Source organism: Undibacterium sp. MH2W, assembly GCF_049340215.1.
Lineage (GTDB): Bacteria > Pseudomonadota > Gammaproteobacteria > Burkholderiales > Burkholderiaceae_D > Undibacterium.
Map to the genome: position 1 here is coordinate 1 of NZ_JBMPPA010000003.1, position 114,621 is coordinate 114,621.

At 47.9% G+C, this 114,621-nt stretch carries 111 protein-coding genes, 7 tRNA genes and 1 pseudogene; 95 read left to right on the forward strand and 24 right to left on the reverse strand.

Going from position 1 to position 114,621, the window contains the following annotated elements:
• Positions 1-161: 161 nt before the first annotated feature.
• From ACO0K2_RS07930 to ACO0K2_RS07955, 6 genes are all read left to right on the forward strand, one after another.
• The gene (locus tag ACO0K2_RS07930; protein WP_423017503.1) at positions 162-1,040 is read left to right on the forward strand and encodes a helix-turn-helix domain-containing protein; all 879 of its coding nucleotides are present in this window, start codon (positions 162-164) and stop codon (positions 1,038-1,040) included.
• Positions 1,041-1,170: 130 nt separating this feature from the next.
• Positions 1,171-1,326, forward strand: coding sequence for a hypothetical protein (locus tag ACO0K2_RS07935; RefSeq protein ID WP_423017505.1), 156 nt, complete (start codon positions 1,171-1,173; stop codon positions 1,324-1,326).
• A complete protein-coding gene (locus ACO0K2_RS07940; protein ID WP_423017507.1) occupies positions 1,323-2,189 on the forward strand; it encodes an NAD-dependent epimerase/dehydratase family protein in 867 nt (288 codons plus the stop codon). Before ACO0K2_RS07935 ends, ACO0K2_RS07940 begins: the two co-directional genes overlap by 4 nt.
• Positions 2,186-2,665 (forward strand): DUF2269 family protein, encoded by a 480-nt coding sequence (locus ACO0K2_RS07945; RefSeq protein WP_423017509.1) that lies wholly within the window; start codon positions 2,186-2,188, stop codon positions 2,663-2,665. Before ACO0K2_RS07940 ends, ACO0K2_RS07945 begins: the two co-directional genes overlap by 4 nt.
• Positions 2,662-3,234 carry a DUF4166 domain-containing protein gene (locus ACO0K2_RS07950; RefSeq protein ID WP_423017511.1) on the forward strand — a complete coding sequence of 191 codons (573 nt, stop codon included), beginning with the start codon at positions 2,662-2,664 and terminating at the stop codon, positions 3,232-3,234. The genes ACO0K2_RS07945 and ACO0K2_RS07950 overlap by 4 nt, the downstream gene beginning before the upstream one ends.
• 292 nt (positions 3,235-3,526) lie before the next feature.
• Positions 3,527-3,603 (forward strand) — tRNA-Arg (locus ACO0K2_RS07955).
• 233 nt (positions 3,604-3,836) lie between these two features.
• Here ACO0K2_RS07955 and ACO0K2_RS07960 read toward each other — a convergent pair.
• On the reverse strand, positions 3,837-4,247 hold the full coding sequence (locus ACO0K2_RS07960; RefSeq protein WP_423017513.1) for a thioredoxin family protein: 411 nt from the start codon (positions 4,245-4,247) through the stop codon (positions 3,837-3,839).
• Positions 4,248-4,320: 73 nt separating this feature from the next.
• Between ACO0K2_RS07960 and tsaB the strand changes: the two genes are divergently transcribed.
• The 4 genes from tsaB to ACO0K2_RS07980 are packed head-to-tail and all read left to right on the forward strand — an operon-like array spanning position 4,321 to position 7,376.
• Entirely contained in the window at positions 4,321-5,010 is a 690-nt protein-coding gene (tsaB, locus tag ACO0K2_RS07965) for a tRNA (adenosine(37)-N6)-threonylcarbamoyltransferase complex dimerization subunit type 1 TsaB (protein WP_423017515.1), read from the forward strand.
• Positions 5,011-5,051: 41 nt separating this feature from the next.
• A complete protein-coding gene (gene rimI, locus ACO0K2_RS07970; RefSeq protein WP_423017517.1) occupies positions 5,052-5,567 on the forward strand; it encodes a ribosomal protein S18-alanine N-acetyltransferase in 516 nt (171 codons plus the stop codon).
• Positions 5,551-6,405: a uracil-DNA glycosylase gene (locus ACO0K2_RS07975; RefSeq protein ID WP_423017519.1), complete on the forward strand. Its 855-nt coding sequence runs from the start codon at positions 5,551-5,553 to the stop codon at positions 6,403-6,405. The genes rimI and ACO0K2_RS07975 overlap by 17 nt, the downstream gene beginning before the upstream one ends.
• A complete protein-coding gene (locus ACO0K2_RS07980; protein ID WP_423017521.1) occupies positions 6,369-7,376 on the forward strand; it encodes a DUF1853 family protein in 1,008 nt (335 codons plus the stop codon). Before ACO0K2_RS07975 ends, ACO0K2_RS07980 begins: the two co-directional genes overlap by 37 nt.
• 19 nt (positions 7,377-7,395) lie before the next feature.
• Here ACO0K2_RS07980 and lplT read toward each other — a convergent pair whose 3' ends face one another.
• Positions 7,396-8,658, reverse strand: a complete 1,263-nt coding sequence (lplT, locus tag ACO0K2_RS07985) for a lysophospholipid transporter LplT (protein ID WP_423017523.1) — start codon at positions 8,656-8,658, stop codon at positions 7,396-7,398.
• 136 nt (positions 8,659-8,794) lie between these two features.
• On the opposite strand from lplT, the gene radA reads away from it, so the two are divergent.
• The gene (radA, locus tag ACO0K2_RS07990; protein WP_423017525.1) at positions 8,795-10,174 is read left to right on the forward strand and encodes a DNA repair protein RadA; all 1,380 of its coding nucleotides are present in this window, start codon (positions 8,795-8,797) and stop codon (positions 10,172-10,174) included.
• A gap of 30 nt (positions 10,175-10,204) precedes the next feature.
• Here radA and hpnE read toward each other — a convergent pair whose 3' ends face one another.
• Complete coding sequence (gene hpnE, locus ACO0K2_RS07995; protein ID WP_423017527.1) at positions 10,205-11,557, reverse strand: hydroxysqualene dehydroxylase HpnE; 1,353 nt, start codon at positions 11,555-11,557, stop codon at positions 10,205-10,207.
• Positions 11,550-12,383 (reverse strand): presqualene diphosphate synthase HpnD, encoded by an 834-nt coding sequence (gene hpnD, locus ACO0K2_RS08000; RefSeq protein WP_423017529.1) that lies wholly within the window; start codon positions 12,381-12,383, stop codon positions 11,550-11,552. The genes hpnE and hpnD overlap by 8 nt, the downstream gene beginning before the upstream one ends.
• 235 nt (positions 12,384-12,618) lie before the next feature.
• Between hpnD and ACO0K2_RS08005 the strand changes: the two genes are divergently transcribed.
• Positions 12,619-13,506: a hypothetical protein gene (locus tag ACO0K2_RS08005; RefSeq protein WP_423017531.1), complete on the forward strand. Its 888-nt coding sequence runs from the start codon at positions 12,619-12,621 to the stop codon at positions 13,504-13,506.
• Between the two features lie 129 nt (positions 13,507-13,635).
• On the opposite strand, the gene ACO0K2_RS08010 is transcribed toward ACO0K2_RS08005, so the two are convergent.
• The 3 genes from ACO0K2_RS08010 to hpnC form a co-directional block, all read right to left on the reverse strand.
• The gene (locus ACO0K2_RS08010; protein ID WP_423017533.1) at positions 13,636-14,340 is read right to left on the reverse strand and encodes a M24 family metallopeptidase; all 705 of its coding nucleotides are present in this window, start codon (positions 14,338-14,340) and stop codon (positions 13,636-13,638) included.
• Positions 14,341-14,366: 26 nt separating this feature from the next.
• A complete protein-coding gene (locus ACO0K2_RS08015; protein WP_423017535.1) occupies positions 14,367-14,552 on the reverse strand; it encodes a hypothetical protein in 186 nt (61 codons plus the stop codon).
• A gap of 261 nt (positions 14,553-14,813) precedes the next feature.
• The gene (gene hpnC / locus ACO0K2_RS08020; protein WP_423017537.1) at positions 14,814-15,623 is read right to left on the reverse strand and encodes a squalene synthase HpnC; all 810 of its coding nucleotides are present in this window, start codon (positions 15,621-15,623) and stop codon (positions 14,814-14,816) included.
• A gap of 182 nt (positions 15,624-15,805) precedes the next feature.
• On the opposite strand from hpnC, the gene ACO0K2_RS08025 reads away from it, so the two are divergent.
• The 8 genes and pseudogenes from ACO0K2_RS08025 to ACO0K2_RS08060 all read left to right on the forward strand — a co-directional run bounded on the left by ACO0K2_RS08025 (position 15,806) and on the right by ACO0K2_RS08060 (position 28,077).
• The gene (locus ACO0K2_RS08025; RefSeq protein ID WP_423017539.1) at positions 15,806-16,984 is read left to right on the forward strand and encodes an efflux RND transporter periplasmic adaptor subunit; all 1,179 of its coding nucleotides are present in this window, start codon (positions 15,806-15,808) and stop codon (positions 16,982-16,984) included.
• A complete protein-coding gene (locus tag ACO0K2_RS08030) occupies positions 16,981-20,103 on the forward strand; it encodes an efflux RND transporter permease subunit (RefSeq protein ID WP_423017541.1) in 3,123 nt (1,040 codons plus the stop codon). The genes ACO0K2_RS08025 and ACO0K2_RS08030 overlap by 4 nt, the downstream gene beginning before the upstream one ends.
• A 278-nt stretch (positions 20,104-20,381) precedes the next feature.
• Positions 20,382-20,468: transfer RNA gene (locus tag ACO0K2_RS08035), tRNA-Leu, on the forward strand.
• Between the two features lie 28 nt (positions 20,469-20,496).
• Positions 20,497-21,846 (forward strand): trigger factor, encoded by a 1,350-nt coding sequence (tig, locus tag ACO0K2_RS08040; protein WP_423017543.1) that lies wholly within the window; start codon positions 20,497-20,499, stop codon positions 21,844-21,846.
• A 21-nt stretch (positions 21,847-21,867) separates the two neighbouring features.
• A complete protein-coding gene (clpP, locus tag ACO0K2_RS08045; protein ID WP_423017545.1) occupies positions 21,868-22,494 on the forward strand; it encodes an ATP-dependent Clp endopeptidase proteolytic subunit ClpP in 627 nt (208 codons plus the stop codon).
• A gap of 174 nt (positions 22,495-22,668) precedes the next feature.
• Positions 22,669-23,934 (forward strand): ATP-dependent Clp protease ATP-binding subunit ClpX, encoded by a 1,266-nt coding sequence (gene clpX, locus ACO0K2_RS08050; RefSeq protein WP_423017547.1) that lies wholly within the window; start codon positions 22,669-22,671, stop codon positions 23,932-23,934.
• 239 nt (positions 23,935-24,173) lie between these two features.
• A complete protein-coding gene (lon, locus tag ACO0K2_RS08055; RefSeq protein WP_423017549.1) occupies positions 24,174-26,585 on the forward strand; it encodes an endopeptidase La in 2,412 nt (803 codons plus the stop codon).
• Positions 26,586-26,716: 131 nt separating this feature from the next.
• A pseudogene (locus ACO0K2_RS08060) lies at positions 26,717-28,077 on the forward strand (IS3 family transposase).
• Between the two features lie 117 nt (positions 28,078-28,194).
• Here ACO0K2_RS08060 and lexA read toward each other — a convergent pair.
• Complete coding sequence (gene lexA / locus ACO0K2_RS08065) at positions 28,195-28,851, reverse strand: transcriptional repressor LexA (protein WP_423017551.1); 657 nt, start codon at positions 28,849-28,851, stop codon at positions 28,195-28,197.
• A 234-nt stretch (positions 28,852-29,085) separates the two neighbouring features.
• Here lexA and rpsF point away from each other — a divergent pair, with 234 nt between their 5' ends.
• The 7 genes from rpsF (at position 29,086) to ACO0K2_RS08100 (ending at position 33,982) form a co-directional block, all read left to right on the forward strand.
• Positions 29,086-29,454, forward strand: coding sequence for a 30S ribosomal protein S6 (rpsF, locus tag ACO0K2_RS08070; RefSeq protein ID WP_186883681.1), 369 nt, complete (start codon positions 29,086-29,088; stop codon positions 29,452-29,454).
• A 32-nt stretch (positions 29,455-29,486) separates the two neighbouring features.
• The gene (gene priB, locus ACO0K2_RS08075) at positions 29,487-29,786 is read left to right on the forward strand and encodes a primosomal replication protein N (RefSeq protein WP_423017553.1); all 300 of its coding nucleotides are present in this window, start codon (positions 29,487-29,489) and stop codon (positions 29,784-29,786) included.
• Between the two features lie 9 nt (positions 29,787-29,795).
• Positions 29,796-30,080, forward strand: a complete 285-nt coding sequence (gene rpsR, locus ACO0K2_RS08080; RefSeq protein WP_110252960.1) for a 30S ribosomal protein S18 — start codon at positions 29,796-29,798, stop codon at positions 30,078-30,080.
• 26 nt (positions 30,081-30,106) lie between these two features.
• Positions 30,107-30,559: a 50S ribosomal protein L9 gene (gene rplI / locus ACO0K2_RS08085; protein ID WP_423017555.1), complete on the forward strand. Its 453-nt coding sequence runs from the start codon at positions 30,107-30,109 to the stop codon at positions 30,557-30,559.
• A 167-nt stretch (positions 30,560-30,726) separates the two neighbouring features.
• A complete protein-coding gene (locus tag ACO0K2_RS08090; RefSeq protein WP_423018462.1) occupies positions 30,727-32,115 on the forward strand; it encodes a replicative DNA helicase in 1,389 nt (462 codons plus the stop codon).
• Between the two features lie 121 nt (positions 32,116-32,236).
• Positions 32,237-32,863, forward strand: coding sequence for a DUF47 domain-containing protein (locus ACO0K2_RS08095; RefSeq protein WP_423017557.1), 627 nt, complete (start codon positions 32,237-32,239; stop codon positions 32,861-32,863).
• Between the two features lie 111 nt (positions 32,864-32,974).
• Positions 32,975-33,982 carry an inorganic phosphate transporter gene (locus ACO0K2_RS08100; RefSeq protein WP_423017559.1) on the forward strand — a complete coding sequence of 336 codons (1,008 nt, stop codon included), beginning with the start codon at positions 32,975-32,977 and terminating at the stop codon, positions 33,980-33,982.
• Between the two features lie 97 nt (positions 33,983-34,079).
• On the opposite strand, the gene ACO0K2_RS08105 is transcribed toward ACO0K2_RS08100, so the two are convergent.
• The 3 genes from ACO0K2_RS08105 to ACO0K2_RS08115 form a co-directional block, all read right to left on the reverse strand.
• Positions 34,080-34,838, reverse strand: a complete 759-nt coding sequence (locus ACO0K2_RS08105) for a LytR/AlgR family response regulator transcription factor (protein WP_423017561.1) — start codon at positions 34,836-34,838, stop codon at positions 34,080-34,082.
• A gap of 10 nt (positions 34,839-34,848) precedes the next feature.
• Positions 34,849-36,147, reverse strand: coding sequence for a sensor histidine kinase (locus ACO0K2_RS08110; protein WP_423017563.1), 1,299 nt, complete (start codon positions 36,145-36,147; stop codon positions 34,849-34,851).
• A gap of 237 nt (positions 36,148-36,384) precedes the next feature.
• On the reverse strand, positions 36,385-38,634 hold the full coding sequence (locus ACO0K2_RS08115) for a bifunctional diguanylate cyclase/phosphodiesterase (protein WP_423017565.1): 2,250 nt from the start codon (positions 38,632-38,634) through the stop codon (positions 36,385-36,387).
• A gap of 282 nt (positions 38,635-38,916) precedes the next feature.
• Between ACO0K2_RS08115 and aroC the strand changes: the two genes are divergently transcribed.
• The 23 genes from aroC to ACO0K2_RS08230 all read left to right on the forward strand — a co-directional run bounded on the left by aroC (position 38,917) and on the right by ACO0K2_RS08230 (position 59,178).
• Positions 38,917-40,020: a chorismate synthase gene (gene aroC, locus ACO0K2_RS08120; protein WP_423017568.1), complete on the forward strand. Its 1,104-nt coding sequence runs from the start codon at positions 38,917-38,919 to the stop codon at positions 40,018-40,020.
• A 379-nt stretch (positions 40,021-40,399) separates the two neighbouring features.
• Positions 40,400-41,803 carry a 3-isopropylmalate dehydratase large subunit gene (gene leuC, locus ACO0K2_RS08125; protein ID WP_423017570.1) on the forward strand — a complete coding sequence of 468 codons (1,404 nt, stop codon included), beginning with the start codon at positions 40,400-40,402 and terminating at the stop codon, positions 41,801-41,803.
• A 22-nt stretch (positions 41,804-41,825) separates the two neighbouring features.
• Positions 41,826-41,957 carry an entericidin A/B family lipoprotein gene (locus ACO0K2_RS08130; protein ID WP_423017572.1) on the forward strand — a complete coding sequence of 44 codons (132 nt, stop codon included), beginning with the start codon at positions 41,826-41,828 and terminating at the stop codon, positions 41,955-41,957.
• A gap of 7 nt (positions 41,958-41,964) precedes the next feature.
• Positions 41,965-42,609 (forward strand): 3-isopropylmalate dehydratase small subunit, encoded by a 645-nt coding sequence (leuD, locus tag ACO0K2_RS08135; RefSeq protein WP_423017574.1) that lies wholly within the window; start codon positions 41,965-41,967, stop codon positions 42,607-42,609.
• Positions 42,610-42,631: 22 nt separating this feature from the next.
• Positions 42,632-43,705 (forward strand): 3-isopropylmalate dehydrogenase, encoded by a 1,074-nt coding sequence (leuB, locus tag ACO0K2_RS08140; RefSeq protein WP_423017576.1) that lies wholly within the window; start codon positions 42,632-42,634, stop codon positions 43,703-43,705.
• A gap of 57 nt (positions 43,706-43,762) precedes the next feature.
• Positions 43,763-44,890 (forward strand): aspartate-semialdehyde dehydrogenase, encoded by a 1,128-nt coding sequence (gene asd, locus ACO0K2_RS08145; protein WP_423017578.1) that lies wholly within the window; start codon positions 43,763-43,765, stop codon positions 44,888-44,890.
• A 389-nt stretch (positions 44,891-45,279) separates the two neighbouring features.
• Entirely contained in the window at positions 45,280-48,015 is a 2,736-nt protein-coding gene (locus tag ACO0K2_RS08150; protein WP_423017580.1) for a FimV/HubP family polar landmark protein, read from the forward strand.
• Positions 48,016-48,088: 73 nt separating this feature from the next.
• Positions 48,089-48,904 (forward strand): tRNA pseudouridine(38-40) synthase TruA, encoded by an 816-nt coding sequence (truA, locus tag ACO0K2_RS08155; RefSeq protein WP_423017582.1) that lies wholly within the window; start codon positions 48,089-48,091, stop codon positions 48,902-48,904.
• A gap of 168 nt (positions 48,905-49,072) precedes the next feature.
• Complete coding sequence (gene lepA, locus ACO0K2_RS08160; RefSeq protein WP_423017584.1) at positions 49,073-50,866, forward strand: translation elongation factor 4; 1,794 nt, start codon at positions 49,073-49,075, stop codon at positions 50,864-50,866.
• Positions 50,863-51,774: a signal peptidase I gene (gene lepB / locus ACO0K2_RS08165; protein ID WP_423017586.1), complete on the forward strand. Its 912-nt coding sequence runs from the start codon at positions 50,863-50,865 to the stop codon at positions 51,772-51,774. Before lepA ends, lepB begins: the two co-directional genes overlap by 4 nt.
• A gap of 30 nt (positions 51,775-51,804) precedes the next feature.
• Positions 51,805-52,203 carry a DUF4845 domain-containing protein gene (locus ACO0K2_RS08170; protein ID WP_423017587.1) on the forward strand — a complete coding sequence of 133 codons (399 nt, stop codon included), beginning with the start codon at positions 51,805-51,807 and terminating at the stop codon, positions 52,201-52,203.
• Between the two features lie 8 nt (positions 52,204-52,211).
• On the forward strand, positions 52,212-53,078 hold the full coding sequence (gene rnc, locus ACO0K2_RS08175; protein ID WP_423017589.1) for a ribonuclease III: 867 nt from the start codon (positions 52,212-52,214) through the stop codon (positions 53,076-53,078).
• A 7-nt stretch (positions 53,079-53,085) separates the two neighbouring features.
• Complete coding sequence (gene era, locus ACO0K2_RS08180) at positions 53,086-53,988, forward strand: GTPase Era (protein WP_423017591.1); 903 nt, start codon at positions 53,086-53,088, stop codon at positions 53,986-53,988.
• Between the two features lie 6 nt (positions 53,989-53,994).
• Positions 53,995-54,849 carry a DNA repair protein RecO gene (gene recO, locus ACO0K2_RS08185; protein ID WP_423017593.1) on the forward strand — a complete coding sequence of 285 codons (855 nt, stop codon included), beginning with the start codon at positions 53,995-53,997 and terminating at the stop codon, positions 54,847-54,849.
• Positions 54,846-55,601, forward strand: a complete 756-nt coding sequence (locus ACO0K2_RS08190) for a pyridoxine 5'-phosphate synthase (protein ID WP_423017595.1) — start codon at positions 54,846-54,848, stop codon at positions 55,599-55,601. Before recO ends, ACO0K2_RS08190 begins: the two co-directional genes overlap by 4 nt.
• A 4-nt stretch (positions 55,602-55,605) precedes the next feature.
• Positions 55,606-56,007 (forward strand): holo-ACP synthase, encoded by a 402-nt coding sequence (acpS, locus tag ACO0K2_RS08195; RefSeq protein ID WP_423017597.1) that lies wholly within the window; start codon positions 55,606-55,608, stop codon positions 56,005-56,007.
• A gap of 12 nt (positions 56,008-56,019) precedes the next feature.
• Entirely contained in the window at positions 56,020-57,882 is a 1,863-nt protein-coding gene (gene uvrC, locus ACO0K2_RS08200; protein WP_423017599.1) for an excinuclease ABC subunit UvrC, read from the forward strand.
• A gap of 39 nt (positions 57,883-57,921) precedes the next feature.
• Entirely contained in the window at positions 57,922-58,503 is a 582-nt protein-coding gene (pgsA, locus tag ACO0K2_RS08205) for a CDP-diacylglycerol--glycerol-3-phosphate 3-phosphatidyltransferase (protein ID WP_423017601.1), read from the forward strand.
• A gap of 50 nt (positions 58,504-58,553) precedes the next feature.
• Positions 58,554-58,629 (forward strand) — tRNA-Gly (locus ACO0K2_RS08210).
• A 30-nt stretch (positions 58,630-58,659) separates the two neighbouring features.
• A tRNA-Gly gene (locus ACO0K2_RS08215) sits at positions 58,660-58,735 on the forward strand.
• A 33-nt stretch (positions 58,736-58,768) separates the two neighbouring features.
• Positions 58,769-58,844 (forward strand) — tRNA-Gly (locus ACO0K2_RS08220).
• 97 nt (positions 58,845-58,941) lie between these two features.
• Positions 58,942-59,015, forward strand: a tRNA-Cys gene (locus tag ACO0K2_RS08225).
• A 70-nt stretch (positions 59,016-59,085) separates the two neighbouring features.
• Positions 59,086-59,178 (forward strand) — tRNA-Leu (locus ACO0K2_RS08230).
• Positions 59,179-59,289: 111 nt separating this feature from the next.
• Here ACO0K2_RS08230 and ACO0K2_RS08235 read toward each other — a convergent pair.
• Positions 59,290-59,892 (reverse strand): histidine phosphatase family protein, encoded by a 603-nt coding sequence (locus tag ACO0K2_RS08235; protein WP_423017603.1) that lies wholly within the window; start codon positions 59,890-59,892, stop codon positions 59,290-59,292.
• Positions 59,893-60,114: 222 nt separating this feature from the next.
• On the opposite strand from ACO0K2_RS08235, the gene ACO0K2_RS08240 reads away from it, so the two are divergent.
• The 8 genes from ACO0K2_RS08240 to motD all read left to right on the forward strand — a co-directional run bounded on the left by ACO0K2_RS08240 (position 60,115) and on the right by motD (position 68,806).
• Positions 60,115-60,993, forward strand: a complete 879-nt coding sequence (locus tag ACO0K2_RS08240) for an alpha/beta fold hydrolase (protein WP_423017605.1) — start codon at positions 60,115-60,117, stop codon at positions 60,991-60,993.
• 227 nt (positions 60,994-61,220) lie between these two features.
• Positions 61,221-62,372 carry a flagellar biosynthesis protein FlhB gene (gene flhB, locus ACO0K2_RS08245; RefSeq protein WP_423017607.1) on the forward strand — a complete coding sequence of 384 codons (1,152 nt, stop codon included), beginning with the start codon at positions 61,221-61,223 and terminating at the stop codon, positions 62,370-62,372.
• Positions 62,369-64,456: a flagellar biosynthesis protein FlhA gene (flhA, locus tag ACO0K2_RS08250; protein ID WP_423017609.1), complete on the forward strand. Its 2,088-nt coding sequence runs from the start codon at positions 62,369-62,371 to the stop codon at positions 64,454-64,456. The genes flhB and flhA overlap by 4 nt, the downstream gene beginning before the upstream one ends.
• Positions 64,453-65,715, forward strand: coding sequence for a flagellar biosynthesis protein FlhF (flhF, locus tag ACO0K2_RS08255; RefSeq protein ID WP_423017611.1), 1,263 nt, complete (start codon positions 64,453-64,455; stop codon positions 65,713-65,715). Before flhA ends, flhF begins: the two co-directional genes overlap by 4 nt.
• Positions 65,708-66,550 carry a MinD/ParA family ATP-binding protein gene (locus ACO0K2_RS08260; RefSeq protein WP_423017613.1) on the forward strand — a complete coding sequence of 281 codons (843 nt, stop codon included), beginning with the start codon at positions 65,708-65,710 and terminating at the stop codon, positions 66,548-66,550. Before flhF ends, ACO0K2_RS08260 begins: the two co-directional genes overlap by 8 nt.
• 6 nt (positions 66,551-66,556) lie before the next feature.
• A complete protein-coding gene (locus ACO0K2_RS08265) occupies positions 66,557-67,288 on the forward strand; it encodes an RNA polymerase sigma factor FliA (protein ID WP_423017614.1) in 732 nt (243 codons plus the stop codon).
• Positions 67,270-68,010: a flagellar motor protein gene (locus ACO0K2_RS08270; protein ID WP_423017616.1), complete on the forward strand. Its 741-nt coding sequence runs from the start codon at positions 67,270-67,272 to the stop codon at positions 68,008-68,010. Before ACO0K2_RS08265 ends, ACO0K2_RS08270 begins: the two co-directional genes overlap by 19 nt.
• A 10-nt stretch (positions 68,011-68,020) precedes the next feature.
• Positions 68,021-68,806 carry a flagellar motor protein MotD gene (gene motD / locus ACO0K2_RS08275; protein ID WP_423017617.1) on the forward strand — a complete coding sequence of 262 codons (786 nt, stop codon included), beginning with the start codon at positions 68,021-68,023 and terminating at the stop codon, positions 68,804-68,806.
• Between the two features lie 196 nt (positions 68,807-69,002).
• On the opposite strand, the gene ACO0K2_RS08280 is transcribed toward motD, so the two are convergent.
• The 3 genes from ACO0K2_RS08280 to flgA form a co-directional block, all read right to left on the reverse strand.
• On the reverse strand, positions 69,003-69,494 hold the full coding sequence (locus tag ACO0K2_RS08280) for a flagella synthesis protein FlgN (RefSeq protein ID WP_423017619.1): 492 nt from the start codon (positions 69,492-69,494) through the stop codon (positions 69,003-69,005).
• Between the two features lies 1 nt (position 69,495).
• Positions 69,496-69,813, reverse strand: coding sequence for a flagellar biosynthesis anti-sigma factor FlgM (gene flgM, locus ACO0K2_RS08285; RefSeq protein WP_423017621.1), 318 nt, complete (start codon positions 69,811-69,813; stop codon positions 69,496-69,498).
• 105 nt (positions 69,814-69,918) lie between these two features.
• Positions 69,919-70,629, reverse strand: a complete 711-nt coding sequence (gene flgA, locus ACO0K2_RS08290) for a flagellar basal body P-ring formation chaperone FlgA (protein WP_423017623.1) — start codon at positions 70,627-70,629, stop codon at positions 69,919-69,921.
• A 177-nt stretch (positions 70,630-70,806) separates the two neighbouring features.
• Here flgA and flgB point away from each other — a divergent pair, with 177 nt between their 5' ends.
• From flgB to flgL, 11 genes are all read left to right on the forward strand, one after another.
• Positions 70,807-71,211 (forward strand): flagellar basal body rod protein FlgB, encoded by a 405-nt coding sequence (flgB, locus tag ACO0K2_RS08295; RefSeq protein WP_423017625.1) that lies wholly within the window; start codon positions 70,807-70,809, stop codon positions 71,209-71,211.
• A gap of 5 nt (positions 71,212-71,216) precedes the next feature.
• Entirely contained in the window at positions 71,217-71,621 is a 405-nt protein-coding gene (gene flgC / locus ACO0K2_RS08300) for a flagellar basal body rod protein FlgC (RefSeq protein ID WP_423017627.1), read from the forward strand.
• Between the two features lie 21 nt (positions 71,622-71,642).
• Positions 71,643-72,338 (forward strand): flagellar hook assembly protein FlgD, encoded by a 696-nt coding sequence (locus ACO0K2_RS08305; RefSeq protein WP_423017629.1) that lies wholly within the window; start codon positions 71,643-71,645, stop codon positions 72,336-72,338.
• Between the two features lie 61 nt (positions 72,339-72,399).
• A complete protein-coding gene (flgE, locus tag ACO0K2_RS08310; protein ID WP_423017631.1) occupies positions 72,400-73,785 on the forward strand; it encodes a flagellar hook protein FlgE in 1,386 nt (461 codons plus the stop codon).
• Positions 73,786-73,840: 55 nt separating this feature from the next.
• On the forward strand, positions 73,841-74,581 hold the full coding sequence (locus ACO0K2_RS08315; protein ID WP_423017633.1) for a flagellar basal body rod protein FlgF: 741 nt from the start codon (positions 73,841-73,843) through the stop codon (positions 74,579-74,581).
• Between the two features lie 61 nt (positions 74,582-74,642).
• Entirely contained in the window at positions 74,643-75,425 is a 783-nt protein-coding gene (flgG, locus tag ACO0K2_RS08320; protein ID WP_423017635.1) for a flagellar basal-body rod protein FlgG, read from the forward strand.
• A gap of 21 nt (positions 75,426-75,446) precedes the next feature.
• The gene (locus tag ACO0K2_RS08325) at positions 75,447-76,112 is read left to right on the forward strand and encodes a flagellar basal body L-ring protein FlgH (RefSeq protein ID WP_423017636.1); all 666 of its coding nucleotides are present in this window, start codon (positions 75,447-75,449) and stop codon (positions 76,110-76,112) included.
• A gap of 95 nt (positions 76,113-76,207) precedes the next feature.
• Positions 76,208-77,278 (forward strand): flagellar basal body P-ring protein FlgI, encoded by a 1,071-nt coding sequence (locus ACO0K2_RS08330; RefSeq protein WP_423018464.1) that lies wholly within the window; start codon positions 76,208-76,210, stop codon positions 77,276-77,278.
• Positions 77,279-77,287: 9 nt separating this feature from the next.
• Complete coding sequence (gene flgJ / locus ACO0K2_RS08335) at positions 77,288-78,193, forward strand: flagellar assembly peptidoglycan hydrolase FlgJ (RefSeq protein ID WP_423017638.1); 906 nt, start codon at positions 77,288-77,290, stop codon at positions 78,191-78,193.
• A 111-nt stretch (positions 78,194-78,304) separates the two neighbouring features.
• Positions 78,305-80,572 carry a flagellar hook-associated protein FlgK gene (gene flgK / locus ACO0K2_RS08340; protein ID WP_423017640.1) on the forward strand — a complete coding sequence of 756 codons (2,268 nt, stop codon included), beginning with the start codon at positions 78,305-78,307 and terminating at the stop codon, positions 80,570-80,572.
• An 8-nt stretch (positions 80,573-80,580) separates the two neighbouring features.
• Positions 80,581-81,837: a flagellar hook-associated protein FlgL gene (gene flgL / locus ACO0K2_RS08345; protein ID WP_423017642.1), complete on the forward strand. Its 1,257-nt coding sequence runs from the start codon at positions 80,581-80,583 to the stop codon at positions 81,835-81,837.
• Between the two features lie 89 nt (positions 81,838-81,926).
• Here flgL and ACO0K2_RS08350 read toward each other — a convergent pair whose 3' ends face one another.
• The 3 genes from ACO0K2_RS08350 to ACO0K2_RS08360 all read right to left on the reverse strand — a co-directional run bounded on the left by ACO0K2_RS08350 (position 81,927) and on the right by ACO0K2_RS08360 (position 86,057).
• A complete protein-coding gene (locus ACO0K2_RS08350; RefSeq protein ID WP_423017644.1) occupies positions 81,927-82,193 on the reverse strand; it encodes a hypothetical protein in 267 nt (88 codons plus the stop codon).
• A gap of 159 nt (positions 82,194-82,352) precedes the next feature.
• Entirely contained in the window at positions 82,353-84,617 is a 2,265-nt protein-coding gene (locus ACO0K2_RS08355; protein ID WP_423017646.1) for an OPT family oligopeptide transporter, read from the reverse strand.
• Positions 84,618-84,767: 150 nt separating this feature from the next.
• Positions 84,768-86,057 carry an MFS transporter gene (locus ACO0K2_RS08360; protein WP_423017648.1) on the reverse strand — a complete coding sequence of 430 codons (1,290 nt, stop codon included), beginning with the start codon at positions 86,055-86,057 and terminating at the stop codon, positions 84,768-84,770.
• A gap of 300 nt (positions 86,058-86,357) precedes the next feature.
• Here ACO0K2_RS08360 and ACO0K2_RS08365 point away from each other — a divergent pair, with 300 nt between their 5' ends.
• The 3 genes from ACO0K2_RS08365 to dcd all read left to right on the forward strand — a co-directional run bounded on the left by ACO0K2_RS08365 (position 86,358) and on the right by dcd (position 88,473).
• Positions 86,358-87,206, forward strand: coding sequence for a DUF1653 domain-containing protein (locus tag ACO0K2_RS08365; RefSeq protein ID WP_423017650.1), 849 nt, complete (start codon positions 86,358-86,360; stop codon positions 87,204-87,206).
• A gap of 65 nt (positions 87,207-87,271) precedes the next feature.
• Complete coding sequence (locus tag ACO0K2_RS08370; RefSeq protein ID WP_423017652.1) at positions 87,272-87,739, forward strand: (2Fe-2S)-binding protein; 468 nt, start codon at positions 87,272-87,274, stop codon at positions 87,737-87,739.
• Positions 87,740-87,906: 167 nt separating this feature from the next.
• Positions 87,907-88,473: a dCTP deaminase gene (gene dcd, locus ACO0K2_RS08375; protein ID WP_423017654.1), complete on the forward strand. Its 567-nt coding sequence runs from the start codon at positions 87,907-87,909 to the stop codon at positions 88,471-88,473.
• 113 nt (positions 88,474-88,586) lie between these two features.
• On the opposite strand, the gene upp is transcribed toward dcd, so the two are convergent.
• On the reverse strand, positions 88,587-89,219 hold the full coding sequence (upp, locus tag ACO0K2_RS08380; RefSeq protein WP_423017656.1) for a uracil phosphoribosyltransferase: 633 nt from the start codon (positions 89,217-89,219) through the stop codon (positions 88,587-88,589).
• A gap of 214 nt (positions 89,220-89,433) precedes the next feature.
• Here upp and ACO0K2_RS08385 point away from each other — a divergent pair, with 214 nt between their 5' ends.
• Positions 89,434-94,869: a hypothetical protein gene (locus tag ACO0K2_RS08385; RefSeq protein ID WP_423017658.1), complete on the forward strand. Its 5,436-nt coding sequence runs from the start codon at positions 89,434-89,436 to the stop codon at positions 94,867-94,869.
• Positions 94,870-95,068: 199 nt separating this feature from the next.
• Here ACO0K2_RS08385 and ACO0K2_RS08390 read toward each other — a convergent pair whose 3' ends face one another.
• The 3 genes from ACO0K2_RS08390 to ompR all read right to left on the reverse strand — a co-directional run bounded on the left by ACO0K2_RS08390 (position 95,069) and on the right by ompR (position 98,062).
• Positions 95,069-95,626 (reverse strand): DUF7010 family protein, encoded by a 558-nt coding sequence (locus ACO0K2_RS08390; RefSeq protein WP_423017660.1) that lies wholly within the window; start codon positions 95,624-95,626, stop codon positions 95,069-95,071.
• Positions 95,627-95,906: 280 nt separating this feature from the next.
• Entirely contained in the window at positions 95,907-97,268 is a 1,362-nt protein-coding gene (locus ACO0K2_RS08395; RefSeq protein ID WP_423017662.1) for an ATP-binding protein, read from the reverse strand.
• Positions 97,269-97,288: 20 nt separating this feature from the next.
• Positions 97,289-98,062, reverse strand: coding sequence for a two-component system response regulator OmpR (gene ompR, locus ACO0K2_RS08400; protein WP_423017664.1), 774 nt, complete (start codon positions 98,060-98,062; stop codon positions 97,289-97,291).
• 181 nt (positions 98,063-98,243) lie between these two features.
• Here ompR and ACO0K2_RS08405 point away from each other — a divergent pair, with 181 nt between their 5' ends.
• Positions 98,244-98,747, forward strand: a complete 504-nt coding sequence (locus ACO0K2_RS08405; protein WP_423017666.1) for a hypothetical protein — start codon at positions 98,244-98,246, stop codon at positions 98,745-98,747.
• Positions 98,748-98,764: 17 nt separating this feature from the next.
• Here the strand turns inward: ACO0K2_RS08405 and smpB are convergent, their stop codons facing one another.
• The gene (gene smpB / locus ACO0K2_RS08410) at positions 98,765-99,214 is read right to left on the reverse strand and encodes an SsrA-binding protein SmpB (protein ID WP_423017668.1); all 450 of its coding nucleotides are present in this window, start codon (positions 99,212-99,214) and stop codon (positions 98,765-98,767) included.
• Positions 99,215-99,324: 110 nt separating this feature from the next.
• Here smpB and ACO0K2_RS08415 point away from each other — a divergent pair, with 110 nt between their 5' ends.
• Both ACO0K2_RS08415 and ACO0K2_RS08420 read left to right on the forward strand, forming a co-directional pair.
• Positions 99,325-99,759 carry a type II toxin-antitoxin system RatA family toxin gene (locus tag ACO0K2_RS08415; RefSeq protein WP_423017669.1) on the forward strand — a complete coding sequence of 145 codons (435 nt, stop codon included), beginning with the start codon at positions 99,325-99,327 and terminating at the stop codon, positions 99,757-99,759.
• Positions 99,749-100,042, forward strand: a complete 294-nt coding sequence (locus ACO0K2_RS08420; RefSeq protein ID WP_423017671.1) for an RnfH family protein — start codon at positions 99,749-99,751, stop codon at positions 100,040-100,042. The genes ACO0K2_RS08415 and ACO0K2_RS08420 overlap by 11 nt, the downstream gene beginning before the upstream one ends.
• 19 nt (positions 100,043-100,061) lie before the next feature.
• Here ACO0K2_RS08420 and ACO0K2_RS08425 read toward each other — a convergent pair whose 3' ends face one another.
• A complete protein-coding gene (locus tag ACO0K2_RS08425) occupies positions 100,062-100,556 on the reverse strand; it encodes a DUF4124 domain-containing protein (RefSeq protein WP_423017673.1) in 495 nt (164 codons plus the stop codon).
• A 103-nt stretch (positions 100,557-100,659) separates the two neighbouring features.
• Here ACO0K2_RS08425 and guaB point away from each other — a divergent pair, with 103 nt between their 5' ends.
• The 19 genes from guaB (at position 100,660) to ACO0K2_RS08520 (ending at position 114,561) form a co-directional block, all read left to right on the forward strand.
• Positions 100,660-102,120 carry an IMP dehydrogenase gene (gene guaB / locus ACO0K2_RS08430; RefSeq protein WP_423017675.1) on the forward strand — a complete coding sequence of 487 codons (1,461 nt, stop codon included), beginning with the start codon at positions 100,660-100,662 and terminating at the stop codon, positions 102,118-102,120.
• Between the two features lie 28 nt (positions 102,121-102,148).
• Positions 102,149-103,198: a GGDEF domain-containing protein gene (locus ACO0K2_RS08435; RefSeq protein WP_423017677.1), complete on the forward strand. Its 1,050-nt coding sequence runs from the start codon at positions 102,149-102,151 to the stop codon at positions 103,196-103,198.
• A gap of 3 nt (positions 103,199-103,201) precedes the next feature.
• Positions 103,202-104,794: a glutamine-hydrolyzing GMP synthase gene (guaA, locus tag ACO0K2_RS08440; protein WP_423017679.1), complete on the forward strand. Its 1,593-nt coding sequence runs from the start codon at positions 103,202-103,204 to the stop codon at positions 104,792-104,794.
• Positions 104,795-105,056: 262 nt separating this feature from the next.
• Complete coding sequence (locus ACO0K2_RS08445; protein ID WP_423017681.1) at positions 105,057-105,608, forward strand: hypothetical protein; 552 nt, start codon at positions 105,057-105,059, stop codon at positions 105,606-105,608.
• 942 nt (positions 105,609-106,550) lie between these two features.
• Positions 106,551-107,192 carry a DUF6928 family protein gene (locus ACO0K2_RS08450; RefSeq protein WP_423017682.1) on the forward strand — a complete coding sequence of 214 codons (642 nt, stop codon included), beginning with the start codon at positions 106,551-106,553 and terminating at the stop codon, positions 107,190-107,192.
• Between the two features lie 648 nt (positions 107,193-107,840).
• On the forward strand, positions 107,841-108,152 hold the full coding sequence (locus ACO0K2_RS08455; protein ID WP_423017684.1) for a DUF6966 domain-containing protein: 312 nt from the start codon (positions 107,841-107,843) through the stop codon (positions 108,150-108,152).
• A 26-nt stretch (positions 108,153-108,178) separates the two neighbouring features.
• Positions 108,179-108,484 (forward strand): hypothetical protein, encoded by a 306-nt coding sequence (locus ACO0K2_RS08460; protein ID WP_423017686.1) that lies wholly within the window; start codon positions 108,179-108,181, stop codon positions 108,482-108,484.
• Between the two features lie 110 nt (positions 108,485-108,594).
• On the forward strand, positions 108,595-108,819 hold the full coding sequence (locus ACO0K2_RS08465; RefSeq protein WP_423017688.1) for a hypothetical protein: 225 nt from the start codon (positions 108,595-108,597) through the stop codon (positions 108,817-108,819).
• Positions 108,820-108,920: 101 nt separating this feature from the next.
• Positions 108,921-109,238, forward strand: coding sequence for an SMI1/KNR4 family protein (locus ACO0K2_RS08470; RefSeq protein WP_423017690.1), 318 nt, complete (start codon positions 108,921-108,923; stop codon positions 109,236-109,238).
• Entirely contained in the window at positions 109,235-109,438 is a 204-nt protein-coding gene (locus ACO0K2_RS08475; protein WP_423017692.1) for a hypothetical protein, read from the forward strand. The genes ACO0K2_RS08470 and ACO0K2_RS08475 overlap by 4 nt, the downstream gene beginning before the upstream one ends.
• Positions 109,439-109,791: 353 nt before the next feature.
• Positions 109,792-110,262, forward strand: coding sequence for a hypothetical protein (locus tag ACO0K2_RS08480; protein WP_423017694.1), 471 nt, complete (start codon positions 109,792-109,794; stop codon positions 110,260-110,262).
• A gap of 10 nt (positions 110,263-110,272) precedes the next feature.
• On the forward strand, positions 110,273-110,611 hold the full coding sequence (locus ACO0K2_RS08485; RefSeq protein WP_423017696.1) for a DUF2489 domain-containing protein: 339 nt from the start codon (positions 110,273-110,275) through the stop codon (positions 110,609-110,611).
• 87 nt (positions 110,612-110,698) lie between these two features.
• Complete coding sequence (locus tag ACO0K2_RS08490) at positions 110,699-111,121, forward strand: hypothetical protein (protein ID WP_423017698.1); 423 nt, start codon at positions 110,699-110,701, stop codon at positions 111,119-111,121.
• 74 nt (positions 111,122-111,195) lie between these two features.
• Positions 111,196-111,861: a hypothetical protein gene (locus ACO0K2_RS08495; protein ID WP_423017700.1), complete on the forward strand. Its 666-nt coding sequence runs from the start codon at positions 111,196-111,198 to the stop codon at positions 111,859-111,861.
• A 48-nt stretch (positions 111,862-111,909) separates the two neighbouring features.
• Complete coding sequence (locus tag ACO0K2_RS08500; RefSeq protein ID WP_423017702.1) at positions 111,910-112,284, forward strand: hypothetical protein; 375 nt, start codon at positions 111,910-111,912, stop codon at positions 112,282-112,284.
• A gap of 171 nt (positions 112,285-112,455) precedes the next feature.
• Positions 112,456-112,725, forward strand: a complete 270-nt coding sequence (locus ACO0K2_RS08505) for a hypothetical protein (RefSeq protein ID WP_423017704.1) — start codon at positions 112,456-112,458, stop codon at positions 112,723-112,725.
• Between the two features lie 244 nt (positions 112,726-112,969).
• Positions 112,970-113,776 carry a lipid II flippase Amj family protein gene (locus ACO0K2_RS08510; RefSeq protein ID WP_423017706.1) on the forward strand — a complete coding sequence of 269 codons (807 nt, stop codon included), beginning with the start codon at positions 112,970-112,972 and terminating at the stop codon, positions 113,774-113,776.
• Positions 113,777-113,871: 95 nt separating this feature from the next.
• The gene (locus tag ACO0K2_RS08515; protein ID WP_423017707.1) at positions 113,872-114,219 is read left to right on the forward strand and encodes a hypothetical protein; all 348 of its coding nucleotides are present in this window, start codon (positions 113,872-113,874) and stop codon (positions 114,217-114,219) included.
• A gap of 96 nt (positions 114,220-114,315) precedes the next feature.
• The gene (locus ACO0K2_RS08520; RefSeq protein WP_423017709.1) at positions 114,316-114,561 is read left to right on the forward strand and encodes a hypothetical protein; all 246 of its coding nucleotides are present in this window, start codon (positions 114,316-114,318) and stop codon (positions 114,559-114,561) included.
• Positions 114,562-114,621: the final 60 nt, after the last annotated feature.

Sequence of the window (114,621 nt, forward strand, 5' to 3'; positions counted from 1 at the left end):
CAGCATTCGACATTAGGTTACCGCTCTCCCGTTCAATATCTGGAAGACTGGATGAAGAAACAAAATCAAGAGAATCTCGCTGCATGACATTCACCTGATGGTGAACTAATTATCGAGGGAAGCTCAGTTTGCTCCTTTTGTGCGGCCTTTTTGGTTTGCAATTGTCCCACTTTTTCTGGCTTTATTTAGATCAAAACTGGATTTCTACGATGGGGTATGAAATTCTTTTATTCCTAATTGCACCGTCTTTTTTTCTATTTAGTCGTCAGATTTTGGTCATGGAGGAAGATCAACGATTGGAACTGACCATTCTGGGGCATGGTGTGCCTATATTGATCGCTCCACTACTTCCTACCGCTTGGGCAATGCCTATCGCATTTCTTGTTGGTTCGGCATATTTGATTTGGTTGGCATATAGCATCTATACGTTACGCGCTGAAAAGGAATCCTTTCGGGTGGAAATGGCATTGCTAGGAGGTATTTTTGTCATTGCCATAGCAGTCACTGTCCTTGGATTTTTCCAAACCTCATTACCTGGAAAGTTATTTTTTTGCATATACTCCATCGCTATTGGAATGGCATTTTTGTTGGTTCAGATTTCGTTGGCGTTAAGGCCTAATCTATCCAAGGAGGTAATTGAAACTGTTCAGGCTTCGTATGTGCATTCGACGCTGAGTAACGTAGATTGTGATTCCGCATTATCAAGTCTTGAAGCATTGATGGAGACCGACAAAATTTATGCAGATGCTGAGTTGGGTTTGGCCGACGTCGCAAAACTTCTGGGACTGAGCGCGCATCAAACATCTGAACTGATTAATTCTAGAATCGGAAAAAGTTTTTCGCGCTATTTGCGCGAACAGCGTATTCGAGCAGCCAAAGTCTTGTTGATGAATGAACCTTCCGCCTCCGTTTTATCCGTTGGACTTAATGTGGGGTTTTCAAGTCAGTCCAATTTTTACGAGGCATTCCGTGAAGTAGAGGGAATGCCACCAGGGCAGTATCGAAAGTTAAACTCAAGGCGCCTACCGGGCGAAAACTGATCAATTAGTCGATTTCAGTTCCGAAATGATGATTTTGGAATTGAAATCTATTCCTTTTCGATCTAAGTGGAAGAATTTGATGTCATTTTCCACAAAAATCGAGGCTCCTATCACCAGCTTGGAGCCTAACATGAATCCATCTCTGTTGTTGCCTTTTGAGCTATTCATTAGCGTTTCATTAAGTATTGTGGTTTTGAGTATTCTTTCAAATCCGCTGATAACTCTATTAAAGCGACTCAGCCTGTTTATTGAAGTGCCTGCAGATGCCGAGGAGAAATCCTCATGAATGTCTTATTGACTGGTGCCACAGGATTCCTTGGTCGTCATATTGCGGCAGCCTTGGTGGAGGGCGGGCATGAAGTGACGCCCGCGTCGCGTCGACATGGTGTCGATTTTACGAAAATGATTGAGTCAGCCAACTGGATTCCTCATCTTGAAAAAATTGATGCTGTTATAAATTGTGTAGGCATTATCGGCGAAGTTGGTACGCAGCGTTTTGAAGTAATACACGCGCAAGCCCCAATTGCTTTGTTTGATGCATGTGCACAAGCTGGTATTCGGCGTGTCATTCAAATTTCCGCAATAGGAACAGAGTCGGCTGCCTTTTCGAAATACCATCAAAGCAAACTGATTGCGGATAATTGGCTGCGTAGTCTGGACCTTGATTGGATCATTTTACGACCAGCACTCATCTATGGTGCTGATGGAGTTAGTACCAATGTGCTGATGCGTCTCGCCAGATTGCCGCTCATTCCGATTGTTGGTGATGGCAAACAAGTTTTACAACCAATGTATGTTGACGATGTTGCTACTGCAGTCGTGAGGTCGTTGAGTTTTGAGGAAGTGAAAAAAACGATTGACCTCGTTGGCAGCGAGAATATTTCTTATGCAGATTGGATGCAAATATTGCGTCAGGCACAGGGGTTGAAAAAGGGACTTTTACTTCGCATCCCATACCGGTTGGCAGTACAGATTTTACGTCTTGGTTGCCACATCAGTCCTGTGCTGCATCCAGATAACCTTCGCATGCTCAGAGCAGGCTATTTGTCTGACGTTGTGCAGACAATGGACGTTCTTGGGTGCTCGCCAAGACGGGTCGAAAACGGTTTGTTTTTCTCGGATACTCAAAAGAGGAGGGCGGCATCATGACGTATAACTTCATAAAAGTGATGCACATCCTTAGCATGGTCCTGCTATTTGGCACCGGATTGGGTAGCGCATTTTATAAATGGATGGCTGATCGCAGTGGGGTTGTCGCTCATATTGCCGTTACCAATCGTCATGTTGTATTGGCTGATTGGATATTCACGACCCCGACGATCACCTTTCAACCCATCAGCGGCTTAATCATGTTGCATATGTTAGGTTTGCCAGCAACGACGCCTTGGATTCGAGCTAGCTTAGCGTTGTATGGACTCGCTGGCGTTTGTTGGTTACCTGTTGTGTGGTTGCAAATTCAGATGCAAAAGATGTCAGCGATTGCCTCAGAGAATAGGACTGAATTGCCATTGGTTTATTGGCGCATGGCGCGATACTGGTTTTGGTTGGGTGTACCCGCCTTCTTATCAATGATATTGGTAGTTGCATTGATGGTCCTTAAGCATTCTCTTGGGGGTGAGTCATGAAAAGTTTGGTGCAGCAGGCCTTGGGAGAGGGGTGGTATGAATTGCCTCCCGCATTGCAAGCACATTATCGTTCTGGAGATGTAACAGAGGAGGGGTATATGGATATTGAATACCCATCGTTTATGCAATGGTATCTCAATGTTTTACGACTATTTGGCGCGCTCGTGAATCGTCGTGGTAGAGGTGCGGTGACTTTGGTTGAGCGGAGTCAAAATCATGGACAACAACACTGGAAGAGAACGATTCGGTATCCAAGCGGGGAGGTGGCTTATTTTAATAGTCTCCTCATCTCGGCAGGTGGCGATCAATTGATTGAATTCGTTAACCCGTTTCTCGGTTTGCAAATGTCCGTCGTTGCTCATGACGGTATGGTTCAATATTCGGGAGTGAGATTTGTGTTTAAAATCGGGAGGATTGTTATTCCTATTCCTGAGTGGCTAGTTCTTGGTCATACCAGCATAAAAGAATCGGCATTAGATGAGACTCACTACGCAATGGATTTTCGCTTAACCCACCCGTTATTTGGTCAAGTTTTTCGTTATTCGGGTGTGTTTAAAGTCGAACTTTAAATGCTAAAAGTTGATAGCTCGCTTTGTGGTCTCGTGAGGGGAACTCATAAAGAATAACGCATTCAGAATACGCCTCATCCTATTCATTCATCATCGCGCACTCGTCAAAATGAACGTAATTGTTTATTTGTATTGTGCAATTGTGACATCAGCCATTCTTTATATTGATGTTATTTAGGCATGGTGAGCAGTGGGAGTCACCTACCCAAACTCATGGCAATCTTGCCTGAATAAAGTATTTGCGGCTGGGGGCTTCACTTTCGGGTGGGGGTTTGCTATAATTTTGTTCTTCGCGGCTGTAGCTCAGCTGGATAGAGTACTTGGCTACGAACCAAGGGGTCGTGGGTTCGATTCCTGCCAGCCGCACCAGATTCAAGGGACTAGATGAAAATCTAGTCCCTTTTTTCTTTTTTGGATTGATTTTGTCTTGATGCGCATTGTGGTAATCGGCGTGGGTGGCATCGAGAGAGCGTTACACTTCGTAAATGTTGATGTTACTGCGAGCTTGAATGAGCCGATAGGGGCAATGCAGTCGCTCACCACCGTCCGATCAATGGAGTGATCCGTGGGGTGAGTCGCAAGAGGAGTGAAGACTGGGTGAGTTATTCGGCAAGAATGAGGCGGCGAAGGCTCCATCCTTCTGGAGCGGCTTGATTCAGGGCGCTGGGCTTAATGGGGCCATTCTTGATGCTGTCGTCGAGCGAGTTGATCAGACGATGAAGTTGTGCGGTGTCCGGCAACATTGTCCCTAAAAATGCGACTTGATCCTGGTGTTGGATGAGTATTGTTGGGAAATTTTCAATATCAATATCTTCGACCAAATGCGCGCAGTCTTCAATATCAATCCAAGTGAAGCATTTATCAGGATGTTGTGCTGCGAGTTGATTAAATGCGGTCCGATACGCTGTACACGTGTCGCACCATGCGGCGCACAAGCAGGCGACCAGCCAATTTTTTTGATCGAGTTGAGTTTGTACCTGTTGAAGGTCATCAGTGTGAATGTATGCAGTCATCTTTCAATTTTAACCTATCCTTGGCATTGATAATTTCAGCCTTGTTGGTGTGTGAACACGGTAAAATACGACCATGACTACGATTTTAGCAATAGAAACCACGACAGAACTCGCTTCAGCCGCTTTGTTTGTTGAAGATCAGATGTTCGTCCGTGAATTATCCGGCGTGCAAACGCATTCTCAAGGAATCTTACCGGCGGTGCAAAGTCTGCTTGCTGAGGCGGGGCGCACATTAAGTGATTGTGATGCCATCGCCTTTGGTTGCGGACCAGGTGCGTTTACGGGAATTCGCACTGCGTGTGGCGTCGTTCAAGGTTTAGCTTATGGCGCAGGCCTCCAGGTTGTTCCTGTAGTGAGTCTGCAATCGATGGCCTTAGCGGCCGCTGAACAACATGCAATGACTGATTTTGTCTGCATTTTAGATGCCCGTATGAATGAAGTTTACTGGGCGCATTACCGTTTTTCAGGTGGCGATTGTGTTGAAATAAGTCCACCGGTATTGTCGCGCTTAGACGAAGTTGTTGTGTCGACACCATCAGACAAGGTGCAGATTGTCCTCGGGAATGGTTTGGCATTGCCGGAACAGTTGCAAGGATATGCGCATTGCCAATGCATGCCGCATGCGATACACGTCGCGAAAATTGGCTTGCATGGATTGCAAACGGGGCTTGTTGTTCCTCCGGAGGACGCGCAGCCTTTGTACTTGCGCAATAAAATTGCTTTAACTACTGCCGAGAGGACGTTGGCAAAAAGCGCGTCTTAAGCCTTACAAAGAATGATTGATGGACGATACCTGGTTTGTGGATGGATCAATCCTTCGTTGAGACGATGACACGGTATGTTGAAAGACAAAAAAATATGCATGAATTGGTAAGACTGGGTTTTGCAGATATTGATCAAATTTTGACGATCGAAGAAGCGGTGTATTCTCACCCTTGGTCTCGCGGAAATTTTTCAGACTCGCTGATGAATGGCTATGATGCATTTGGACTGCGAGATGCAGAGCAACAATTGATTTGTTATTTCTTAGTCATGCCAGTGATGGAAGAATTACATCTCCTGAATTTTGCAGTCCGTAAAGAGAGCCAGAAGCAAGGATATGCGAGTGCGATGTTGAAAATGATGCATGAGTATGCAAAAGAGCGCGGTTTCGTCTCGATCTTGCTGGAAGTGCGTCGCAGTAATTATCGCGCCATCGAAGTGTACCTTCAGGATGGATTTAGAGAAATTGGTCGTCGGAAGGCTTATTACCCTGCTGAGGGTGATACCCGTGAAGATGCGATCGTGATGCGGAGACTGATCGATGCACCCAATGAATGAAGTGAAGCAGTCGCTGGTCCGTGTTGCCATCCTCAATGAAATGGGGCTGGGACCGGTGTGGGCGCAGCGTTTCCCAGACGTGGAGGTGATTGAAAGCCAACCCACTCAGCCTCAAAAGCTAGCACCAGAATTGACCGGTGAACCTGATATTGCGCCGTCATCTAAGAGCGCTATTCATCATGAGGATGTGGTTCAAACGGACAGTATGCCCTCTCATGAGGTTGCCCCTATAGAGATCAGGGCAGATGTCCCATTGGTCTCGTCAATGGGTTGGGCGGAGCTGGAGGCGACCGTATCGGCTTGCCAAGCATGCGGTCTTTGCAAGGCACGGCAGAATACCGTATTTGGTGTTGGCGAACGTGCGGCGACATGGCTATTTGTTGGAGAAGGGCCGGGCTATCACGAGGATCTTCATGGCGAGCCATTTATCGGTGCTGCTGGTCAGTTGCTCGATAATATGTTGCTTGCGATGGGCGTCAAGCGGGGTGATCGTTCTTATATCGCCAACGTGGTCAAATGCAGGGCGGCAGACGAGGCCGGGAAAGATCGGCCGCCGTCCTCTGATGAGATTGCTGCTTGTCTTCCTTATTTGCAGCGTCAGATCGCGTTGATACAACCAAAAGTGATTGTTGCACTCGGAAAAACGGCTGCGATTGCATTGTCAGGTCTTGACCTCGACACGCCAGTGGCACAATTACGGGGCAAAGTTCACCAAGTTGGGGGTATCCCGATGGTGGCGACCTATCATCCTGCGTATCTGCTTCGTAAGCCTCTTGAGAAAAGTAAAGCCTGGCAGGACTTATGTTTGGCTCAGCGCGCCTTGGATGGTCGTCTCTAGTGAGCTTGTCTTCGCAAAAACAATTTCACGCTGACTGGGGGCATTTGCAGGATCGTCATGTCCGAGCGCTAGCGTGGTTGTTGACGTCACCGCACTTGCTCCAACCTCACGCGACAATGTGGCCTGGGACTGTCGTCACTCCATCACTTTCTTCCGCTGCAGAACTCCGATCTTTTTTGACGCAATTGGATCAGGATCCATCTCTTTTGCATGCCGCCCTTCAGCGTCATCCTACCAAGCGTTTAGGGTTGTACGCGGAACATTTGCTCGCTTACTTTTTCTCTGCTTTTTATGATGTGTACGCCCATGGATTGCAGGTTCATGACGAAAAGGCGAGGACAATTGGCGAATTTGATTTTTTACTTCGCAGTCAGGATGGATTGGCTCATTGGGAGTTAGCAACGAAGTTCTATCTGCTGTTTGATGATCCAATGAATCCGAGAGGGGCGCTGGATTTGTATGATTTTCTCGGTCCCAACTTGGCTGATACGCTGGGCGCGAAGATGCATAAAATCATCGGTCAGCAGTTACGTTTGAGTGCACATCCCAATGCGGTAAGCGCGCTAGATCATCCGGTAACGTCAGTGCAGGCGTTGGTGAAGGGGTGGCTTTTTTATCGTGATCCGACGATGTACGCAAACGATGCATTGGTGGAGGGAATCGCTAGAGACCACTGTCGCGGCTACATCTGGACAGAGAGTGAGATTCGCCAGATGGATGATTTTTCTGCAGTGATTCTCGATCGATTGATGTGGCTGGCACCAGCACGTGTCGCACTTAATGATGTGAGAGGCAAGCAGGCAACCTTAGCGCAGATCGACGTCCTGTTTGGCGCGATCCATTCCCCAGTGATGCTGGCATTATTGGATGTTGATGGGGAATATGCCACAGAGGTTGTCCGTGGCATGGTTGTTCCCGATGACTGGTGGAGTCAGGCTGCGATGGCAAGAGGGCGTTTAAAGCCCGCCTAGTCTATTTAAACTGCCAGCCTCAGTGTTTGTGTTCACCAATCAACGCCAACGAATCATGTTCGCGTTGATTGGCTTGATGCTTCTTCATCACGACAAACATCGTGCTCATCACAAACCCACCAAATAATACAATCACTACTTGAATATTCAAATTCAGAGACACCATCAATGCATAAACCGTCAGCATGGTCAGTACGGATAAGTTCTCATTGAAATTTTGCACGGCGATTGAATGCCCCGCACTCATTAACACGTGTCCACGATGTTGTAACAACGCATTCATTGGCACAACGAAAAAGCCCGACAAGGCACCCACCAAGATGAGTAATGGATAAGCAATTTCTTTGCTGTGAACAAAAATCATTGTGATAACAACAGCACCCATCGCAACACCCAATGGCATGACGGACAGCGATTTTTTGAGTGGAATGAATTTAGCAGCGGCACAAGCACCGATGGCAACACCAACGGCGACGATACCCTGCAATATCGCAGCCTGATTCAGAGGCATATGAAGAGAGGCTTCCGCCCACTTGAGGACGATGAATTGTAGCGTCGCCCCAGCACCCCAGAATAACGTCGTGACAGCGAGAGAAATCTGCCCTAACTTGTCTTCCCACAAAGTCATAAAACAACGAGAAAAATCAATAACTAACTGAACGGGTTGGTGCTTTTGATGTGCGTATCGGGCGCCTGTATCGGGGATTCTGAGATTAAATATCGCCGCCATCGCATATAAGCCGGTAATGACGGTGAGGGCTGCTTCTGTCGTTGTCTGAATTGGTAAGTGAATGACGGACGATTGAATTTGCAACAGACTTTGCGCAATATGCGGTGTGACAAGGGCACCTCCAAGAACCGTGCCTAGGATAATCGATGTCACCGTCAAGCCTTCAATCCATCCGTTAGCAGCAACAAGGTGCTCAGGGGGGAGAAGTTCAGTCAAAATGCCATATTTCGCCGGGGAGTACGCCGCGGCACCAAAACCAACTACGGCGTACGCAATGAGCGGATGCACATTCACAAACATGAGTGCACAACCCGCCACTTTAATCATGTTAGTAATAAACATGACTCGACCTTTGGGGAGGGAATCGGCAAATGCTCCGACGAATGCTGCTAACAGCACATAGGACAATACAAAAAATAATTTCAGGAGCGGAGTCATCCAGCCCGGTGAATTCATTGATGCAAGTAAGGCCATCGAAGTGATGAGCAATGCGTTGTCGGCCAGCGATGAAAAAAACTGTGCCGCCATAATCGTATAGAAACCGCGTTTCATGCTGATGATTTGCCTAATACAAAGTGTTATCGGTCAGCTTTATACCATGAAATTTCGCAATTACATTCGAATTAACGCAAGCTTCTGTATGAATACTGGGTAAAATAACAGTGTTTACTTGGTTTTCTGGAAAAATATGGCGAAAGCAAAAACAAATTACACCTGCACCGAATGTGGCGGCATCGTCAATAAGTGGGCGGGTCAGTGTCCTTCGTGTGGGCAGTGGAATACGCTGGTCGAGACGATCGTTGAGGCGGCAGGTAACCGTTTTTCTGGAAAGCATCAAAGTTTGGCGCAAACGGCGCCTGTGCTGAATTTATCGGATATCGAGGCGTCGGATGTGCCACGTTTTGGAACGGGCATCGAAGAGTTTGATCGCGTTTTGGGAGGCGGTCTCGTGCCGGGTGGTGTTGTTCTGATTGGTGGTGATCCGGGTATTGGTAAGTCCACTTTGTTATTGCAGGCACTATCGAATCTGGCCAAGGTCAAGAAAGTGCTTTACGTCAGTGGCGAAGAGTCCGGTGCCCAAATTGCGTTGCGCGCCAATCGGCTTGGACTCGATACCAAAGGGTTGGCTCTGCAGGCAGAAATTCAATTAGAAAAAATCCTCAATACCTTGTCGGAACATAAGCCGCAGGTAGTGGTGATTGACTCGATTCAGACCTTATACTCTGACGCCTTGAGTTCCGCCCCCGGTTCCGTCGCGCAGGTTCGTGAATGTGCTGCCCAACTTACGCGGGTTGCAAAGACCATGGATGTCACGATGATCTTGGTGGGGCATGTGACCAAAGAGGGGGCATTGGCAGGACCGCGCGTTCTTGAACATATCGTGGATACGGTGCTCTATTTTGAAGGTGACACCCACTCCAGTTTTAGGCTGGTGCGTGCGATCAAAAACCGTTTTGGTGCCGTCAATGAGCTTGGTGTATTTGCGATGGGCGAGCGAGGTCTGAGGGGTGTATCTAATCCATCGGCACTCTTTTTATCTCAGCATGACGCGCAGGTCGCAGGATCTTGTGTGATGGTGACGCAAGAAGGAACACGGCCATTGTTGGTGGAGATTCAAGCGTTGGTCGATAGTTCTCATGCGCCGAATGCTCGACGCTTATCGGTGGGCTTGGAGCAAAACCGACTTGCGATGTTGCTTGCTGTGTTGCACCGCCATGCGGGCGTTGCTGCGTTCGATCAAGATGTGTTCATTAATGCCGTGGGCGGCGTCAAAATTGCGGAACCAGCGGCAGATTTGGCTGTGTTATTGGCGATCAATTCGTCGATGCGTAATAAGCCGCTCCCGCGTAGCCTAGTGGTGTTTGGTGAAGTTGGTCTTGCTGGAGAGATTCGTCCCGCACCAAGAGGCCAAGAACGGTTAAAAGAAGCAGCAAAGCTTGGCTTTAAGATTGCCATGATTCCAAAGGCGAACGCCCCAAAACAGAAAATCGAAGGGCTAACGATTATTGCTGTTGATCGCATTGATGAGGCGATGAGTAAGATTCGTGATGTTGACGATGTAGCATAGCAAAAACTGGGGTTGCGACTTCACCTATGTCTAGGCAAGGAGATCCGCAGCCGCTATGCCGCTTCGAACAGCCGCCTCTAAGGTCGCAGGGTATTCGCCTGCTGTGTAATCACCAGCCAAAACCAGATTGGCCTCAGACGTTGCATTGGATGGTCTTTGCAGCTTCGGAGTGCAGCGGAAAGTGGCTCTTTTTTCGGTAATAATTTGATGCCACAGCGGTACTTTGAGCGCCGGGTTTTCCAGACTGTGCGCCAGTTGACTTGTTATTGCTTGTACAAGCGCTTCCTGTTGCAGTCCAATGCTTTCATTGGGTGCGCTAATGACAACCGCCAGCAGTCCCGCTTGGTCGGAGTGTAAATAGCCGCGGTCAAACACAAATTGCCCCCAATGCTGCTTAGCTGCATCTTCAAGAAGTGCAAACATTGGCCGATCAAGGCGCAGGGTGTCCGGGTATTGCAGATAGCACGTCGTAATGGCTTCAAATTCAAAGGATGGCAGGGACGTGTTGGTCGGAGTACTTTGCAGTAGGCGCTTTGCATTGCTCGCATCTGTTGCGATGATGATTCCGTCGTAGGCGGTTGCGTTTGTTTGTGAAAGATCACTTTGCGCTAATGCTAGTTGCCATTTTCCTGGCTGTACGGAATTGCGTTGGATCTGAGTCACCGCAGCGCCTAACGCGACTTGCCCCCCGTGATTCTGAATAAATGTCGTCGCTTTTTCTGGGAAAAGCGCAGATAAGTTGTACTTCGGAACTAGCATGTCAGACGCGGCTCTGTTAGCGCCAAGGCTGTCACGCAACACGTTGAGGAACACTTGCGCTGAGGCATGCTGTGGGGGCGTGTTGAGTGCGGCAATACACAAGGGATTCCACATCAGTTCGCACAAGCGCGGCGTTTGATCAAACCGTTGTAAAAGCTCGGTTACGCTACAGTCTTCGTACAACGTCCAGTCCATCCAGCGCGCAGTGGAGGAAAATCGTGCTAGTGATAATTTGTCTGCGTTGCGCAAGCCTTTGGCGCGTAGGAGCGCTATCGCGAGATGGAGCGGCGCTGGAATGAGTTTGGAGACTGGGGCTGAAAACGCCATGCCATCAATACCGGGTGGGTACACCATCTGCAAAGGTACGCGCAGAAACGCGTTATCGATGTCGATGCCCACCGTTCGCATCATGCTCAAACTATCGCGGTAGGCCCCTAGCAGAATATGTTGACCATTATCGACGTTAAGTCCTTGCACCGCCACGCGCCGTGCGCGTCCGCCCGCAGTTCGACTTGATTCAAACAGGCTAACTTTGTGTCCTCGTTTGACTAAGCGAACGGCGGCGGCAAAGCCGGCCCAACCCCCACCAACGATGGCGATATGTTTTTGCGTTAATTTAGCCACGTACGTAGGTTTTCCAGGCGAGCCACAACTTCCGTATCGGTGTCAGTGAGATTCGCTGATTCAATACTTGGAACCGATCGCGCTGAATCTCAACAAGCAAGGTGCGATAAATCGATGCCATGATCAAGCTTGTTCGTTGTGCACGACGATCTTCTGGCGGGAGAAGGGCGAGCGCCTCGTCGTATAACTTTTGTGCTCGCTCATATTGGAATTGCATCAATGCTTCAAATTGCGGGCTGTGTCGCGCGTTTAAAATATCCGCCGCCGTCACTTTGAATTCTTGCAGTTCATTGACTGGGAGGTAGATACGTCCTTTGCGCGCATCCTCTCCGACATCACGGATGATGTTGGTCATTTGAAACGCAAGACCAAGCTTTTCTGCAAAAACACGGGTTTGCGGATTGGTGATGCCAAAAATACTTGCCGAGAGAATGCCAACGACTCCCGCGGCGTGCCAGCAATATTTTTGTAATGCGGGAAAGTCTAAGTACCGCGTTTGGTTTAAATCCATTTCCATCCCGTCGATGATGGCGACTAAGTGTTCCCCCTGGAGGGCGTAGGTCGCCATATGCGGCAATAAGGCCTTTGTGACCGGATGGGTGGGAGCGTTATCCAACATGGCTTGCACTTCTTTGCGCCACCAAATCAGTTTCGTTCTGGCGAGCATATCATCGCTGCTCTCATCGACGGCATCATCGACCTCGCGGCAAAATGCGTACAGCGCGGTAATGGCCCGTCGTCTTTCCAAGGGTAAAAATAGAAAGCTATAATAAAAACTGGAACCACTTTGGGCCGCTTTTTGCTGGCAATATTCGTCAGGAGACATGCTTTTTTATGTAAGTAATCGGCACAAAGCCAAGTAAAGTCGTTATGCTAACAAACTTTGCGCATCTACGAAGCACTTGCAACAAGGAGTTTGCTGTAAGTATCGTAATGTAATCGGATCATAGAATTATGAATCCAAAATGCACTAGCTCGTATAATAGTGGGCGCATTATATTATTGCTCTCTTAAAAAATGAGCTTGCTTTTGGTACAAAACTCTCAATTTGGACAAATATCTTGAATAAATCGAAAATTGCTGGAATGTTAGGTGGTGTTGCAATTGTTCTCGCCGGTTGTGGCGGCTTTGTTTACACGACTGTCGGCGGCACCGTCACAGGTCTAGGTACAAGCGGCTTGAACGTGTTGATATTGCAGAACGAGGGAAATTACAAACAATCCCTGACCGCAGATGGTTCATTTTCATTTTCAGAGGCGAGTAATGCGCACTATGTGATTTCCGTCTATCAACAGCCAAGCTACGTCAATTGTAGCGTAGCGAATGGTACAGGAACGATGAATAGCTCATCGGGTGTTGCGAATGTCAACGTGACGTGCGTACCTAATGTACCGGTCGGTGGCAATCTGAGTGGCCTTGCGGATGGTGCGAAGCTGTACCTCATTGATAACATCACCAATGTTGCCGCAAATGTCAATGTGAATGCGGATAACACCACAGCAGGCGCATTGTCGAGCAACGGCGCTTTCGTGTTGCCGACATGGGTCGTTAGTGGATATAACTACAATGTTCAAGTCGCATTGCCACCAGCAGGTCAATATTGCACTGTTGTTAATGGCTCCGGTGTTGCCGATAACACGAATTTAGCAGGTGCACGAAATATTGGCGTGAATTGTACAGCGGCAGTACCTATCACTTTCACCGTAAGTGGCCTGACAGCAGGAAATACAGTCACCTTGACAAACACGTCAACCGCTCGCGTTGATCCTCTGACCGTTTCAACCATTGGTACATACAACTTCTCTTGGAGTTTATTGACAGGTATGCCTTACGCAGTAACAGTAACAACGCAGCCATCTAACCAGACTTGTACGGTTAAAAATGGGACGGGCGTCGCTAATTTGGCGAATCCGGCAGCATCTGCAAATATCCAAGTTAATTGCGTATAAGCTGATCGTCTAAGCTGATCTTTGATCAAAAAAAGGACAGGATGCCAATGGCACTCTGTCCTTTTTGTCTTTTTGTCTTTTTGTCTTTTTGGTCTATTCGTTTTTGTGGGTGTCGTCTTCGAGGTTAATTTAAAGTTCCTCTAGTTCACCTTTTTGATTAAAGTAGAAAATTCCCTCGTGCTTGAATCCCCATGTGCCACCTTTTAATCGAACAAATGGTTCGAAACTAAAAAAAGGAACATCAATTAATAACGCGTCATTCTCTGCTTCAATAAATTGTCGCTGATCTCGGTCAGTCGCGATGCTGTGTCCTACGTTGCCTCGGTAGTCCAAATTAACAAAACCACTTTGTCTGATTCTCATATTGGCCCAATCAAACAGATCGCCAAACGTCGTTTGTGGACGTACGAGTCGCAACATTTGTTTGTGCATTTGGTTCAGAAAACCAATGCCATTTTTAAATTCCAGGAGGCTTGGTGTTTTTGTGACTTTTCCATTCTCAATGGCGAATGAACGTGCGCAATCCCCCCAGCAATCGCCTTTGAGGGGGCTTAAATCAATCGTGACAAGATTGGAGATGCCAACGGGTTCGTCGCGCGGCTCATAGTTTTTTCCAGAAATAGAAACGCAGCTACGGGATCCTAAAAGAACGAGCGCGGGGCAATTGTAATACCAGGTTTCTGTGTATCCTTGCTCAGCCAGCAATAATTGCGCCTTCTCGGCAATCGTTCTTTCCGTGTCGTTGGCAGTAATGAGCTGTTCCAGCTGAGCGAGAACCGACTTTGCGGCATGTTGCACCACGCGATGTTGCTCGATGTCCAGTTCGGTTGGCATATGCTCACTGATGAATGATTTGATTTTTATTTGCCGCTGCCGGTGACGGCGCTGACCCCAGCTTTTGTGACATCGACTGCGGTACCGACGACGGCGCTACCGACGTGTACTGTTGTTGATACGGCGGCATCGGCAACCGCGAGCACTGTACACCCATTTAGCATTGGAAGGCACGCCAACAGTGGCAATAATTTTACGCAAATTCGCATCATGATTTCCTTGTTTGGTATGGTGTTCGGTCTACGGGTGTATCGGGGGTGAATGTCGAACGTTATCGCAAAACGTCGTCGCGCTTCGTTATAAAACGGGAAGTTAAGTTGCTTTGCATCGATGCGAAAGCTGACGATCGATATTATGCTTTAATTTGAAGCATACCGCATGAAAGTCGCAATGATTTTGGGTGATTGACGATATCGCTCGAATCGATGGGCTAGACGACCCTGCGCTCTCGGCCTCGTGTCATCACATTTGGCTTACATATGCAAGGCGCGCCACATAAGAAGTGCCCAATCCCATTTCTTTAAAACGGGACGTTGGTTAACGATGTCACCGTTGACCTGTTCAATTTTTTCGATAATTCTCAACCCGCCTTGAATGACTAAGCGCAATTCCCAATCCAGTCGAAGAGGCAGCTCTTTGTGCAGCGGAGCACCCGACAGCATCAGTTCTTTGGCGCGCTGGGTTTGGAAGCGCATCATTTGGGGCCACTGGTTGCTTGTGGTTAAGCTCTCTAAACTCTCTTGTTGGATCTGGAATGTTCTTAGATCTTCTTGAGGGAGATAAATCCGCTTCTTACTCCAATCGATAGCCACATCCTGCCAGAAGTTGATTAATTGCAGCGCTGTACATATCGCATCTGACTTACTCAAATTTTCTGCTGTCGCTTTGCCGTAGAGGCTGAGCATCAATCGACCCACCGGATTAGCTGATCGCCGGCAGTAATCAAGTAGCTCGCTATAGGTTTCATAGCGCATCGTCACCACATCTTGCTTAAACGCAGACAGCAAATCTTTGAAAGGCGTCACAGGCAACTGATGTTTCGCAATGGTCTTTGCCAGTGCCTGAAAAAGAGAGGAGGAGCTGGGTTTGTTTTTAAGAATTAAATCGAGCTCGTGATCATAGTTGTCCAATGCACTGAGGCGTTCCGGTGTGCTTGCATTGCCTTCGTCGGCGAAGTCGTCGGCGGTACGGGCGAAGATATAGATCGTTTTGACGGCGTCTCTTAGATGTGCAGGAAGTAAAAGTGATGCTACCGGGAAATTTTCGTAGTGCTCTACGGACATAATTTATTTTTAAAATTAAATGACTGAAAAGTCATTGGCAAAAAAAGAGGGCTTAACTATAATAACTAACCGATGAGTCATTTATTTGAAATTGCTGTAAAGTATTGTGCATCTCTCAGGTCTCGTCTGTCAAATTGCTAACACCCTTCGCCTCCATCGCCTGCATAGTAAAGGAAATATCCGTGTTTAACCCAAATTTTAAGAGCCTCGTAACGGCCAATTTGAATGAGTCACAGCGCTCAGTGATACCTAGATCAGTCAGTGCAGTTGCTTTATCGCTGGTGGTCGCGTTGACTGGTTGCTCAAAGCAGGCAGAAAAATCGGAGGACATCAGACCTGTGCGCGCCGTCGTTGTGAAAAATGGTACGACAGATACTGCCATTGAGTTGTCTGGCGAAGTGCGACCACGTATTGAATCGCATTTGGGTTTTCGGGTCGGCGGTAAAATCGTTAGCCGCAAAGTGGAGCTGGGTACGGTAGTGAAGCGTGGTCAGGTGCTCATGCAGCTCGATCCACAAGATTTGGCATTAGCGCAGGCGCAAGCAAAGGCAGGCCTGACCGCGGCTGAAAGTAATCGCGATTTGGCGATGGCGGAATTAAAGCGCTATCAAGAGCTCAGGGCGAAAAACTTTGTTGCCGCCACTGTTCTGGATGCAAAAGATGTTGCCTACAAAGCGGCACAGTCAAGCTATGAGCAGGCGCTCGCTGCATATAAAAATCAAAGTAATCAGGCTAGCTATGCAAATCTGGAGTCTGATGTCGATGGCGTCGTCACGAGTGTTGATGCAGAAGTAGGGCAGGTAGTTGCTGCAGGAGCACCGGTAATACGCGTTGCGCAGTCCGGTGACATGGATGTTGTTGTTGGTGTTCCGGAAAATAAAATTAATATGATTCGCCAAATGTCGGACATCAACGTGTCGCTGTGGGCGCAGCCTTCAAAAATCCTGTCCGCTAAATTACGCGAATTGTCTCCAATTGCAGATCCAGCCACGCGAACATATGCAGCGAAAGTCATTTTGCCTCCTGATGCGACGGATGTACGTCTGGGGATGACTGCGACCGTTACGTTCGTTGCTCGTAATCCCAATCAAGTGATCAAAGTCCCCATGACGGCTTTATTACAAAGCAAAGCAGGGACCTCAGTTTGGGTTGTCAATCAAGGTGTTGTCCATCAAGTGCCAGTGCAAATTGCTGGCGCAGCCGGTGAGGACGTGTTGATTGCAGGTGGCGTATCTAACGGGCAGACCATTGTGACCGCGGGGGTACATTTTCTCAAAGAAGGTCAGAGGGTCACCATTCTTGGAGCGGATCCGATTTCAGCAGACGCTGTTAAAGCAGTCGCACCTGGAGAATCTAAATGAGTAGCAAAAAATCCAGTGGGTTTAATTTATCAGAATGGGCGCTGAATCACATTCCGCTAACTCGCTATCTGATGGTCGCGCTACTTTTGGGTGGTATTTTTAGCTACGGTAATTTGGGTCAAGACGAGGATCCCCCTTTTACTTTCCGCGCCATGATTGTGAAGGCAATTTGGCCGGGCGCGACAGCACTGCAAATGGCGGACCAGGTTACCGATAAACTAGAGAAAAAATTACAAGAAACTCCTTATATCGACAAGATCCGAAGCTACTCAAAGCCCGGTGAAACCTTAATCACGTTAGAGTTGCGTGAGTCAACGCCTCCGAAAGAGGTTCAGCAGGCGTGGTATCAAGTACGAAAAAAGATTGGTGATATCAGTAGTACGTTGCCTCCGGGCGTGATCGGACCAATTTTCAATGATGAATTTGGTGATACCTACGGTTCGATCTTTGCTCTTTCTGGCGACGGTTTTACGTATGAGCAGGTCAAAGAGTACGCTGATTTCGTTCGTCAACAATTTTTGCGCATTCCGACGGTGTCGAAGGTTGAGTTATTTGGCGTGCAGAGCGAGAAAATTTATATCGAATTTTCGCAAAAAAAATTCTCCCAGTTAGGCGTTTCCTTTGATGCGATCGTCTCACAGATTAACTCTCAAAACGGAATCGAAGGAACGGGTAAGCTCACGACTTCGACGGCCGATTTGCAGGTCCGGGTGTCGGGTGCCTTGCTGACGGTGAAAGATCTTGAAAATTTGCAATTGCGTGCGAATGGAACCACGTTCCGACTCGGTGATTTTGCGACGATCACGCGTCAGTATCAAACTCCCCCGCAAGACAAAATGCGCTTTAATGGTAAAGAGGTTGTTGGTCTTGGTATTTCGATGGAGAAGGGCGGTAACATCGTCGAATTAGGCAAAAATCTGCAAGCAAGCATCGCGGTCATTAAGGCTAAACTGCCAGTGGGTATTCAACTGGAGCAGGTGACGAATCAGCCTGATGCGGTGAAGGCATCTGTTGGTGAGTTTATTCATACCCTCATTGAGGCGGTTGTCATCGTGTTGGCAGTGAGTTTTCTCGCATTGGGCTTGCACACGAAACCGTTTAGGCTCGATGTCTGGCCGGGCTTGGTTGTTGGATTAACGATTCCTCTGGTGTTGGCAATTACCTTCCTGTTTATGCGGATTTTTGACATCGATTTGCATAAGATTTCGCTTGGTGCATTGATCATTGCATTGGGATTGTTGGTGGATGATGCGATTATTGCCGTTGAAATGATGGTGCGAAAGATGGAGGAGGGGTTCTCGCGCTTCGATGCCGCGACCTTCGCTTATACATCGACGGCGATGCCGATGTTGACGGGGACATTAATTACCGCAGCGGGATTTTTACCGATTGGGTTGGCAAAATCTGCTGCTGGTGAATACACTTTTTCGATGTTCTCAGTCAATGCGCTGGCGCTACTCATTTCTTGGTTTGCGGCGGTACTGTTTACGCCGTACCTCGGATTTTTACTGTTAAAAGTAAAGCCGCATGCTGCCGGTGGTGAAGCGCATGAGTTGTTTGATACTCCGTTCTACAGTCGATTCAGGACGCTGGTTTCATGGTGTGTTGAGTGGCGCAAAACGACGATTGTCATTACCTTGGCTATTTTCGGTCTTGGTGTCTTTGGATTTAAATTCATTGAGCAACAATTTTTCCCAGACTCTAGTCGTCCAGAGTTGATGGTGGAGATGTGGTTGCCAGAAGGCTCATCGTTTAGCGCGACCGAAGTGCAAGCGAAAAAATTCGAGGCGTTTATCAAGAAACAGGACGGCGTAGAAAGCTACACGAGCTACGTTGGAAACGGCAGTCCAAGGTTTTATTTGCCGTTAGATCAGATTTTGCCGCAGACAAACGTAACGCAAATCGTGGTCTTGGCAAAAGACTTAAAAGCCAGAGAGGAATTGCGTTTAAAGATTGCGCATCAGTTTAAAGTGGATTTTCCAGAGGTGCGCGGTCGTGTGAAGCTGCTGCCTAATGGTCCGCCAGTGCCTTATCCTGTTCAGTTCCGCGTCACTGGGCTTGAGGTGAGTGGTGTGCGCGCTATTGCTGATCAAGTGAAGGCAGTGATGCGTGCTAATCCTAATACTGCTGGCGTGAACGATAACTGGAATGAATCAGTGAAAGTTGTTCGTATTGATCTCGATCAGGATAAGTTGCGTGCAATGGGCGTCACGTCGCAATCTGTGATGCGTGCTGCTAATACTATTTTGACTGGAACAACAGTAGGGCAGTTCCGTGATGGAAATAAACTGATTGATATGGTCGTGCGTCAGCCAATCGATGAACGTTCAACCATCGAAGCACTGAGTAACGCGAATATGCCGACGGCGAGCGGTAAGTCAGTGCCACTGTCACAACTGGCGACGATTAAGCTTGTTTGGGAGCCGGGTGTGGTTTGGCGCGAAGGTCGTGAGTGGGCAATTACGGTGCAGTCAGATGTTGTTGATGGTATTCAAGGTCCAACTGTATCCAGTCAAATTATGCCTAAGCTTGCACCGATTATCGCTGCACTGCCGCCTGGATATAAGGTTGTATTGGCTGGCGCTGCTGCTGATAGTGGTAAGGCGCAGGACTCTATTGCTGCCAATGTACCGTTGGTGATATTTATTATTTTCACCTTGTTAATGTTGCAGTTGCATAGTTTCTCGCGCGCCTTGCTGGTTTTCTTGACGGGACCTTTGGGTGTTGCTGGCGCAGCAATGGCATTACTGATTCTGCAAAGGCCATTTGGTTTTGTGGCGCAGCTAGGTGTGATTGCGCTGTTTGGTATGATTATCCGTAATTCTGTGATCCTCATTGATCAAATTGAGCATGATATCGGTGCAGGGGTTGATCCATGGACTGCCGTAGTTGAATCGGCTGTTCGCCGCTTCCGTCCGATTATTCTCACGGCAGCAGCAGCGGTATTGGCCATGATTCCATTGTCTCGCTCGGTATTCTGGGGGCCAATGGCTGTTGCGATTATGGGTGGTTTGATCATTGCGACTGGGTTGACGTTGTTATTCTTGCCTGCCTTATATGCAACATGGTTTAAAGTGCGAAGGTCAGACAGTGAGGGCGCTCCGTCTGTGACCATGTAACTTGATCAAGTGACCTCGCTGTTATTGGCAATGACGGCGAGATCGTTTTTCTTTATTTTTTCAATAAAATCCGGCGAAGACGCTCTAATTGAAAAAAAATAGAGCTATTTTCTAAAAGAATAAAAAAAATAAGGCATACTGATTCAAAATCCAGTAGAATATCGGGCTGGAGTTGTAATGCCACATACGTAAGTTTCGGGCGACGATAGATGTTCGGGTCGCCCTTTGCTTTTGTAACGGTCGTGTCGGATGTGTTCCGGTATGTACTTACTCATCCCGCGAGGATGGCGAAATTGGTAGACGCACCAGGTTTAGGTCCTGACGCCAGCAATGGTGTGGGGGTTCGAGTCCCCCTCCTCGCACCACAGAATTTTTACTATTTGGACGATTTTCATGGCAACTGCAGTCGAAACTTTAGATAAATTGGAGCGCCGCCTCACGATTTCTTTTCCAATCGCTGATGTGAAATCAGAAGTTGAAAAGCGTTTGAAGGTGCGTGCACGTACAGCAAAAGCCCCTGGCTTCCGTCCAGGCAAAGTGCCAATGAAAATGGTTGCTGCACAGTACGGTTATCAAGTCGAAAACGAAGTATTGAATGACAAAGTTGGTCAAGCATTCGCTGCTGCGGCTAACGAAAACAACCTCCGTGTTGCTGGCTATCCTAGTATTGAGCCTAGCACTGCTGAAGGTATCGCTGAAGGTACTGTCGCTTTCAACGCAACGTTCGAGGTTTATCCAGAGATCGTTGTTGGTGACTTGTCTGGTGCTGAAGTGGAACAAGTGAAGTCTGAAGTGACAGACGTTGAAATCGATAAAACGATCGATATCTTGCGCAAACAACGCGTTCACTTCCACGTTAAAGGCGAAGAAGGCGCGCACGGCAACGGCGGTGCAGATCAATCCGCTCAAAACGGTGATCGCGCGACTGTTGATTTCGTTGGTAAAATCGACGGCGTTGAATTCCCTGGTGGTAAAGCGGAAGGCTTTGCGTTTGTGCTTGGCGAAGGTCGCATGCTGCCTGAGTTTGAAGCGGCAACAATTGGTTTGAAAGCAGGCGAGTCTAAGACTTTCCCATTGGCTTTCCCAGAAGACTATCACGGTAAAGATGTTGCTGGTAAAACAGCAGAATTCACAATCACTTTGACGAAGTTAGAGTGGGCGCATTTGCCAGAAGTTGACGCAGAATTCGCAAAAATGTTGGGCGTTGAAGATGGCGACCTCGTTAAAATGCGTGCTGACATCAAAGAAAACCTCGAGCGTGAAGTGAAGGGTCGTGTTAAAGCGAAAACCAAAGAAAGCGTCATGGACGCCTTGGTAAAAGCAGTGACATTTGATGTGCCAAAAACATTGGTTGCGCAAGATGGTGAGCGTCTGGCTGAAATGACACGTCAAGATATGGCTCAACGTGGTATGAACGTCAAAGACGTACCATTCCCAACAGAGTTGTTCGCAGCGCAAGCAGAGCGTCGTGTTCGCCTTGGTTTGATCCTTGCTGAGTTGGTGAAAGCAAACAACTTGCAAGCAACTGCTGAGCAGATCAAAGCGCAAGTTGAAGATTTTGCACAGAGCTACGAAGATCCGCAACAAGTAGTAAAATACTACTATAGCGATCGCAATCGTCTTGCAGAAGTTGAAGCCCTTGTTTTAGAAGAAAACGTCGTTAACTATGTCTTGGGTAAAGCCAAAGTGACAGACAAAGTGCTGCCATTTGACGAGTTGATGGGCAACAACGCGCAAGCGTAAGTTTGAATAAAAGGAAATCACATGACAGGTATCATCCGTAATTCGGCGTTGGATACTAATATGCTGGGCATGGTGCCTATGGTGATAGAGCAGAGTGGGCGTGGAGAGCGTTCTTACGATATCTACTCTCGCTTGCTCAAAGAGCGTGTGATTTTTCTTGTTGGTCCTGTCAATGACCAGACCGCAAATCTCGTTGTCGCCCAGTTATTGTTTTTAGAGAGTGAAAATCCGGATAAAGATATTTCGCTTTACATCAACTCTCCTGGCGGTTCGGTGTCTGCGGGCATGGCGATTTATGACACGATGCAGTTTATCAAGCCTGATGTGTCCACGCTGTGTACAGGAATGGCGGCTTCGATGGGTGCGTTTTTGTTAGCTTCTGGCGCAAAAGGTAAACGTTTCTCTCTGCCAAACTCACGTGTCATGATTCACCAGCCTTTGGGTGGTGCTCAGGGTCAAGCATCTGATATCGAAATCCAAGCGCGCGAGATTTTATATTTGCGTGAGCGTTTAAATGGGATTTTGGCTGAGAAAACTGGCCGCAGTCTCGATCAAATCGCAAAAGATACAGATCGTGATAACTTTATGTCGGCTGATGCTGCAGTAGAGTACGGTTTGATTGACAAGGTGCTGACACATCGCGCTTAATTGCTCAATATTGGATGAACGCCCGCTCCTAAATAGGTCGGGCGTTTTTTTATTCAGTATTGTAGATTTTGTAATATAGTGCAAACTAAGCGCATGCAATGACGAAAACAGTTTTTGCAGGTAATATGCTTTTAATTCCGAACTAATTCATTTTGTTTTTTTCCTATTCGTACTATGCCCGATAAAAAATCCTCCAGTGGTGAAAAGCTGCTCTATTGCTCATTTTGTGGCAAGAGTCAACATGAGGTCAAAAAACTGATTGCCGGGCCTTCGGTCTTTATCTGCGATGAATGTATCGACTTGTGTAACGACATCATTCGTGACGAAGTGTCTGAAATCGACAATATTGCCAGTGCAAAAACTGAGTTGCCCACGCCACAAGAAATTACTGACTTGCTCGATCAATATGTGATTGGTCAGGAAAATGCGAAGCGTATTTTGGCGGTTGCGGTATATAACCACTACAAACGTTTGAAACATTTGGGTAAAAAAGACGACGTGGAATTGGCAAAGAGTAATATCTTGCTGGTTGGCCCTACAGGTTCAGGTAAAACATTGCTCGCGCAGACATTGGCGCGGATGTTGAATGTGCCATTCGTTATTGCTGATGCGACGACGTTAACTGAAGCCGGTTATGTTGGTGAAGACGTTGAGAACATCATTCAAAAATTACTGCAAAACTGTAATTACGAAGTTGAACGCGCGCAAAAAGGGATTGTTTATATCGATGAGATCGATAAGATTTCACGCAAATCAGACAACCCATCCATCACTCGCGACGTATCGGGTGAGGGTGTTCAGCAGGCACTCCTGAAGTTAGTTGAGGGTACGATGGCCTCTGTGCCGCCTCAAGGTGGTCGCAAACATCCGAACCAAGATTTCATTCAAATCGATACGACGAACATCATGTTCATCTGTGGCGGTGCTTTTGACGGTTTGGCTAAGATTATTTCTGATCGTTCTGAGCGTAGTAGCATTGGTTTCTCGGCGAGTGTTAAGAGTCAAACTGAAAAGAGTGCGAGCGAAGTAATGCAGGATGCTGAGCCGCAAGATTTGATCAAATTTGGTCTGATCCCTGAATTGGTTGGTCGCTTACCGGTTATTGCTACCTTAAATGAATTGGATGAAGCGGCCTTAATTCAAATTTTGGTGGAGCCGAAAAACGCATTGATCAAGCAGTACGCGAAATTGCTCGAAATGGAAGGCACTGAATTAGAGATTCGTCCTGCTGCCCTGCAGGCGATTGCGAAAAAAGCGATTGCCCGTAAAACTGGTGCGCGCGGGTTGCGTTCTATTCTTGAGCATGCGTTATTAGACGTGATGTATGACCTTCCAAGTCATCAAAATGTTGAAAAAGTGGTGATTGACGAGGGAACGATTTCTCATGGTGCAAAACCGCTGTTGATTTATCAGGATCAACCAAAAGTATCAGGTGCGTAAGGCTTGATAGTTTTACTATGTTCTGTTGGAAAAAAAGGGGTTTATCCCCTTTTTTTTATGTGAGTTGTGCGATCTTTTTTGATTCGCAGTAGAATAAGACCAAATAATCTATAGCTTCAATCGCAAAGCTACCCGGAGACCCACTCTGCGTGGCTTTTTTTATTGTTTTTTCTAAAGATGGGCTTGTGTTTTAGCCTTGTGCGCCAACATTAACAACTAGTATTTACGAAAGGTGCGCCATGACGACTACTCTGAATTCCGAGCAAATCCAACTGCCTCTGTTGCCGTTGCGTGATGTGGTTGTATTCCCCCATATGGTGATTCCGCTGTTTGTAGGACGTCCAAAGTCTATTAAGGCTTTGGAAGCAGCAATGGATCAAGGAAAAAGTATTATGCTCGCTGCACAAAAAGCAGCGGCAAAAGATGAACCATCTGCTGATGACATTTATGAAATCGGCTGCGTGGCCAATATCTTGCAAATGTTGAAGTTGCCCGATGGCACAGTGAAGGTGTTGGTAGAGGGTGCGCAGCGCGCCCGTATTCATAAGATTCACGACTCTGAATCTCACTTTACAGCGGATTTGACGCCTGTTGCTGCTATCGAGGAGGATGACTCTGAAGTAGAGGCAATGCGTCGTGCCATTGTTCAGCAGTTTGACCAGTATGTAAAACTCAATAAAAAAATTCCACCTGAAATTCTGGCGTCATTGTCTGGTATTGATGATGCGGGTCGCTTGGCCGATACAATTGCCGCACATCTGCCGCTAAAGCTTGAGCAAAAGCAGGTGATTTTGGAGATATTTAGCGTCGCGAAACGTCTCGAACATTTGCTGGGGCAGCTTGAGGGTGAACTTGATATTCTGCAAGTGGAGAAGCGTATCCGTGGACGCGTTAAGCGTCAAATGGAGAAGTCTCAGCGCGAGTACTATCTCAATGAGCAAGTAAAAGCGATTCAGAAAGAGCTGGGCGAGGGTGAAGAGGGCGCTGACATCGATGAACTCGAAAAGAAGATTATCGCTGCCAAAATGCCGAAAGAGGCTCGCGACAAGGCCCTTAATGAGCTCAAAAAATTAAAGATGATGTCCCCTATGTCCGCTGAGGCGACTGTGGTGAGAAATTACATCGATACCATCGTTGGTTTGCCTTGGAAGAAAAAATCCAAGGTCAACAATGATCTGACGAACGCAGAGAAGGTGCTCGAAGACGAGCATTATGGTCTCGAAAAGGTGAAAGAGCGCATTCTTGAGTATCTTGCAGTTCAGCAACGCGTTGATAAGCTCAAAGCACCGATCTTGTGTTTAGTTGGGCCGCCAGGTGTGGGTAAAACATCGCTGGGTCAATCCATTGCACGTGCAACGAACCGTAAGTTTGTTCGCATGGCCTTGGGTGGTGTGCGTGATGAAGCAGAGATTCGCGGTCACCGTCGAACCTATATTGGTTCGATGCCAGGGAAGATTTTGCAGAGTCTGGCAAAAGTGGGCGTACGCAATCCATTGTTCCTGCTCGATGAGGTGGACAAAATGGGTGCGGACTTCCGTGGTGATCCATCGTCCGCCTTATTAGAGGTGCTTGATCCTGAGCAGAACCATACTTTCTCTGATCACTATATCGAAGTTGATTTTGATTTGTCGGATGTGATGTTTGTTGCGACGTCCAACTCGTACAACATTCCAGCCGCGCTGTTGGACCGTATGGAGGTCATTCGTTTGTCGGGCTATACCGAAGACGAAAAAACCAGCATTGCTCAGCGATATTTGTTGCAAAAGCAAATCAAAAATAATGGTTTGCAGGAATCTGAAATTAGCGTAGCTGAAAGTGCAATACGTGACATTATTCGCTATTACACTAGAGAAGCAGGTGTGCGTTCGCTTGAGCGAGAAATTTCGAAGATTTGTCGTAAAGTCGTGAAAATGCTTTTGCTCAAGAAAAATGAGAAAAAGGCGACAATCACATCGAAAAATCTCGATAAGTATCTCGGTGTACGCCGCTATGACTTTGGTGTTGCAGTGAAGGAAAATCAGATTGGTCAAGTTGTGGGTTTAGCTTGGACCGAGGTGGGTGGCGATCTGTTAACCATTGAAGCTGTATCAATGCCGGGTAAAGGTGGCGTCATTCGTACAGGTACCTTGGGCGATGTAATGAAAGAGTCGATTGAAGCAGCGCGTACGGTCGTGCGCAGTCGCGCAAAACGCCTCGGCATCAAGGCGGACGTGTTCGAGAAAAGTGACATTCACATTCACGTTCCCGAGGGTGCGACGCCTAAGGATGGACCGTCAGCTGGTATTGCGATGACGACGGCGTTGGTATCTGTGTTCACAGGGATTCCCGTGCGTGCGGATGTTGCGATGACAGGCGAAATCACATTGCGTGGTGAAGTCTTGCCAATTGGTGGATTGAAGGAAAAATTACTTGCAGCACATCGTGGTGGAATCAAGACAGTCTTGATTCCTGAAGAGAATGCAAAAGATTTAGCTGAAATCCCTGACAACGTCAAAAACAAACTGGAAATTGTTCCGGTGCGTTGGATTGATAAAGTGCTTGAGATTGCTTTGGAGCGTCAACCAGAGCCGTTGACTGACACTGAAGTTGCTGTTGCTGCAGCAGCACCAGTTGACCCAGCATCTGTTGAATCAACGGTGGTCAAGCACTGAGTGTGTTGAAGGCAAGGAGGCTTACCTCTTTGCGCCATTTCTTTCACATGGCACCAAACAAAAAAGCCCGGCTCTCATGAAGTGCCCCCGAAAAGTTGGACATCGTTCCAAATTTTTCGGGGGCATTTTTTATGACCAAATATACAAAGGAATTTCGAATTAAGGTGGTTAAGGCGTACATTGATCGGGGTATGGGGCGGAATACTATCGGGCGCTTGTTTGGAATTGATACGACCATGGTTCGCAAATGGCTAGACCAATATCAGTTAGAAGGAGAAGCAGGACTCGCAGCTAGAGAACGTCATAAGTCATATACATACTTGTTCAAAAAGAAGGTGCTACAAGCCGTTTTGGATGAGGGAATATCTCATCGAGAGGCGGCGAAGCGGTTCCGAATCCACACGACGTCGCTTATTGCTCAATGGTTGCGTATTGCCCGTGATCGAGGTATAGATGCCTTACAATCACAATCTAAAGGTAGACCTCCCTTGAAGACAACAAAACGCGACAAGGCTAAGCCGCCTCCAGACGACAAGTCAAAGAGCTACGAGCAACTCATTGAAGAGAACGAACAGCTGCGGGCAGAAGTAGCCTATTTAAAAAAGCGGAGAGCCTTAACCTTGCAGAAGGCGACACGGCAGGCAAAGCCAGAGTCGTCACAGGATTAAGGCAGCAATTCCAGTTAGCTGTGCTTCTGAAGGTTGCCGGCTTAGCGCGAAGCACCTATTACTATCAAATGCAGGTAGCGACAGCGCCAGACCGGCACTCAGCGTTGAAAGAAAGAATCAAAGCTGTCTATAAGAAGCACAAAGGCCGTTACGGGTATCGCCGCGTTCACATGACCTTGTCGAATGAAGGTACTCACGTCAATCATAAGACGGTGTTTAGGCTTATGCAGAATCTGGGCTTGAAATCCCAGATTCGGCGTCAGCGATACAAGTCTTATATGGGCAACGTTGGGCGTGTAGCGCACGACTTATTGAAACGGCGGTTTCAGGCCAAGCGCCCCAACCAAAAATGGGTTACGGATGTGACGGAATTCAATATCGAAGGAAGCAAGTTATACCTTTCGCCAATACTCGATTTGTATAACGGGGAAATCGTTTCGTACCAGATCGCCAAAAGTCCGAAGTTTGAACTGGTAGACAATATGCTCACCAAGGCAATGAAGCGACTGAATAAGGAGGATAAGCCAATTCTACATTCCGATCAGGGCTGGCAATATCAAATGGCTGCCTATCAAATGCGACTGAAACAGCGAGGCATGCGTATCAGCATGTCGAGGAAGGGTAACTGCCTAGATAACGCCGAGATGGAAAGCTTTTTTGGAACCTTAAAATCGGAATGTTTTTACACGAATAAATTCTCAACCGTGTCGGAACTGGAAAAGACACTGCATGAATATATTCGTTATTACAACCATGACCGGATTAAGTTAAAACTAAACGGCCTGAGTCCTGTACAGTACAGAACTCAGGCCGGTAAAACGTAGTAAAAGCCGTCCAACTTTGAGGGTTCACTTCAAGAATTCGGGCTTTTTTACTTGGCACTTGCTTGATTCAGTCGCGTTGCTCCGTTCGAAAGATGAGTGTCCAGTGACGAAGGGCGGTTAAACCCAATTTCTCATGAGTCCTACGGCAAGGCCCTCTAGGTAAAAATCGGCGTCTTGGTCATTGATTTTGATGATGGAGTAGTCCGGGTTTTCGGGAATAAGCTCAATATGGTTGCCTGTTTTTTTGTAGCGCTTAACGGTGACATCATCGCCCAGGCGAGCAACAATAATTTGCCCATTTCTAGCGCTATCAGCCTTTTTTACTGCTAATAAATCACCATCCAAAATGCCAGCGTCACGCATCGACATTCCTCTGACTTTCAGTAAAAAGTCTGGCTTGGCAGAAAATAATGCAGGATCGACTTGGTAGCTTGCTTCAATGTGCTCGCTGGCGAGGATAGGTGAGCCTGCAGCAACGCGACCAACCAGCGGGATGGATAACTGCATGCTCGCTGGATGAGGTAAGTTAAATGTGGCACCTGTAATGTGGCTTGATAGATCAGACTCAAGTAGCTTGATGCCACGGGATGTGCCTGCTGCAATTTCAATAACGCCTTTTCTGGCTAACGCTTGCAAATGTTCTTCGGCGGCGTTGGTGGACCGAAAGCCAAGCTCTGTGGCGATCTCTGCCCTGGTTGGGGGGAAGCCCGTATTTTGGATGGCGTCTTTTATCAGGTTCAGGATTTGTTCCTGGCGATTAGTGAGCTTGAGCATAAGCGTGCGGCGCCGATAATAGCGCTGTATGTATAAACAGTCTGTATTTTTATACAGTGGCGTTCGATGTGCAAGGAAATTTTTAAAAAAAGTCCTTTTTTAGGGTGTCTGCGTAGGCATGTGCTTGAAGTAATTGAATAAATCGAAAAAGTGGGTTATTATCATCGGCTTTCCTCTTCCTGCACTCGTCTTGACGCCGAGGCAGGCTATTTTTATTGTCCACAAGGAGAATATATGCGTCATTATGAAATCGTATTTATCGTACATCCCGATCAAAGCGAGCAAGTTCCTGCAATGATCGAACGTTACAAAGCTAGCGTTGTTGCACGTGGTGGTCAGGTTCACCGCGTTGAAGACTGGGGCCGTCGTCAATTGGCTTACATGATTCAAAAATTGGCTAAAGCACACTATGTTTGCATGAACATTGAGTGCGATGCAGAAACATTGCTTGAGCTGGAAACAGCATTCAAATTCAATGATGCTGTTCTGCGTCACCTGACAGTCAAAATGAAAAAAGCTGAAACAGCTCCATCACCAATGATGAAAGCAGTTCAGAAAGAAGACGCAGCGAAAGCACAGCGCGTCGAAGCACCAGCTGCTTAATTTTGATTTGAAAAAGGTCGTATAAGAAGAGAGTGAATCAATTAAAGCTTGTGGCGCGCATTATTGAGAAATCAGCATTGCGATACACGCCAGCAGGAGTGCCAATTGCAGCAGCAGTGTTGATGCATCGGTCACTTCAGCGAGAAGCGAACATTGAGCGGGTCGTCGAGCTTGAAATGAATGCCCAGGCAGCTGGAAATATTTCGAGAGCATTTCACGATTTGCCGCTAGATGTTGAAATTGAATTGACTGGATTTTTAGCACGCAGAAATCGCAACAGCAAAAGTCTCGTGTTTCATGTGAATGAAATCGGGGCACATTTACTAGATTAGGAGCCTAACATGGCATTCGGTAAAAAATTTGATAAAAGCAAATTGAAGCAAAAGCGTCAACAACAAAACCCTTTGTTCAAACGCAAAAAATTCTGCCGCTTCACAGCAGCACATGTAGAAAAAGTTGATTACAAAGATATCGACACATTGAAAGATTTCGTGCAAGAAAACGGCAAAATTATGCCAGCACGTTTGACTGGTACTAAAGCACTGTACCAACGTCAAGTTGATACAGCGATCAAGCGCGCACGTTATTTAGCGTTGTTGCCTTACACTGATCTGCACACAGCGTAATTGACGACAAGTACTAGGAGAAAAATATGCAAGTTATTCTGATGGATAAAGTCGTTAATCTCGGCAACCTCGGTGATGTAGTTAAAGTGAAAGACGGTTACGCTCGTAACTTCTTGATTCCACAACGCATGGCACGCCGTGCGACTGCTACAGCAATCGCTGAATTTGAAGCGAAACGCGCAGAGTTGGAAAAAGCAGCAGCAGCTAAATTGGCAGCAGCACAAGCGCAAGGCGAGAAACTGGAAGGTTCTACTGTTCAGATCTCTCAAAAAGCGGGTGTTGATGGCCGTTTGTTCGGTTCCGTTACTAACTTCGACATCGCTGAAGCATTGGCTAAGCAAGGTGTTGCAGTTGAAAAAGCGCAAGTTCGCTTGCCACAAGGTCCATTGAAGATCGTTGGCGATCACTCTGTTTCTGTATCTTTGCATACAGACGTCGTAGTGAACGTGACAGTATCTGTGATCGGAGAACAAGCTTAATAAGCTTTTGTTCCTTGTATCAAAAAAGAGCCGGGTTTTACCCGGCTTTTTTTATGTGGAGGTGAAGTGGTTTATACTATAGCCGTAATGTTGTATGTAATAAACATCGCTTCGTCTTCGTAATTTGTGTCTGATAGTAACCCTATTTAGCAGGTATAATGCGCGCCATGAAAGCCGCTTCTGATCCCCAACTTGACGCTATCCGCGTTCCTCCCCATTCCATTGAAGCAGAGCAATCTGTATTAGGCGGTTTATTACTTGATAATGCTGCGTGGGATAGGATTGCCGATTTTATTGGTGAGGATGACTTTTATCGCTACGATCATCGGATTATTTTCCAATGCATGGTAAAACTCATCAATGGTTCGAAGCCCGCCGACGTGATTACTGTGTACGAAGCGCTCAATAGTGCTGGGAAAGCTGATGATGTTGGTGGACTTAGCTACCTCAATGCCCTTGCTCAGAATACGCCGTCTGCTGCAAACATTCGTCGATATGCAGAAATTGTGCGTGATCGTGGTGTTCTTCGAAAGCTGATTACTGTTTCGGACGAAATTGCCGGCAATGCTTTTAATCCTCAAGGTAAAGAGGTGAAGCAGATGCTCGATGAGGCGGAGTCGAAGATTTTTGCGATTGCTGAAGAAGGATCGCGCGGTGCTCAAGGCTTCCAGGCGATTCAGCCGCTGTTGACACAAGTTGTTGAACGCATTGATGAGTTGTATAACCGTGATAATCAAAACGATATCACTGGCGTACCGACGGGCTTTGTCGATCTGGATAAAATGACTTCTGGTCTTCAGCCCGGTGACTTAATTATTGTTGCAGGTCGTCCTTCGATGGGTAAGACCGCGTTTTCGTTAAATATAGGCGAAAACGTAGCGATCGATAGTGGATTGCCAGTTGCTGTGTTCTCGATGGAGATGGGTGGTGCGCAGTTAGCGATGCGTATGCTTGGTTCTGTAGGCCGACTCGATCAAAGTCGCTTGCGGATTGGTAAGCTCAGCGATGAGGATTGGCCGAGATTGACGCACGCCATCCAAAAAATGAATGAAGCACAGTTGTATATTGACGAAACACCGGCATTGAGTTCGATTGAGTTACGCGCGCGTTCGCGTCGTCTCGCGCGTCAATGCGGCAAATTAGGCTTGATCATTGTCGACTATTTGCAGTTGATGTCGGCAAACGTGGCTGGTGAGAACCGTGCCACCGAGATTTCGGAGATTTCCCGAAATTTAAAAGGTCTTGCAAAAGAATTGAATTGCCCTGTGATTGCTTTGTCGCAGTTGAACCGCTCTCTTGAGCAACGACCAAATAAACGTCCTGTTATGTCAGATCTTCGTGAATCTGGCGCGATTGAGCAGGATGCGGACGTGATCATGTTTATTTATCGTGATCAGGTTTATAACCCAGATTCCCCAGATAAGGGAACGGCAGAAATTATTATTGGTAAGCAACGTAACGGTCCGATTGGTAGTGTGCGTCTCACCTTCCTAGGTGAGTACACTAAATTCGACAACTACGTTGGTTCTCTGGCCGTATTTGGTGATAACGAGTAATTGTCAGAATCTGTGTATGTCGTGATGGAAGAATCCATCTGAACTCTTTTTGCACCCATCTTGATGATGTTGATGGGCGCGCGTAATAACCCGATTAGTTTTTATTTTCAGTGAGAAAAAAATGTTTGGACGCTTGATGCCTACAGAAGGCAAATTTTTTGAACTTTTCAACCAACACGCAGAACTGTGTGTCAAAGGTTCAAAAGAGATGCTTGCTTTGATGACTAATTTTGATGACCTCGAGATTCGCGTACATGCAATCGAGACAATCGAAAAGCAGGCCGATACAGTGACATACAACACGATAGAGTTGTTGCATAAAACCTTTATTACTCCGCTTGATCGTGATGACATCCATCAACTGATTACGCGTATGGATGATATTCTTGATTTACTCGAAGATGCTGCGCAGACTATTTCTCTGTACGATATTCGTGAAATTACGCCAGAGGCAAAGCGCTTAGCTGAGTTGTGCCTCGCTTGTTCTGAAAAAGTGAAGGCCGCCGTAGCGTTGTTGCACAACATGAGTAACTCCCGTGAAATTTTGACAATCTGCGAAGAGATTGATCGATTGGAGTCTGATGCTGATCACGTGATGCGTGCAGCAATGTCTAAATTATTCCGTGATGAACCGGATGTTCGTAATCTGATCAAGCTCAAGGCGATTTACGAGATCCTTGAGACGGTGACTGACCGTTGCGAAGATGTTGCTAATATCATTGAAGGCATCATCGTTGAGAATGCCTGATTGCCGTGCTGATGTGCAGACATTGTTGTCAATTGACTGTGTCTGCGTTGCATGATCAAAAAATGACCCTCGCACGTCGAGGGTAATTAAAAAAAGAAATGATTTTCCCTTATGCATACGTTCCAGATTAGCATACAAGTACTCGTATTTCTGATTGCTTTGGCCATCTTGTTTGACTTCATGAATGGTTTTCATGATGCGGCAAATGCGATTGCAACAGTCGTTTCAACCGGCGTGCTTAAACCGCAAACGGCTGTTGCGATGGCCTCTGTTTTTAACATTATTGCGGTACTATTTTTCCCGTTGACAGTCGCTGCAACGGTCGGTAAAGGGACGATAGATCCAGCTATTGTCGATCAATATGTAATTTTTGGCGCATTGATGGGCGCTGTGTTCTGGAATCTTGTGACGTGGTATTTCGGTATTCCATCTTCCTCCTCTCATGCGCTTATTGGCGGTCTTGTTGGTGCTGCAGTAGCAAAGTCAGGCACAGGTAGTCTGGTGGCTTCTGGGCTGGTAAAGACAATCGTGTTCATTGTCGTTTCGCCTTTGCTTGGGTTTGTTCTTGGTTCAATCATGATGTTGATTGTGTCCTGGTTGTTCGTGCGCTCCACACCGAATAAAGTCGACCGTTGGTTCAGACGCTTGCAGCTCTTGTCTGCCTCTATGTACAGCCTTGGTCACGGTGGTAACGATGCCCAAAAAACGATCGGTATCATTTGGATGTTGCTGATTGCAAGTGGCCGTCTGGCACCGAATGAGGGTATTCCTACTTGGGTTATTGCCCTGTGCTACACGGCAATCGGTTTGGGAACGTTATTTGGTGGCTGGCGTATTGTGAAGACCATGGGTCAAAAGATTACTAAGCTCAAGCCTGTTGGTGGTTTTTGTGCCGAAACTGGCGGCGCTATTACATTGTTTATTGCAACGGCGATGGGTATTCCTGTGTCGACAACACACACGATTACTGGTGCGATTGTTGGTGTTGGATCAGCGCAAAAGATGTCGGCTGTGCGTTGGGGTGTTGCGGGTAATATTGTGTGGGCATGGATACTGACCATTCCAGCCTCTGCATTTGTTGCTGCGATTGCCTGGTGGGTTGGGCATCACATCCTGTAACGATTTACACGACGATTCGAAAAATAAAAAACCGCATCAGACAGAATCTGTGCGGTTTTTTTTCGTCGATGCGACGTGGTCGTGGCCCACTTGTTTTTTACATTTGTTTAAATAAATGGACAAAACTTCTCGACACTTCAAGTTTTTCGGTCAGTCCCTTGACCTGCACAAGATGACGACCGCGCAAGTCTCTCACTACGCCCGAAATTGCTTTTGCATTGACGAGCGTGGAGCGGTGGATCTGCCAGAAAAGAGCGGGGTCAAGTTCGTCAGCTAAGTCTCTGACCGGCTTGCGGATCAATGCCTCGTAGGTGGCGGTTTGTACGCGAGTGTATTTTTCATCTGACTGAAAAAAGAGAATCTCCTCCACGGGGATAAGTCTGAGCTCTTGTCCAATCGATGCTTGAATCCATTGAAGGTAGCTGGGCTTACTCGCAATGCCCATTTGTTTTGCTAGTTGAGTCAGGATGGAGCTCATGTCATTGGGTTGTGCCTGGCTATGGAGGCGTGACTTGAGTCTCTCCGCTGTTTTCGTCAATCGCTCAACGTCGGCTGGTTTGAGCACGTAATCAACAGCGCCGTGGTCAAAGGCTTCAATCGCATACTGATCGTATGCAGTGATGAAGACGATGTGTGCTTTGTTTCCGATTTCTTTTGCGGCTTCTAGACCTGTTTTGACAGGCATTCGAATATCAAGAAAGACCAGATCGGGATGATGCTTTTCTACTAATTGAATAGCCTCTTCACCATTCTTTGCCTCTTCTAAAATGGTGAGTTCAGGCCATACCTGTTCAAGACGTGATCGGAGTTGATCGCGCATGAGTCTCTCATCGTCTGCAAGGATCGCGGTTGGCATAATCTTATATTTAGTTAGCTAATTCGTAAGGGATTTCAATGGTAACGCAAACACCGCTTGGCTGATGAGGTGTGATGATCATTTGACCTTTTTCTTTGTAAATAAGCTTCAGTCTTTCACGAATATTTTGTAATCCCAATCCTGTGCCATTACTCGGCATAGCGCCAAATCCGAGGCCGTTATCCGTCACGGAGACGCGCAACTTGTTGTGCGCGACTTCTGCTCTGAATTGGATGGTGCCGCCGTCCTCTTTGCATTCGAGACCGTGTTTAATGGCATTTTCTACCAGTGATTGCAGCATCATCGGTGGAAAAGATGCGCTACGCAACCCCTCTGGCATCACAAAGTCAACGTTAAGGCGTTCTTCCATGCGCATTTTAAGTAGGTCGAGATACGCTTTGATCATGTCCGCTTCCCGCCCAAGATTGGTCGTCGTGGCATTTTCACGCATTTGCGGCAGTACTGCGCGTAGGTAGTTGATGAGGCTTCGTTGCATCGCAGCTGCTCGTGGTGGATTGGTTTCGATCAGGTATTCCACGGATGCTAACGTGTTAAACAGAAAATGGGGCTCGACTTGCGCTTGCATCATTTGCATTTGGGCTTCACTGACTTGACGCAATAACGATTCTCGCTCAGCGGCAAGGCTTGCTGCTTTGGCCTTTTCTTCTGCCCTGAATTTCCCACCCATCAATATCTTCATGCCGAAGAGTCCAAATACGGAGAGCAGCACGAAATTCATAAACCATTTGGATGAGGTCTTTTTATAACTACGGACCTCCTCATCCGCCGCATCTGCTACCGCATTATTAATATCTTCACCGATTTCCTTTGCAACTTCGGGAGGGAGTGCGATATGGATGTCTTTGCCGAGCTCATCAAGTTGTTGCTTATCGTCTTTTTTGCCATTGGGCGGTAGTGGGGGGGAGGGGATGTCCTCGCCATCCGTATCAGTGTGAACTTGGGTGTTGTTACCTTGAATGTCAATTTGCTTTGTTTTGCCGCTTCCATTCGATTTTTTGATGTGGATGCCCGTATTGTCTATTTCGATATTGGTATCGCCATCAGTTGCTTGTGTATTTATTTTTGATTTTGGATTGTGTTTGCTTTTTGTGACGACAACTTTTTCCTCTGTCGGAAACAGTGTGTCTTGAACAATAGCCCCGCCAGTGAGGGTAATTGCTGCAAAGAGAATAAATTTCCACCACGAGAGTTTACTTACCCATGCTGCGGTCTGATCGAAGCTGCGACTGAGCCAAAGGCGACAGTCATTGAGCGCGTCTTTAAGGGTTTGAATTGTGGTTGGGTTCATTGGTTGGCCTCTGTTATTGGATGAGCTATAGCCGCATGCTGATCGAATTTCCCAAACGGTAAGGGAATGTCGATGTTTTACATTTCGTATGATTACTCTATGTTGTTTTCTATTCGTGCGCTACTGCGATGCGATAAACGGTCATATCGGCGGGATAGAATGAAAAATAGGCGGCGCGGTGTTAGCGCGACGCCTATTGGTATTGCTGATTCAAGGTGTTTTTAAAGCAGGCAATAGTCAGGGACTTTCTTTTTGTTTGAGCCAAACATGGAGATCATCCCTAGTGAGTGGTTTAGCGTACAGATAACCTTGTGCCAAATGGCATCCAAAACTGACGAGGGTATCAGCTTGCATTTTGTTTTCAACCCCTTCAGCGATGATTGCCAACCCCAGATTTTGTCCAAGCTGAACAATCATCTTTGCGATGCTTCCTTCGTTAGCATCAAGGCGAATGTCATTCACAAAAGCCCTGTCGATTTTTAATTTATCGACATCTAATTTTTGCAAGTGGCTCAACGACGAAAAGCCCGTTCCGAAATCGTCGATAGAGATGCTGACGCCAAGCTGTTTAATCTGATGGAGCGTTTTAATTAATAATTCTGGGTCCTTCATTGCCATGGACTCAGTAATTTCCAATTCGACAAATTGTGGTGGTGCTTTTGTCTCTGCCAATGCTTTATGTAGTGTCTCCATAAACAAGGGATGGGAGAACTGCGCTTGCGAGACATTGATGGCCATTTGGAAGTTGGTATATCCCAAGCTCCGCAGGTGGACTAACTCATGGCATGCACTACGTAGTACCCACTCACCGATATCGACAATGAGACCTGAATATTCGGCAATCGGAATAAATTGATCGGGTGGAACAAATTTTCCTTCATCTGTTTTCCAGCGAAGCAGGGCCTCAGCACCCAGTACTTTGCCTGTCACCATATCGATTTGCGGTTGGTAGACGAGGAATAGGCGTTCGTGTTCAAACGCGGCACGTAATGCGTGCATCAACAACACGCGTTCGCGGATTTCAACGCCCATATTGCGAGTGAAGTATTCAAATCCACCACGTTGATGGGTCTTTGCGCGTTTCAGTGCAATGTTGGTATCTTTGAGTGCTTCGGATCCGTCACCGTCGTATTCGTCTAATTTAATCAGTCCAATCGTCGCTGTGAGTTGCACTTCCTGGCGATCAACATCAAATGGAGCGTTGAATAACGCTAAAATTTTGTCAGGGCATACCAGGTCGTAGTCGCCGAGCAACGCAAAAGTATCGCTGCCTACACGAGCGAGATGACATTGATGCCCGAATGTTTTGAGTAGGCGCTGCGCTACTGAGGATAGCAACAAATCGCCAAACTGATGTCCAAGCGCATCGTTCGTTTCTGCAAAATGGTCAATGTCGATTAACGAGAGTGCGCTGCGTGTTTTTAAGTCTGAGCCTAAGGTCTCATTTAAAGTTTGTAGTAACTTCAGTCGGTTCGATAGACCAGTGAGTAAATCGTAAAAAGCGTAGTTGTGCAGCCTTGAATTGAGAACAATGTTGTCGAGTCCGACAGAGACATTCCCGCAAAACACATCAAGCAAGCGTTCATCCATCTCGTTGAGATGCAAGCCAGTATCGAGGTAAAGGGTGAAGTCCTTCTTGGCGACGTTATTGAAGTAAATGGCGGTCGCAGAAGTACCAAAAATATGTTTTCCTTCAGCGAGCGATCGCTTGACGACGTCGAAGTCGGCTTGATGGCTATCATTCGGGATGGTTTGGTTTAGGAGACCGGCGAACTGCGGCGTTGCTGCGATGACGCGCAATTCTTCGACGTCGGTATCTTTGCCGAGTGGGGTTTGTCTCGCACAGACAAACCCTTCTGTATTCAGTGCAAGGAGTCCTGTAATTTGTGCGAGTACGCCTGAAGCAAAATTATGGAGACCGTGCGTCCCCATGAGCTCCGTACTGGCGCTAATAATTGTCTCCAGTCCGCGTCGACTCGCGCTGATCGAGCAGATTTGCTCATATGACCGGATTGCAGATGTTACGGCAGTATAAAGCTTAGTGCGCGTTAGTTCTGATTTTGTTTTGTAATCATTAATATCGTAGTCACGAATTGCGTCAATTTCAGGCGCATAGCCGGGCTGACCCGTTCGTAAAATGATCCTGACATCAGCTAACTGTAGCGTTTTACGGATATAGTTAACGAGTTGAAGCCCAGCGTCCTCTTGTTCCATAACGACATCGAGCAAAATAATGGCGATGTCAGTTTCTGTTTTGAGGATGTTTCGCGCTTCTTCTGCTGAATAGGCATGCAGAAAGCTGAGCGGACGATGTTGGATCTCGAGGCTGCCAAGTGCAAATGTCGTTGCCGAATGCACATCAGGATCATCGTCGATGATCATGACGCGCCAGCTGGAATAAGGCTTGGACGCTGCCGAAAACTCATCATGCTCTGGTTCGTCGAGGAAAACCAGATCGTCTTCGGAAGAGTGCATCGTTGGATTCATCTGAAATACGGCTCCATGCTTGGCATATATTTTGTGCAAGACCTACGTTATTTTATGTCATTTGGAACTATGACACTAAAACTGACTGTAGCCAAGCGTCATCTATTCTTCTTTGGCAATAATAAAACATTATTTGAAAATAAAAACAGCAGTGTGACAGCACATTGTGATAGCGCATGCCGCGGTGTTCTCCGATCCCAAATTCGAGGAATACGTAGAGTGTCAGCCTTAAGGCTGTTAAAATGATTTAAATTTAGTTTTTAACCTTCATCGCAAAATATTATGTCAGGCAATACATTTGGTACGCTTTTTACTGTTACAACTTTTGGGGAATCGCATGGTCCGGCTATTGGTTGTGTGATCGATGGTTGTCCTCCGGGGATGGCATTGTCTGAGGCGGATATTCAGCCTGAACTCGATCGCCGCCGTCCTGGCACTTCCCGGCACGTGACACAACGCCAAGAACCCGACACGGTTGAAATCCTCTCCGGTGTATATCAAGGAAAGACAACAGGTACGCCTATTGCACTATTGATCAGAAATCAGGATCAGCGGAGCAAGGATTATGGCAACATCACAGAGACATTCCGTCCTGGGCATGCGGATTACACTTATTGGAATAAATACGGTATCCGCGATCCTCGAGGTGGAGGGCGTTCTTCCGCGCGCTTAACCGCTCCCGTTGTTGGCGCTGCTGCGATCGCTAAAAAATGGCTCAAAGAGAAGTATGGCACGGAGTTTAAAGGTGGCATGACCCAGCTCGGAGACATTGCTATTCCTGTCGAGAACTGGGATTTTGCTGCAGACAATCCGTTTTTTGCACCAACGGCAGACGCTGCACTGATCGCTCGGATGGAAGATTATATGGATGCGCTGAGAAAAGACGGCGATTCCATTGGTGCGCGTATCGATGTGGTCGCGACAAATGTCCCTGTTGGTCTCGGTGAGCCGATTTACGATAAGTTGGATGCAGATATTGCCTATGCCATGATGGGCATCAACGCCGTCAAAGGTGTTGAAATCGGCGCGGGATTCGCTTGTGTCGCCCAGCGTGGATCAGAGCATGGGGATGAATTGACACCGACGGGTTTTATTGGAAATAACGCTGGAGGCGTTTTGGGTGGAATTTCGACTGGACAGGATATTACTGTTTCGATGGCGATTAAGCCGACTTCATCCATTCGTACGCCACGTAACTCGATCGATAAAGATGGTAACCCCGTTATTGTCGAGACTTTTGGTCGTCATGATCCCTGTGTTGGTATCCGTGCTACGCCCATTGCAGAGGCGATGTTGGCATTGGTTTTGATGGACCATGCATTGCGTCACCGCGCGCAATGTGGTGATGTGCCGGCGTCAGGCGTTTCATTTTCTTCATCGTTATAAAAAGGGTTTGGCTGCTCTTCGTGAACGAGCAGCAGGTCGTTGATGTTCTTTGCTGTCATCTCGATCTGCTTCGTCGCCCGCTAGTGAGGGTATGCAGCGATTTGCCTGTCGTTTCTAATGAAACTAGCCAGAATTTTTATCGGTAAAATGAATCTCTTTTTCATTTTACTGATGGGAAATTTGGTTTTATTTGTAAATGCAGATTTTTATATTGATGCACTCTTGCCGATTTTTGCCCGGTTTCGTGGTTTTGCGTCGCACAATTGTGGCATAATCAAGCGCAAAATTTTGTTGAAATCGACTTGTCCAGTGATCTGGCAGCCTTTTTTCATGTTGCCCCGTAGTTCATTCATTACGATCTTTTTTCAGGCTTTAGATTATGCTTAAAACGCTTTACGATAAATTGTGGGAATCTCATGTAGTTCATTCGGAAGAAGATGGCACCGCTATTTTGTACATTGATCGTCATCTGCTACACGAAGTCACGAGCCCGCAAGCGTTTGAAGGACTAAAGATTGCAGGTCGTCGTCCTTGGCGTGACTCTGCCAATTTAATGGTGGCAGACCATAACGTACCGACGACGAATCGTGCTAATGGCATTGATGATGCAACGTCACGTTTGCAGGTGGAAACACTTGATGGTAACGCTAAAGAATACAACCTGACTTATTTCGGGATGAATGATAAGCGTCAAGGGATTGTTCATGTGATTGGACCTGAGCAGGGTGCGACGTTGCCAGGTATGACCGTCGTTTGTGGAGACTCGCATACGTCAACACACGGTGCGTTCGCCTGCCTTGCGCACGGTATTGGTACATCGGAAGTTGAACATGTTTTGGCGACACAGACCTTGATCGCCAAAAAATCGAAATCGATGTTGGTACAAGTCGACGGCGCGTTGCCTGCTGGTGTGACGGCGAAAGACGTCGTTTTAGCAGTCATTGGAAAAATCGGCACCGCCGGTGGTACTGGTTATGCCATTGAATTCGCTGGATCAACAATTCGTAGTTTATCCATGGAAGGCCGGATGACGGTCTGTAACATGGCGATTGAGGCAGGTGCTCGCGCGGGTATGGTTGCCGTTGATCAGACGACCATTGATTATGTCAAAGGACGTCCGTTCTCCCCGGTTGGCCCGCATTGGGATCGTGCTGTTGAATACTGGCGTACGCTGCATTCTGATGCTGGTGCTAAATTTGATATGGTCGTGACGCTGAACGCCGCTGAAATTAAGCCACAAGTGACTTGGGGAACTTCCCCAGAAATGGTCGTTGCGGTGGATGGTCGCGTACCAGATCCAGACCTTGAAAAAGATGCTGTTAAGCGTGATGCGATTGAAAAAGCATTGGTATATATGGAATTGAAGCCGAATACAGCGATTTCTGATATTCGTATTGATAAAGTGTTTATTGGTTCTTGCACGAACTCTCGTATTGAAGATTTGCGTGCAGCTGCTGCCGTTGTCCGCGGCAAATTCCGCGCCTCAAATGTGAAATTGGCGCTGGTCGTGCCCGGTTCAGGTTTGGTGAAAGAGCAGGCGGAGCGGGAAGGGTTGGATCGTATTTTCCGTGATGCTGGTTTTGAATGGCGGGAGCCTGGATGTTCGATGTGTTTGGCGATGAACGCAGACCGTCTTGAGCCTGGCGAACGGTGTGCATCTACTTCTAATCGTAATTTTGAAGGTCGGCAAGGCCAGGGTGGTCGCACCCATCTTGTGTCGCCAGCGATGGCGGCTGCAGCAGGCATTGCTGGTCATTTCGTTGATGTGCGAGCAATCGCATAACTTTTGAAAAAAGGAAAAAGTAATGAAAAAAATTTTCGCAATCCTGTCATGTGTTGCTTGTGTTGCTGTGTTAAGTGCATGCAATACCGTTCAAGGCATTGGTAAGGATGTTCAAAAAGCAGGCGAGGCTGTTGAAAGCGTCGGTAGAAAATAATCAGGTCATGGAAAAATTCAATATACACAATGGCTTGGTTGCGCCGATGGATAGGGCAAACGTCGATACGGATGCCATCATTCCTAAGCAATTTTTGAAATCAATCCAGCGCACAGGTTTTGGTCCGAATTTGTTCGACGAGTGGCGTTATCTGGATCACGGTGAACCGGGTATGGACAATAGTAAGCGTCCGTTGAACCCAGAGTTTGTTTTGAATCAGCCGCGTTACCAAGGTGCTTCTATTCTGTTGACGCGTAAAAATTTCGGTTGCGGTTCGTCGCGTGAGCATGCGCCATGGGCGTTGGATCAATTTGGCTTCAGAGCGGTGATTGCCCCGAGTTTTGCTGATATTTTCTTTAATAACTGCTTCAAAAATGGCCTGCTGCCCATTGTTCTCTCAGAGGCGCAGGTTGAGCGTTTGTTTAATGAGGTGAAGGCGTTTCCTGGATACCGTCTCACGATTGATTTGGAAAACCAAGTAGTCGTCACCAATGGCGGGGAAAGTTTCCCGTTTGAGATTGATGCTTTCCGTAAATATTGTTTGCTCAATGGTCTGGATGATATTGGTTTGACATTGCGTCAGTCTGACAAGATCCGCGCTTTTGAAGAGCGTCACTTGTCTGCGCAACCTTGGTTGGCAAACACCATTTAACGAAGCATTAGGATAAATAGAAATGAAAATAGCAATTTTGCCAGGCGACGGTATTGGCCCAGAGATTGTTGAACAAGCGGTCAATGTACTCAAAGCGCTGGGTGAGTCTTTTGAAATGGAATCGGCACCGGTGGGCGGTGCTGGGTATGAGGCTTCTGGGCATCCATTGCCTGAGGCAACTTTGAAACTGGCAAAAGACGCTGATGCGATTTTGTTTGGTTCGGTGGGTGATTGGAAATATGATAGTTTGGAGCGCGCATTGCGCCCTGAGCAGGCCATTTTAGGTTTGCGTAAAAACTTAAATCTGTTTGCTAATTTGCGCCCGGCCATTCTGTATCCTGAGCTGGCTGAGGCGTCAACGCTCAAAGCGGAAGTGGTATCCGGTCTTGATTTATTGATTATTCGCGAACTGACAGGCGACGTTTATTTTGGGCAGCCACGTGGTGTACGTGAATGTCCAGATGGTCCTTTCAAGGGGCAACGTGAAGGTTTTGACACGATGCGCTATGCTGAAGGTGAAGTGCGTCGTATTGCGCACGTCGCGTTTCAAGCAGCTCAAAAACGCGATAAGCGTTTAACGAGCGTTGATAAGGCGAATGTACTGGAGACATCGCAGTTCTGGAAAGACGTGATGATTGACGTGCATAAAGAATATCCTGACGTCGCGTTGGATCACATGTACATCGATAACGCTGCAATGCAGTTGGTGCGTGCACCGAAGAAGTTCGATGTGGTTGTGACGGGTAATTTGTTCGGTGATATTTTGTCGGATGCTGCAGCGAGTTTGACTGGCTCGATTGGTATGTTGCCTTCTGCCTCGCTCGATGCCAATAACAAAGGACTGTATGAACCATCGCATGGTTCAGCGCCGGATATTGCAGGCAAGGGTATTGCTAATCCTTTGGCAACGATTTTGTCTGCAGCGATGATGTTACGTTTCTCCCTCAATCGTGCAGAGCAGGCCGATCGTGTGGAGAATGCAGTGAAGGCGGTATTGGCGCAGGGGTTGCGAACGCCCGATATTTATGTGCCCGGCACGACCAAAGTGGGCACGGCAGAAATGGGCGCAGCGGTTGTGCGCGCATTAGCGAGTTAAGTTGTTGTAGGTGGGCGGGGATGTCCCGCAGTGTAAGAGGGAAAATAAAAAGGAACTATGATGAAGCTGGTAGGTTTGGTAGGTTGGCGTGGGATGGTAGGATCGGTTCTGATGCAGCGTATGCAAGAGGAAAACGATTTTGCTCATATTGAACCAGTGTTCTTTTCTACATCGAACACGGGCGGTAATGCGCCTGCGATGGCAAAAAATGAAAAGACGCTGAAAGACGCGAATGATATTGGCGAACTGAAGAAGTGCGACATTATTATTACCTGCCAAGGTGGTGACTATACCAATGCAGTTTTCCCTCAACTTCGCGCTGCTGGCTGGAATGGTCACTGGATTGATGCGGCGTCGAGTCTGCGAATGAACGATGATGCAGTGATCGTGCTTGATCCAGTGAATTTGCCTGTGATTAAGGATGCGCTCGTCAAAGGTCAGAAAAACTGGATCGGTGGTAATTGCACAGTGAGTTGTATGCTGATGGGCGTTGGTGCCCTGTATAAGGCAGGTCTCGTCGAGTGGATGAGCACACAGACTTACCAAGCAGCCTCAGGCGGCGGTGCGCAACACATGCGTGAGTTACTCACTCAATACGGCACACTCAATGCAGAAGTGAGAGACCTGCTCGATGATCCTAAGAGCGCAATTCTGGAAATTGATCGCAAAGTGATTGCGAAACAGCGTTCATTGACGGACGTTGAAACAGCGAATTTTGGTGTTCCACTCGGTGGGTCGCTTATCCCTTGGATTGATAAAGATCTGGGTGATGGTATGTCCAAGGAAGAGTGGAAGGGAATGGCTGAGACCAACAAGATCCTCGGACAGGGTGCTGCATATGGTACAACGGCCGTGCCAGTTGATGGGTTCTGTATTCGCATCGGTGCAATGCGCTGTCATAGCCAGGCATTGACCTTTAAATTAAAGAAAGATGTCCCAGTCTCCGATATCGAGGCCATGATCGCTGCTGATAATGAATGGGTGAAAGTTGTTCCTAATACACGTGAAGCGAGTATTCGTGATCTGACGCCGGTAGCTGTAACGGGCACAATGACTATTCCTGTTGGTCGTATCCGCAAGTTAGCGATGGGTCCTGAATACGTTGGTGCTTTCACGGTGGGTGATCAGTTGTTGTGGGGTGCTGCAGAGCCGCTGCGCCGTATGTTGCGTATTTTGATTGACTGAATGTTTTAATGCTTACCGCTTCGGATTATCTTGAAGCGGATCTAAAAAAAGGAGGCTAATGCCTCCTTTTTTTGTAATTTTTCCTTAACATGTGTAAAAGTCACACAATTTGTTAAACGGAAGCAACGTTTCTAGAAATTTGCTTGCGAGTAGTTGTCTGAATGTATTTACCATGATGTTAAATCGCGTTAAGCTTGCAGCGCCTAATGCGTAATGCTATCGTGAAACTATGTGGAACTTAGTTCGGCGATGCGGCTAGTCTATCCCAGCGGACTTTGTTCGCGAAAATTCCCAATATGTCTGACAAAATGCATAAACAAAAAAGAACATCTGTGATTTCTCTGGGACATAAAGTCTTAAGCGTTGCTGTTACTTCGGCTTTACTTTTCATGTCTGAAGCTCACGCCACGGGCATGGGCCGGTTGACTGTGCTTTCCTCATTAGGGCAGCCTCTCAAGGCTGAAATCGAGCTGACGTCTCCCAATAAAGATGAAATTGACAGTCTGGTTCCTAAATTGGCATCGGCCGAAGCGTTTCGTCAAGCCAATATTGAATTCAATCCTGCTTTGTCTGCATTGCGGTTTTCGGTCGAACCTAAGGGTGCCGGTTTCGTGATAAAGGTGTCTTCATCACAGCCAATGAATGAGCCTTTCGTCGATTTATTGCTGGAAATTACATCCTCTAACGGCAAGCTGTTGCGTGAATATACATTTTTGCTCGATCCAGCTGAGTTAAGAAACAGTCAATCTCCGCAAATCGCCACCCCTGGTAGTGTTGTAAATAAGGGACAGTCTTTATCCATTAATCAGTCGTCCGGTCAGCAAGCCGCTCAGCCTCCGAGTAGGTCTCCTTCGACGATGCCAATTGCTGTTACTGCGAACCCAGCGAACGAAAAAAAAGACATATCGCGACCAGTAAAAGCTGCTGACGAGTATGCAGTGAAGTCCGGTGATACCTTAGGAAAGATCGCTGCTGCCTATAAGCAGGAGGGTGTTTCGCTCGATCAAATGCTTGTGAGTTTATACCGGGCAAATCCTCAGGCATTTATTGGTAAGAACATGAATCGCCTCAAGGCCGGTCAGATTTTGAGCGTACCTGATGCGGACGGCATTAAATCCAGCGCTGGCACTACTTCTGCAGCACATGCCGTTGTGCTTGCGCATGCTGCTGATTTCAATGCTTACCGTAATCACTTGGCAGATTATGTCGACCGTTCTCAGTCTGCAAAAACGGTCACAGCGAAGCAAAGTGCGAGTGGTTCAATTTCCGCAAAAGTGAAAGAAGTGCCTACTGCGACGACAGAGGCGCTGGATAAACTGAAGTTATCAAAAGCTGCGCCCACGGCAAACGAAAAAGCCGGCAGTGGCAAGGGTGGTGCAGAAGAGGATAAGCTGGCGAAAAAACGTGCTTCGGAAGAGGCGGCCGGGCGCTTGAAGGAGCTCGAGAAGAACGTTGGTGATTTGCAGCGCTTGCTGGATGTGAAGAACAAAGATCTGGCTGCAAAAGAGTCAGAGCTGGCAGATAAAAACAAACCTAAAGTCGATCAGAAACCAGCGGCGGCTTCTGCTGCTGCCCCATCTTCAACTGCTGTCGCTGCAGCGCCGGCATCTGTTCCTGCGAGTGTCGCCGCTAGCTCTCCTGCAAGCAGTGCGGCAACATCTCCGGCGTCAGTGCCTGCAGTGGCTGCATCGGCGAGCGCTGCAACTGCAAGCAGTGCGGTATCGACGAAGCCCTTGCCTAAACACCGTCCTGTTGCGCCACCTCCACCAGAACCAAGCTTTTTCGACGATATGTCAGAATGGCTGGTGCCGGGTGGTGGGATTCTCCTCGCGTTACTTGCGGGAGCGGGTGTTTGGGTTAATCGCCGTAAAAAGAAATTGCAGCAATTTGAAGATAGTATTTTGACCGGCTCGAGTATGAAGGCGAACTCCATGTTCGGTTCGACGGGAGGTCAGAGCGTCGATACGAATAACAGTGTCTTCAATTCTAATTTTGCACCATCTGCTAGCCAATTGGATGCTAACGAGGTAGACCCAGTTGCGGAAGCGGATGTCTACATTGCGTATGGTCGCGATTCTCAGGCAGAAGAAATTCTGAAAGAGGCTTTAAGAACGCAGCCTGATCGCCACGCTGTTCGGGTCAAGTTGTTAGAAATTTATTTTGCACGTAAAGATGCCAAGTTATTTGAGCGTCTTGCCAGTGAGTTGTATGGGATGACTGGTGGTCAGGGTGAAGAGTGGGCGCAGGCAGCGTCGATGGGTATTGTTCTAGAGCCTAATAATCCGCTTTATGCTGGTGGTAAAGCAAAATCGGATGCGTTCTACGGGGCAGGTTTGGGATCGCCGACACAGCCACTTGAGGATTTGGATCCTGAAGCACTGCTGGGTAACTCACTTTCCAAGGATATGCTAGAAGCGATTAGTATTATCGATATTAATTCGCATGATGATGTGAAAGAATCGCCTCAGGCGGAAGTGCAAACTGAGCAACCCGCAGCGCCAGCGATGGATGCAGGCTTAGATTTTGATCTTGGTTTTGGTGATGATCAGCCTGCTGTGGCAACGCATTCAACGGAAAGCGCGCCAGCGCCAGCAGTTCAAGCGGCTGACTTGGATTTTGGTGCGATTGATTTCGACTTTGGTGGTGGAAGTAAGGATGCGACTGAAAGCACAGCTTTAGCGCCGTCTGCAGAGGAGCATTCATTCCAGCAAGAGCCATTGCAAGGGCTTAATCTGGATAATACTGCGCACGAAGAGCCTACTTTCGATATGAGTTTTGGTCACGAATTGCCAGTCATGACGGATGCGGTCTCCTTGTCGGATGGTGAGAGTGAGCACCATGAGGAAGCGGCAATGCCAGAAGCTGTGTCGCCATTTGAATTTGATCTCTCTGGTATTAATCTTGATCTTCCTTCGGATGCGTCACCTGTCGCATCCGCTCCGCCTGAGGCAATGCCTGCTGCGCCTGAAGTTAATGCCGAAATGGCAACGAAGCTGGACTTGGCTGTTGCTTACCATGAAATCGGCGACAAAGAAGGTGCTCGTGAGCTGCTGGATGAAGTGGTCAAAGGGGGAACAGCAGAGCAAAAAGAGCGCGCAAGTACGATGTTGGCGCAGATGGCTTGAACGTAATGTGTTAAATTCTGCGGGCGCCACGGATTGGCGCCCGTTTTTGTTTTTTGAATGAATGGATGTGCAAGTGAAGCGTCTTGTTTTGGGAGTGCAATACGATGGAAGTGGGTGGCAAGGGTGGCAAACCCAGCCTTCCGGAAATACCGTGCAAGATGCATTGGAAAGGGCTTTGTTCCAGTTTTGCGGCCGGGAATTAACGACGGTCTGTGCGGGACGAACAGATGCTGGAGTGCATGGCATCGAGCAGGTTGTCCATTTTGATACGGACTTAGATCGGTCTGCCTACTCTTGGGTGAATGGTGTGAATTCGTTCTTGCCAGGCAGTGTCGCGGTTCAGTGGGCGAAAGAATTAGTACTCGATGAGGGTTCGCAGGATAATTTTCATGCCCGTTTTAGTGCTAGGGCGAGGACTTATCATTACGTGCTTTACAACAGTAAAATTCGTTCGCCGATGTGGGCTGGTCGCGCTGGATGGGTGTTTCGCCCACTTGATGTCGATTTGATGCGTGAGGCGGCTGAAAAATTGCTCGGCGAGCATGACTTTTCAGCATTTCGCGCCTCCGGTTGTCAGGCGAAATCACCCGTCAAACATATGTATGAGATCACGATTCGTCAGCAAGGGGAGTTGATTGTTTTTACCTTGAGGGCAAGTGCGTTTTTGCATCATATGGTGCGCAATATTGTCGGTTCATTACTATTTGTGGGAACGGGACGCCGTTCGCCTGCGTGGATGGCCGAGGTGCTCGAGAGTAAGAACAGAAGTGTTGCTGCGCCTACCTTTATGCCGGACGGCCTGTATCTCGCGAAAATTGATTACGAAGAAAAATGGGACTTGCCCCATTCGGGACAAATCGAGTTGCCCGGCTTCTTGTCTCTTTTATAGTGCTTTCTTGCTTTGACGCGTGATTTCTCAGATTTCCTCTCTGAAATCCGGTAAAATGACGCTTTGCAAAACCCACACTGAAGGCGCTCGCCTGGGGACTGTTGCCCAGACTGGAGCGCTTTTTTTTAGCTGGTCTTCGCCTCACCTTAGTATTTTTTTGTAATTTCAATGAATAACATCCGGAATTTTTCTATTATTGCCCATATCGATCATGGCAAGTCCACGCTGGCTGATCGCATCATTCAATTGTGTGGTGGCTTGTCCGATCGTGAAATGGAAGCACAAGTCCTTGATTCTATGGATATTGAGCGTGAGCGTGGGATTACCATTAAGGCCCAGACCGCTGCTTTGCATTACAAAGCGAAAGATGGTCAGATCTACAACCTAAATCTGATTGATACCCCTGGTCACGTTGATTTTAGCTACGAAGTAAGCCGGTCACTCTCCGCGTGTGAGGGGGCATTGCTTGTTGTTGATGCGTCCCAAGGCGTCGAGGCGCAGACTGTTGCGAACTGCTATACGGCGATTGAGCTGGGTGTGGAAGTTGTTCCAGTGCTCAACAAAATCGATCTGCCATCCGCAGATCCCGAAAATGCATGCTCTGAAATCGAAGAAGTGATTGGCATTGATGCAACTGATGCAGTGCATTGCTCCGCGAAAACAGGACTTGGCGTGCTCGACGTTCTCGAATCACTCATCGTCAAAGTGCCGCCGCCAAAAGGCGATCCAGATGCGCCATTGCAAGCGTTAATTATTGACTCTTGGTTCGACAATTATGTGGGCGTCGTTATGTTGGTTCGCATTGTGAACGGTACATTGCGCCCGAAAGACAAAATTTTATTCATGGCAACCGAGGCGCAGCATCTGGTTGAAAGTGTGGGTGTGTTTACGCCTAAGTCTCTGAGTCGCGACCATTTATCAGCAGGTCAAGTTGGTTTTGTGATCGCTGGTATTAAGGAATTAAAATCGGCGAAGGTTGGCGACACGATTACGATTGCGAATAAGCCTGCGCCAGCGCCTCTGCCGGGTTTTAAAGAGGTGCAGCCGCAAGTGTTTGCAGGTCTGTTCCCCGTCGAGGCTAATCAGTACGATGCCTTACGTGATTCCTTGGAGAAGCTGAAGCTGAATGATGCGGCGCTCATGTATGAGCCGGAAGTATCTCAGGCGCTTGGCTTTGGTTTCCGCTGTGGGTTTTTGGGTCTATTGCACATGGAAATCGTGCAAGAACGACTCGAACGCGAATTTGATATGGACTTGATCACGACGGCACCAACAGTCGTGTATGAAGTCGTGATGGCGGATGGCAGCATTGCGATGGTTGATAACCCATCGAAAATGCCGGATCCATCCAAGATCGAAGAAATCCGTGAGCCCATTGTGACAGTGAACCTTTACATGCCTCAAGAGTATGTGGGTTCGGTGATTACGTTGTGTACGCAAAAACGTGGTGTTCAGCTCGATATGAGTTATCACGGTCGCCAAGTGAAGTTGACCTATGAAATGCCAATGGCTGAGATCGTTTTGGACTTTTTCGATCGCTTAAAATCGACCTCGCGTGGTTATGCGTCGATGGATTATGAGTTCAAAGAGAATCGTGCTGCTGACGTCGTTAAAGTGGATATGCTCATTAATAGCGAGAAAGTGGACGCGTTAGCGATTATTGTTCACCGTGCGAATAGTCATTTTCGTGGTCGCGCTGTCGCGGCAAAAATGCGTGAATTGATTCCGCGCCAAATGTTTGACGTGGCGATTCAAGCGGCGATCGGGTCTAACATTATTTCTCGTGAAAACGTGAAGGCGCTGCGTAAGAACGTTTTGGCAAAATGCTATGGCGGTGATATTAGCCGTAAGCGTAAATTGCTTGAAAAACAAAAGGCGGGTAAAAAGCGCATGAAGCAAGTAGGCTCCGTAGAGATCCCGCAAGAGGCATTTTTGGCAATTTTACAAGTGGATGAAAAATGAGTTTTCAGTCAATTTTAGGAAATTTTGCCCTGATTTTGTTCGTGCTGACGATCGGCACGGGTATTGTCTGGTTTTTGGATGTGTTTGTCCTTGCAAAGCAGCGCCGTGCAGCAGCTGATGCTGCCTTGGCGGCATATGATGCACGTAATGCAAAATTGGCAAATGATGGTATCCGAGTCGAAGAGAATAAACGTGCTGAGATTGAAGCGAATCTTCTGCGTCAGCCGTTGTGGGTTGAGTATTCGGGAAGCTTTTTCCCAGTGATCGCTTTGGTATTCTTCTTGCGTTCCTTTTTATATGAGCCATTTAAAATCCCATCGAGCTCCATGTTGCCAACGCTGTTTGTTGGCGATCTAATTTTGGTCAATAAATTTGCCTATGGCATTCGTCTACCCATTTTGAATAAAAAAGTCATCGAAGTGGGTAATCCGCAACGTGGTGACGTCATGGTGTTTAAATACCCTGAAGATCCGTCGGTGGATTACATCAAGCGCGTTGTTGGTGTGCCGGGTGATCAGGTGGTTTATAAAAACAAACGCTTGCTCATCAATGGCAATGAGATGACTTATGAGGCAAAACCCGACTTTCTTGATGACGAACACTTAATTTATTTTAAGCAATATACCGAGAATTTAACGGGGGTGAATCACCAGATTCTCAATAGTGATCAGGCGCCGGCTGATGTTCGTGATCCTCATAATTTCCCTAAACGCGAAAATTGTACATACAATAGCGATGGATTCGCTTGTGTCGTTCCTCAAGGGGAATATTTCATGATGGGAGACAATCGTGACAATAGCCTTGATAGCCGTTATTGGGGCTTTGTTCCAGATCAGAATATCGTAGGAAAAGCGTTCTTTATCTGGATGAACCTTGGCAATATCAAGCGTATCGGGAGTTTTAAATAATTAATCACATCAACCTGGAGCTCAGTAGCAATGAATAACCGTCGCCATCCCCCATTGACATCTCAACGTGGAATCTCATTGATTGGTCTTATACTCTCTTTGGGTGCGGTCGTACTTATTGCGATGCTAGCAATGAAGGTTGTACCTACTGCTATCGAATATTTCTCCATCAAGAAAGCCATTGTTTCAGCGAAAAATGCCGGAACGACGGTGCGAGAAATCCAAATTGCGTTCGACAAGCAAGCGGAAGTTGGCTACATCACTTCCATTACTGGTAAAGATCTGGTGATTTCCAGAAACGGTGATGATATTGATGTTAGTTTTACCTATCAGAAAAAGATACCTTTGTTTGGTCCTGCAACTTTGTTGCTCGACTACGAGGGTACAACGGCAAAGAGTGGAATCGCCACTAAAAGCCAGAATAACTAGATTGACGTATGAATCTTCAATTATTGCAAAAGAGGCTGGGGCACCAGTTTGGTAATCCAGCTTTATTGCAGCAGGCGCTGACTCACCGGAGTCATAGCGTGTTACACAATGAGCGCCTAGAATTTCTAGGTGACTCTGTTCTCAATTGCGTAGTCGCCTCCTTGCTTTTCGAAAGCTTTGCAAATATCGATGAGGGTGACCTGTCGCGGGTACGTGCAAACCTCGTTAAGCAGCAGACCTTATATGAAATTGCTCAGAAAATTGAGTTATCTCAATTTTTGCGTCTCGGGGAGGGGGAGCTTAAATCTGGCGGATTCAGACGTCCTTCAATCCTCGCTGACACGCTTGAGGCTCTCTTTGGTGGTATTTTCCTCGACGCTGGCTTCGAGGCAGCGAAAGAAGTCATTCGTGCGCTCTATGCCCCGATTTTAGAGTCTGTCGACCCGACTACTTTAGGTAAAGACGCGAAAACATTGCTTCAAGAATTTTTGCAAAGTCGAAAAATTGCTTTGCCGCAATATAATGTTGTCGCGACACATGGTGCAGCGCATAACCAAGAATTCGAAATCGAATGTCTCGTTCCTAAGCTCGATATCCAGGTGTTTGGTACGGGCGGAAGTCGTCGTGCAGGCGAGCAAGCGGCTGCTAAGTTGGCGTTAGAGTCAGCGATTGAAGTGTTGTCGCGCACGCCAGCATCCCGCAAAGCAAAACCACGCGCGGCGCAGTTAAAATTGGCTGGAATTGCAACCCCGCAAAATGAACCGCCTGCAGATGCAAACACTGCGTCTGAAAAGGCAAAAAGCGTGGCAGACGTTGATACCAAAAAAACGTCAGAAGAAGCAGTAAACCCGAATCATCACCCAAAGATTGCTTGAGTATTCCATGAATGAAATTTTAGATAATCCCGATTTTCGTTGTGGATACATCGCGATCGTTGGTCGTCCCAACGTTGGTAAATCGACGTTAATGAACGCTCTGATCGGTGCGAAGGTAAGTATTACATCGCGTAAGGCACAAACAACACGCCATAGAATCACGGGGATACAGACAAAAGACAATACACAATTTGTCTACGTCGATACGCCAGGCTTCCAAACGCGTCATTCGAATGCCTTAAATCGTACTTTAAATCGCACAGTTACGACCACACTGACCGCTGCGGATGTGATCCTGTTTCTTGTGGAAGCGGGTACATTTGGGCCAGCAGACCAGCAAGTCATCGATTTGTTACCAAAAAACGTCCCTTGTATTTTGGTGATCAATAAATCTGACCGCGTCAAAGACAAAGCGGTCATGATGCCGTTCGCGCAGAAAATCGCTGCGTTATTCCCATTTGCTGCCATCGTTCCTGTGTCAGCGACATTGCGCTTCCAGTTGGAGAATTTGGAAGGCGAGACGAGAAAATATCTGCCTCTGAATCCGCCAATGTTTGCGGAAGATGACATTACTGATCGTAGCGAGAAATTTTTAGCGACTGAGATCGTTCGTGAAAAATTATTCCGTTTCGTTGGTGATGAGCTGCCGTACACAAGTACCGTTCTGATTGAAAAATTTGAGCAAGAAGGTAACTTGCGTCGAATTTTTATTGCCATTCTTGTTGACCGCGATGGACATAAATCGATGGTCATCGGTAACAAGGGTGCTCGACTCAAAGATATCTCGACGCAGTCTCGGGTTGATATGGAAAAACTCTTTGGCGGTCCCGTGTATCTGGAAATATGGGTGAAAGTGAAATCAGGTTGGGCTGATAACGAGGCTGGTTTGCGGGCGTACGGTTACGAATAAGCGAGCATGAGTGCTGGTGATACTGTTGCTGTACGAGTACAAGAGGCCGCCCTCGATCTGGAGGATGAAGCGTCTCTCGTTGCTTCTTTAAGCTCAAGTAAGTTGACGTCAGCGAAGGTGAAGTCACCAGCGTCAAAAACACCAAGTAGGGAGCGTCGTGTAGGCGGTCAACCAGGGTTCGTGCTGCATTCCTGGCCCTATAAAGAAACCAGCGTCATCATCGATGTGTTGACGCGAGATTATGGGCGTATCGCTTTGATTGCAAAGGGAGCTAAGCGCCCACACTCTCAATTGCGAAGCGTCTTGCAGACTTTTCAACCTCTTAATTTTGCCTGGACTGGAAAATCTGAAATACGGATTTTGACCTCCGCAGAATGGGTTGGTGGTATGCTGCCACTCGAAAAATCTGCTCTCCTGTGTGGATTTTATCTCAACGAGTTACTCGTTAAATTCCTTGTGCGCGATGAGGCGCATCCTACCTTGTTCGATCAATACGTATCGACGTTAAATCAACTCGCTCACGATGAGCCCGCGACCACCGTGTTGCGTCAATTTGAGTTATCGTTACTCCGTGAATCTGGATTGCTTAGTGATCTGACTTTTTGCACTACGACGAGAGAGCGCATTCAGGCTGACGCACGATATGTTGTTGATCCTGAGTCGGGTGTGCGTCAATCGCTAATTTCTGATACAGCGCCTGTAGTATTGGGTCAAACACTGCTTGACATGGTTGCGGGTGATTACCAAGATCCACAAACACAATTTCAGAGCAAGATGCTCATGCGGAGCTTGCTTGCTCATCACTTACATGGTGTTGTTCTCAACACCCGCCAAATTTTGATTGATTTGCAGAATTTATGAATATTCATCAACAGCGCCAACACATTACGCTCAGTGTGAGTTTGAACTCAGTTGTTGCGATGCGCGAAAAATTCGGAAGCGATCTGATTGATTTGTCGAAGTTAGCGCTCTTTGCCGAAGAGGCTGGCGCGGATGAAGTGACCTGTCATGTGCAGGACTCTACATGGTCGCGGATGTCTGCTGATGTGCACCACCTGGCACAGATGACGATTGGCATCTTTGTTGTTGAGGTCACTCCGACAGATCCTGTATTGAGTCACTTACTTGCCTTGCCCAAGGCGCAGATATGTCTCGTATCGTCGTCGACATCGCATGCAATACATGGTGCTGTTGATCTCGTTGGACAATTGTCGGACATACAGCTAGCTATTCAACCCGTTTTGGCTGATGGTAGGCAGGTGAGTGCGGTGACCTTGCCTGAAGTCGCACAAGTACAAGCGGCAGCGCAGTTGGCACTCGCTGCTGTCAGACTGGATTGCTCTCGCCTGTCTGAGTTAGAGAGCGAGGAGGATCAGCGGCAGTACCTTGCTTCGTTGTCAGTCGTCGTTGATGAATGTGTCCGTCATGGTCTTCGTGTGAGCGTGGGTGGTCATCTGCGAATGCAAGATATTGCTTCCGTTTCGCGTCTTACTGAAGTTTGCTGCATCAATGTCGATGAGGTGGTGGCGGCGCAAACAGTATGGTCCGGTTGGGCTGGGGCAGTGCAAGAGATCAAGGCGTTCATCGTGAAGTCGCGTTTGGCGGTAAGGTGATCCTGTGATTTTTGGCGTTGGTACAGACATCGTTTCTATCGAACGCATCGAGCGCGCATTGAGTCGCGGTGGTGATCGTTTCCTGAGAAAAGTACTCGGTGAACAGGAGTTGCTGACGTTTTTTGAACGTCAAGGACAATCGCCGGTGCGTGGGATTCGCTATCTTGCAACGCGCTTTGCGGCGAAAGAAGCCTTTTCTAAAGCGATTGGTACGGGTGTTCGGTTGCCAATGACGCTCCGCAATATGCAGACAGTCAGCGGTGATCAGGGACGTCCGATGATCGTGGTAAGTGGCGATTTAGCCGTCTGGATGAAGGAGCGCGGTTTGAGTGCACATGTGTCTGTGAGTGACGAGGTGCATCACGTCGTTGCCTTTGTCATTGTTGAGCAACGAGCGCAGGAATAAATAGGGTTGGATATGGAGCAGTCCCCAGAAAATAGTCGTCAGCAAGTCCTCGATGCCGTGGCACAGTTACCGCATCTGCCCGGGGTTTATCGCTATTTTGATGCCCAAGATCAGGTTCTGTACGTTGGAAAGGCGAGGGACCTGAAGAAACGTGTCACTAGTTATTTCCAAAAAACACTCGCTAGTCCTCGAATTGCGATGATGGTGGAGAAAATCGTCCGCCTTGAGACGACGGTAACGAGAAGTGAGGCAGAGGCGTTAATCCTTGAAAATAACCTCATTAAAGCGCTACGTCCACGATATAACATTTTATTTCGCGACGACAAGTCTTATCCCTATCTGAAAATCACCTCCGAGAAAACACCACGCATGACGTATTATCGCGGCGCGGTTGATAAGAAGCATCACTATTTTGGGCCATTTCCATCTGGTTGGGCTGTCAAGGAGTCGATGCAAATATTGCAGCGGGTCTTTTTATTGCGTAGCTGTGAGGATAGTGTGTTCGCTAACCGAACAAGGCCTTGCTTGCTGCATCAAATTCATCGTTGCAGTGCCCCTTGCGTGGATCTGATTTCGCCAGAGGATTACCAGCAAGATGTAAAAAACGCGGCTGATTTTTTGCGTGGGCGACAACTTGAAGTGATGCAGAATCTCGAGACGAAGATGCTCGGCTTTTCGTCTGAGTTGAAATTTGAGCAAGCGGCGTTAGTGCGCAATCAGATGTCAGCATTATCAAAAGTGTTGCATCAACAAAGTATGGAGACAACGGGTAATGCCGACCTTGATGTGATTGCCGTTGTTGTTGAGGGCGGTCGCGCTTGTGTTAATTTGGCGATGATACGAGGTGGGCGGCACCTCGGAGATCGGGCGTATTTCCCTAGTCATGTTGATGATGTTCGCACGGTAAGCGAAGAGTCGATTGAGGCTGAGGTGATGGCAGCCTTTTTGGCGCAGCATTATGTTGATCAGTTTATTCCTTCAACAATCGTCATGAACGTTGCATTGGATGCGCCGGACTTGATGTTGGTATTGGCAGAACAGTGCGGTCATAAAATTCATTTATCATTTCAACCTCAAGAGCAACGTCGGGTATGGTTGGAGATGGCTGTAAAGGGGGCGGAGCTTGCGTTGGCGCGCCTCCTCTCGGAGCAAGGCTCTCAGCAGGCCAGAACGCGTGCATTGGCGACCGTGCTTGAGCTTGATACTGAAAATATGGAATCGTTACGTGTTGAATGTTTTGATATCAGTCATACGCAAGGAGAGGCGACGCAAGCGTCTTGCGTGGTATATCAGCATCATGCGATGCAAAATAGTGAATACCGACGATACAACATCAAAGATATTACGCCGGGCGATGATTATGCCGCGATGCGTCAGGTGTTGACGCGGCGGTATGAAAAAGTGGTCGACCAGGATCCGTCAGTGGCTGCGATGCCCGATGTGGTATTGATTGACGGTGGTAAAGGGCAGGTAGAGATTGCGCGGCAGGTATTTGTTGAGCTGGGTCTCGATACAAGTTTGATTGTGGGTGTCGCCAAAGGTGAGGGGCGTAAAGTCGGACTTGAAACCTTGGTTTTTGTCGATGGTAGGGAAGAGAAAGAGTTAGGTAAAGAGTCTGCTGCATTAATGTTGATTGCGCATATCCGTGATGAGGCGCACCGTTTCGCGATCACGGGGATGCGTGCAAAACGTGATAAAGCGAGACAGACTTCTCAGTTGGAAGAAATTGAAGGGGTTGGACCTAAGCGTCGGCAACGATTATTGGTCCGCTTTGGTGGTTTGAAGGGTGTTAGTGATGCGAGTGTTGAAGAGCTCGCGAGTGTTGAGGGTATTTCAAGACAACTCGCTGAAGAAATTTACAAGCGCCTTCGTTAGATCAATATAATGCAGAGAAATATTCTAAATAATTAAGTCATGCCATTTAATTTTCCTATCTTATTGACCTGGTTGCGGGTCGCGCTGATTCCACTTGTTGTTGGTGTTTTTTATTTGCCCGATTCTTGGTTGAATCCATTTCAAAAAGGATTGGCGTCGACGCTTATTTTTATTGTTGCAGCTGTGACAGATTGGTTTGATGGATTTTTAGCGCGGCGATGGAATCAGACTTCTTCGTTCGGTGCTTTTCTTGATCCGGTCGCTGATAAGTTGATGGTTGCTGGGGCATTGCTTGTGTTGGTGCAGTTAGATCGAGTGAATGCGGTGATTGCTTTTGTGATCATCGGCCGCGAAATTACCATCTCGGCACTGCGCGAGTGGATGGCGTTGATCGGCGCTTCAAAGTCAGTGGCTGTCAGCTCGTTAGGAAAAATTAAAACAGCAGCGCAAATGTTGGCAATTCCGATGCTTTTGTATTACGACACATTGTTTGGTGTCGATATGGTATTGCCGGGTAGTTGGTTGTTGTTGATTGCGGCAGTGTTGACTGTGTGGTCGATGTTCTATTACCTGCGTAAAGCGTGGCCGTTAATCAAAGAATCGACGGAGAATCTGAAGTAGCTTACTTGACAGTTTTTCGAAATACTATATAATTCTGGTCTTTCGTTGATGCGGGAATAGCTCAGTTGGTAGAGCGCAACCTTGCCAAGGTTGAGGTCGAGAGTTCGAGACTCTTTTCCCGCTCCAAGTTTTCTCAGCGAATAAAGTAGTGCAAATGCGGGAGTAGCTCAGTTGGTAGAGCGCAACCTTGCCAAGGTTGAGGTCGAGAGTTCGAGACTCTTCTCCCGCTCCAAATTGGCGTAGTACCTGAAGTATCGCAGCATCTGCGGGAGTAGCTCAGTTGGTAGAGCGCAACCTTGCCAAGGTTGAGGTCGAGAGTTCGAGACTCTTCTCCCGCTCCAGATTCTGAAGGGAAGCAAAGCTTCCCTTTTTTGTTACAGTAGTTGATGTACCGCAAATTAGTCGAGTGGAAGTTGGCGCGAGATTAATGGCACCCTTGGCGGGGTAGCAAAGTGGTTATGCAGCGGCCTGCAAAGCCGTAGACGCCGGTTCGATCCCGACCCCCGCCTCCATATTCAAGAGCATGTCTTAGACATCCTCGATACAGAGCAAGCAATCTTTGATTGCATGTTGTAGTGATGGGCCCGAGTGGTGAAATAGGTAGACACATCGGACTTAAAATCCGCCGCTTCGTTAATAGCGGGCGTGCCGGTTCGATTCCGGCCTCGGGCACCATATCGACATCAGACGTAACGCAGAAAACCCTGCAAAGCTAGAGAAATCAAGGCTTTGCAGGGTTTTTTGTTTTCACCGCAACACTCAGCGTTGCGGCATGACGTTGTTCGATTATTCGCGGCAGGTGGTTGGTAGATCGTTGAGGTTTTCTTTGTCCAAAGCAAAACTCGCTGTGCGATTACCATTTTTATCTGTTCGCAGTGTCACGATATAAATACTGTCGAAATCATCACTTTTCCAAACTGGAACTAATGCGGGATCACCGTGGTTGCTGCTGAGGATTCGACGTGCAAATTCCTCAACTAAGCGATGTTCCCATGCCACGAATACAGTCGCATTTGCGTAATGAGAGGTAATGACCGCCTGCTGCAGACCATCGATATCCTCCAGTCCAAATTGGGTATTGACCGGGAGTTCAAGTGCAATGGCAGTAGGTTCTATCGTTGCCAGGGGGCGGATGTAGTTGTAAGGCGTGCCACGGTCTTCTTTTTGGATGCCGGGGTTGGGGGCAAAGATGGCGGCAGGCGCTCCGAATTTCTGTTGAAGTACGCGAGGTAAGGCGAGTGAGCGGTGAAGGCCTTGGCAGTTGAGTTGTCCAAGTCCTGCGGCTGGTTTCTCTCCGTGACGGACCATCACAATGGTTTCATCTGCGAAACTGACGTTGCTGGTAGCGATCGCTATTAATAGTGTCGGTACGATCCATAATTTCTTCATTGCGGCTCCTATGTGTATCTGATGTGCCAATTATAACGCGCAGTTCCTTCTCTCTCTGTTGGTAAGGTTATTGGGTTTGCTGTTGCCACCTCGGTAAAAAATCTTACCTTCGTTGACGTCCCTAGAGTTACGACTCTATGTATCGCCCCTCGTCTTCAGTTACTATCAATTCTCCATTCGCTGTTTATTTCCTTCTCCACATTATTTTGTTGCGTAACACAAATGACCCACTTAGCTCAAGAACCTGAACGTGTGACGATCCATTGCTCTGACGGTGTTCATCTTGCCGGTCATTTTTTTCAAGCGAGTATGCCGCGGCAAGCGCTACCGGTGCTGATCTGTCCGGCAACAGGCGTCAAACAACATTTTTATTTTCGATTTGCCTCCTGGTTGACCGAGCGAGGATTTGACGTGCTGGTATTCGATTACCGAGGCATTGGTCTATCCCTTGCGGGGAAATTAAAAGATTGTCGCGCGAGCCTTGCAGATTGGGGGCAACTTGATCAAGTTGCTGCATTGGAACATTTACTTCATCGTACTGCGAGAGAGAAGGTGATTTTAGTGGGGCATAGCGCTGGTGGGCAGATGATGGGGCTCATGCCTAATCACGCAAAAATTGCGCGTGTCGTCGGCGTCTCAACTTCGACAGGATGGTTTTCTCGTATGCGTCCGGCATTTGCCTTAAAGGCCCGTTTTGGGCTGCATTTATTTGTTCCGATTGGGATCAAGCTCTTTGGCTATGGCCCGACTGCGGCGATTGGTTTAGGAGAGAATCTTCCTTCTGCGGTTGCCCAGCAGTGGGGTGAATGGTGTTCTGCAGGCAAATATGCCACAAACGCGGTTCGGCACCACAAAGCGCGTGATTTTCATGATGAAGTTCGTATGCCAATCAGTGTTTTCTATGCAACGGATGATGACATTGCTAACGCAGGTACGGTCGATGATCTGATGTCGACCTTTCCCCACGCGCCAAAGCAAGTGAATTCAATCGATCCCGCGAAGTTCGGGTTGAAAACGCTCGGTCATATTGATTGGTTTCGGCGATCTCACCAAGCAGTCTGGCCCCTATTGGCTGATGCGATCAGCGCCGAGCAGGGTTAATTTTCCTCCTTTCGTCATGTGGCAGGGTGTTTCTTCTTGCTTGTTATCGCAAGATAGGCTGCCAACACTTGCCGACATTTCCTGTCGAGCATCGCTCTACCGTTAAACAAACGGGTATTTACTCCCTTATTCGTCGCATCTAAGTCTCTTCCGATATTCAATAATGACACCTGTGTAGTTGCGTAGATAAAGCAATTATTGCTTTGTGGAAATGACAGGAGTCGGCAATGGCCGAAGAAAGCGATCTCGAAAAAACCGAACCGGCCTCGTCGAAGCGCCTTGAGCAGGCGCGCGAAGAGGGGGATGTGCCGCGTTCTCGCGAGCTGTCTACCTGCGCCATTTTGTTTGCAGCAGGCGGTGCTTTCTGGGCGATGGGTGGCAATATGGTCTCGCAATTACAGCAAAATCTCGTTGCAGGCCTGAGTTTTGAGCGAGAAGCTGCCTTTGATTTCAATCTGTTGATTACGCAAATTGCGTCGCATTTATTGAGTGTTGTGATTACCTTTGCGCCTATCGCTGGCGTGTTGGTTATCGTGGCGCTTGGTTCGCCAGTCCTGATTGGAGGATGGTTATTCAGTGCAAAGGCCTTGGAGCCAAATTTTGGACGACTGAATCCCATTTCGGGACTAGGTAACATGATTTCAGTGCGGGCATTGGTTGAATTATTGAAAGCGGTTGTGAAGACGATCCTGGTTGGTATTGTTGCGTGGATCGTGGTTTCTCATCAAAAGGAAGCCATTTTTGGTCTTGCGCTTGAGGATCTCTCGAACAGTATTCCGCACGTCGGCCGGATGTTATTGATGTGTTTTATTTATATTGTCGGCGCATTGGTTGCTATCGCCGCGATCGATGCGCCCTACCAAATGTGGCAATACGCGAATAAGCTCAAAATGACTCGCCAAGAATTAATTCAAGAGTCAAAAGAAGCGAACGGTAATCCTCAAATCAAAGCCAAGATTCGTCAGCAGCAGCGTGAAATGGCTCGTCGTCGAATGATGGCGCAAGTGCCAACTGCGGACGTTGTTGTTACGAACCCGACTCACTTTGCGGTTGCGCTGAAATACAACGAAGGAGGCAATCGTGCTCCTACCGTTGTTGCGAAAGGTGCTGATGAAGTCGCGGCAAAAATTCGTGAACTCGCCAAAGAAAACAACGTACCAATGTTAGAGGCGCCACCTCTGGCCCGTGCTTTGTATAAGCACACCGATCTCGGTGATGAAATTCCAGAGGCCTTATATGGTGCTGTTGCTGAAGTCTTAGCCTACGTTTATCAATTACGGACTTTCCGCAGCAATGGCGGCATCAGACCAGACGTGCCACGTGAATTACCAGTACCAAAAGAATTAGATCCAAATAATCAACAAGGAGTGAATGAATGAACAGCCTGAAACTACCACTCTGGTTAAACGGGCTCAATGGTCGCGCATTGGCTGCGCCGTTGCTGATTATTTTGATGTTATCCATGATGATTTTGCCGCTCCCGGCATTTGTTCTGGATATCTTTTTTAGTTTCAATATTGCGATTGCTGTCATCGTTTTGCTGACGAGTTTGTACACCGTAAAGCCGCTTGATTTTATGGTTTTTCCAACCGTGTTGTTGGTCAGTACGATGCTGCGGTTGTCGTTGAATGTGGCGTCAACACGTGTGGTACTCACAGAAGGACATACTGGTCCAGACGCGGCAGGTAAAGTGATTGAGGCGTTTGGTCACTTTCTGATTGGTGGTAACTACGCTGTTGGTATCGTCGTTTTCGTCATCTTAACAATCATTAACTTCACCGTTGTGACGAAAGGTGCAGGACGTATCGCTGAAGTTGGTGCACGTTTTGCGTTGGATGCGATGCCAGGTAAGCAAATGGCGATTGATGCCGATTTAAATGCCGGATTAATTGCAGAACAAGAAGCGCGTCGTCGTCGTACTGAAGTCGCACAAGAAGCTGAATTTTATGGCGCAATGGATGGTGCGAGTAAATACGTGCGAGGGGATGCTGTTGCCGGCATTATGGTTACAGTGATCAATATCGTCGGCGGTTTGGTTGTTGGTATGGTGCAGCATGACCTCGACTTTGCAGATGCGTTAAAAAACTACACTTTGTTGGCCATTGGTGATGGTCTTGTTGCGCAGATTCCTTCGTTGATTATTTCGACTGCCGCTGGTGTAGTTGTGTCGCGTGTTGCGAGTGATCAGGATATTAGTGGTCAATTGATTGGTCAGCTTTTTGCTAAACCTCAGGTGATGTTTATTACGGCCGCCATTATTGGTGGCATGGGCATTATTCCAGGGATGCCACATATTGCTTTTGTGCTCCTCGCGTCTGCTTTGGGTGGCGCTGGTTATATGGTGCGCAAACGTATCGAGGTGGCAGCACAAGAACCAGTCAAGCAAGAGGCGCCACCGGCTCCAGCAGCAGAGATGGAAGAGGCGACATGGCAGGATGTATTGCCTGTGGATACGCTGGGTCTGGAAGTGGGTTATCGATTGATTCCATTGGTCGATAAGGCGCAAGGTGGGGAGTTGTTACGTCGCATTAAAGGTGTGCGTAAGAAGTTTGCGCAAGAAGTGGGATTCCTGTCGCCACCTGTGCATATTCGTGACAACCTTGAACTGAAACCATCGGCCTATCGAATCGCGCTCAAAGGCGTCGAGGTGGGTGTTGGCGAAGCAATGAACGGACAGTTTCTTGCGATTAATCCCGGCATGGTTGCTGGGCCTTTGCCCGGTCCAGCGACCACGGATCCTGCATTTGGATTGCCAGCAGTCTGGATTGATGCAGGCATGAAAGAGCAGGCGCAGACAATGGGTTACACCGTTGTTGATTCGAGTACGGTGATTGCAACGCATCTGAATCACGTTATTACGACCCACGCAGCAGAGTTGTTAGGTCGCCAAGAGGTACAACTGTTACTGGATCATTTGGCGAAAGAAATGCCAAAAATGGTCGAGGACCTTATTCCAAAATTGTTGCCTTTATCGACGTTGCAAAAAGTGTTGCAAAACCTGCTGGTCGAAGGTGTGCATATCCGCGATATGCGTTCGATTATCGAGGCATTGTCTGAACATGCATTGCATACCCAGGATCCAAATGAGTTGACGGCACGCGTTCGTATCGTGCTCGGTCGGGCGATTGTTCAGCAGATTTTCCCTGGCACAAACGAGTTAACCGTGATGACGCTCGACAGTCGCTTAGAGCGCCTGTTGATGCAAGCGCTCAATACCGGTGGCGCTGACGGCTCGGGTATTGAGCCAGGGCTCGCTGATACCTTATCGACCCAAGCCGATATTGCGACCAAACATCAGGAACAGATGGGGGTAACACCAGTGTTGTTAGTACCAGCACCGTTGCGCGCCTTGTTATCCCGCTTCTTACGCCGCACTTTGCCGCAATTGAAAGTGCTGTCGCACGCAGAATTACCAGAAACAAAAACGATTAAAGTCACCAGTCTTGTTGGAGGTCAGTCATGAACGTAAGAAAATTTACTGCCAAAACGTCGCGCGAGGCGCTTCGCATGCTGAGAGAGGCTTTAGGTGCTGATGCGGTTATTTTGTCGAACCGTAATGTGGACGGTAAAGTCGAAATTCTTGCTATGGAGGGTGAAGCTGTTAATGCGATTCCTCCGTCAGCGGCGCCCAAGCAGGCACCCCAGTTTGTCCCCGAGGCACCGATCATTACACCTCCTTTCCGTACTGAAAATAAGGGATTTGAGTCGCCCTCGTTTGCGCAGCCACGATCAGCACCAGAGTTGATGCGTGCAAACGAAATGTCTGATGTGATGAGCGAAATTCGTTCGATGCGTAGCATGCTTGAATCGCAATTGGCGGAGTTATCGTGGACCAACACGCAGCAACGTCAGCCTCAAAAAGCGGAGGTGTTGAGGGAGATGTTGGCAACGGGCTTGAGCGCGAGTTTGTCGCGATTTATGGTAGCCAAAATGCCAGAGAACGAGACAGTTCAGAATGGTATCGAATGGATTAAAACGATTTTGGCACGTAACTTGTCTTCTATCGATAACGAAAACGAAATATTGGAAAAAGGCGGTGTCTACGCCCTAGTGGGTCCTACCGGTGTTGGTAAAACTACGACCACGGCAAAATTGGCCGCCCGTTGTGTCATGCGGCATGGCCCATCCAAATTAGCGTTAATCACCACTGACGGTTACCGTATCGGTGGATATGAGCAATTACGGATTTACGGAAAAATCCTCGGCGTCATGGTGCACGCCGTCAAAGATGAAAGCGATTTGCGTATTGCCTTGTCCGAGCTCAAAAATAAGCATACCGTTTTGATTGATACTGTAGGCGTCAGTCAGCGCGATAAAATGGTAACAGATCAAGTTGCCATGTTGTCTGGAGCCGACACGGGCGTGAAGCGTCTTTTGTGCCTGAACGCTACTTCAACTGGTGAAACGCTGAGCGAAGTTGTGCGGGCGTACCAAGGTACGGGTTTGGCTGGCTGTATTTTGACCAAATTGGATGAGGCCGCAACAATTGGTGGGGCGCTTGATATCGCCATTCGTCAGAAATTGACGTTGTACTACGTTGCGAGTGGTCAGCGCGTGCCTGAGGATTTGCATGTCGCCAACAAGCAGTATTTGATTGATCGTGCATTTAAACTCAAGCGGGAGACTGCTGCGTTTAAATACTTGGATGATGAGTTGCCGCTGTTGATGTCCGCCGCAGCTAATGTCACTGCATCAGCCTCTCGGGAGGTGTCCTTTGGCTAATATCGATCAGGCAGAAGGATTGCGGCGCATGTTGGCAGCGCCGAAGCCACGCGTATTTACTTTTTTGTCTGCACTCAAGGATGAAGAAAAAAGTGCCATGCTGGTCAATCTCGGCGTGTCATTAGCAAGACAGGGGCAAAAGATCACGATGTTGGATGCTAGATCCACGCCAAGCAGCATCGGAGCGTGGTTATGTGCGCAAAATGACATCAGCTTATTGGATGTAGCGAGACAACAGCGTACAATGCGAGAGGCTATCAAAATGGTGGCTGCTGGCTTGTCAGTGGCGATGTTGTCACAAAAAGCAAGTGCGTTGTCGGAGATGTCCCCAGAAACAGGGAGGCAGTTGTCGAAGATTTTTGATATTGTTGCGCAGCGGGCCGATTTGGTTGTCGTTGACGTCAATATCGATGATAACAATGCTTTTCCGCTTTCTGCCCTCGATCATAGTGAGTTAGTGATCCAGGTGTCTTCAGATCCGGCAGCAATAAAAAATGCTTATGGCATGATAAAGCGGATGAGTGGAAGGCTTGGTCGTCGTTCTTTTAGTATTCTGGTTTCCGGGGTGTCTGAGAAGGAGGCAATGTTGATCTATACAAACATGGCGCAGGCCGCGAGTCGCTATCTTGCTGTACCTTTGAACTATATTGGATTTGTACCAGAAGACGATCACGTCAGAAAGGCTGCCACCTTAGGGCAATCGGTGATTGATGCCTTTCCAAAGGCACGTGCTTCGGTTGCTTTTTCTCGTTTGGCAACGCAGCTGGCTGAGTCAGCGCGTTCTGTGATGTCTTTTGAGGGTGTGCCTGAGCTTGGTGTTGGTCTCGGAATTTAATTTACTATGTACACCGCGAGCGGAAAATCAGATAAAAATTTTCTCCTGAGGGAGCACGCGCCACTGGTTAAGCGTCTGGCTTACCAGTTGAAAGCGCGCTTGCCTCCTAGCGTCGAGGTGGATGATCTTGTGCAAGCGGGCATGATTGGTCTGCTTGACGCTGTGAATCGTTATGAAGACACCCATGGTGCGCAATTTGAGACATACGCTGTTCAGCGTATTCGCGGCGCCATGTTGGACGAATTGCGCAACACCGACTGGTTGCCCAGAGGTGTTCGTCAAAATATGCGCAAAATTGAGGCAGCAATGAATGTGCTTCAGCAAAAGCTTGGACGACCACCGACCGAAACGGAAGTCGCGAAATCCCTAAAATTATCGCTGGGTGAGTACCAAGATATGCTTGGTGACAATGGTGGTCACCAGTTGGTCTACTACGAAGATTTTCACGACGCAGATACCAAAGAGCATTTTCTCGATCATTATTGTTCAGATAGCTCTGGCGACCCCCTGCAGGATTTGCTGAACGAAGACTTCCGCGACGCTGTCATTGGGGCTATTGATAGCTTGCCCGAGAGAGAAAAGTTGCTCATGGGTTTGTACTATGAGCAAGAGTTGAATCTCAAAGAAATTGGGGCTGTGATGGGTGTTTCTGAGTCCCGCGTTTCTCAGTTACATAGTCAGGCCGTGGCGAGACTCAGGGTGTTTTTAAGGGAGAAGGCGTGGACTGGGCTAGCCTAGCGGGATTTTTACTGGTCATGGTCGGCATTATCGTCGGCCAATTAATGGAAGGAGGGAGTCTTAGTTCTCTGCTCCAGCCAGCTGCTTTCGTCATTGTCTTTATTGGCACGCTGGGTGCCGTCTTATTGCAAAGCCGCATGAGCACCTTCCGACGCGGCCTCAATATGCTGCGGTGGATCGTGTCTGAACCACCTGATAACAGCCGTAAAAATGTCCAAGATGCACTCGTATGGAGTGTTGTTGCTCGTCGGGAGGGTTTTTTGAGCCTTGAGCGATACATGGATACCGCAAAAGATCCTTTTATTAGCAAAGGGTTGCGCTTAGTGATCGATGGTGTCGATCCATTGCGACTGAAGGACATCCTCGATGTGGATATTAGTCTCTATGAAATGGAGCAACGACAGGCGGCAAAGATCTGGGAGTCGGCTGGGGGGTATTCGCCGACGATTGGGATTTTGGGTGCGGTCTTGGGTCTGATCCATGTGATGGAAAACCTTTCCGATCCAGCCAAGCTGGGTGGCGGGATCGCTGTGGCATTTGTTGCGACGATTTATGGCGTGGGATTGGCAAACTTACTTTTCTTGCCAGTCAGCTATAAGTTAAAAGAAATCATCGCGAAAGAGATCGTTCGCCGAGAGATGCTTGCGGACATTTTCTACAGCATTGCGCTGGGAGATAGCCCCCGTGTCGTTGAAGAGCGCGTTGCTAATCACAAAGGCTAGTTGATTCACCATGGCACGCAGAAAATACCACGAAGAGCCGGATAACCATGAGCGTTGGCTTGTGTCCTATGCTGATTTCATTACCTTACTCTTTGCATTTTTCGTTGTCATGTATGCTATTTCCTCGCTCAATGAGGGCAAATACCGTGTTTTATCCAGCTCGCTGACCGGCGCCTTTAGTAATGTCAAAACAAATTCGCCAGCCCTGACGAGTGCGGTTAATGACGACGTAGTGAAGCTGACACCTTTGCCGTTGGTCAAACAGCGTGCGAGTGAGGGGTTGCGCAAAGAACGTGCAAAAATGACCGAAGTGGCCAAAGACATCATGGCTGTGCTCGAGCCTCTCGTGAGGGAGGGGAAGGTACGCGTGACGCAGACGAGTCGAGGCGTGACTATCGAAATTAATGCCAGTCTTCTTTTCCCCACGGGGGAGGCGAAGCTGAGTCCTGATTCCATTCAAGCTTTAACCGCGATCGCCTCTGTGTTGAAGTTGGATAACCACGCGATCCAAGTCGAAGGTTATACGGACAATCTTCCAATAAAGAACTCCATTTTCCCGTCGAACTGGGAGTTGTCAGCGGGTCGAGCGAGTACAGTTGCTCGATTGTTAACGGAAAATGGCGTTGATGAAAATAGAGTCACTGCTGTTGGGCAAGGAGCAAAGCAACCTGTTGCTTCAAATGAAACCCCGGAAGGTCGTGCTCGTAACCGTCGCGTTTCTGTTACTGTTTTGGCGGTGCTGCCAGAGCCTGTCATTGATGTTCCGGTCTCGCCAGACAAACAAAGTGTTAACTGAGTTCTTCTCGTTTTGTAGATTGTTGAGATCGAAATGAAGCGCTTTTCTTTTTGGCAGTTATTTGCTTGTTACATTATTAGTTCTTGTGAGTTTTAATGCTCACAGCGTCAACAAGAGCGACCATACCAACATCGCCAACAAAAAAGACCCACTCGTGGGTCTTTTTTTCATCTTTTTTAACGCTAGCGTTTTTCAATTAACGTGGGATCATACCCTTCATCGATCCTGCACTGATGGTCGTCTGTCCGGTTGGGCCATAAAGAGAACCCGTGCTGCTTCCATGTCCTAACACGGTCAGTGCTGCCTGGTTATGACTTAAGCGGCGGTTGATCAGCAAGCCATTCGTGCGGTTATCTTCTTTTGCTTGCTCGGAGATGGACAACAGTTTCTCCCATAAAACACTGCTTTGAGCTGTTTCGGTTGGATGTTGAGAGAAATAACTTTGCATTCCCTCCGGTTTTCCATTGAATCCAAGCGCAACAAGTTTACTCGATCTGATTTTTTCTAAGCCAGCAATGGTGCGGAGAAGTTCGGTTTTACCTGCAGTAGTGATACCTAGTGCTTCAATGTCGTTGCTTGCCAGCGCTGCTTGCTCTTTTTTAAGCAAGCTTGCAAGCTCACTCATCGCAGTAACTTCGTCAGACAGGCATTGCTCTATGGACAAATTTTGCACAGTAGGTTGGAACATGTTAGCGTTTTCTGGAGTTGATCAAATCTTTTACGGATTCAAGCAAACCATCAGCAACCTTTTCGGAATTAACCTGGAATCGACCCTCTGAGATCGCCAGTTTAATTTCCTCGACTTTTTTTGTCGCGAAAACAGAACTGCTTGCTTGCGTACTCTGTAACGCTTGGAGTTGCGTCGAGAGTGGCGAAAGCTGCACAGTCGTGCTTGGTGCTGCGGGTGTTGCTACAGGTGCTTCTTGCGCTGTATCGGCCCGCGCTGACTGGGGATTTGTCAGTGCAGGTGCTGCAGCGGTTTTATTTAGTGTGTCATCAATTTTCACAGCGATACCCTCGATAGTGGGAATTATCTACTTCTTCAGTCCAGTTATCGGCTCGGTATTTTTAAACTTTAATTTTGCTAGCGAAAAAATTTCCACCATTGCCATTTAGTTACTGATTTCTATAATTCCGCCCGCTTTTGCGACTCCGCTGAGTGTGACACCACTTGCTGTTCGCGCTTTGGCAATTTGTCCCTCTGAGGCATTTGTGATTGCTTGCGCGTCTGTTGCTACCTGGAAACCGTTGCCAATGCTCACAACTCGTACGGATTGACCTTGCTGCACAACTGCTGGGCTCTTGAGCGCATCCATTCGTAATAGCGTTCCGGACGAAACGGAGTTTTGGATCGCTTTGCCGATCGCTTGGTCTGGGTTGCTAATGAAACCCACCGGAAGGTTAGAGATTTCGCCTTTTATTTTACTGAGATCATCGATGGCGAGGACTTGTCCTTTGCTCAACGAATGGGCAGCAACATAATAATCAGCCGTAATTTGGACATTGGCTCTCAAATACACTGTCCAAGCAACAGGAGCCGTGCAACGAACGCCAACGGTAGTTTTTCCCCATGCTTTGCTGCCGGGTGGCAAAAACGGGACGAGCGCCTGACACGATGCTAGCGTTAATCGGGTGTCGATTGGGCCGACTGAGATTTCAGCGTCCCCCGGCTGAGCGGTCGACGTTTGCAAAAGGAATTCGGTCGCTACCTGTCTGATTTTCTCGTGTTCCTGCGTGGTGCCTGATACTTCAGCAGCGTTCGTGATGCCCGCGAGCGCCAGTGATGCGAGGGCGGTGAGGACAGAATGGACAAAGAATTTCATGGTGAGCTTTCATCGCTATAACGAATCGATGCACTCATTTTAGGCGCTCAGTTTTTGTTTGAATGCGTAAATAAGGGGTGTTTCTCACCTTTGCTTGTTGGATTGAATGACCTACTTCTCGCCTAACATGTAATGAACAGAGAAGTTTCAACTGAACAAACGGAGCAGGGAGGTGTAGTGATGAGTAAGCTTGATGATCTCTTGCGGTTTCAACAGACTGCGTTGTCAGTTCGCGGGCAGCGTCAGCAATTGTTGGCTTCTAACATTGCCAATGCCGATACACCAAACTACAAAGCCCGTGATATCGATTTTACAGCAGTGCTTGCCAATAAATTACAGCTCAACTCAAACCAGAGTTCGACGCCGTTGACGAAGACTGCCGATCAGCATTTAGACGCGAGTGGTTCCATGGATGGTATCACGCCCATGTATCGAACGATGGTGCAAGGTAACGTCGACGGCAACACAGTTGATATGGATGTGGAGCGTAATGCGTTTGCTGATAACGGTGTGCGTTATGAGGCAGGTCTAACAATGATTAACATGCAAATCAAAAACATGTTGGCTGCCATTCAGGGGTAATGATTATGTCGCTATTTAATGTTTTTAATGTGGCTGGATCGGCAATGAGTGCCCAGGCACAACGTCTCAATACAGTCTCTAGTAATTTAGCTAACGCGGATAGTGTCACGAGTACAAATGGCACGCCCTATAAGGCGAAACAGGTCGTATTTACTGCGGTACCGATGACTGGAGCAGCATCGACTGGCGTGAAGGTGTCGCAAGTGGTCGAGGATGCGAAACCACCAAAATTAATGTATGACCCTTCACATCCTTTGGCGGATGAGAATGGCTACGTGGCCTCGCCCAACGTTAATGTTGTTGAGGAAATGGTAAACATGATTTCTGCTTCACGTTCTTACCAAGATAACGTTGAGACCATGAATTCTGCCAAAGCAATGCTATTGAAAACACTTACGCTGGGTCAGTGAGACTCTTAAAGGAGATGTGAAATGTCTACGATACAAACCAACACGGTTCCAACTAGTCTTATGACAACGATGAATGGCACGCCGTCTACAACCAATTCCATTCAATCTGCACAAAATCAGTTTATGACGTTGTTGACCACGCAGATGAAAAACCAAGATCCACTTAATCCGATGGATAACGCCCAAGTGACAAGTCAATTGGCGCAGTTGTCCACGGTAACAGGTATTAATCAGGTGAATGCATCGATTAATGCGATGAACTCAAATTTCCAGGCAAGCCAAAGTTTGCAGGCTGCAAACATGATCGGTCATGGCGTTCTGGTGCCCGGAAACTCGGTTGCATTGACAACCACCACCAATGCGAGCGGCGTTAGTTCAACTGCTGGTGTTTTAGGGCTCAATTTGCCGCAGAACATCACGAGCGGCAAGGTGTCAATCACCAATGCGGCAGGGCAAGTGGTGAAGACGATTGATTTGGGTTCGATGTCACAAGGCGTCCAGACAGTGAGTTGGGACGGTTCGACAGATGCAGGAGGTGCGGCCCCTGCAGGAACATATAGCTACTCAGTGACTGCTGCATCAGGTGCTTCGGCTGTTACGCCGACTAAACTCGAGTTTGGTATGGTGTCGAGCGTATCTTCTGGTTCCCAGGGTGTGACATTGAACCTCGCGAATTTAGGCGCTGCCGCGATGAGCAGCGTTGTGCAGATTTTCTGATTTTTCGCATGTTGGTGCCCCAGAATTTTGACCCCATTTTCGTATTTGCCGGAGAATTATCATGAGTTTTCAACAAGGTTTGAGTGGATTGAACGCGTCGTCCCAGCAGTTAAGTGTGATTGGTAATAACATCGCCAATGCTGGAACAGTTGGTTTTAAAAGTGCACAAGCGCAGTTTGCCGACGTATACGCAAATTCTCTAAATGGCGCCTCGGCTAGTGCTGTGGGTATTGGTGTTCGCGTCGTTGACATTGCTCAGCAGTTCACGCAAGGAAATATTTCTTCCTCCACCAATCCATTAGATATTGCAATCAATGGCAATGGCTTTTTTCGAATGAGCACTAACGGTGCGATTACTTATTCGAGAAACGGCCAATTCCAGCTGGATAAAAATGGTTATTTAGTTAATTCGCAAGGAGCGCAATTGACTGGCTACGCAGCCAACAATGCCGGTGTTCTTTCTACTGGCTCTGCTGCCCCAATCAATATCAACACCGCTGATTTGGCGCCCGCTCAGACCACGACTGTCAATGCGGTGATTAACTTTAACTCGACGTTGAATGTGCCTGGAACTCAGTTGCCGGTGACAACACCACCAGTGATCACACCAACGCAGTTTGATCCAACGAACGCGACAACTTATAACAGCTCGACATCGACAACCGTGTATGACAGTTTGGGTAATTCGCATGTCGTACAAACATATTACGTTAAAGTTGACCCCACAAAAATTCCCGCTTCGACGGCGCCGTTGGTGACGCCATCATCTGCATGGACGGTGTACGCCACTGTGGATGGTAACTCGTTCGACACTAGTGGAAATATCATCACACCACCAGCGTTGCCCGTTGCACAGGGCGTCATTGGATTTAATAACCTTGGTGCGCAGGTGGGGGTTTACACCACAACAGGTACATCTGCAGCATATTCAGCAACGTCACCTAATGCCCTCAAAATGACGGTGCCAGTTCCATCGCAGGCTGTTACGCCGATCAATACCGCTGCATTGGCGATTAAGTTTGATTTCACCAATAGCACGCAATACGGCTCACCGTTTGGCGTTAGCACCATGAAACAGGATGGTTTTGCGTCCGGTAAATTAGCAAGTTTTAATACGGGCAAAGACGGGACCATCGTTGGTAGCTACACAAATGGGCAAACAAAGGTGCTTGGTCAGGTGGTCTTGGCATCGTTCACAGATTCAAACGGTTTGCAGTCGCTGGGTGGTAATCAGTGGAGCGAAACGTCCGCGTCTGGACAAGCCTTAGTCGGCGCGCCAACCACAGGTAGTTTGGGTGCGTTGACATCGTCCGCTACCGAAGATTCAAACACCGATTTGACCGGTGATTTGGTCAATATGATCACGGCGCAACGTAATTACCAAGCGAATGCACAAACGATCAAGACCGAAGATCAGATCATGCAAACCTTAGTCAATCTGCGTTAATAGTAGAGCGTACTACTTTTAAATCAATCTTTAGTTAATGTCTTAGGGGACTGCGATGGATCGCTTAGTTTACACCGCCATGACCGGAGCGAGTCATATCCTTGAACAGCAGGCGACGGCATCCAATAATCTGGCCAATGCCAGTACGACGGGTTTTCGTGCGCAATTGGATTCTTTCCGAGCTGTGCCAGTCATTGGCGGTGAACTGCCCACGCGTACCTTTGTCGTTGACTCAACGGTCGGCGCGAACTTTACCCCTGGTGGTTTGCAGCCGACTGGCAATCAGCTCGACGTGGCTTTGCAAGGTAAAGGGTGGCTCGTTGTTCAAAAAGCCGATGGCACCGAGGGTTTAACCCGAAATGGTAGCTTAAAGCTTGATGAAAACGGCGTTCTGCAAACGCAAAGCGGACTCAGTGTGTTAGGGGAGAGTGGAACGATCACTTTGCCACCTGGCACGTCAATCACCATTGGTAAAGATGGCACCATTTCTAGTATTCCATCTGGTTCCGCGCCAAATGCGATTCAAATCGTTGGACGATTGAAGTTGGTGAATCCGCCGGAGTCAAACTTAGTGCGTGGCGACGATGGTTTATTTAAAACGAAAGATGCCTCCACTACTGATACGGATGAAACCGTATCAGTAGCGTCCAATATGTTAGAGACGAGTAACGTGAGCGTTGTTGATTCGATGGTGACCATGATTAATCTAGGGCGGCAGTTCGAGATGCAAATGAAATTAATCACTGATGCTGAGAATAACGCGACAAAAGCGACGCAGATCCTCGCTTTGGCTTAATCGGGTTTGGATCATAATAGTAATACGTGAAATAGCCCGAGTGGCGCGTAGGAGAAAACTGATGATACGTTCATTATGGATTGCAAAGACAGGCTTAGATGCGCAGCAAACGTCGATGGACGTCATCTCAAATAATCTTGCCAACGTCAGCACGACCGGGTTCAAAGGATCGAGAGCTGTTTTTGAAGATCTGCTGTATCAAACAATTAGACAGCCTGGAGCTCAAAGCTCACAACAAACACAATTGCCTTCTGGCTTGCAGTTGGGTACGGGTGTGCGTCCTGTGGCGACTGAACGTCTTTTTACGCAAGGTAACTTGCAGCAAACAGGTAACTCAAAAGATGTGGCGATTCAGGGCGATGGCTTTTTTTCTGTCCTGATGCCTGATGGGTCAACGGCATATACGCGAGATGGTTCTTTTCAGACGGATAACCAAGGGCAGCTCGTGACCGCAAGTGGGTTTGTTATTCAGCCAGCAATTACGATCCCTGCCAACGCTCAATCAATTACCGTCGGTATCGATGGAACCGTTTCAATTACGCAGCCAGGCTCGGTGAATCCAGTGCAGGTCGGTTCTTTGCAATTGTCAACTTTCATTAATAATGCTGGTTTGCAGTCTTTAGGTGGTAATTTGTATGCAGAGACAGCGGCTTCTGGCGCGCCTGCAACAAACGCACCTGGTTCGAACGGTGCAGGTACCTTGCAGCAAAATTATGTAGAGACGTCAAACGTCAACGTCGCTGAAGAGCTGGTGAATATGATTCAAACCCAGCGTGCATACGAGATGAACAGTAAAGCCATCACCACGTCCGATCAAATGCTAGCAAAGCTGTCTCAGATGTAATGGAAGCTTGAGGTGGAAAACATGAAACGTCATATCTATTTATTGAGTGCTGCCGCGGTGTTTCTGTCAGGTTGTGCAGTGACGCCACCGACGATTGTTCATCAGCCAACAACACTGCCGCCGCAGTCCGCTAAGCCACAACGCGAAATGAATGGGGCGATTTTTCAAACGGCGTCGTATCGTCCGCTCTACGAGGATGTGAAAGCACGTTTAATCGGCGACGTATTGACGATCAACTTAAGTGAAAAAACATCCGCCGGCAAAACCTCTGCGTCGTCCGCAAGCAAGTCTGGAAGTATCGCTTATGCGACGCCAACGGTCTTTGGCTTGCCGACCAATACGACTGGACAGGGTGGCTTGAGTATCACGGGGGCGAACAAGTTTGGTGAAGCTGGCGCTGAATCCTCTGGTAATAATTTTTCAGGCACCATCACCGTCACGGTAATTGAAGTGCTACCGAATGGCAACTTAGTCGTGAGTGGCGAAAAGCAAATGGCCTTTGATAAAGCGAGTGAGTTTGTTCGATTCTCTGGTGTTGTGAATCCGCAAACCATTGCCGCTGGAAACCAAGTCTCCTCGACGCAGGTCGCAGATGCAAGATTGGAATATAGATCCACTTCACACGTCGACAAGGCGGAAGCTAATTCGATGTTGACGAGATTCTTCCTTAGCTTCCTTCCACTGTAATTTTGTGTATTGAAGCAGTGTAAATATTGGGTTAAACGATGAAATCCCTCCTGAATATCCGCCTTTTGACAATTGCGAGCCGCTGCCTGCTTGTGATGTCTTTGGCTTTTTTTTCTGATTGCCACGCAGAGCGTATTAAAGACTTGGCCGGAGTTCAGGGCGTGCGCCAGAATCAGTTGCTCGGCTACGGTTTAGTCGTCGGGCTTGATGGTAGTGGTGATCAGACAACGCAAACGCCATTCACAGTGCAAAGTATCGTGAGCATGTTGCAACAAATGGGTGTGGTTTTGCCAACGGGTACAAGCTTACAACTCAAAAACGTTGCAGCGGTCATGGTGACGACGTCGTTACCACCATTTGCTCAGCCTGGGCAAACCTTAGACATCACGGTGTCCTCGATGGGGAATGCTAAAAGCCTACGAGGCGGCACGTTGTTGATGACACCACTTAAGGGTGCCGATGGTCAGATTTATGCCATGGCGCAAGGTAGCGTTCTCGTGAGCGGCGTAGGCGCGTCAGCCAACGGCAGTAAGGCGCAAGTTAACCATCTTGATGTTGGTCGGATCTCGGGCGGGGCCACCGTCGAGCGTGCAGTGCCGAACGCTATCGGTCAAGGTGATACGATTCAGCTTGAATTAAACACGTCCGATTTTTCGACAGCCAGTCGGGTTGTGGATGCCATTAATCGTCGGTTTGGTGCAGACACAGCAGCAGCAATCGACGGTCGTGCGATTCAAGTAAAGGCACCGACTAGTTCTGATCAACGCGTTGCGTTTTTAGGTATGTTGGAGAATATTGATGTCACGCCGGCACAAACTGTTGCCAAGGTGATTCTCAATGGGCGCACGGGCTCGATTGTCATGAATCAGGCCGTAACACTGGATGCATGTGCAGTCGCCCATGGCAATCTTTCAGTCACGATTAATACCGACAATAGTGCGAGTCAGCCAAATGCACTTGCTGGAGGACAAACGACACCTGTCGCTAATTCCACAATTACTATCGCGAAGGATGCAGGGCAATTGCAATTGCTCAAGGCAGGTGCATCATTGGCCGATGTTGTAAAAGCGTTAAACTCAATCGGTGCAACACCTCAGGATTTGCTTGCCATTTTGCAAGCGATGAAAGCGTCTGGGGCATTACGTGCCGAGCTTGAGATCATTTAAGGCTGAACCATGATTCCGACGACAGATACCACCGACAAAGGACTGGCGATTGATGCCCGTACTCTCGGTAATCTCAAAATGTCCGCCAAGGACAATTCGCAAGAGTCGATTAAGGCAGCAGCTAAACAGTTTGAAGCATTGTTTATGAATATGATGCTGAAGTCCATGCGTCAGGCGGGTGGTCAGAATGGGGTGTTTGATAACGAACAAACACGTACTTTCACTTCAATGCTTGACCAGCAACTCACTCAGAATATGTCAAACCGAGGGATCGGTTTGGCTGACGTGCTAGTGAAGCAACTTACCAATAATGCAATGAGTCAGGCGTTGGCCAATGGTGATGAGGTTCAATCGCCTGCAGCAAATCTGCGTGGCATCAATGCGTATCGTGATAGTTTGAAATTAGAGTCGACGTCCACATCGACTTCTGCTGCAAAATCTGACGCTACAACCTCTAACCATGTGCGTGAATTCCAAGAGAAACTGGGTGCCCATGCTGAAGAGGCGAGCAAGGTCACGGGTATTCCCGCGAAATTTATGCTTGGACAGGCGGCCTTGGAGACGGGTTGGGGTAAGAAACAGATAAAGACGGTCGATGGAAGCGAAAGTCACAATGTTTTCGGCGTGAAGGCCAATAGTAGTTGGAAAGGCAAGACAGTCAATGCAGTGACGACGGAATATGTGAATGGCGTTGCTCAACGTAAAGTCGAAACGTTTAAAGCGTATGATTCTTACAGCGATGCATTCAAAGACTACGCGAATATGTTGACCAAAAATCCACGCTATGAGAACGTCATTGCCAATTCCAAAGATGCGGCGAGCTTCGCATATGGTATGCAAAAAGCTGGATATGCAACCGATCCCCAATATGCTAATAAGTTAAGCAAAATTATTAAGCAAAACCTCTCAGCTTGATTGTTCTCGGGGCTAAGCAGGGAAATTAAAGTTTTCTGGCTTTTTACCGAAAACAAGGTAGATCGCTGGCTTTCGGCATGTCGTTAAGATGACAAATACATAGGTTTAATCATGGGTGCAAATATTCTCAACCTAGGGCAGTCGGCTTTAGCCGCCGCGCAGCTAGGTATCAGCACGACTGGGCAAAATATTGCAAATGCATCCACGCCGGGATATAGCCGCGAGGTTGTTCTCCAAAGTGCTGCTGCTTCGCAGCAAATTGGTGGCGTATTCGTCGGGCAAGGTGTTAATGTTAATCAAGTTCAGCGTCAATACAGTGATTTTATCGCTCAGCAGGTTAACTCTGCGACAACGTCAAAAGGGGCTGCTGACGCTTACTTGTCACAGATTACCGGTCTGAATAATATTATTGCTGACTCGACGACCGGGATTTCTCCAACGCTGCAGACTTTTTTTACGTCGATTCAAAATCTTGCTTCTAGTCCGAATGGCACTGCGGGTGCTGCTGCTAGGCAGGCAACGTTATCTGCTGCTCAGTCGTTGGTTGGTCGTATTAACGGATTGCAAAACCAAGTCAGCCAAATTAGCGCAGATGTCAACGGGCAAATCGCTTCCTCAGTAACAACGATTAATGGCTACGCCACACAATTGGCGCAGCTCAATGATGCGATTGGCAAGGCTCAAAGTACAAATAATGGCACCCAGCCGAACGATTTGCTTGATCAGCGCGATTACCTTGTAACTCAATTGAGTCAGCAGACCTCTGTCAATGTGGTCCAAGAAGGGTCGCAGTACAATGTATTTATCGGCAACGGTCAGCCGCTTGTGCTTGGTTCGCAGAGCAATCCATTGCAGGTCATTCAATCGACAACAGATCCTTCACGGAACGAAATCGGTTACCAAGCGAAAGGCACTGTTGTTCAAATTGCGGAAAACAGCTTGCCTGGTGGCACGCTCGGTGGTCTATTAGACTTTCGTTCCAATTTGCTCACAACAACGCAAAATTCGATTGGTCGAGTTGCCGTCAGCATTGCGTCCGCAATCAATCAACAACAGGCGTTAGGTCAGGATCTCAATGGGGCAGTGGGGACGAATTTGTTCACGATGAACCCAACGATCAGCTCATCGAGCAGCAGTAACACTGGTACCTCGCAGATCAGTGCAACGATCACCAATCCGAGTGCACTGACAACGAGTGATTACAACTTGCAATATGCAAACGGAAATTACACGCTGACGCGTGTCAGTGATGGTGCGTCGCTTACTTCGTCTAGCCTCCCAATGAACTTCGATGGTGTGAAGTTCGACCTTGCGCCGCCACCAGCGGGTGCCGTCCCAGGAAACGGCGATCAATTTTTAATCCGACCTGCTGCATCAGCGGCGGCAACGTTGGCCGTTGGTATTATCGATCCCAACAAATTGGCGGTGGCCACGCCGTTCTCGACGAATGTGCCATCGACAAATACAGGCAGCGTGACCATGACGTCGGGTGTGATTAACTCGCAAGTGGGTTCTGGTAGTAATTCCTTAACAGCGACAATTGGTGCCGTAACAACGGATGCATCGTTCAGTGCTTCGGCGTTTGGCGCTGGTTTTAGTTTGACTTTTGCTTCTGGGACGAACACGTTATCCGGCTTCCCAGCCGGTGCCACTGTCTCCGTCACGAATGGCGGTACAACGACAACTTATAAGAGTACTGCTCCCGCGTCATCGTCTGTGCCATACACTAGCGGCGCGACAATCAGTGTGAATGGTATGAGCTTTACGATTGGCGATAAGGGAACACCGCCAGCGAATAACGATACATTTACTGTAGCACCTTCCATTCCAGCGACGGCGACAAAGCTGACATTCAACACGCCTGCAAATACGCTCACGGGCTTTCCAGCGACGGCTAATGTCACGGTAAAGAGCGGAACGACCTCCACAACGTATCCAGCGGGAACGGCCGTGCCCTACGTGAATGGTGCAACCTATAGTTATAGTGGCGTATCGTTCACCATGTCAGGTACGCCAGCAAAGGGCGATGTCTATAATGTTGGACCGAACACCACAGGAACTGGCGATAATCGTAATGCATTACTGATGCAGACGATCCAAACGCAAAATAGCATGGTGGGTGGTACAACCACGATTCAGGGGGCATTTGCCCAGTTTGTCAGTCTGATTGGTAACAAAACGAGCGAAGTTCAAGCAACGAGTACGTCGGAAACATCGATGCTGAAAAATGCTACTAATGCACAACAATCCGTATCAGGCGTGAATTTGGACGAAGAAGCATCCAATTTATTGAAATATCAACAAAGTTATCAAGCTGCAGGTAAGCTAATGCAAATTGCGAGCCAATTGTTCTCTACCTTGTTAACCATTGGTCAATAGGAAAAATCATGCGTATCAGTACAAATATGATTTACCAAAACAGTGGCTCACAAATTTCAGAGCTGCAGTCCTCGTTAAATCAAACGCTTCAGCAAGTTTCTGCAGGTAAGAAAATATTGACGCCTGCTGATGATCCGATTGGCTCGTCGCGCGCGCTTGTTATTACGCAAGCCGCAGCAATCAACGATCAATACACCGTGAATCGCCAGGATGTGCAGGATAACCTTGGAATTACATCGGGTGTGTTGACTAATGTTGCTAATCTTTTGACAAGCACAAGAACGTCGATCATCAGTGCAGGTAATGGTGGACTGGTTGATAGTGACCGTGCAGCAATCGCGACGACGTTAAAAGCGAATTTGGCCTCTTTACTCAGTCTCGCAAACTCGACTGATGGGACAGGAAATTACCTTTTTTCTGGCTTCTCAACGACGACCATGCCCTACACGCAGACCGCGTCTGGTGCCACTTATAACGGCGATCAAGGTCAGCGTTACTTGCAAGTTGATACCGCTCGTCAATTACCATTGAGTGCACCAGGTGAGCAAATTTTCGGCAATATTCGGACATCTGCGAATCAATTCAACGTTCAAGCAGATCCTTCTAATACGGGCACAGCTACGCTGGCGGCGACAATCGACCCTGCCACTGCAGCCAATCTGACTGGCAACAATTACGCTGTCACTTTTGATAGTACCGGTGCGAATTTCAGTATTATTAATACAACAACGGGTGGTAGTGTTGCATTGACGGATGGGACGACAGGCGCTGCGATTACACAACCTGCGCCGTATGTGAGTGGTCAGTCAGTAAAATTCGATGGGATGAGTGTGGTAATCACCGGAGGGCCTCCATCAACGACGCCTGCTCCCGGGGATAAATATACGATTCAACCTGGTAATCAGAATATTTTCGAGACTATCACGGACGCAATCAATGCACTGAGTGCGCCGACAGGTAATGCCGCCGCCCGAAAAGATTTAACGGCTGCACTCACGCAGGCGAATAACAATATTGATGCGTCTTTAAGCAACGTGCTCACGGTGTCAGCGCACGTGGGGGCAAGCTTGCAGGAGATTGATAGCCTCAATAGCGCGGGCGCAACAACAAAGATTGCTTATGCGCAATCACTGTCGTCGATCCAAGATCTGGATTACGCAAAGGCGATCACGACATTGAATCAGCAACAGACCACTTTGCAGGCAGCTCAGCAGTCCTTTGTCAAAATCTCTGCTTTGTCGTTATTTAATTACATCGGTAACTAAACCACGACTTGAAAACGAACATTTCTTTCGCTTGATTATCCGGAAGAAATGTTCAGTCTTCACTTTAGTCTCAACATTAACTGTTGACGTTAGACTTTTTCCATTTCTTCAGAATCCAAGCCAATGACGTGCGTTTGTAATTGACCGCGTTCATCATGCCACTCACGGATAACACAAGGATATCCGTCTTCATCGAGATCAACGACTTTAAAAAATTGTCCAACCATCGACTCAATTAAAATTCGCTCATCTTCTGGGAAGCTTTTGATAAATTGAGGGCTCAACGAGACGATACGAACGATGTCGCCGACAGCGACGGGTTGATTTTTGCAATCTACAATCGGGGAAATAGACATATCTTGATAGGAACGGTGAAAGGAATAGTGATGTTAAGCGGCATTGTACTTGCTATTTTGACGATCAAGAACTTTGCCAGGTCCTGAAGGTAAAAAAAGCTCACTTCATTGCTGAAGTAAGCTTTTTTTTAATAACGGTAGGCGTGTGATCCTATAAGATCATCTTTTCGTCGCGTTTTTCTCTCTCGCTACCCAGTACAACAAGAAAGCGATGAATGCGTAGGGAATAAAGGAAAGTAGATCAGCGTTGGGGCCTTCAAACAACGGATTGTGTGCCGTTGACCAATCTCCAATGGCTTTATCGAAATCGTCCATGATACCGGCGCTGAACGCGATCACGATACCCGCTAATGCGCCACCGGCAATATAGCCAGAAGAGAGCAATACGCCCGAGCTGCGATCGCCAGCGGCTTGCATTTCTTCTTCGTTCAAGTCCTTGTATTGGTCCAGCTTGCTATTTCTGCGATCGACCAACCAGCGGATCATGCCACCGACAAACAATGGGGCGGAGGACGATAATGGCAGATAAACGCCCACAGCGAACGCCAAGGAAGGAATGCCAGCCATTTCGAGCACTAACGCGATCATTACGCCAAACAAGACAAGCGTCCAAGGTAATTGGCGATCTAAAATGCCTTTAATGATGTAGGACATCAATACAGCTTTTGGCGCGTCGTACTTTGTCACCGCGGTGCCGTCTGGGCGCTGTTTATAGGCACCATTGATACCTGGATCGACCAAGTAGGCAACTTTGCCTGCGTTATCAACGAGATACTTGCCTGCCGGTGCACCAACGCTGTCATTTTTGTGCCAAACACGATAGGTCGCTTTATCCTGTTCTGCTTGTGGACCTTGCAATTGCGCTGTTTCAGTTAGTTTGGATGCGTCTGTTGTTAAGCTCGGGGCAACTTGTGCTGCAGGGACGTAGACCGTGCCGGCATCATTTAATTTCAGCAGAATAGGTCCAAGGATCAATGCTGAAGATAAGGCACCAGCGAGAATGGCGTATTGCTGAAATCGAGGTGTTGAGCCAACTAAGAAGCCTGTTTTCAAGTCTTGTGAGGTTGTTCCGGCATTGCTGCAAGAAATACAGACGATAGCGCCGACAGAGAGGGCAGTGACGTAATATTTACCACCTGTCCAACCCATTAATAAGAAAATTAAACAGGTGAATAACAGCGTTGCCACTGTCATCCCAGAGATTGGATTGGATGAAGAACCGATCTCACCCGTGAGGCGAGAGGACACAGTTGAAAATAGAAAACCAAATACAAGAATTAACAACGCACCCAGCAAATTCATATGCAAAGGTGCTGCAAAGGTGATGACAGCGATAATCGCCAGTGCGCCAATCACAACCCATTTCATTGGAATATCTTGGTCTGTTCGTAACGCTGCGCCACTCGTGATGGCATTTGCACCCTTACTTAAACCAGACAATCCCGCAGTCATGCTGCGCCAAATCGTTGGCATTGCGCGGACCAAGCTCACCAGACCGCCAGTGGCAACGGCACCAGCACCGATGTAAAGGATGTAAGCACTGCGGATATCATGTGGGCTCATGTCTTTGATGAGCATGGTGCCGGGCGAGACAGGAACGCTCAGCGCATCACCGAAGAACTTGATCATAGGGATCAGCAGCAGGTAGGACATGACGCCGCCAGCGGCCATCACCGATGCGATACGTGGGCCAATGATGTAGCCAACACCTAACAATTCAGGAGAAACTTCGGCACCAATAGAGCCACTCTTGAGGGGCGCTCCGAAAACGATCTCTGGGGTATCTTTCCACCCTTTCAGCGCGACGTTAACGATTTTGTACAACAAGCCCAGGCCAAAGCCGCTAAAGATAATGCGAGCACGCTTGTTGGCGTCATCTTGTGCATGGGGGTCGCTGCCTTCTCCGGCTGCTTCACGTGAGCTGTCTGTTGCTGCTGCTTTGAGCACTTCAGCACAGGCAGTACCCTCCGGATACTTCAGTTCACCATGATTTTCAACAATCATTGTGCGACGCATCGGGATCATCAACAGAATGCCAAGAAGGCCACCTAAGCAACCAACCAACATGACACGCGATATCTCAAGGTCGAACCCCAAAATCATAATGGCTGGCATGGTCACGCCAAGCCCAAAGGCCAGTGATTCACCTGCGGAGCCAGCGGTTTGCGTAATGCTGTTTTCCAGAATGGTTGAGTCTTTGGCGCCTAATTTGTTAAATAACCGGAATAAGGTGATCGCGATGACTGATACTGGAATCGATGCGCTGACTGTTAAGCCAACTTTCAGTACCAGATAAAGTGATGATGCACCAAAGATCATTCCCAGTATCACGCCCATGATTAATGCGCGCGGCGTCATTTCGGCAAGCTGAGCCGAAGCAGGAATATAGGGCTTGAATGTTGACGGTGACATTTCTTTTGCCATGTGTGTCCCTTGAGTGGTTCAAAAAATGAGCCCGTCGTTCTCTGGAAAAGATCGGGCTCTCTATCATCCTCTGGAAGGGGGATGATTATTTCAAATATATTACAGTTCGCGCATTATCCCGCTTTTGCACATTATTTTGCAATCTGCAAATTATGACTGTGGCATTTCCTTCTGCTCATGTAAGTTTGGTAACACTTTGATCGCACGTATAATCGGATTTCTCCACGCAATGACTGCCAGTGCCAAGGCGAATGCGCCCGCTGCGCCCAAGGAATAGCGAAGCCCTATGTACTCTCCAATCCATCCGCCGAGCAATGCACCGGGACCTGCGGGGATCAAAATGAGCCACCGCATTGTGCTTGTCATTCTCCCTAACATGGGTTCTGGGGTTACCGCCTGCCGTAACGCCAGAAAGTTAATGAAGATCAGTACCCCTCCCACTGAAAAGCACATCAACATCCACCCGAAGGCAATGACACCCCAGTGATTTGTCGGTGCAAGAGCGAGTGTTGTCCAGCCGATGCCACACACAGCAACACCGCTGACCAAGCAGGGGCCCGGTCCAAGATAGCGGCTCACTCGATAGCCGAAAATACTTGCAATAATCGTTCCCGCACCCATGGCCATGTAACTAAACCCGACAGATTGTTCTGATAACCCCAACACCCGAGTGGCAAACAAAATCTGAACAACAAGGGCAGCGTTATAACAAAGTTGCCATCCCCCAACGGTGGCCGCCAGGGTCAATAAAAGTGGCTTTCTGAAGACAAAATGCAGACCTTCTTTGAGATCGCGCCAAAAATGAGGCTCTTGCGTCTGCTGCACTTGCTCGTCAACCTTGATGCCACGCAAGATCAGTGCAGAACTGATGAGTAAAAAGGCATCCGCAATTAATGCAAATGGCGCACCAAGTAATTTAATGAGTGCACCTGCCGCTGCGGGACCTGAAATTTCCGCACCCGATGTAGCAAGTGCGTTTTTTGCATGCGCTTCGACAAGGCGATCGCGTGGAACAATCTGTGTTAAGACGATTTGCGCCGCCGTACCAGCGCTCGTATTCACCATGCCGATAATGAAGGCGACGACATACAGCCATAACATATTAATTGCGTCGATCCAGAAAGCGACTGGAACGCTCGCCACAGCAATAGCAATGACGGTCTCTCCTGCAATGTACACGGGTAATTTTCGGACACGGTCTAACCACACCCCGGACGGAAGGGAGAGCAAGACAAACGGCAACGTCTCCATGAAAGTCAGAATTCCCATCTGACTCGCGCTCGCTTTGAGCATGACAGCGGCTGTCAAAGGTAGTGCCAATAAGGTGATTTGGGCACCAAACGAGCTAATGAGTATGGAGCTCCATAATCGACGATAGATTCGATCGCGCAATAAATCATTGGCGGGTAATTGCAGTCGAGTTTTTATCAATTGTTTCATGGAATTATTTTTTGAGGCAATCGGCGCCCACTTTTTTATGCAAGGAACTGGCGATAGTTCACTGATCTCTGCTACCGTTATGAGAGAATCAAGGCCTAAGTTGAAGGTATTAGGGGGTTTTGTTCCTCACCGCTAGGCGAATGAGCGTTGTATTGAGACAGTCTTTGCATCAAGCATACCTTGTCGTCTATTGTAAAACAAACCACAGCCTTGCTTAGCAGATGTTGATGGGTTACCTCATTGAAGTAAGATAATAAGAGATAGCTTGTTTTGTAATAAGTTCAAAAAAAATCGAAAAATATGTTTGAAAAACCGATAGTCATGATCGACTTCGAGACCTCTGGCATGAGCCCAGAACAAGGTGGTCGGGTCACGGAAGTCGCAGCGATGAGAATTGTTGGGAATGAAATCGTCGATCGTTTCGTCTCATTGATTAATTGTGGCGTTCGCATTCCTTATTACATCACCGAGCTGACTGGCATTACACAGCACATGGTCGATGGCGCGCCTCCTGCTTCAGAAGTCTTGCCTGAACTTGTCGAGTTCATCGGTGCTGACACCTTGGCTGCGCATAATGCCAGTTTTGATGAAAAATTTTTGAAAGCCGAGAGCGATCGGCTCGGCCTCTGGCCTGCGTATGATGGTGTGGTCTGTTCTGTGAAGCTGGCCCGACGAGTCTTTCCGGGGTTGCCAAGTTATTCTTTGGGGAAGCTAGCGTCGTCATTAGGGATCCGGTTTCACGGTGCTGCGCACAGGGCTGAAGCGGATGCCGAAGTGGCTGCAGGCGTGTTGTTGCACGCAGCAACGCATTTACGACACCAGTACGGGTTTGAAAAAATTGATCCGCAATTGTTTATCGAAATAAACAAACGTAGCGCCGCCAAAATCGGTCCTTTTCTGACATCATGGACTGCGTCCGCGCCAGTCGCGGTGACGGCGGAGGCGCACCTCGTATCGGGCAAAAAGTTCAGACACTACAAGGGCGGTATTTACGAATTGGTCTGCGAGGCCACGCAAGAAGCGGATCTCTCGCCGGTGATCGTGTATCGCTCCCACAATGGAAGCGTATGGACGCGCCCAAAAGCGAATTTTTTTGAAACGATCAGCGTTGGGGGTGTCGCTGTCCAGCGGTTCTCACCCATCGATTAACGGGTCGTCTATTTTTCATTACAATAGGACCCCACGAGGTCAATAAGAACAAACAGGAGAGCAGAATGTCGACAACACTGAGTGTGAATGGGAGTCGGGTGACGTGCCAATCGGAGGCAGATACACCGCTTCTTTGGGTGCTTCGCGACGAGTTGGGATTGACGGGTACCAAATTTGGTTGTGGCGCAGCCTTATGTGGTGCGTGCACGGTGCATGTCGATGGGGCTCCAGTACGCTCGTGCCAAACACCGCTTGATAGCGTTGCCGGCAAAACGGTGGCGACCGTAGAGTCGCTGTCGTCAGGGGTCTACCAAACGTTACAACGAGCATGGGTGACGCACGATGTTGCCCAGTGTGGCTATTGCCAATCGGGACAATTGATGAGCGCAGCAGCTTTATTGGCAAACAATGCAGCGCCGACAGATGAAGATATTGATAACGCCATGAGTGGCAATATTTGCCGATGTGGGACCTACACGAGAATTAAAGCCGCCATTAAAACGGCTGCGACCGACCTGCGCGCGAAAGTGTGATAGCGACTAAGTTGGTTGCGCTCGTGTGCTGTTGCCGTCAAATTGTCTTATATCTGCAGTTTTTATTGATTAACGTAGGAAACCGCTGCCTTGTTTGATCATCCGGCTTAATTATCAACACATTTTCGCGTAAAATCCCACCAAGATTAATTGGGCAGGAGATTTACATGAGTATTAAATCGGACAAATGGATTCGTCGCATGGCAGAGTCAACCGGCATGATTGAACCTTTTGAGCCGGGGCAGATACGTGAACGTGATGGTCAACGAATTGTAAGTTATGGTACCTCGTCTTATGGTTACGACATTCGTTGTGCAGACGAGTTTAAAATTTTTACTAACATCAACAGTACCATCGTCGATCCAAAGAATTTTGATGAAAAATCTTTTGTCGATTTTAAAGGTGATGTTTGTATTATTCCGCCGAACTCGTTTGCGTTGGCGCGCACCATGGAATATTTCCGAATTCCTCGTAGCGTCCTGACTATCTGCTTGGGCAAATCGACTTACGCGCGCTGCGGTATTATTGTTAATGTCACACCGTTTGAGCCTGAATGGGAAGGGTATGTGACGTTGGAATTCTCTAACACGACACCGCTTCCAGCAAAAATTTATGCTGGCGAGGGATGTGCGCAAGTGCTGTTTTTCGAGAGCGATGAGGTTTGTGAGACGTCTTACAAGGATCGCGGCGGTAAATACCAGGGGCAACATGGCGTGACTTTGCCAAAAACCTGAGTGGGTTGCTTTGCTATCGATCAATGACGATCGATAGGTTTGACAAACAAAAAATCCCGGTAGATGCAGATCGACCGGGATTTTTTTTATTATCTTTATGTAAATTTCACAACTTATTTTGTTCCAAACAAGCGATCACCCGCATCACCCAAGCCTGGAACGATATAACCATGGTCATTCAGACATTGGTCAATCGATGCAGTGATGATAGGCACATCCGGATGGGCGTTCTGCATGACCTTGATACCCTCTGGTGCTGCAAGTAAGCACACAAATTTGATCGTCGTTGCGCCGCCTAATTTAAGACGAGCAATCGCTGCTGCTGCAGAGTTACCCGTCGCCAGCATCGGATCAACAACAATCACCAGGCGCTCGGCAATATCTTCAGGCACTTTATAGTAATACTCGACAGGTTCTAATGTTGTCGGGTCGCGGTAGAGGCCAATGTGTCCGACACGGGCGTTTGGAAGCAGATCGAGCATGCCATCCAAAATACCATTGCCAGCGCGCAAAACAGAGATGACGCATAACTTTTTGCCGCTGATTGTTGGCGCATCGATCGTTTGAATCGGTGTTTCAATTTTTGTGAATTCGATAGGAAGGTCTCGCGTCACTTCATACGCCAGCATTTGGCTGATTTCGCGCAACAGTCGGCGGAAATTGTCGGTCGGCGTATCCTTGCTCCGCATCAATGACAGCTTGTGCTGTACCAGCGGATGCTTAATTTCAGTGACTAGTTCATTCAAGGTATTTCTCCCGCATATTGTTAAAGTGACCGCTATTTTACGACTGTCGGCAAATTTGTGGGGCAGTTTGCCACCGAATACGTATGAATAGAGGGGTTTTTCTCGCTTTGCTCGCGGGATTGTTTGTTTTTTCCTGGTTGATAATTCAGGGTAAGAAGTTCCGGGGCGGCTAGGCCGGCCGTCACGGGAGCGACTGCCAAATCAGGAGTGACGTATGGACAGCAATGAGACTTTGTTAAATAAATTTTCTTTGGGAGGATTCTCCCTTGATCGTCATGCCGATCAGAAAGAAGATTTTTTATCTTCTCCTGACGCGCTCGAGTCTAATTCACGTATTGATGTGAAAGGTATCCGCGAAGCGATTGCTCGCGTTGAGGCTGAGGCCCGTGCAACCGTCGCCGCCGAATCTCGTTTGAAAGCAGAGACCCATGCACGCGTATTGGCCGAGTCGCGCGCGCAAGTCGAAGCAGAGACCGCTGAATTGGCACAGCAAAATTTGCAATTAGAAGAGGCAGCAGCACAACGTAGCCGTGAACGTTTATTGGCTGAAAAGCAATCTCAGGCCGCCAATATGGCAAGGATCGCAGCCAATGAACAAGCTGCAAAAGAATTACAAGAGCGGGCAGAGATGGAAAGTCGTGCCCGTGCACAAGCCGAACAACGTCAAAAACTAGAACAAGAAGCAAAATCGCGTGCAGAAATGCAGTTCAAAGCCGAGCAGGAAATCGCTGCAAAGGCGAAGGCAACCGCCGTCACGCTCAGTAAAGAGACGGAAGTAGCGCGTAGTTGGGCAGTGGAACGAATTGCTGCTTCCGAGGATGCACGTCAGCAGGCGATGGAACGCGCCCGTGCGGATGCACGCATCGCTGAACTCGCTCGGGAGCGGGAACGTCGTGAACGTGAGGCGCGTGAGACGGCAGAAGCGTTGATGAAAGCTCGTTCCGAATCGTTGCAGTCGAGCAAAGAACGTGAACAAGCGGAAGCCATGGCGCTGGAGTTTGCGCTTAACCGTGCACCCCTCGAAGCGCGGGCACGCGAAGAGGCGTTCGCCCGCGTCGCGATCGAACAAGAACATGATGCAATTGCACAAGCACGCGTTGAGTCCGAACGTCGTGCAGCAGAAGCAATTCAACTGCGGATGCAGGCAGAGCACGATCTTCAGGTGGCAGCAAGTCGCCGTGAACAGGCTGAATTAACCGCGGCGGCCACTGCGCAAGCGCGCCGTGAAGCAGAAGATAAAATTCGTCAGGTGACGGAGTCTCGGATCCGCGCCGAGCGTGAGTTGCAATCGACCGCAATGAACCGCATCGAGAGCGAGCAACAGGCCGACGCCCAAGCGAAAGCAAGAACACAAGCCGAAGCAGAGGCTGCAGAGGAAGCGCGTCAACGCCGTCTTGCAGATCAAGAAGCGACAGAGATCGCTCGCCAACGGGTACAAGAAGAGCAACGCGCAGCGAAATTAGCACAAGAAAGAATCGACATAGAACGCGTCGCCGTAGAAGCTGCGCGTCAGCAGGCTGATGCTGAACAGCAAGCATTAAGTGCAAGTGCATTCCAGGCGGAATTGTTGCGACGTGCTAATGCAGCGTCTGAATTAAAGGCAAAACGTGCGCAGGAATTGATCCTGGTAGAGCAAAAACGTGTTGAAGCCGAACAAAAGGCAGCCGCAGCGCTGGAAGAGAAACTCTTGGCAGAGCGGAAGAAGGCTGAAGAGGCAGATGCCCGTGCCAAGGCAGACCAAGCCCATGCTGAATTAATGCGCATGCAAGAAGCGGCGGAACGGGCTGCAAGAATTGCTCAAGAGACCGAGTACACAGCAGAAAAAATCGCCCTGGAACAAGCCATGGAACAGGCTGATTTGCAGCAACGTATGGCAGAGGCGACGGTAAAGAAAAGCCGTGACGTGACGGAATTATTACGTGTTCAGCAGCAGCGTGCTCAAGATGAGGCGAAGGCGATGGAGTTACTCGATGAAAAACTTGACGCTGAGCGTCGTCGCGCAGAAGCAGTTCAGCAAATGCTGAAAACAGCAGAAGAGAAACTTGCGATCGAACAGGCTGCACAAGCAGAAGCTGAAAATAAAAAACGTCTCGAAGAAGAGATGAAAGCGTTGGCCCAAGCGAAAGAGCAGGCTGAACGCGAACAGCGTATTGCGCTTGAACTTGCAGCAGAAGCTGAAAAGCAGGCGCTAGCGCATGCCGAAATCCAAAAGGAGATGCAGCGTAAAGCCGCCGCGATGGCAGAGCTGAAAAGCCGTCAAGCTGTTGAATTAACGCGTGCCGAACAGGTGCGTAATGAAGCAGAAAAGCAAGCCATTAACGCTGCGCAAGAAAAGCTCGAGGCAGAGCAGGCGACGGCAGAAGAAGTGATTGCGAGAGCGCATGCGGATCGCGAACATGTTGCACTCCTTCAAGCACGTCAACAACAAGAAGCAGAAACACGGCAAGCCCGCGTCGCCATGATTCAGGCAGAGCAAGCACGGTTGTTGAAGATGCAGGAACACGCGCAATTGCAAAAAGAAGCCCTCAATGCAGCGCAAGCCAAAGTGCTTGAAGCAGAAGAGTTAGGCAAGACACTGAAATTACGTGCTGAATCTGAGCAAACTGCTTTGAATTCGATTCGTCAAAAACTCGAAGCTGAAAAACAATTGACTGCAGAGCTTCATGCAAAAGCGAAGGCCGAAGAAGAGCAGCGTAACCAACATCTCGCTTTACTAGAGACAGAGCGCCGCCTGCGTTCTGCAGCAGAACAGAAGTTGGCGGAAGAACGTAAGCTCGAAGAAGAAATCGCTGCCAAAGCACACGCTGAACAGTTAGCTGCTGAAGCGGCTGCAGCCCGCGTAAAAGCGGCTGCACAACTCTCTCGCTTAGAGCAAGAAAAGGTGAAGTCACAGCAACAAATGGTTGCAGCCCTCACGTTGCATGCAACGTTGGAAGCGGAAAAGACCGAAGCGGCTCGCAAAGAGGCGCAAGCTGCCGAAGAGAAGCTGGCGTCAGAGAAGTTAGCCCATGCCGCGGCCCTGGCAGCAGCGAAAGCCGAGGAAGAGCAGGCGCAAATTGCCGCAGCGAGAGCGTTAGCTGAGCAGGAGGCAAGTGAGTTGGCTGCTGCGAAGTTACAAGCAGAAAAAGCCCTCCAAGAGCAGGTAAAGGCCTACGCAGAAAGCCAACATAAAGCACATCAACTCTTGGTCGAAAAAAATCGGCGCATTTCTGAGTTAGAAGAAGTTATTTTGCAACGCGCTTCGGCTGATGCGGCATTGCTCGCAACGACGGAACAAAAACTGTTCGCTGAACAAGCAATTGCAAAAGAAGTGAGTAGCCGGTTGGCGAGTGAAACACAAGCAAAAGAATTTGCAGAAGCAAATGCCCATGCTGAACGTGTCGCTCGCCTTGCTGCTGATGCCACGTTGGCAGCCGAAAGTGCCTTACACCAAGAGCTTTCAGCCCACGCAGAAGCGCAGAAGTTAATGGAAAAGTTGGTCACACAACGTCTACAGCAAGAGGCGCAATTAGCTGCGGCACAACAAGAACGTAACGAGGCTGAACAAGCATTGATTGCGATGCTTTCTGAAAAAGAAGCAGCAGAAAAAACGGCTGCAGAAGCTGCGCAGGCACGCCTCCTTGTTGAACAAGAACACGTTGCATTGATTTATGCTCGCCAACAAAGCGACGAGGCAGCACGACAAGCCGTTGAGGAACTCAATTCAGCTGAAAAACGGTGGTTAGAAAAAGCAAACGAAGAAGCGCTGATCAAACGCCAGGCTGCCGCAGCATTAGAGCAAAAAACATCGTTGTTGTTGGCTTCGAGCCGTGCAGAGCAAGAACGTTTGGCGATTGAACAGCAACTCAGTATTGAACTGGATGTGAAGCTTCATGCAGAAATGCAAGCGCGCCACGCCGTTGAGCAGCGTCTCGCTGCGGAGCAAGCATTGGCACAAGCTAGTGCTGAGCGCAGTGAGCAAGAACAGCGCGCCAATGCAGCTCTGCAATCGCAACTTGCAGCCGAACAGTCAATTTTGCTTAATGCGAGAGAGCACGCGTTAGCGCAACATTTGGCAACCGAGGCAGCAGAAGAAAAGTTGCGTGAAACAGCAGCGTTGGTTGCATTAGAAAATCGTCGCGCTGCTGCAGCGTTGGAAGAGTTAAGTGTTGTTCAGCAAAAAATTGTTGCTGAACAAGCAGCTGTCGATGAGGCAGAACAGCGTGAACGTGCTGAGAAAGAATATCTCGCCTTAGCCGAACTGCGCGCTCAGTGCGAGCAAGAGGCTAATGTGGCCATGCAGACGAAATTAAATGCAGAAAAAGAAGCAACGGAGCTTGCGTCTTTACGTGCATCGATCGCTGTTCAGGCTGCTGAGTTGGCGCAAAGTCAGGCGAATGAATTGCTGTCCTTGCAGCAAGCCGAGGCGCAGCATGCTGAAATGGTTCAACGTGAAATTGCTGCCATCGCAGAACAACGTGCACGTGAAGAGCAAGCTGCTCAGTTAAAGCAATTAGCCCTGCAAGCGATTAACGAAAAAATGGACGCTGAAAAAATGCTGATGCAAGCCGCTGAAGAGCGACTCCACATCGAGCAAGAATTGGCAGCACAAAGTAAGCGACGTGCAGCGGAAGCTGCGCAAGCAGTTGCGGCGGACAAAGAGAAATTAGCACTCGAGCACGCATTGACCGAAGCGGCAAAATTGCAAGCAGAACAAGCTGCTATTGCTCACACTTTACTGAGCGAAAAAATTGCACAAGAAAATACGCTGATTGCGTTGACGGAACAACGTATTGCAGCAGAGAAGAAAATCGCCGATGAGCGTGCTTTGCGTATCAAGGAAGAGCAAGCTTTGTTAGCTGATTTGGCGAAACAAGAGGAAGAGGAAGCTGCTTTCGCTGATCTATTACTCAAACGTCGTGCTGAACAGAGTGCGGCTAAGCGTGCATTGGAGCAGGCGCAAGAGGAGGCGATGAAAGCGAATGCCGACGAGCGTGAATATGACGCTTTGCGTGCACAGTTGTTAGAAACAATGCGTTTGAAAGAAGAACAGCAACAAGCGGAACTCATTGCTTTGGAAAAAGCGATGGCGGATCAGAAGCTGGCCATGGAGCAAGAAGAGGCGCAAGCTAAATTGGCTTTGGACAACGAATATCGCCAAGCAGAAGCATTAGCGCATGAGTTAATTGGTAAAGTCCGTCAAAAACAGTTGCATGTTCAAGCGTGGCGTCAGCAAGCGCAAGAAGTCTTATCTCACGCGCCGCTGAATATGGATGTCAACGATTCTGTTGCTGATGATGTGGCACCGATGACCTCTGAACGTGTACGTCTTCGTCCATCCGTATTGGCAGGATTGTTAATGTGTGCGGGCATCGCTGGTGGTGCTGCGGTCCTTGGTTATGGTAGTTACCAGCCTCAGATTTCAGCAACGACACTCAATGCGCCAGTTAAAATGGTGTCTTCTAGTGCGGTTGCTCCCCAAAAGGTCAATGCCAACATGCAACTGAGCTATGAATTGGTCATGCCAGCAACACCGACAGTGAAGCCAAAACAGGTCGTAAAGTTTGCACCAAAACAAGATGTAACGCCTAAAAATGAGATGGATGCTACGGACGGAGAGAAGGCGAAATCCGATGTGCAAGTTGCCTTAATTGGTTCAAAAGTCAACTAAGCATTGCTACTCAAACGCAAGCGACTCACGTCAACCCGCTATGCGATGTCATAGCGGGTTTTTTATTGCGTAGGGGGGGGCTGTTCGATGTGGCGGGTTTTTTATGATGCCGCCAGTGCGGGAAGCCGTTATCAGCCGGCTTTGCCGTGGGTCACACTCTTGGTCGCAATCCGCCCTGAGACAAAAAATCTTTTTATCTCTATTCCTCAGCGGGACGTGGTGACGTCGTTGCTTTCGAGAAAATAAAGCTGGCAAATACCATTTCAATTAATCCACCGAGCCCCACTGAAATTGCTGGAGTGATTGCGACGAATAAGGAGAGCGTTCCGGCAAGAATAAGACTTGCTCCTAATATCCAGAAAATGGATTTGCCATAGACGCTCGCAAAAACCAAGTATCGGCTCCCAATCGTCACCATCATTGCTGGGAAAAATAGTGCAGGTCGCAAAAGGAAGAGACCGTAAGACATTGCACAGCACAGTATGAGCCATATGGTTGACGCTATGACGAGCTGGTTCAATGCATTCGTTTTACTTATCTTCGCCGATCGCCCCATCATTTTTGTGACGATGACGCTGATTGGATATATCAGTGCACCACCAACCAGTAAAGTCCACACTGCTTGGTGGAGTCCAACTAAGCTACAAACAAGGGTCGCGGTAAGCCAAACAAGACCGGAAACGAGAACGCCAGGAGCACCATCGTAATAGGCGTGACACATCTCATGTTGTTGCGCTTCGGTGATCAATAGTTTCATTTGCTCTTCCTGAACTAAAAATGTGCTATCCGAAGGGTTTAGATGGCACGTGAGAACATCAATGGGGTGCGTCTTGATAACCTGATCGGTGGCGGGTCACCTGAGTATTCTCTTCCTTAAAGTAACTGCTGGCTATCCATCGCCTCTGTTTCTGAAAGAGAACAGTATGTTAAAAGTTTAGAAATAGCAATTTATTATCGTTAGATTGCTGTTGCGATGGGGAGTCGTTGATGAATGTAGTCGATGATCCGACCCATGTAATGAACAGACTACCTATCCATCACTTGAATTTAATTTCAGGAAAAACCATGACCGCAACAAATCCTTGGTGATCATGGTTATAAATCCGCATTCTTCCCCTGTGGCGACGCACGATGCGGTCCACGATCGCTAGCCCGAGTCCAGAGCCGTTCGCTTGGCTACGTGATGCATCTGCGCGGGTGAATGGTTTGAGGAGGCGATTGAGATCATCGCTTTGTGCGCCAGGTCCATAATCCCGAAAACTGACGAGTATGCCCTGTTTTTTGCCTTTATTTTTAAAGCTGCACTGAATCTCAATCACCGTATTGAGTTGATCAGGGTTTTTCCCATACCGACATGCGTTTTCGATAAGGTTGATAAAAACACGTCTGAGCTCAGTCGAGTTTCCTGAAATAATTTGACCCGGCGTAATCGCTGAGCGGATATGGAGATAGTTGACGCGTGAGTACTCCTGAATCACTTGCCGTAACAGTTCACTGATATTGATTTTTTCAAATCGTAAGCTATCAATCGGTTTGGCGTAATCGAGGAATTGGCTAATGATCGCGTCCATCTGCACCAAGTCAGATTGCATGCCGCTTCTGGCTTGTTCATCCAATGATGCCATTTCTACTTCGAGCTGCATACGTGCCAGAGGCGTGCGTAGGTCATGAGAAATACCAGCAAGAATAATGGTGCGATCTGCCTCGATACGGGCTAAGTCTTCGACCATACTATTAAAGCTCGCATTTGTTTCCCGGATTTCTTTCGGACCTAACTCCGGCAGTGGTTGTGGCTGCTTCCCTTGTGCGAGTAGGCGCGCGGCGTTACTGAGTCGCGAGAGGGGGCCGTTGATCAATGTTGAGATCACCGCAGCGCCGAGTAAAGTGATGACGAGTGTTGCTGTCGCCCAACTCACAATCGGAAGTGTAATTGGTGGTTCAAGGCGGTCTTCGTCAAAACGTAACCAATATTGATCACCTTCAATATCAAAGCTCACCCAGAAACCATCGACGCCATTGACCGCCTTGGCAAATCGCGTTTGTTTGCCCATCTTGATCTTTAACAGATCGTTGAGCTCTGTAAAAAATGCACTAGGGTCAGGTGGCTCGATGATGTCGCTCTCGTTGAAGAGATAGATTCTGACGCCCTCGTTATTTGCGAGATCGAGTAATAACTCTTTACGCCGCTCGACGGCGGCGTGGGTGAGTGCTGCGCGCGTGATTGTTGCAATCGAGGAAATCTGCGCAGTCAATTGTTGAGCGCGTGGGTAGCGCTCCAGTGACTTAAAGCTGACAAACCAAACAGTCATGCTGGCAAGGACTAATGCTGCCAGCATAAAAAACGTACGCCAAAACAGACCACTTCGTAGCCATTCAAGACTATTAAGATAGGACCGCATTTGCATGTGAACAGGCGTACTTACGCTTTTTGACCGTCAGGAATAAACACGTATCCAAGACCCCAGACCGTTTGAATATACAAAGGATTAGACGGGTCTGGTTCGATTAATTTCCGTAAGCGTGAGATTTGCACGTCGAGGCTGCGGTCAAAGACTTCATATTCGCGACCGCGGGCAAGTTCCATCAACTTTTCTCTCGATAAAGGTTGGCGAGCATGGCGTGCGAACACTTTCAGAACCGAAAATTCGCCGGTTGTGAGGCCGACCATTTCGTCCTTTTTCTTGAGTGTGCGAGTGCTTAAATCTAATGTAAATTCACCAAATGAGAAGCTTTGCGGACCTTCAGATGGGGCACCAGGGATCTCATCGGGTGTTTTTCTTCTCAATACCGCATTAATTCTGGCAACGAGTTCACGTGGGTTGAATGGTTTTGGCAGGTAATCGTCCGCCCCCATTTCTAAGCCAATGATACGATCAACTTCCTCGCCTTTTGCGGTAAGCATGATGATCGGTGTGCGATCTCCAGCACCGCGCAGACGTCTGCAAATAGTAAGGCCATCTTCACCTGGAAGCATCAGATCTAAGATGAGCATGTCATAGCGCTCTCTCATCCACAATTTATTCATGGTTTGAGAATTTTCGGCGCCAACAACGTGAAAACCTTGTTCGGTCAAATATCTGCGTAATAATTCGCGAAGTCGTAAGTCATCATCGACAACCAAAATCTTTGCTTTTGGTGCGTTACTGACTGGAGGTGTGGCAGTGTTTTCTGCGTTCGTTTGAAGTGTGTTCATATGTTTATCTTACTGGCATCGACACTGCTTGGAAACCAGTTACCCATGGCACTTACAAACTGTTACATCTATTTCAATTCGTGAAAGATAAATGTCAGCGACCACCAGTACACTGTCCTATGGGTTTTCGTTCGCGGATGGTTCTGCAGCACGCTATGCGGTCTACTTTTCGCAACGTCTTGTGAAGATTAACTATTGTTCACAAGCAAAAATAGTTGCTTCAGGTACTATTTATTTGTCTAGTCCGATGTGCGCAAAAAAACAGTTGATGTTGATTCCAGGAAATGGGGTGATCGTCTTTTGGTGCTTTCTACTAGCAGCGTTTTTTCCTCTTTTGTATTTCAAGTCCATAGATAATGCGATGAAATTAGCAGATGCTAGGTTATTGATTAGTTTAATGGTGTTGCTGTTTTGCGGTGCAGCCAATGCAGGGTGGTCAACGTCTGGCGGTAAAGCGGCGAAAGACGGGGGAAGAATGCGTCAAAATGCTGGCCTTCCGAAAAATAGCGGGTTTGCTAATGCCAGCAATGAACTTGGAGGGCAGGGAAGGTCTGGCGCTTCGCAAGGAGGTGCCGAAAAAAACCAGGCTGGCTCGGGAAAAGCAAAACTTAGCCCCGAAGAGCGCAAAGCACTGAGACAACAGGTTCAAGATGTGGAGCAGGAATTACATCGGGCAAAAAAGTAGCCCGATATTCTCTATGATCAACGGCGGTGTTGTTTCATGATCTTTTGTTGTTCACGCTGCCAGTCGCGTTCTTTCTCTGTGTCACGCTTGTCATGTTGTTTTTTACCTTTGGCAAGACCAATCTGACACTTAATTCTGCCTTTTACAAAATGCATGTTCAGCGGCACCATGGTGTACCCTGAACGTTCCACTTTGCCAATCAGCTTATTGATTTCTGCTGCATGTAATAAAAGTTTTCTGGTGCGAACTGAATCCGGGTGGATATGTGTTGATGCTGTTGGTAAAGCACCAATGTGCGCGCCAAATAAGAAGATTTCGCCGTCGCGGACGATGACATACGCTTCTTTGAGTTGAAGACGTCCCGCGCGGATGGCTTTGACTTCCCATCCCTGGAGGACGACGCCTGCCTCGAATTGTTCTTCGATGAAATAGTCGTGAAAGGCTTTTTTGTTATCAGCGATGCTCATTAGGATGAAAATAGGTTACTTTGCCGCATCAATTTCTTGACTGATGATTTCGATACGGTGATGACTCGGTTAAAATGCGAACTTGTGATTCTACCAAATGGTTACCCTGGATGGCAGTCGTACATAAAACAGTTTTTATTGGTTATAGCGCCGCGCAGATGTTTGCGTTGGTTGAGCGTGTCGAAAATTACCCTGATTTTTTGCCTTGGTGCGGTGAAGTCAAGTTGCTTGAACGTACAGATGTTGATTTGATGGCAACACTATCAATCAATTATCATGGCATCAAGCAGAGCTTTACGACAAAAAATAGCAACCAAGCGCCTCATTCGATGGAGATGAATTTGGTGGAAGGGCCATTTAAGCAGCTCAATGGTCGGTGGAAATTTACCGAATTACGCGCCGACGCTTGCAAGATAGAGTTTGATCTGAATTACGAATTTTCAAGTAAATTACTTGAAACATTAATTGGTCCTGTCTTTAGTAAGATTACAAATAGCTTTGTTGATGCATTTTGCGCTCGCGCGGAGGCTGTTTATGCCTCATAGTGGGGAGATGCTTGTCCAAGTATGTTACCAGGGCGCGTCTGGTCTTATTTCTTTGACAGTCAACATTGCACAAGGCAGCACCTTATCTGAAGCAATACAACTGAGTGGGATATTGCAACTGTCACCCGATATCAACTTAAAAACACAGAAGGTCGGTGTTTTTGGTAAATTAAAATCGCTTGATGCCGTCTTGCACGCGCATGACCGCATAGAAATTTATCGACCGTTATTGGCCGACCCCATGGAGGCGCGCCGTCGACGCGCTGCGAAACAGAAGTCTTAAGTGACAACTTGGAACTTGCTTATTGGCAAGCGCTACTTGCCTTTTTGGCATCAGCATATTCTTTTGCGCGTTGATCATCGGTTAAGAATGCACGTTCGCCGTTGCTATCTGTGCTGGAAATGCGTACGCCTGCTTCAAGTGTTCGGAGATACGATTTGAGGCGTTCGCAGTTTTTATTTTTTTCGTTGGCTGCTTGTTGTGCATCCGCCGCCTTTTTTTCTTTTTCGGCCTGTTCTGCGCGGCGTTTATTGTAATCTTCGTTCCGACTTTCAACTGTGTTCTGCTTTGGTGCTGGTGTGTCTGGGCTGGTCGTCGGTGCGGAGGTGCTGCTGTCAGCGCCTACGTCTTGGGAGTTTTTAGCCTTGAGAATGTGGTTTTTAGGCACGGAAGTAGGTGGCGGTGTGTCGGAGAATTGTTTGACGCCTTTTTCGTCGACCCATACGTATTGCGCAAACGCGCCTGCACACGTCATCGTAGTCAAAATGAAAGCGAATAAGGATCGAGGCTTCAACATGGTGTTCTCTGGGAAATAATAAAAATATGCAAGAGTTTTACACGTAGCGAGACGAGTTCGCAAGTTTTCTGTATAATTTGCTTTTGCGCCTATAGGAAATGCTATGCGTTTACTTCAAAAAGCACTCACATTCGATGACGTGCTCCTCGTTCCGGCTTACTCGGACATCCTCCCGAAAGACACTTCGCTCGCCACAAAATTGACTCGTAATATTCATTTGAATATTCCGTTGGTTTCGGCTGCGATGGATACAGTGACTGAAGCCCGTCTTGCGATTGCAATGGCTCAAGAAGGCGGCATCGGTATTATTCACAAAAACATGACCGCCAAAGAGCAAGCGCGCGAAGTGGCAAAGGTCAAGCGTTTTGAGTCGGGTGTCTTGCGTGATCCAATCACCATCCCGCCAAGCATGAAGATTCGCGAAGTCATCGCGTTATCTCAGCAATACGGCATCAGCGGCTTCCCAGTGGTTGAAGGTAATGTCGTTGTCGGTATTATTACCAATCGCGATCTCCGCTTCGAAGAAGAATTGGATGCGGAAGCACGCGCCAAAATGACGCCACGCGAGAAATTGGTTTATGTTGACGAATCTGCTGATTTGTCCGAAGCCAAACGCTTGATGAACAAACACCGCTTGGAGCGTGTGCTGGTAGTCAATGCAGCGTTTGAATTACGCGGTTTGATTACAGTGAAAGATATTCAGAAATCAACCGAGCATCCGTTTGCGTCGAAAGACGAATTGGGTAAGTTGCGCGTTGGTGCTGCTGTTGGCGTCGGTCCAGATAACGAAGAGCGCGTTGATTTGTTGTCAAAAGCTGGTGTGGACGTGATTGTCGTTGATACGGCGCATGGCCATTCAAAAGGCGTTCTTGATCGTGTTCGTTGGGTAAAAGACAATTATCCGCATATCCAAGTTATCGGTGGCAATATCGCTACAGCCGCTGCGGCACTGGCGCTCGTCGAGCACGGCGCTGATGCGGTGAAGGTAGGTATTGGTCCAGGCTCGATCTGTACGACACGTATCGTTGCTGGTGTTGGTGTGCCACAAATTTCTGCGATTGCGAATGTTGCTAATGCGCTCAAGGGTACTGGCGTACCGTGTATCGCTGACGGTGGCGTGCGTTTCTCTGGTGATGTCTCTAAAGCGTTAGCAGCCGGTGCATCCACAGTGATGATGGGTAGTATGTTTGCTGGTACAGAAGAAGCACCAGGCGAAGTGATCCTGTTCCAAGGTCGTAGCTACAAGTCTTACCGTGGTATGGGTAGTTTGGGTGCGATGGCGGATGGTTCTGCTGATCGTTACTTCCAAGATTCCGCCAACAATGCAGACAAATTGGTGCCAGAAGGTATTGAAGGCCGCGTTCCTTATAAAGGTAGTGTCCTCGCGATTCTTTTCCAATTGGTGGGTGGTGTGCGTTCTTCCATGGGTTATTGTGGTTGCGCTTCCATCGACGATCTGCACTCGAAGGCTGAGTTTGTTGAAATTACGTCTGCTGGTATGCGTGAATCGCATGTCCATGATGTGCAGATTACCAAAGAGGCACCTAATTACCGTGCTGACTAACCTTTGCTAGCGTTGCTGGGAGTGCTGCATGTCTGATAGCTTGGATGGCTTTAGTTCTACCAAAACTTTAATGGTGAATGCTGGTTTTGAGCAGCTATTAACCGAAAAGTTTGAAGCGAAGATAGGTCGGTTTGAGCGGTTGGGCTTGCAGTTATTCTCAGTGGCTAATTGTTTCGTGACATTTGGCCACGTCAGCGGGCGTTCTGGGGGAAGTGGACGGTCAATCACGGAGATGGAGGCGGGTTTTTCTGATAGTTTGCCGCTAACAGAAGAGTTCGTCATTATTCCTGATTTGATTACCCACTCAGCGCTTGCTAGTCATCGCTTTGTCGCAGGTGATCCATTCATTCGGTTTTACGTTTCTTATCCGATTTATGGGCAAGATTCAAAACTCGTGGCGTGCATCCGTTTGATTGATTACCAAACAAAAGCATTTTCAGAGCGTGAACACCTGTTATTGACTGATTTTGCCACCTTAATTGAGCGCGAATTGGCGCTCGGAGTGCTTTATCAAAATCAGATTGAATTGATCAAGCAAAACAGGAATCTCAAACGTGAATCCTTGATCGATCCACTGTTGGGTACGTGGAACAAGGTGGCAATCGCTCGTTCACTACGAATTGAGATGGAGCGTTGCGTGAGAGCGCAAAAACCCCTGTCGCTCTTGTTCGTTTATGTCGATCAAATCGACGAAGTACGTGCTGCTTTTGGTGCTGCTGTCAGTGATCAATTATTAATTCGGGCGGTGAGTCGGGTCAGATCGTGTATTCGACCCTTCGATGCGATGGGGCGGTTCGGTAGTGATCAGTTATTGATTGTGTTACCGGGTGCATCCCATTTGGTGGTGATGGCGGTCGCTGAGCGGATTCGCTTAGCAATCAAAGTGCATCCCGAAATGATTCAAGAAACAGAAACGACCATTTCTATTTGTGCTGGCGTCGTTTCTACGGATACGTATCCTGATGCGGATCCAGAAATGTTAATCAGCTTAGCTGAAAAAGCCCTGCTATCTGCAAGGAGTGCGGGAAACAATACTGTTGTGCAGGCTATGCCCGGGCAACCTGACCTGATAATTTGAACTATGCATTCTAAAATCCTTATCCTTGACTTTGGTTCTCAAGTCACGCAATTGATCGCTCGTCGTGTTCGTGACGCGGGTGTCTTTTCTGAGGTTCATCCGTACGATGTCAGTGATGAATTTATTCGCAACTACGGAGCGGCAGGCATCATTCTCTCGGGTGGTCCAAATAGTGTGACCGAAGGCGACACACCGCGCGCGCCAATGGCAGTGTTTGAGGCAGGTGTGCCAGTATTGGGTATTTGCTATGGTATGCAAACCATGGCTGAGCAGCTGGGCGGTAAAGTAGAAAATGGTCTGGTGCGTGAATTCGGCTACGCTGAAGTACGTGCACGCAGCCACACAGCCTTGTTGAATGGCATCAATGATTTTGTGACGCCAGAGGGTCATGGCATGCTCAAAGTCTGGATGAGTCACGGTGATAAAGTCAATGAAATGCCGCCAGGCTTCAAGTTGATGGCCTCGACAGATAACTGTCCAATCGCAGCGATGGCTGACGAAGACCGTCGTTTTTATGCAGTGCAGTTCCATCCAGAAGTGACACATACGGTACAAGGTGAAGCCATCATCGGTCGTTTTGTGCATGACATCTGCGGCTGTAAATCCGATTGGAATATGCCAGATTACATCGCTGAGGCAGTGGAGTCTATCCGCGCTCAAGTCGGTACCGACGAAGTCATCTTGGGATTGTCCGGCGGCGTCGATAGTAGCGTTGCCGCAGCGTTGATCCACCGAGCAATTGGTGATCAATTGACGTGCGTATTCGTTGATCATGGTCTGTTGCGCCTCGATGAAGGCAAAATGGTGATGGACATGTTCAGTAAAAATCTGGGTGTGAAAGTGATCCATGTTGATGCGACCGCACAGTTCATGGGACACTTGGCTGGCGTGACCGACCCAGAGGCAAAACGTAAAATTATTGGTCGTGAATTCGTCGAAGTCTTCCAAGCAGAGTCCGCAAAACTCAACAATGCAAAATGGCTTGCCCAAGGCACGATTTACCCAGACGTGATTGAAAGCGCTGGTAAAGGTAAGAAAGGTTCTCATACGATCAAGAGTCACCATAATGTAGGTGGCTTGCCAGATACGCTGAACCTCAAATTGCTCGAACCATTGCGTGAGCTGTTTAAAGATGAAGTGCGTAAGCTCGGCGTTGCTTTAGGTCTACCACACGGTATGGTGTATCGCCATCCATTCCCAGGTCCTGGTTTGGGTGTGCGTATCCTCGGTGAAGTGAAAAAAGAATTTGCCGATCTGCTGCGCAAAGCCGATGCGATCTTTATTGAAGAACTGCGCAATAACGTCGTCGATCCGAAAGCGGAAAAACCAGTGAGCTGGTACGATGCAACAAGCCAAGCGTTCGCCGTTTTCTTGCCAGTGAAATCCGTTGGCGTGATGGGTGACGGTCGTACGTATGACTACGTCGTCGCTCTGCGTGCTGTACAAACACAGGATTTCATGACAGCGCACTGGGCACATTTACCACATGAATTGCTCGGCAAAGTTTCTAACCGTATCATCAATGAAGTACGCGGCATTAACCGTGTGGTGTACGACATTTCCGGGAAGCCGCCTGCGACGATTGAGTGGGAGTAAGGCTATTATTTAACCTACTGATTTTATTGGGTTTAGTGAGTGCCATTGATGATGTTGACTGCATTATCAATGGCATTTTTCGTGGCATAGGGCCGATGCTGAATCGAAGATATAGCAGATACTATGTGACCGTATCGGCAAACGACATGGTATCGACAACCGGGTGCATTGCAGCGCTTGTGCTGATGCCATCGATGTCCGTTTTCGGCACGTAGCGGACGGACAACATCACTATGGATCTTTTTGAATATGGATGGTAAAGATGTCTAAAATTTTGAAGGAAGTGATAATGCGTACAGTAAAAGCCGATTCACTCTATTGCTATATTCTTCGCCCTCTAGCGATCGTTCTGTTCTCACTCCTATCAAGTCTTAGCTATGCTCATACATGTCTACCGGATCAAACTCCGGAGAAACAGTTCAACGAAGCAAAACGAGTCTTTCTAATTTACGTCCTCGAAACTAGACTTGAAGAGGAACTTCAGAAAAAATTGATTGAACAGGACCATGGCAAACATGCCGATGATGAATCGGTAAAATTAGTATACGCCGGGTATCGGATTGTTGAAGATTTCAAGGGAGACATAAACTACAAACCGAGACTTCTAGACATGCTAGGAATAGGAACTGGTTACGTTGGCCTAACACCTGGAGTTTACTATTTAGTTTTTCTTGGAGATGTTCAGCCGTATGAAACTCCAGATATAAGAGCTGTCGATACTTGCATCGTTCCTTTTTCACATTACAGGTTCAACGTCCCACAATTTCAAAAAAACCTTGACGAGATTCGTGCGCTTTCAAAAAGTAAGAATTAACAATAAATTGGCTTTGCACAGCGGCCTAAATGGGTCAATCGAACGTCCGGTTTAAAGAGCCCTATCTGTCTCTAATGGGCACCAAGCTGCCACTCGAAAAACGCTTTTCGTCGGGCTGCGCGAGCTGTACAGCTTACAGCTTTTCTTAACATGGTATTTTGTATGGTATCGACAAGCAGTGCAAACGCTAGTTGTTTGATTTTATAGCGTTTTTATGTGTTATTGATCATCGAGTGGGAATGAGGCTGTCTTCTAAATCACTAAATCTATTGAATTAATGATGTGCCATTGATGATGTTGACTACATTATCAATGGCATTTTTCATGGAATAGGGGCAATGCTGAATCGACGATATAGCAGATGTTATTTGACCAATTTGGGATAGGCAAGGGTATCAACAACCGAGTGCATCGCAGCGCTTGTGCTGATACCATCGATGTCTGCTTTCGGCCAAGTGCTGCCGTTCATTGAGGGAATAATAAATGCTTCGATTCGAATTTGAAGAACCTCGCTGCTCAATCTGCCAATGCTGCGGAGAGGCAAGCACAAGCTTGACGTGCTTCATTTATAAAAATAGCGATGCTTTCGGCGTTTACTATGCGCAATTTACCGAGGGTCATTCCGGGAAGCGCCTGAGCGGTATTATTGGATTGGGCGAATGGGGAGGGTCCCGAAGGTAGGCTGGCATTTCCATTTCAGCTTTGGTTGAATGAGGATAACTTCCAAGTCAGCCTTGTCAGTGCAGCCGATTCGCTATAGAGTCATGTCACCTTTCTGAGTCGCATTCTTGACCGTAGCGAGGCGTTAGCTCACCCATGGGTCAAAGAAGTTTTTCACATCACCGACCATGTGGTATTAGATGACAAGGAAATCGTGAACTATTTTCGCTAAAAACTACCGGTCTTAGCCATCAGCGGAAGAACAAAAAGTAAAGGAACTGAATGGGTGCAAAGACTTGGATGCTGGTCTATTCCAACGGCAATCCTGAAACGATTTTAAAAAGCAATCCCGTACTTGACCAAGCGGCCACAAGCGAATTTGCGAAGAAGCTATTTTCGTCCGAGAAAATAACTCCTTCAGGTGTCGGGGATTTGACTTTCACCTGTCCAGCTGACGATGAGCTGGTTGTTGGCTGCTTCCCTGGACTCACCATCGTTGCGGCCAAGGAGTTTGGTATCGACCATCCTTCACAGCTGCCTGCCAAATTTATTGATGCGTGTCCCGGACACACCGTTTATTTACACGCGATGCACAGCACAGTTGATTGGTTCGCATATGCGGTGTGGAAAGATGCGAAATTGCAGCGTTCACTTAGTTTGTCACCGGACAGCGGAATATTGGAGGACACGGGAGACAGGCTACCTTTCGAGGAATCCTACTGGAGCGGAGAGCATTCTGCCTTGGATTCAGAGGAAGTTGATGATGACTATCCATTCCCGTTTCATCCGCTGGAACTAGGCGAAGCAGCGTTGCTCTCGTTGTTTGGCTACCAGCTTGAAGGGTTTGTGGACTCGTCGCAGGTAGAACCAGAAAAAATACCGCTAATGCAGTTCGCTCGAAAAAAATCATGGTGGCGATTTTGATGGCTCAAATCGGCCAGGACGAGACGGTCAATGATGTATTGCACGCCAGCCAAGATTAGCTTAAAGTGAATTTGATTTTTAGTACCTAAAAAGGTTTGAAATTGATGGTTAAGTCGCCAATCCAATATAGCCCAGACGTATTTATGTTGAGCATCCCTACTGCCACGTCTGGTATAACCCAGGAATTTTTCGAGTGCGAATGGGGCGTCACTGATGGGCTGCTTTGTAGCTTTGAAGGCACGCTCATTGGTCGGGTGTGCACTACAACCGATATTTCGGAATTTTGGGATGCAAAAACATCTCACGTTACGTTGTTGCCAAAGTTGGATGCTAAGCGAAACTATGATCGGCCAGCACTTTACGAATTCGAAAGTGCAGTGCGAACCCTCTTGTCGAATTCGAGATATTGGTATCTCCACTGCGAACGAGACTGTGACCAGTATCCAGTCGAGCATATCCAAGGAAACACACAATTGACTATGGACAAACTAGAAAAAGTATTCCAGTTCGCTGCTGGAAATTCACTTGATTGCCCTAGTTTTATTCCACTGAATGTCTAGCTCAGACCACAATCCGGCAGGTCGCAGCCAGAAGCGGACATTGCAATCGCCTTCGGTCGACTTGAGGGCAAATGAATAAGGAAATTTAATGCACTCAGACCTGGTACGTCTCGCGGACTGGTTAGATGAAGCTGCCGCCCTGTTGCTGAAACATGAGATTCAGCACTGGGCCGATTGGCTTAGTAAAGATTCTAAATGGATACGTAGCGGAGATTTTTATGGAATCGAACATCTGCGTTCGGCATTCGGTGGGATGGGGAGCCTAAATGATTTAGGACTAACAATGACGGCCCCAGAGAACCCTAAATTGTTGGTTTCAAGTCCAGATGACGAACGGTTTCAGTGGCTTCTGAGCCAAATTTATGAGCTAACCGTCAGACTCTTCAGGGAAGAGTCTTAGTTCGGCCAGGAGCGGACCTCCATACCTTGAAACGCTACGCTAAATTTATGAGCTTGGAAAAATATCAGTTTCGGCAGGAAATTCCGATTGCCACACGACTAGAAGTCGAACAATTGGTATCCGATGGCTACTCTATTTATAAAGAGTGGAGCAACGGCATTGAACTCAGAAAAGGGAAAAACTTCCGTGGTTGGCTGTTATTTTTACAGATACTCTTTCCGCTTGTGCTTTTTCCCGGATTCATGCGCAGCGTAGTGAATAATTTCTATGGCTATCAATATCGTCTATTCGTGACCATTGATGCTTGTGAGCCGAGAATTATCATGGTCTGAGAACGGCCACAAGCGGTCAGATTTACAAATTCTTAATTAATCATGCATCCAGATATTTCTCTGAGACGAGAAGCAAATTTAATAGAATATTTAAAATTGGAAGTAAGTACGTGATTGAATATCCAAGACCATTAAGCCTAGTAAAAAATAAGCCGTCTTGGAAGGCGGCTGCAGAGTCTTATCAATTCCCTTTTCTAAACGATATGCCTTTAGTTTATTTTGGTGAAATTCCGAACATGCGAGAGCATGGTATTTTTGTTGGATATTCAAGCGGGCGTATATATTCAGGCTTCCATATTGACTACTTTATTGAATTGTCTGAAGACGAAATTTGACTACTTAATTGGCGAGTCGCGGCCAATGGCGGACGTCTGCGAACCACCAGCCAGCGGGTGCCGTTACATGCAAGAAACTTAAATTATCGCAGAGGTAAAAATTGCTTCCGTCTATTCCGCTCGACTACGCTGAGTACATCAAAGCTTCAGGTCCTTTTGAATGCCTGACACGCGAGGACGTCGAGCCTGACTATGTGGTGTTGTGGTCATTTGACGCAATTCCAAAAAATAATTACGACGTCCAAATCGAAATGTATGCGCCTGGATTCGTTGCTTTTGGTGGAGATGGTGGTGGGGAATTGTTGGTGTTCGATGAAACTGGGGCGGTCTTCATGCTGCCCATGGTTGGCATGGAACCGAGTTCTGCGATACGCATAGCTGAAGACTTCCAAGAATTAGTGAGTAGGCTGGAGATATGATTGCTGAAAAAGTGATAGCTGAGCTGGATGCCTTCGTGCCCGCTGACGAAAGTGAAAACGTAGGATACCTCTACGAAATCCTTGCGCAAATAAAACCTCTCGCTCCCGAATTGCGCACACCAGTCATACCGGCGATACTGCGCTTGATTGAAAACTACCCCGAAGCAGAGTTAGGGGGGGGGCGGTCCACTGGTTCATGAACTCGAGTCGATTCCCGGCTACGACTCATTCCTGCGAGATTCCGTTTTGCGGCAGCCAACAGACCTAAACATTTGGATGGTGAATCGGATTTTGAACTCGAAAATTTCTATTGAATCCCGCTCGAACTGGCTTCAGGTCCTGCGTTCGGTTTTGAAGCATCCCCTGGCATCAAAGGAGTCTCGGCAAACAGCCAGAGAATTCTTGGAACATCAAAACCAGTAGCTTACATTGACCACTAAGCCAGATAGCGGCCAATTGCAGTCATCCGCACACACCTCCAATTTGATATTGCTTTGCCAATTTTTGTGTGGCAGGATAGCTCCATTTTTATGCGATACTCGGAGTCCGTGTAATGAGCTGCGTTCTTAACATTTCCGGCGAATCGCTGGACATCGATGCTTTATTATCCGAGCACGCTTTTGATTTCGACCACGTCTGGAAAAAGGGCGAGCCGCGCATTCTCAAAGGAAAATTCTGTCCGACCTCCGGGGCTAATGTCCTTGTCAGCGACGCTGAAATAGATGACTTTGACCAGCAAGTTGCAGACGCCACAGAATTTTTGGAGAAATATGGCGCGGTTATCGCGAAGATTGCTTCGTTCCCTGGAGTTGAATTCGCGGGACTTGATTTCGGGGTTGCGCTCAACGAAGGCTATGTCGCCCAGTGTTCATACCTGCCTCCAGAGTTTATTCGAATTGCTGCGACGTCGGGCATTAGCGTAGAAATCTCACATTACGCATGTAGCGCGGAAAACGCAGAGGAACAGCTTGCGGCACCTACCGACGCAATCGGCCAAGAGCAGGCATCCATCATAAGAAAATAGAGTTCAGGTAATGCATGAAAAAATGAGCCGCGAACAGTATCTCCAATCCGTTCGTAACAAGATTGTGGAAACTGCGCGGGCAATGCTAAACGGTGACATTGACTACCTCATAGGAGCAAGACGACTAGCAAGTCTGCGGCACGACGCGTCAGTAAAAGATGATGATGAAGACTTTACGGTGTTCGTCGCTATTGCTTCTGAAACAGACGATTTTCCATTGGGCTCGGTGAGAGCACTATGGGACAGGCAAGCACTGGATAGGCTTCAACCAGAAATTGACGCCGCTGAGGCTTGGGCTAGAAAGCGGGCAGAATTAGTGTGCCAGAATCTCATAAAGAGATTCTGCTAAGCACGAGACGTGACCGCTCGCAGTCGAACGGACGTTGGTACACAATTTTAAAATTGAGCTTTATTACTTTCTTCCAATCAGATTTATATGCAACTGCCATTCCTTGTTGAAAGCAGCATCCCAGCGGTGAGACTGTATGAATTAAATGACGGGCGGTTCCAACTACTTGAAGGTAGCTCCGTCGGCCCATTTTTATCCGGGCCTGGATATTTGTTAGTGGAGGAAAAACTGGCATCATTTCTTAAGAGTGTTGGGATAGACCGCGTGACGTACGTGCCAGCTGTTCTATTTGAACGATTGACTGGAGAGGAATTTCGAACGCATGTCAGGATAAGAGTCGGACAGTACTTCAAACCGGAGCAAATCAAGGACCTTGACCTTAATGGGCCGAAAATACTTACGATGAATGACGAATATTATTTTATAAGTGCGGAATTGAAGGCAATGCTGAAACGCAGTGAATTTCACTATCTTAGTTTTAGCGAAGGGTTAAATGGTTTCGCTGGGTAGCAATTGCGTGCAATAGGCCAACAGCGGCCGTTGATGCTACGATACTTGAGAAAAAAATACAAACTTCGAAATAGATGAAAAAGATATTTACAGCAATTCTTGGAGCTCTTGGTGTTACCTCCGCCCATGTAGAAGCAGAGCCACCTAAAGTGGAAAGCGTACCAGCAGAATCGATTCAATTTTCCATGCCGACCGTAGCGATGGATTCAATCAAATTTGATATGCCGACCGAGAATCTCTTCAACGGCGCCCCTCAGTTTCATGAAGATGATTGGGCGCAATTGGAGTTTTTCCCAAGCACTCGCCTTTCCGAAGTTCAAAAAATTCTGAAAGAACTCAAGTCATTCGAGGCAAACAACCGAACTCAATACGGATGGAAGCAAATTTACAGGCGCGAGATTAGTCGCACTTCGATAGGTTTGTCATCAGCCGACTTGGGCCATGAATTGAACGCCAAAATCCGTCCTGCGCCCATATTAACCACGTCGTCACGAACTCTAGGGCAGGTGCAGCATGGTTACAGTCTCGAACTGGGAAAAAACGCGTACCTCTATGGCTTGCAAGGAAATGGAAAAATCACGGTGCTCGGTGTGTCGTTGCAAGGTGCTGATGATATGTTGCTGTCAAATGCATTTTTAAAGCTGAATCAGCGATATGGACTGATATTGGTAGATTGGCGGCAGCAGTTTGTGCTTACATCCGTAAGCGGCACAGGGCAGTTTGAGTTGTGGCGACCATAACCCGCTGACGGCCAAAAGCAGTCGTTGTCAACTTAAGGAAATGAAGTTATGGATTGGGCGCCGATTTCAGAAGTCGAGTTATGGGACAAAATTATCAAGGCAGAAGGTCGCATGTCGCCGCAGATTTTTCGGCTATGGGAGGTCATCAAAGTCACTCCCGAAAAATGGGTCGAAAAATCATATGGTAAAGCTGGTGGCGGATTCTGGGTGGTCGCGGTAATTGGTCGCACTGCTGTTTGGTACAACGACATCGAGTATGGATTCAATCGCTCGTCATATACGGAATTTGGTAAGCTAGACAATTATTTCTGCAATCAGGATGACCTTGAATATACCGTTCAGGATGTGCTTAATTTCATCGATGCAGGCGTAGATAGTGCTGGTCGATGCGGAGCGTCCATTGCGGGAACATACTTACCGTAACTTCTCGGCTAACGGCCAGGAGCGGACCTTCAACATAAACTAAGTCTAATAATAGGAAATTGACAGACGATTCATATGCGAAGAGAACCCGCGACAGTTTTGGCAGCCCTAATCTCGACCCTACCTGGTTTTGTCGTAGCCGCTCTCGGCGACCCTGCGGCGCAGTATGGAATGATAATAGTATTAGTTGCGCTACCATTCTATTGCATGTTCATTGCTGCGGTTCTTACCGTCGTACCGATGCTCGTAAACAAGTGCGGCTATAGTTCGATGCGCGCTTACCTGTGGTCTGGATGCATTTCTTCATTCTTGCTGGGCATGACGCTTGTCAAAGCGGAGGCCGGTTGGTTCGGCGCGACTGCGGGTACGGTTTGTTTGCTATCGGCTTTTGTGCTGGTTCCAATACTGGAGCGTATAGGGACGATGCGTGCAACGCGATAGACAGCGGTCGGCCGAGGGTGTGTAAAAACGCAAAAATACAAAATTTTCATGGGTAGTGTGACCATTCCCTGCATCGAGAAAATCGCGTAGCGGCCGTTTGAGAGGCCGATTTTTTCTCACGCAGAATTTTTCTGCGTTTTTACACAGCTTGGGCCAAAAGCGGACCTATAGGCAGCTTCTTGTACTTGCTAATTGGTTAATGCGATGTCATCATAGACTTTGACTGCAATTCTAGATATCCGAGATGGACCGCCAACTGTTTTTCATTTGCTTTCTGACGTTTGTGATTCATATCATAGGAACACTTGCGTACTCAGTTCGAATAGCAGGCATCAGGACACGTCGTATCGCTGTATCGTTGGCGTTGTTTAGTATTCTCGTGCTTGTATCAAGGACCTCCAATTCCTTCCTCGGCCCATTCCTTGCTAAGCGTGTTGAGTCAACTATTGGGATGCAGCTTTCGGGCCCAAGCTTGCTTAGTGATTTTCGGTGGTTGTTGGTGTCGGCCTCTCTCGCTACTGTTGTCGGGGCTATTTTGATTCCGACGTTTCAGCGTGTCTTCTCCCGCGCAGTTCTTCACTTCCAAATACATCGCTCTGTGCCGAAGTTGATATTGCATGCTTTCTTTAAGGGTGGCCTCTCGTATGTGAAGGGCAACGTGAGCATGCCGCGAACCGCTAACATTGCTGGTTTACGCGATACCAAAAGCGTTTCTCTGTCTGTCACGCTGCTGAATGTTTTGGCTACCGCTCTTTGGACAGTCGGAGTATTCTCCGCGTTATACGCCGGGGTGTTGGACCCGTCTGTCCGCGTGACTTCAAGCACCTTGTCGTCAATTATTAACGGCGGGGCCACGGTGATGATGGCAGTATTCATTGACCCGCACATGTCTGGGATGACCGATGACGTGATAGAAGGAAAAGTGAGCGAATCTCAATTCCAGCGTGCTGTAGTATGGCTTGTTGGGAGTCGACTATCCGGAACCCTATTGGCGCAGGCGCTTCTTGTTCCGTCAGCCCTTCTCATCACCGTTGTGGCGAAAGCGATTTAGGATTGGGTGCTTCCGGGCTTGATAGCTGAGTTCGACCAAAAACAGTCGTTCAGAAAGAAACGAAATTCTTGCTTAGAGACATGAGAGGTCAGTAGATGAAAAAGTGGATGAAGTTTTTAGTTCTTGTCGCTGCTTTGGCTTCTGTTCCCTGTTTTGCCGGCGACTGTAAGCCACGGCTTGTTGAAGGTAAGTTACTTGGTACTGATGCTACTGCGGCGATAAAATTATCAACTGAGTGGGACAACGACAAAATCTTAAAATATTTGGGTTTAAAAGTTAGCGATGCGACAATCGAAAAATCAAGTGGTGTGGACGGCAGCTCAACAACATACAGATTCACGACTGCGGCAGTAATAATAAGCGACGGGTTTGGCGGGCGGGTTGTTCTTTATAGTAGTAAAGATAAAGCCAGGGACGTCGTTTGGCGTTTAGATTCGTGTTAAATATTAGCTCCTTGATTTTTGTCTAAATTGGATTGTCAACTGAAGTGACTTGCCCAGGCCAGAAGCTGACATTCGAAGTTTCGAGGAAAATGAATAATGCATAGATTTCAAGTAGCCTCAGATGTTATGCGCGACGGCCTGGGTGTCGAACTTATAGACTCGGACGGAAATGTGCTCGCGGAGATTTTTCGATGCGATGCAGACAACACATTAAAATTTTTCTCGTTTACCGAAGAATTACCATTTCCGCTGGTCGAAAAATTGGTTTTGATTGCGCGTAAAAACTTGGGTAACTTTGAAGATGGAAGTCAGTTGCCAGTTCCGATTTTGATTGATGGATGACTGTGCACGTAGTCAGGTACTCGGTCGACAACCGGCCAACAACGGACGTTCGCGTATCGG

What these genes read in the sequence shown, in the direction of transcription:
- ACO0K2_RS08485 (WP_423017696.1), top strand. Translation starts at nt 110,273, where the DNA reads ATGCATGAAAAAATGAGCCGCGAACAGTATCTCCAATCCGTTCGTAAC.
- leuB (WP_423017576.1), top strand. Translation starts at nt 42,632, where the DNA reads ATGAAAATAGCAATTTTGCCAGGCGACGGTATTGGCCCAGAGATTGTT.
- ACO0K2_RS08480 (WP_423017694.1), top strand. Translation starts at nt 109,792, where the DNA reads ATGAGCTGCGTTCTTAACATTTCCGGCGAATCGCTGGACATCGATGCT.
- flgJ (WP_423017638.1), top strand. Translation starts at nt 77,288, where the DNA reads ATGATTCCGACGACAGATACCACCGACAAAGGACTGGCGATTGATGCC.
- tsaB (WP_423017515.1), top strand. Translation starts at nt 4,321, where the DNA reads ATGACTACGATTTTAGCAATAGAAACCACGACAGAACTCGCTTCAGCC.
- rimI (WP_423017517.1), top strand. Translation starts at nt 5,052, where the DNA reads ATGGATCAATCCTTCGTTGAGACGATGACACGGTATGTTGAAAGACAA.
- pgsA (WP_423017601.1), top strand. Translation starts at nt 57,922, where the DNA reads ATGCCATTTAATTTTCCTATCTTATTGACCTGGTTGCGGGTCGCGCTG.
- era (WP_423017591.1), top strand. Translation starts at nt 53,086, where the DNA reads ATGAATGAAATTTTAGATAATCCCGATTTTCGTTGTGGATACATCGCG.
- ACO0K2_RS08105 (WP_423017561.1), bottom strand. Translation starts at nt 34,838, where the DNA reads ATGCCAACCGCGATCCTTGCAGACGATGAGAGACTCATGCGCGATCAA.
- ACO0K2_RS08425 (WP_423017673.1), bottom strand. Translation starts at nt 100,556, where the DNA reads ATGTTGAAGCCTCGATCCTTATTCGCTTTCATTTTGACTACGATGACG.
- leuC (WP_423017570.1), top strand. Translation starts at nt 40,400, where the DNA reads ATGCTTAAAACGCTTTACGATAAATTGTGGGAATCTCATGTAGTTCAT.
- hpnD (WP_423017529.1), bottom strand. Translation starts at nt 12,383, where the DNA reads ATGTCTCCTGACGAATATTGCCAGCAAAAAGCGGCCCAAAGTGGTTCC.
- dcd (WP_423017654.1), top strand. Translation starts at nt 87,907, where the DNA reads ATGAGTATTAAATCGGACAAATGGATTCGTCGCATGGCAGAGTCAACC.
- ACO0K2_RS08090 (WP_423018462.1), top strand. Translation starts at nt 30,727, where the DNA reads ATGAAAGCCGCTTCTGATCCCCAACTTGACGCTATCCGCGTTCCTCCC.
- ACO0K2_RS08305 (WP_423017629.1), top strand. Translation starts at nt 71,643, where the DNA reads ATGTCTACGATACAAACCAACACGGTTCCAACTAGTCTTATGACAACG.
- ACO0K2_RS08330 (WP_423018464.1), top strand. Translation starts at nt 76,208, where the DNA reads ATGTCTTTGGCTTTTTTTTCTGATTGCCACGCAGAGCGTATTAAAGAC.
- ACO0K2_RS07960 (WP_423017513.1), bottom strand. Translation starts at nt 4,247, where the DNA reads ATGACTGCATACATTCACACTGATGACCTTCAACAGGTACAAACTCAA.
- ACO0K2_RS07935 (WP_423017505.1), top strand. Translation starts at nt 1,171, where the DNA reads ATGAATCCATCTCTGTTGTTGCCTTTTGAGCTATTCATTAGCGTTTCA.
- ACO0K2_RS08365 (WP_423017650.1), top strand. Translation starts at nt 86,358, where the DNA reads ATGTTTGAAAAACCGATAGTCATGATCGACTTCGAGACCTCTGGCATG.
- radA (WP_423017525.1), top strand. Translation starts at nt 8,795, where the DNA reads ATGGCGAAAGCAAAAACAAATTACACCTGCACCGAATGTGGCGGCATC.
- ACO0K2_RS08015 (WP_423017535.1), bottom strand. Translation starts at nt 14,552, where the DNA reads ATGATGCGAATTTGCGTAAAATTATTGCCACTGTTGGCGTGCCTTCCA.
- recO (WP_423017593.1), top strand. Translation starts at nt 53,995, where the DNA reads ATGAGTGCTGGTGATACTGTTGCTGTACGAGTACAAGAGGCCGCCCTC.
- leuD (WP_423017574.1), top strand. Translation starts at nt 41,965, where the DNA reads ATGGAAAAATTCAATATACACAATGGCTTGGTTGCGCCGATGGATAGG.
- ACO0K2_RS08420 (WP_423017671.1), top strand. Translation starts at nt 99,749, where the DNA reads ATGCCTCATAGTGGGGAGATGCTTGTCCAAGTATGTTACCAGGGCGCG.
- ACO0K2_RS08030 (WP_423017541.1), top strand. Translation starts at nt 16,981, where the DNA reads ATGAGTAGCAAAAAATCCAGTGGGTTTAATTTATCAGAATGGGCGCTG.
- ACO0K2_RS08415 (WP_423017669.1), top strand. Translation starts at nt 99,325, where the DNA reads ATGGCAGTCGTACATAAAACAGTTTTTATTGGTTATAGCGCCGCGCAG.
- ACO0K2_RS08520 (WP_423017709.1), top strand. Translation starts at nt 114,316, where the DNA reads ATGCATAGATTTCAAGTAGCCTCAGATGTTATGCGCGACGGCCTGGGT.
- ACO0K2_RS08095 (WP_423017557.1), top strand. Translation starts at nt 32,237, where the DNA reads ATGTTTGGACGCTTGATGCCTACAGAAGGCAAATTTTTTGAACTTTTC.
- clpX (WP_423017547.1), top strand. Translation starts at nt 22,669, where the DNA reads ATGCCCGATAAAAAATCCTCCAGTGGTGAAAAGCTGCTCTATTGCTCA.
- ompR (WP_423017664.1), bottom strand. Translation starts at nt 98,062, where the DNA reads ATGAACACACTTCAAACGAACGCAGAAAACACTGCCACACCTCCAGTC.
- ACO0K2_RS08170 (WP_423017587.1), top strand. Translation starts at nt 51,805, where the DNA reads ATGAATAACCGTCGCCATCCCCCATTGACATCTCAACGTGGAATCTCA.
- ACO0K2_RS07945 (WP_423017509.1), top strand. Translation starts at nt 2,186, where the DNA reads ATGACGTATAACTTCATAAAAGTGATGCACATCCTTAGCATGGTCCTG.
- tig (WP_423017543.1), top strand. Translation starts at nt 20,497, where the DNA reads ATGGCAACTGCAGTCGAAACTTTAGATAAATTGGAGCGCCGCCTCACG.
- lplT (WP_423017523.1), bottom strand. Translation starts at nt 8,658, where the DNA reads ATGAAACGCGGTTTCTATACGATTATGGCGGCACAGTTTTTTTCATCG.
- ACO0K2_RS08515 (WP_423017707.1), top strand. Translation starts at nt 113,872, where the DNA reads ATGAAAAAGTGGATGAAGTTTTTAGTTCTTGTCGCTGCTTTGGCTTCT.
- flhB (WP_423017607.1), top strand. Translation starts at nt 61,221, where the DNA reads ATGGCCGAAGAAAGCGATCTCGAAAAAACCGAACCGGCCTCGTCGAAG.
- ACO0K2_RS08360 (WP_423017648.1), bottom strand. Translation starts at nt 86,057, where the DNA reads ATGAAACAATTGATAAAAACTCGACTGCAATTACCCGCCAATGATTTA.
- ACO0K2_RS08115 (WP_423017565.1), bottom strand. Translation starts at nt 38,634, where the DNA reads ATGAATCCAACGATGCACTCTTCCGAAGACGATCTGGTTTTCCTCGAC.
- uvrC (WP_423017599.1), top strand. Translation starts at nt 56,020, where the DNA reads ATGGAGCAGTCCCCAGAAAATAGTCGTCAGCAAGTCCTCGATGCCGTG.
- smpB (WP_423017668.1), bottom strand. Translation starts at nt 99,214, where the DNA reads ATGAGCATCGCTGATAACAAAAAAGCCTTTCACGACTATTTCATCGAA.
- ACO0K2_RS08350 (WP_423017644.1), bottom strand. Translation starts at nt 82,193, where the DNA reads ATGTCTATTTCCCCGATTGTAGATTGCAAAAATCAACCCGTCGCTGTC.
- ACO0K2_RS08500 (WP_423017702.1), top strand. Translation starts at nt 111,910, where the DNA reads ATGGATTGGGCGCCGATTTCAGAAGTCGAGTTATGGGACAAAATTATC.
- ACO0K2_RS08475 (WP_423017692.1), top strand. Translation starts at nt 109,235, where the DNA reads ATGATTGCTGAAAAAGTGATAGCTGAGCTGGATGCCTTCGTGCCCGCT.
- ACO0K2_RS07980 (WP_423017521.1), top strand. Translation starts at nt 6,369, where the DNA reads ATGTTTGGCTCAGCGCGCCTTGGATGGTCGTCTCTAGTGAGCTTGTCT.
- lepB (WP_423017586.1), top strand. Translation starts at nt 50,863, where the DNA reads ATGAGTTTTCAGTCAATTTTAGGAAATTTTGCCCTGATTTTGTTCGTG.
- ACO0K2_RS08265 (WP_423017614.1), top strand. Translation starts at nt 66,557, where the DNA reads ATGTACACCGCGAGCGGAAAATCAGATAAAAATTTTCTCCTGAGGGAG.
- ACO0K2_RS08315 (WP_423017633.1), top strand. Translation starts at nt 73,841, where the DNA reads ATGGATCGCTTAGTTTACACCGCCATGACCGGAGCGAGTCATATCCTT.
- lon (WP_423017549.1), top strand. Translation starts at nt 24,174, where the DNA reads ATGACGACTACTCTGAATTCCGAGCAAATCCAACTGCCTCTGTTGCCG.
- ACO0K2_RS08505 (WP_423017704.1), top strand. Translation starts at nt 112,456, where the DNA reads ATGATAATAGTATTAGTTGCGCTACCATTCTATTGCATGTTCATTGCT.
- guaB (WP_423017675.1), top strand. Translation starts at nt 100,660, where the DNA reads ATGCGTTTACTTCAAAAAGCACTCACATTCGATGACGTGCTCCTCGTT.
- flhA (WP_423017609.1), top strand. Translation starts at nt 62,369, where the DNA reads ATGAACAGCCTGAAACTACCACTCTGGTTAAACGGGCTCAATGGTCGC.
- flgK (WP_423017640.1), top strand. Translation starts at nt 78,305, where the DNA reads ATGGGTGCAAATATTCTCAACCTAGGGCAGTCGGCTTTAGCCGCCGCG.
- flgC (WP_423017627.1), top strand. Translation starts at nt 71,217, where the DNA reads ATGTCGCTATTTAATGTTTTTAATGTGGCTGGATCGGCAATGAGTGCC.
- ACO0K2_RS08240 (WP_423017605.1), top strand. Translation starts at nt 60,115, where the DNA reads ATGACCCACTTAGCTCAAGAACCTGAACGTGTGACGATCCATTGCTCT.
- flgE (WP_423017631.1), top strand. Translation starts at nt 72,400, where the DNA reads ATGAGTTTTCAACAAGGTTTGAGTGGATTGAACGCGTCGTCCCAGCAG.
- hpnC (WP_423017537.1), bottom strand. Translation starts at nt 15,623, where the DNA reads ATGTCCGTAGAGCACTACGAAAATTTCCCGGTAGCATCACTTTTACTT.
- ACO0K2_RS08435 (WP_423017677.1), top strand. Translation starts at nt 102,149, where the DNA reads ATGTCTGATAGCTTGGATGGCTTTAGTTCTACCAAAACTTTAATGGTG.
- flhF (WP_423017611.1), top strand. Translation starts at nt 64,453, where the DNA reads ATGAACGTAAGAAAATTTACTGCCAAAACGTCGCGCGAGGCGCTTCGC.
- ACO0K2_RS08355 (WP_423017646.1), bottom strand. Translation starts at nt 84,617, where the DNA reads ATGGCAAAAGAAATGTCACCGTCAACATTCAAGCCCTATATTCCTGCT.
- flgL (WP_423017642.1), top strand. Translation starts at nt 80,581, where the DNA reads ATGCGTATCAGTACAAATATGATTTACCAAAACAGTGGCTCACAAATT.
- ACO0K2_RS08235 (WP_423017603.1), bottom strand. Translation starts at nt 59,892, where the DNA reads ATGAAGAAATTATGGATCGTACCGACACTATTAATAGCGATCGCTACC.
- ACO0K2_RS08325 (WP_423017636.1), top strand. Translation starts at nt 75,447, where the DNA reads ATGAAACGTCATATCTATTTATTGAGTGCTGCCGCGGTGTTTCTGTCA.
- ACO0K2_RS08150 (WP_423017580.1), top strand. Translation starts at nt 45,280, where the DNA reads ATGTCTGAAGCTCACGCCACGGGCATGGGCCGGTTGACTGTGCTTTCC.
- ACO0K2_RS08490 (WP_423017698.1), top strand. Translation starts at nt 110,699, where the DNA reads ATGCAACTGCCATTCCTTGTTGAAAGCAGCATCCCAGCGGTGAGACTG.
- rpsR (WP_110252960.1), top strand. Translation starts at nt 29,796, where the DNA reads ATGGCATTCGGTAAAAAATTTGATAAAAGCAAATTGAAGCAAAAGCGT.
- ACO0K2_RS08450 (WP_423017682.1), top strand. Translation starts at nt 106,551, where the DNA reads ATGGGTGCAAAGACTTGGATGCTGGTCTATTCCAACGGCAATCCTGAA.
- rpsF (WP_186883681.1), top strand. Translation starts at nt 29,086, where the DNA reads ATGCGTCATTATGAAATCGTATTTATCGTACATCCCGATCAAAGCGAG.
- rnc (WP_423017589.1), top strand. Translation starts at nt 52,212, where the DNA reads ATGAATCTTCAATTATTGCAAAAGAGGCTGGGGCACCAGTTTGGTAAT.
- asd (WP_423017578.1), top strand. Translation starts at nt 43,763, where the DNA reads ATGATGAAGCTGGTAGGTTTGGTAGGTTGGCGTGGGATGGTAGGATCG.
- ACO0K2_RS08010 (WP_423017533.1), bottom strand. Translation starts at nt 14,340, where the DNA reads ATGCCAACCGAACTGGACATCGAGCAACATCGCGTGGTGCAACATGCC.
- flgG (WP_423017635.1), top strand. Translation starts at nt 74,643, where the DNA reads ATGATACGTTCATTATGGATTGCAAAGACAGGCTTAGATGCGCAGCAA.
- ACO0K2_RS07950 (WP_423017511.1), top strand. Translation starts at nt 2,662, where the DNA reads ATGAAAAGTTTGGTGCAGCAGGCCTTGGGAGAGGGGTGGTATGAATTG.
- ACO0K2_RS08510 (WP_423017706.1), top strand. Translation starts at nt 112,970, where the DNA reads ATGGACCGCCAACTGTTTTTCATTTGCTTTCTGACGTTTGTGATTCAT.
- ACO0K2_RS08370 (WP_423017652.1), top strand. Translation starts at nt 87,272, where the DNA reads ATGTCGACAACACTGAGTGTGAATGGGAGTCGGGTGACGTGCCAATCG.
- guaA (WP_423017679.1), top strand. Translation starts at nt 103,202, where the DNA reads ATGCATTCTAAAATCCTTATCCTTGACTTTGGTTCTCAAGTCACGCAA.
- ACO0K2_RS08130 (WP_423017572.1), top strand. Translation starts at nt 41,826, where the DNA reads ATGAAAAAAATTTTCGCAATCCTGTCATGTGTTGCTTGTGTTGCTGTG.
- motD (WP_423017617.1), top strand. Translation starts at nt 68,021, where the DNA reads ATGGCACGCAGAAAATACCACGAAGAGCCGGATAACCATGAGCGTTGG.
- ACO0K2_RS08385 (WP_423017658.1), top strand. Translation starts at nt 89,434, where the DNA reads ATGGACAGCAATGAGACTTTGTTAAATAAATTTTCTTTGGGAGGATTC.
- lexA (WP_423017551.1), bottom strand. Translation starts at nt 28,851, where the DNA reads ATGCTCAAGCTCACTAATCGCCAGGAACAAATCCTGAACCTGATAAAA.
- lepA (WP_423017584.1), top strand. Translation starts at nt 49,073, where the DNA reads ATGAATAACATCCGGAATTTTTCTATTATTGCCCATATCGATCATGGC.
- aroC (WP_423017568.1), top strand. Translation starts at nt 38,917, where the DNA reads ATGTCAGGCAATACATTTGGTACGCTTTTTACTGTTACAACTTTTGGG.
- clpP (WP_423017545.1), top strand. Translation starts at nt 21,868, where the DNA reads ATGACAGGTATCATCCGTAATTCGGCGTTGGATACTAATATGCTGGGC.
- ACO0K2_RS08495 (WP_423017700.1), top strand. Translation starts at nt 111,196, where the DNA reads ATGAAAAAGATATTTACAGCAATTCTTGGAGCTCTTGGTGTTACCTCC.
- ACO0K2_RS08390 (WP_423017660.1), bottom strand. Translation starts at nt 95,626, where the DNA reads ATGAAACTATTGATCACCGAAGCGCAACAACATGAGATGTGTCACGCC.
- ACO0K2_RS08280 (WP_423017619.1), bottom strand. Translation starts at nt 69,494, where the DNA reads ATGTTCCAACCTACTGTGCAAAATTTGTCCATAGAGCAATGCCTGTCT.
- ACO0K2_RS08190 (WP_423017595.1), top strand. Translation starts at nt 54,846, where the DNA reads ATGAATATTCATCAACAGCGCCAACACATTACGCTCAGTGTGAGTTTG.
- ACO0K2_RS07975 (WP_423017519.1), top strand. Translation starts at nt 5,551, where the DNA reads ATGCACCCAATGAATGAAGTGAAGCAGTCGCTGGTCCGTGTTGCCATC.
- flgA (WP_423017623.1), bottom strand. Translation starts at nt 70,629, where the DNA reads ATGAAATTCTTTGTCCATTCTGTCCTCACCGCCCTCGCATCACTGGCG.
- ACO0K2_RS08395 (WP_423017662.1), bottom strand. Translation starts at nt 97,268, where the DNA reads ATGCGGTCCTATCTTAATAGTCTTGAATGGCTACGAAGTGGTCTGTTT.
- rplI (WP_423017555.1), top strand. Translation starts at nt 30,107, where the DNA reads ATGCAAGTTATTCTGATGGATAAAGTCGTTAATCTCGGCAACCTCGGT.
- ACO0K2_RS08445 (WP_423017681.1), top strand. Translation starts at nt 105,057, where the DNA reads ATGTCTAAAATTTTGAAGGAAGTGATAATGCGTACAGTAAAAGCCGAT.
- ACO0K2_RS08110 (WP_423017563.1), bottom strand. Translation starts at nt 36,147, where the DNA reads ATGAACCCAACCACAATTCAAACCCTTAAAGACGCGCTCAATGACTGT.
- ACO0K2_RS08455 (WP_423017684.1), top strand. Translation starts at nt 107,841, where the DNA reads ATGCACTCAGACCTGGTACGTCTCGCGGACTGGTTAGATGAAGCTGCC.
- ACO0K2_RS07940 (WP_423017507.1), top strand. Translation starts at nt 1,323, where the DNA reads ATGAATGTCTTATTGACTGGTGCCACAGGATTCCTTGGTCGTCATATT.
- ACO0K2_RS08100 (WP_423017559.1), top strand. Translation starts at nt 32,975, where the DNA reads ATGCATACGTTCCAGATTAGCATACAAGTACTCGTATTTCTGATTGCT.